Raw genomic sequence first — 115,343 nt, forward strand, 5'->3', positions numbered from 1 at the left:
GGAGAGGGAGAAAACCGTTATTTCCCTCTCCTGGGGGAGAGGGTTCGGGTGAGGGGATAACTCACGAAACGTGCTGCAAGAATTCCTGCAAACGCTGGCTTGGCGGGTTCTCGATCAACTCTTGCGGATTGCCATCTTCAGCAATTCGGCCTTTATCAATAAAGATCAGGCGCGATGCTACTTTGGCGGCAAATCCAACTTCGTGTGTGACGATAACCATCGTCATGCCTTCTTCGGCCAGATCCTGCATAACTTTCAGAACTTCATGACGCAGTTCCGGGTCAAGTGCAGAAGTTGGCTCATCGAACAGCATCATTTTTGGCTTAACCGCCAGCGCACGGGCAATCGCCACACGCTGCTGCTGGCCGCCGGAAAGCTCAGACGGATAGTGGTGAGCACGTTCAGCCAGACCGACTTTCGCCAGCAATTCTTTAGCCAGTTTATCGGCGGCATCTTTCTTCAAACCACGGACGCGAATCGGGCCAAAGGCGACGTTTTCCAGCGCGGTCAGGTGTGGGAACAGATAAAACTGTTGGAACACCATGCCCGCTTCCTGGCGAATCAGGCGCTCGTCCACTTTCGGGTCGTTGACCTTCAAACCGTCAACAAACAGATCACCGCTGGTGATGTCTTCGAGTTTGTTAATGCAACGCAGCAGCGTCGATTTACCGGAGCCTGATGGCCCAATAATGACCACCACTTCGCCTTGTTTGATATCCAGGTCGATATTGTGCAGCACCTGGGTTTTGCCAAAGTGCTTAGAGACGTTTTTAAATTCAATCACAGGATTTTCATCCTTCTTTCAAGGCGACGCAGCACGAAGCTCAGCACCAAAGTAATAATCAGATAGAAGACCGCAACGGCGCTCCAGATCTCCAGCGCACGGAAGTTCCCGGCAATAATTTCTTGCCCCTGACGGGTCAATTCAGCCACACCGATAACGATGAACAGCGACGTATCTTTGATACTGATAATCCACTGGTTACCCAATGGCGGCAGCATACGACGCAGCGCCAGCGGCATAATCACGTGGCGAATGGTTTCGCGCTTGGACAGACCTAACGCCAGGCCTGCTTCCTGAAAACCTTTATGAATCGACAGCACCGCACCACGGGTAATTTCCGCAATGTATGCGCCGGAGTTGATCATAATCGTCACGACGGCGGCGCTGAACGGGTCAATGCGCAGGTCGTTAAAGGCCATTGGCAGGGCGAAGTAAATAAACATCACCTGCACCACAATTGGCGTACCGCGAATCACTTCAATGAAAACTAATGCGATGTGGTTGGCAATCCAGCCGCCGTAAGTACGGGCGAAACCGGCTACCAAACCAATGACCAGGCCGCCTAACAAGCCGATGACTGAAATCAGCAGCGTCATTTTGGCGCCTTCAATCAAAAGCGGGATTGCAGGCCAGATGGCACTCCAGTCAAACTCCATGATGAATTCCTATATGTTACCGTGGTTCAAAAACAGCAGGGGCGAAAATGGTCGCCCCTGAGTGACTCATAAAACTTTAGAATTATTATTTTGGTTCAGTGCCGAACCATTTTTTGTAGATTTCGTTGTACTTGCCGTTCTCTTTCAGGGTTTTCAGCGCGCCGTTAACTTTAGTACGCAGGTCGTCGCTGCCTTTAGGGAAGGCGATACCGTATTGCTGAGCTTCCAGAGATTCGCCAACCGCTTTGAATTTGCCCTGGCCCGCAGTTTTGATGAAGTACAGGATGTTTGGCGTGTCGTGCAGAACCGCATCAGCACGGTTGGTGCCCAGTTCCATGTACGCGTTGTCGATGTTCGGGAACTGACGCAGGTCTTTAGTTTTGATGTTCGCTTTTGCGTAATCAACAGAACCGGTGCCGCTCTTAACCGCAACCACTTTGCCGTCGAGATCTTTCACGCTTTTTACCGCGTCGTTGTCAGCTTTAACCATCACCAACAGGCCGCTTTTGTAGTAGCCATCAGAGAATTCGATCGCTTTTTTACGTTCTTCGGTGATGGTGATACCGGCAAGCGCCAGGTCAATGTTTTTGGTTTGCAGCGCAGGGATGATGCCGCTGAAATCCATAGGTTTCAGGGTGTAATCCAGTTTTAATTCTTTTGCTACGGCATCCCATAAATCGATATCAAAGCCGACGTATTTGTCGCCTTGTTTAAACTCGAAAGGAACAAATGCGGTGTCGGTCGCAACGACCAGTTTCTTATCAGCGGCGTGGGAAGAAACCGCAAAAGCCAGGGTGAGTGCAGCCAGTGAAACTTTCAAAATCGACTTCATAGCATTTCCTTGTTTATCCATGGGGCAATCCCCTGCATGAGTAAGCCGCAACATGGAAAAATCATGCCAGGTTTTCAACTTACTGTTTTGCAAGGATGTGAATATGTAACATTGCACAAAAATGGTTGCAAGTCAGTTGCGCTGCACTGTTGTGGTGCCCAGTTTTGGTGCGAAAGCTGCGGGGTGAGACAGGCGTTTAGTTTTACCGCAATTTGAGGTGGCAAAACAATCATCCGTTAACGATTGTGTGAAGTGATTATTACAAATGAGCAACTTGTGCGGCAGGGATAAACAATTTGATGCGCTAAAATGGTGCAGTCATCCTCCCGAAAACGGGAGGATGAGGTAACAATTTACTAGCAATTAAGCCAATAAAAGATCCATTAATCGATATTTGACTCGATAAACCACAGGAATTTATCCAGGTCGCGTGAAGCGGCAGTCAGGATATCTGCGGTGTCTTCATCTTTCGCTTCGCTGATAGCCTTGCGCACATCGTTCGCCACAATGGCGTAACGATCGGCCAGCTCTTTCAGGTGATCCTGAACGCTGTGAATATCCAGCGGATAGCTTTTTAGCGGAGTCTTGCTGTTAATGACTTGTGTTGTACCTAATGCCACGCCTCCGAGTTGAACGGCGCGTTCTGCCATGGTGTCAAGATGGTCGGTCAGGGCTGTGCGGAAACCGTCAAGCATTTCGTGAACGGCAATAAAGTTAGCGCCACGCATGTTCCAGTGCGCTTGTTTGGTAATCAACGACAAATCAATGAACTGAATAACCTGGCGATTAAGCAGTTCAACGGTGGCTTTCTTTTCGCTGTCTGCAACATCATTACGGGTATGCAGTAAGGTAGTAGATTTGGTTTTTACCAGTTTAGCGGTAGTCATAATCTTTCGTCCTCTTGATGTTATGTCCAATGAATTACCGGAAATAAGTATAGCACCGGATTTATCATTTGCAGGAGCAGGTAATACCTATCAGATAAATAGCAGATTTAGAATGGATTTTAGTAACTCATTGTTAATTAATTATTTTTAATTATTGATTACAAGGTGTAACCAGAATAAACCGAAAATGAACTGTGAATGGGAATTATTTATATTTAAATCTAAGAGTAATCCTGAATATAAATATTTGACAGATGGTGGCTATTTACCGTGGTCACAATAACCACGGTAAATAATAAAAGACATTAATTTAGATCGACGCTGGTAATCTGCGTATCACGCTTGATCGTGAGCGTTGAACCTATAGACGCCGCAATAATCGACAGCAGCGCCAGCCACTGCACAAGCGTCAAATGCTCACCAAGGAATAACATCCCCGACAACGCCGCAAGCCCTGGTTCCATACTCATCAATGTGCCAAACGTGCGCGTCGGCAGGCGCGTCAATGCAATCATTTCAAGTGAGTAGGGAAGCGCGGTGGATAAAATTGCTACGCCCAAACCGAGTGGCAATAAAGACCAATGCCAGAGTGCTTCACCCGCCTGCCACGCGCCAATCGGCACAAAGATAATGGCTGCAATCAACGAACCAAACGCAACCGTTGCCGGGCCGTGATCGGCACCCGCTTTCTGACCGAACAGAATATAAATCGCCCAGCAGGCTCCGGCACCTAACGCAAAGGCGGCACCCACTAAATCGACGCTTGAAATTGACTGCCCCAAAGGCAATAAGAACCAAAGCCCCAGAACCGCCAGAATCACCCAGACGAAATCCACCGCGCGGCGTGATGCGAACAGCGCCACTGCAAGCGGGCCGGTGAATTCAAGGGCGACGGCAATGCCCAACGGCACCGTCTGAATCGAAAGATAAAACAGATAATTCATGCCGCCGAGCGCCAGCCCGTATATCAGCAATGGGAAACGTTGCTCGGCTTTGAAACGTAATCGCCACGGCTTAAAAATCACCACCAGAATCAATGTACCCAGCGTCAGACGCAGCGCGGTTACGCCTGGCGCTCCAACCAGCGGGAAGAGGGATTTGGCAAGGGATGCACCACTTTGAATGGACGTCATGGCAATCAAAAGCACGACAATGGGTAACCAAATGGGGGTTTTACGTGGCGATAGCGGCATCCTGCTTCCTGTCAGTCAATGTCTGGTTTGGTCAAGAAATTAAAAGTAACCCCAGTGTAAATGATTAACTTATGGCTGGTTGAGAATTCATTGAAAAAAATAATAGTCCGATGCAGTAACATAACTGCGTGATTGGATAAGAATTGTTCGAATCTGTTTAAGAATTATCTGGATGACGATGTTGCATTTCATGACAATAATTGCTGCGGTTTATGGCACAAAGTCCATGAATTGAAGGGATTATGATGTAATGGAAATGTTCTGTTACATGAAAGGATTCTTTAGACAACGTAAATGTCGAAGAGTTTCTTACACAATTTTGATATATTAAAAACTTAGAAGTTACTTGAAGCACATTTGAGGTGGTTTATGAAAAAAATTGCATGTCTTTCAGCACTGGCTTGTGTACTGGCCGTTTCCGTTGGTACCGCATCTGCAGCAACTAGCACCGTAACTGGTGGCTACGCACAAAGCGATATGCAGGGCGTTGCTAACAAAGCTGGCGGTTTCAACTTGAAATACCGTTACGAAAACGACACCCCGCTGGGTTACATCGGTTCTTTCACTTACACCGAGAAAAACCGCACCGAAGCTGGCGTTTATGATAAAGCACAATACTACGGCATCACCGCTGGTCCAGCTTACCGCATCAACGATTGGGCAAGCATCTACGGTGTAGTCGGTGTTGGTTACGGTAAAAATCAAGCAACTGCTGCTCCAGAAAAAGACTCTACCAGCGACTACGGCTTCTCTTACGGCGCAGGTATGCAGTTCAACCCAATGGAAAACGTTGCTCTGGACGTTTCCTACGAGCAGAGCCGCATCCGTAACGTTGATGTTGGCACCTGGATCGCAGGCGTGGGTTACCGCTTCTAATTTCACTCCTTTATCGAGTGAAAAAAAATCCGCCTCTCGGGGCGGATTTTTTATGCGCTGAATTTGAGTTAACGCGTTTGCGTTTCAAACACATCCGTCTGCAAATGAGTATAGTCCACCTTCTTGAGCTTAAAGTTGGTGATGTAGATTGGCCCCGCGTTTTGCTCTGAGATGAACTTGTATTTCGGCGTTAACTCTTTGGTTTTAATCCCGGTCCACGCTGAGAAGAAGTTCAGGAAATCATTGGCTGAACGGCGCGCTTTAATCTTCCGGTGCGTGGTGTCGTCACTTGAAAGCACCATAAACGGTACCTGGAAGTTTTGCTGGAACTCGTCATCATGCGCCAGATATTGCACTTTGGTGCCGCGTTCTTTGAACGCCAGACCGTGGTCTGAGAAATAAACCATCGAGAAACTTTCGCCGGTATTTTGCAGTTGCTGATACAGCTGTTTGAGCAAATCATCGGTCTGCGTCATGCTGTAGAGATAGCAAGACGTCTCTTTCGACTGCACGAAATCTTTATATTTGCCCTGCGTCCGGTCGCAAGCTTGCGGATGCGAACCCATCAAATGCAACACGATTAATTGCGGCGTGGTGTGCTGATTGGCAAAGACCTGCGCCGTCATCTTCAGCAGTGCTTCATCACGGGTATTTTTGTCCGCTTCAAAATCACCACTTTTCAGGAAATGCACTTCGTCGGCACGCTTGGCGATACTGGCGATCGCGGTATCGTATTCACCGATTTGCCCCTGGTTTGAGAACCACCATGTCTGGAAACCCGCGCGGTTGGCGAGGGTGACGAAGTTATCCTGATATTGCGGCTGGCCGTCAATGACGCGGTTCAGCGTCATGCCGAGTGATTTCTGCGTCGAACCACTGGCGGAAACATAATCCATAAACAAATTGCCATTCACCTGGCTGGCGAACGGGGTGTTATCCCAGTGGCCGCCGAAAGCGCCTAACGCATCACGACGTGCGCTTTCCCCAATCACCACCACATAAGTGTGATATTTAGGTTTCACGGCCAGCACATTCCAGGTGTCCTTCATTTGAGCGAAGGCCTGCATCCGCGTTTGTTCGTCAATCACTTCCTGGTTATTAACCACCACATCTTTCACAAAGCGGAAAACCGGATAACCAGAATCTTTGAATTTAAACACGCCGCCGTAAGCCAGGTTTTGCACCGGGGCGACAAAGAAACACACCACACTGATAACCAGACATAAGCTGTCGAAATGGCACCAGGTTCTTTTCTTCGGGGATATTTTACGACGCACGGCGATAATGCCCAGCGCCAGAATAAACACCGAAACTAAATAGCTATACCACGGGAAAATGGTCATCAACTCCGTGGATTCTTCGAAGTTGGTCGAATGCAGGGCAAGCAGCGTATTAAAGTTTGGCGAGCCGTAAGCCTGGCCAAAAGGGAAATACATCGCGGCGATCAAACTACAAATTGCCAGCAAACCCTTCTGGAATTTAGGCGCGCCGCGCCAAAGCAGCAGCAAAACGCAGCTAAATGCCACCGCATACAGAATGCTAAATTCATAACCGAGAGCGAAGTTAATCAGCAGAGACTGAAGGAAATAAAAGCCAGTCCAGGGATTGAGCGCAATTGCGCGGGTTGTCAGGGTTTCTTTAACCGTTAAATTCATGTTTACCGAAATCACTAAACGCCATGCGAAAACCCTGGCGACGAGGGTAAGAACCTGCCTGACAGACGGAAAAGAAGGGAAACTGGACCGCATCCGCGAGCCGCTTCATGTGCAGGGCTGCAAGAAGATAGAGCGGGACGATAAGAAGATCAACTGATAACAGAAATGTGTTTTGCGAAGCGCGTTACAAAACCGACAAATGGTAAGGTTAAAGCGCGGCTAAACGATAAATTCAGAGTATCTACAGAAATGAAAAGTTACAAACACGCGGGGTGATATAAGCCAGACTGATGTGAAAGAAGGCAGGGCGGCTGCCTACGACTTAGGTTTTTCGCCCTGCTGTGGTTTCCCGGAAACCCAATCACAGATCATATTGAGCAGCATCAGCCGCACTTGAAACGGGGAATGTGTAAACACGCTCATGCACCTCTTAAATTCATTCATTTTGCCCTCCTCATAACCTCTGCTGCCTTCAATTCCTTTTAAGGCTGACTGCATTACATACAGATATAGCACAGGCTATATTGTATAGCTATTGCTAATTCGTTAAATTTTTGTGCTTGCGTGATGCTGGTTTACAATGGGGCCAAAGGCCGTCATTGGACGATGCCGCACCCCTGCATGAGGAAGCATCATGAGCCGTACGCCAGGCCCAAAAAATAAACAAAAAATGACGCAACTGGTCAATGTCGAAGAGCATGTCGAAGGCTTCCGGCAGGTGCGTGAAGCGCATCGCCGTGAATTGATTGATGACTATGTCGAACTGATTTCTGATTTGATTCGTGAAGTGGGGGACGTACGCCAGGTTGATATGGCGGCGCGGCTTGGCGTTTCGCAGCCGACAGTTGCAAAAATGTTAAAAAGACTGGCCTCGGTTGGGCTGATTGAACAAATTCCATGGCGTGGTGTATTTCTGACGGCAGAAGGCGAAAAGCTGGCGCAGTTGAGCCGTGAACGTCACCACATTGTTGAAAACTTTTTCTTAGCACTGGGCATCAGCCCGGAAACGGCCCGAATTGATGCCGAAGGCGTTGAGCATCATGTCAGTGAAGAGACTCTGGAAGCGTTTCGTTTGTTTAGTGAGCAGAGAGGATTTAAGTAGGAATGTTGCTTAACCTGGTTCGCCCATTTGCCCGCGATCGCTTCCTTCATCTATTACTTATCGTGGGCGTGATACTCAGTTTTATTGCTCCCTTTCAGCCGCAGCGCTGGGTTCATGCTATCGACTGGCACACCATTATTACGCTCGCGGGCTTAATGATGCTGACCAAAGGCGTGGAACTGAGCGGCTATTTCGATGTGCTGGGTCGCCGCATGGTGAAGCGCTTTGATAACGAACGCACGCTGGCGTTATTCCTGGTCAGCGCTGCCGCGTTGCTTTCAACGTTTCTGATTAACGACGTCGCGCTATTTATTATCGTGCCGTTGACCATCACGCTGAAAAAGCTCTGCGCGATACCGATTAATCGCCTCATCATATTTGAAGCCCTGGCTGTGAATGCAGGCTCAATGTTGACGCCGATTGGCAACCCGCAAAATATTTTGCTTTGGGGGCGCTCGGGCCTTTCATTTGGCGCATTCACCTGGCAAATGGCACCCATTGCGTTGGCGATCATGCTCAGCCTGCTGGTGCTTTGTTGGTTTTGCTTTCCGAATAAAAAACTCGTTTATCACGCTCATGATAAACGCCATGACTGGCAGCCGCGCCTGGTGCTGAGTTGTGTCGCGTTTTACGTTATTTTTATCGTCGCGCTGGAATTAAAGCTGGAGATTTGGGGCCTGGCAGTGGTCGCAGTCGGCTTTTTATTGCTGGCTCGACGCGTATTGCTGAGCATCGACTGGAGTTTGTTGTTGGTGTTTATGGTGATGTTTATCGACGTCTACCTGATCACTCAACTCCCGGTGCTGCAACACGCGCTGGCGGGAATTAATCAGCTTTCTACGGGCGGGTTATTCGCGTTAGGAATCGGTTTATCGCAGTTTATCAGCAATGTTCCGTCGACCATTTTGCTGCTCAATTATGTTCCCGCGTCAGTATTACTCGCCTTCGCGGTCAATATCGGCGGCTTTGGTTTATTGCCGGGATCGCTGGCGAATTTGATTGCCTTGCGTATGGCTAACGACCGTCGTATCTGGATTCGTTTCCATTATTATTCACTGCCCATGTTGTTATGGGCAGCCGCGCTGGGCTACGGTTTATTGTTATTGCTCAAGCAGATCTAGAAAAGGGGCGTTAAGCCCCTTTTTCAAGTTTACGCATTAAACGGTGCTTCTTTTTTCAGAACCTTTTCAATCACATTGAGCACGCCTTGCTCATTGCAATGCCCGGTTTGATAAGAGGCGATTTGTTTGATTTTTTCTGGCGCATTGGCCATCGCAAAGCCGTATTTTGCCTGGCGCAGCATTTCGATATCGTTGCCGCCATCGCCAAACGTCACCACTTCACTGTCATCAATACCCCATTTTTCCTGCAATATCCGCAAACCATTGGCTTTATGAATGCCTGGAATGATCAGGTCAATCGAGCCGTGGCCGCTGGTGACCGGCACCATAATCCCTTCAAACTGTGCAGCCAGCGAATCCATGGTGTCGTCTAACAATGTATCCGGCAGATTCAGGGCGAATTTAAAGAACACATCATCCAGATTTGAGAAATTCTCAACCACTTCAAGGCGATGGTAATAACTGCCTGCCATTTTGATAAACGCATCATCATAGCTTTTCAGGGTATAACCGTTGTCTTTGCCACAGGCGATGATATCTACATGCGGTAACGTTAAAAGGTGATCGATAACGGTGTTGAATTCCTGTTTTGTCAGCTCGCCGTTAAAAGTATCTTTCCCTTCGCTGACCACCCAACCGCCGTTATCAGCCACGAAAGAAATCTCATGGGCAATCTCCGGGAAGAACGAAATGAGCTGGTAATACTGGTTGCCACTGGCGACCACAAAACGAATCCCTTGTGCTTTCATCTGCGCATAAAGCTCGGCAAAACGTGCGCGGTTGTACTTTTTGTTATCGTCCAGGAATGTGCCATCCATGTCGACGGCAATTAATTTCACACTCATCGAATTTTCCCTTCATTTAAAGTGGTAACAAGGTCTGCAGGTTTGGCGACGGTTTTCGCAATGAGCGCTGCGACAACCATCAAACTCAGTACGACTAACATAGCCAGGCGTAGCCCGTAATGTTCGCCGAGGAAGCCCAACAGCGGCGGGCCAACTAAAAATGCAATGTAGCCAGAAGCGGCAACCACACTGACGCGAGTGGCCGGGTCCGGGCCGGTATCGCCTGCTGCGGAAATCGTTAACGGGAAACCGAGCGATGTTCCCAGTCCCCACAAAATAACTGAAATGCCCGCCACAAAAGCGTTATCGACAAAGATGATTAAGCCGATGCCTAAAATTCCCATCACCGCGCAGGCACGAACTACCGTGACACGGCTGTAGCGATCGATAAACCAGCCGCCAGTAAACCGCCCGACCGTCATACCCAGCGTGAAACCGACATAAATCATCGAGCCGGAAGTGGGGCTAAAACCGTGGCCGTCCACCATTAACAGCGGCAGCCAGTCGTTGGCGGAACCTTCGGCAAACGCCATCGCCAGCACAATCGTGCCAATTAATATCAGTTGAAGATCTTTATAGAAAGGCGGATGAGGTTCGTGTGGGTTTTCAGCATTAGAATCGGCATTATTTTTACCCACACCGTGCGGAATGGCGGTGATGGCAATAATAATCGGTGTAATGACCACTAAGCCAATCACTAAAAGATGACCATATGCGCTGACGTTAAGGGCGGTCAAACTCATGCCAATCCCCGCACCTGCTAAGGTGCCGAGGCTATAAAAGCCGTGCATCATTGGTAACACAGTTTTTTTCAGTAGCCCTTCAACAATGGCACCTTCGACGTTCATCGCCACTTCGGACGAACCGAGCCCCGTTCCCAAAATCGCCAGACCAATTGCGAATAAAACCGGAGAAGCAAGGAATAGTGCGACGCCCATCACCAGCATGCCGGTGACCATCAGCGTCATGCCACTGCGGATAATATTGCGCGTACCAAAACGTTTAACCAGCCAGCCGGAACAGAGAATACCGCTCATCGAACCAATCGACAGGCCAAAAAGCACAATCCCCATGCCCGCGGTTGAAACGCTGAGCGTGTCACGAATGGCAGGAGTGCGGGTCGCCCAGGAAGCCATAACCAGGCCGGGCAGGAAGAAAAAGGCGAACAGCGCCCAGGTACGACGTTGTGTGGCTTTGCGATCAGAGATAACGGCAGACATGGAAATACCGGTTGGCGGCGAATGCAAATTACACTAGCAAGTTCGTGTACATTTGTACACATTGCCTGGTAAACTCTTTTTACTCCGTTTTTACCGAGCGAAAATTATGACTAAAGCTGCGCGCCGCAACGATCCCGACCGACGTTCACGTATTCTACAAGCCACGCTGGATATGCTGGTGGAACATGGAATTAGCCATATCACACACCGTAAAATTGCCGAGGCGGCAGGGGTTTCGCTGGGGTCGATGACCTATTATTTCGACGGTATCGAATCGCTTTTAAGCGAAGCGTTCACCCAATTTGCGCACCAAATGTCAGACGATTATCGGAGCCGTATAGAGCAAGCCCGTAACCGTGATGAGGCCTGCGAAGCGATAGTCGATATGATTTGCGGCGAGAAAATTGCCACGTCATACAATCTGCAAGTGATGTATCAGCTTTATGCTTACGCGAATCGCAATCCCGAACTAAAAATCATTATGCAGGACTGGATGTGCCGCAGCCAAAAAATTCTGGAAACCTTTTTCGACCCGATAACCGCCCGCACGCTGGATGCTTTTATTGAAGGAATGACGTTGCATTATGTCACGGACAGACAGCCGTTGAGCCGCGAGGATCTCAGCCGGATGCTGGCGAAGATTGCGGGTTAAGCTCTGCTTTTATTAGTCTAATGTCGCGCCCGCCGTCATATTGACCACCGTTGCCGTCATCGCGCCCGCGCTATCTGACGCCAGGAATGTCATTAGCTCGACGATTTGTAAAAGCGTCGGCAGACGCTTCAGCATGGTGCTTTGCGCAGCTCCTCCCAACCACTGTTCCACCGTGATTCCCATCGCTTGCGCCTTCGGCTCAAAAATTTCCCTGGTATATGAACCAGCCTGAACCGCATCGGCAATCGCATGCGACCGCACGCAAATGACGCGAATATTCCTTGGCCCCAGTTCGCTGGCGAGCGCTTTAATAAAGGCTTCTGTACCCGCGCAACCGACGATGTGCCCAAGATGGCCCGGCATTGCCATTCGCCCTGCGGGAGCGACAATCGTCATTATGACTCCGGCGCGCTCGCCACCCATGTGCGGAATGACTGCCTTTGATAGGTTGAATTGGGCTGACAAAAAGGGATCTATTCCCTGCCTGAACTCGGCCAGGGACAAATCCTCAATTCTTTTGCCCTGCTCGTGCATGAATCCGGTCGCATTTATCACCACATCAAAACCGCCGGTTTGTTGGGCTAAATGCGTAATTCGCTGGTGGGTCGATGACTCGTCGAGTGCATCAACGATAAACGTCTCGACCGCTCCACCTTCTGCGCGAATGCTATTAGCCGCACGCTCGAGCTTGTCCTGATTGCGCGCACCAAGGTAGACATGTGCGCCTTCACGCGCCAGGGCATGTGCGACCGCACTGCCGATTGCACCACTGCCACCGAAAATTACCGCGATTTTGCCTTGAACTAACATGACCCAATCCCCTGTCCCGAGTAGGTGATTTAAAATTATGGACGAAGGTTTTGGATTCGGCGTAGGAGATTGGATTGGTGAGTGGGGAAGGGAGTGTTAATGTTTTGATTTAAAAGGGGGCATGAATTTCAGGCAATAAAAAACCCATCAACCTTGAACCAAAGAGGCGGGGTTGATGGGCTCCACAAATTGGGGACATCAAAGAAAAGCAGTGGCACTAATTAAGACTTTGCCCCGGTCAAAAAGTTCGCTCTGTCACAAAAAAATCTTATTTCTTTTTTTGCAGTAAGGATCACAGACCAGGCCATATGATTACGATAAGCGTCCCGGCTAAGGTTAACAACACGTTAGCGATAGCGTAGGTGCCTGCGTAGCCCAGCGCTGGAATGTTGCTGCGTGCGGTGTCGCTGATGATTTCCATCGCGGGTGCACAAGTTCTTGCGCCCATCATTGCTCCGAATAACAGTGCGCGGTTCATACGTAAAACATATGCGCCGAACAGGAAGCAGATCACCACTGGCACCAGGCTGACGATAAGCCCAGCAATCAGCATTTGCCCACCGACTGCACCCAAACCGTTGCCAATGCCGCTACCAGCGCTTAAACCCACGCCCGCCATAAACACCATCAGGCCGAATTCCTTCACCATATTCAGCGCACCCTGCGGGATGTAGCCGAAAGTAGGGTGGTTGGCACGCAAGAAGCCGAGCATAATTCCCGCGAACAGTAAGCCAGCGGCGTTACCCACGCCGAAGCTAAACGAGCTGAACTGGAAGGTGATCATGCCGATCATCAGGCCGATAATAAAGAAAGCGCAAAACGCGAGCAGGTCGGTGATCTGGCTGTGAATCGAGATAAAGCCGATGCGCTCGGCAACGGTTTTCACGCGTCGGGCATCGCCGCTGACCTGTAAAACGTCGCCTTTGTTCAGCACGATATTATCGTCGATAGGCATTTCAATCTGGCTGCGAATAACGCGGTTGAGGAAGCAACCGTGATCGGTCAGCTTTAATTGCCCCAGACGGCGGCCTACCGCATTGTGGTTTTTGACCACAATTTCTTCGGTGACAATGCGCATGTCCAGCAGGTCACGGTCGAAAACTTCTTTACCGTTACGGAAGCTTGGGTCGAGACGTGAATGCGCATCCGGATAACCCACCAGCGCGATTTCATCGCCTTTTTGCAGCACTGCGTCACCGTCCGGGTTTGCCAGAATACCGTTACGACGAATACGTTCGATGTAGCAACCGGTCTGGCGGTAAATCCCCAGCTCGCGCAGATTTTTGCCATCTGCCCAGGCGACCAGTTCAGAACCGACGCGGTAGGCGCGAATCACTGGCAGATAAACTTTGCGCGCAGCATCGGTATCTAAACCGCGTTCACGGGCGATTTGTTGTGCGCTGGTTTGCAAATCCTGGTGCTGGAGTTTTGGCAGATAACGCGCCCCAACAATCAGGCTAACCAGGCCGATAAGATAAGTCAGCGCATAGCCGAGACTCAGGTTATCAAGGGAGGATGCGAGTTCGGTTCCTGCGCTACCAGAATGGCGCAAGGTATCACCAGCACCCACCAACACGGGCGTGGACGTCATCGAACCGGCGAGCATACCGGCGGTGAGGCCAATATCCCAGCCAAAGAGTTTCCCCAGGCCTAGTGCAAGGAACATCGCACTGCCGACCATCACCAGCGCCAGCATTAAATAATTTTTGCCATCGCGGAAGAAAATTGAAAAAAAGTTTGGCCCAGCTTCCACGCCAACGCAAAAAATGAACAACATAAAACCGAGATTTAAGGCGTCTGTGTTAATGGAAAAATGTTGTTGTCCGAGTAATAAAGAGACCACTAAAACACCAATGGAATTACCCAGTTGGACAGGACCAAGCCTTAATTTTCCCAGGCATAATCCCAAGGTCAGAACAACAAATAATAACAGGATGTAATTCCCGCTTAACAAATCTGCGACGTTTATATTCACGAAGGATAACTTCTTGTTTACTAGTAACTTGTTGAAAGAGATGGTTTTTTGGGTTAGGGTTTCTACTAATTACGACGCAGTCTACTGTATTTTCTTTGCATCAAAATATCCAGTGCGCGGACCAAATAATAGCCGTTAGTTTAATCTGTATGAAGATTAACGGCTAGTAAGAATATTGTGCTAATTACGCTAGGTTTTTTTTAGCAGGGATTGCTGAGACTTTATCTAACTGGGGCAAGGTTTCTGCGTGCAGAGCCATAAATTTAAGTTCGATACAAGCGATCGTCAGGGGGATGTGTGTTCATGCGTGGACAACGTTGGTTCGGAGTCATTTGTTGCTTCGTGTTGTTTGTTGGTGTGTTTTTGTCTCAAAAATTGAGTACCGCCAACGGCTATGCGGGTGATAGACATTCAGAGTGGGGATTGCTGTTTTTTATCCTGCCGGGTGTTATTGCTAGTGTGTTTTCACGCCATGGCCGAGTGATCAAACCGCTGATGGGCGCAGTACTGGCTTCACCGTTTTGTCTGTTAATCATTCACTTTTGGTTGTCGCCAACGCGAACGTTCTGGCAAGAAATGGCCTGGATGTTTAGTGCTGTGTTTTGGTGTGCTCTTGGAGCATTGTGCTACTTATTTCTTCGTAGCGTGCTCCGCCGTCAGCGGCGATAAAAAAACCGGCTCATTGAGCCGGTTTTTTACTTTCTGTCTGCAACTTATTCCGCGTTCTGGAACAAGCTCAGGTGTTCTTTAGCGTAAGCTTCAAAATCAGTGCAGCCGCCGATGTGTTTCTGATCGAGGAAAATCTGCGGTACAGTTTCAACAGGTTTGCCTACGGTTTTTTCCAGATCGGCTTTGCTGATGCCTTCCGCGTGAATATCAACATAACGGAAGTTGAAGTCGTCACGCTCAGCGGTCAATTTCTCAGCCAACTCTTTAGCACGAACACAATATGGGCAGCCTGGGCGACCAAAGATTACTGCAAACATGGAATCTCCTTTATTTTTTGTGGCCGAACGAACCGGCGAATGCCAACTATAATGCCGCTAACTGATGTGAATGGAAAGAAGGTCCTGCCTGTTAGTATGATATTCCCTACCTATACTGCCTGTGGAGACAAGCGGATGCGATCATTGGGTGCCTTACCGAAACCTGTGTTAATCCTCGAAGTTATCGGTATCGCTTTTTTACTGCTTTCTTATCTTTCCCTGCACGGTTACGTGATTTTACCCGCACCCTTTGGGAATGCGACGGCGGCTATCGTCATGGTATTTTTAGGGATTGCATTAATGATTCCGGCAGCGGCATTGATGGTGTGGGCGATGGCTCAAAACGTTGCACCGCTGCTGACCAAAGGGCAAACGCCCGTAGATAAATCTCTTTCCGACAAGCCAAAGGATAAACACGATGACGCCGACCATTGATCTGCTGCGTTCACACCGCTCTGTGCGCCGTTTCACCGATGCGCCGATAACAGATGAACAGCGTGCAGCAATTATTGCCAGTGCCCAGGCGGCCTCAAGCTCCAGTTTTTTACAATGCACTTCAATTATTCGGATCACCGATAAATCCCTGCGCGAGCAACTTGTTCAGCTTACTGGCGGCCAAAAACATGTCGCACAAGCCGCCGAGTTTTGGGTTTTTTGCGCCGACTTTAATCGCCATTTGCAGATTTGCCCTGAAGCACAACTGGGGCTTGCGGAACAATTACTGCTGGGCGCGGTTGATACGGCGATTCTCGCTCAAAACGCCTTTACCGCTGCGGAGTCGCTGGGGTTAGGGGGCGTTTACATCGGTGGGCTGCGCAATAACATCGAAGCGGTAACGGAATTACTCAATATCCCAAAACATGTTTTACCGCTGTTTGGTTTATGCCTGGGCTGGCCTGATGAAGATCACGGCATCAAACCGCGTATTCCGGCGGCCATGCTGATGCATGAAAATAGTTATCAGCCAGTTGATGAAAACGTGCTGGCGGAATACGACGAAGAGATGGCGCAGTACTATCTTTCCCGTGATAGCAACGCGCGACGCGACACCTGGAGCGACCATATTCGCCGCACGATCATTAAAGAAAGCCGTCCATTTATTCTGGAATATCTGCACAAACAAGGCTGGGCGACCCGGTAAATTCTCAGGCTGTGGCACTCGCCACAGCCAATCAATACATTTTCGCTATCAATCACCCGCCCAAACGGTATTGGTTTTGCACCATTGTCAGTCGGTATAACAGAGTCAACGCTAACTCTGATTACTCGTCATATGACAAGGAGCACCCGATGCCGACTTTTGATAACTCCCCGTTCTACGCCGCAGATATTATCCGTTCCCGCATTAAAGGCCTGGTGCCACGCGTGGCTTTCATCCTGGGTTCTGGCCTGGGTGAACTGGCTGAGAAAATCGAACAACCGATTGTTTTCCCTTACGATGAACTGCCTGATTTCCCGGTAAGCACCGTTCACGGCCATGCGGGTGAACTGGTGGTCGGTACGCTTGCGGGCGTTCCGGTAGCCTGCATGAAAGGGCGCGGTCACTTCTACGAAGGGCGCGGCATGTCAGTGATGACCAACGCGATCCGCACCTTTAAATTGCTGGGATGTGAAATTCTCTTCTCGACCAATGCCGCAGGTTCGCTGCGCCCGGATGTCGGCCCAGGTAGCCTGGTTGTGTTGAACGACCATATTAATACCATGCCTGGCACACCGACCGTTGGCCCGAACGATGACCGTTTCGGCGAGCGTTTCTTCTCCCTGGCAAATGCTTATGACGCGGATTACCGTGGCGTTTTACAGCAAGTCGCAAAAGAGCAGGGCTTCCCGCTGACTGAAGGCGTGTTTGTTTCCTATCCCGGCCCGAACTTTGAAACCGCCGCTGAAATTCGCATGATGCAAATTATCGGCGGTGATGTGGTGGGGATGTCGGTGGTGCCTGAAGTGATCAGCGCTCGCCATTGTGGCCTGAAAGTGGTGGCCGTTTCGGCGATTACCAACCTGGCCGAAGGTTTGGGCAGTGTGCAACTATCCCATGCGCAAACCCTGGCGGCTGCGGCACTTTCGCGCCAGAACTTTATCAATCTGATTTGCGGTTTCCTGGGCAAACTCGCCTAAGGCACTTCCAACACACCGGGTAAAACACATGGCGATTAACGTTATGGCGATTCAACCTCGCTTGAAAATCATGTTGTTTTTGCAGTATTTCATTTGGGGTGCCTGGCTTGTCACACTAGGCTCATACATGATTAACACCCTCGGTTTCCGGGGGGCTGATGTGGGTATGGTTTACAGCACCAAGGGAATTGCTGCGCTGCTTATGCCAGGAATCGTTGGGATTATTGCCGATAAATGGCTGCCAGCGAATCGTGTTTATGCGCTCTGCCACCTGGTGTGTGCGGCAATGCTGGCCTGGGCGGCCAGCATTAATCAGCCAGGACTGATGTTTTGGGTGATGCTGGGGAACGCGATGGCATTTATGCCAACCATTGCGCTTTCAAACACCATCTCTTATGCCAGCCTCGAAAAAGCCGGTTTAGATACCGTCAGCCATTTCCCGCCAATTCGCGTTTTTGGCACCATCGGTTTCATCGCCGCGATGTGGACGGTGAGCCTGATGCGGTTCGAGCTGAGTAATCTCCAGCTTTATATTGCGGCAGGAGCCTCTCTGGCGCTGGCGTTGTATTCACTGACGCTGCCAACAATTCCGGTGGCGAAGGGTGGCGTGTCTCGTTCGTGGGTGAGTCGTCTTGGGCTGGATGCGTTTGTGTTGTTCAAGAATCCGCGCATGGCTGTTTTCTTCTTGTTCGCCATGTTGTTAGGTGCGGTGTTGCAGATTACCAATACCTTCGGCAACCCGTTCCTGCATGACTTTGCGCGTAACCCTGAATTTGCTGACAGCTTCGTGGTTCAGTATCCGTCGATTTTGCTGTCGGTTTCGCAAATGTCGGAAGTGGCATTTATCCTCACCATCCCATTCTTCTTGCGTCGCTTTGGTATTAAACAAGTGATGTTGATGAGTATGGTGGCCTGGGTGCTACGTTTTGCTCTGTTTGCGTGGGGCGACCCGTCTACCTTTGGCTTCGTTTTACTGCTGCTGTCGATGGTGGTTTACGGTTGTGCGTTCGACTTCTTTAATATCTCGGGTTCCGTGTTTGTGGAACAAGAAGTGGATTCGCGTATTCGGGCCAGTGCGCAAGGCCTGTTTATGACGATGGTCAACGGGATTGGCGCTTATCTTGGGGCGATTCTCAGCGGCTATGTTGTGGATTACTTCAGCATTGATGGCGTCAAAGACTGGACGACGATTTGGCTGGTGTTTGCCGGATACGCCTTAGTGCTGGCGGTAATTTTCCACTTCAGTTTCCAGTATCGTCACAATCCTTCGCTCAAGGCTTCGGCCCCGGTCGCACATTAAACGTCGGCTGGATTACAGCGAGCGACAGGAGTGATAGTTTATGGGGCTGCCAGAAACAAGGGAGCCTCATGAGCATTTCACAGCGTGTCTATCGTACCGATTTAAAACTACTGCGCTATTTTCAGGCCGTGGCGGAAGAGCTGCATTTTGGCAAAGCTGCCGCGCGCTTAAATATGTCTCAGCCGCCGCTGAGTTTTCATATTAAAGAATTAGAATCCCAACTCGGCACCGTTCTGTTTATCCGCCATTCACGCAGCGTTGCGCTGACCTACGCCGGTGAAATTTTGCTCGAAGAAACCCGGCGTTTGCTCGACAGCGCAAACCTTGCGTTAGCCCGTGTCGAGCAAATAGGGCGCGGCGAAGGCGGGCGTATTCAACTGGGGATTGTCGGCACGGCAATCTGGGGCGGGTTACGTCTTGGGTTGCAGCAATTTATTGCTGATTATCCGGCCATCGATATTCTGTTCCGCGAAAAATCCCCTGGTGACCAGATCTCTTTAATTGAACGCCATGATATCGACGCCGGGATCTGGCGCATGGAAACCAATCCTCCGCCGGGTTTACGCAGTGAGAAACTTCACGACGCGACTTTCCTGGTCGCGTTGCCGGAAAAACATCCGTTAGCCAAACAAAGCGCCATTGATATCGAGCAATTGCGTCATGAGGCGTTTGTCACCATGACGGCGGTGCATTCTGACTGGACTTTCTTGCAGGGCGTTTGCCGGGAAGCGGGGTTTTCGCCACGCGTGGCCAGAGAAGCGGTGGAGCCGCAGACGGTTCTCGCGTTGGTGAGCATCGGTATGGGGCTGACAATTATGGCCGACAGTTACGCGCAAATGAACTGGCCGGGTGTCACCTTCCGCCCGTTAACGAAAGCGATCCCGGCTGATCTGTATGTAGTCTACGATCCGCACCATCTGGCCTCGACCACGCGCCATTTAATTGACGTGTTAAAACAGTCGCCGGACACATTGCCCGTTCGTTGAAACAACATGGCAGTGCTATGATATCCGCGCTGTCATTATTAGACTGGAAACGCTGAGGTGCAGGGTGAAAATCGCCATTTTATCCCGGGATGGAACGCTTTATTCGTGTAAACGGCTTCGTGAAGCGGCATCGCGCCGGGGTCACGCTGTCGAAGTCATTGATCCCCTTTCTTGCTACATGAACATCAACCCCGCTGCACCATCAGTGCACTATAAGGGGCGTCAGCTTCCCCATTATGATGCAGTGATTCCGCGTATCGGCTCGGCGATCACCTTTTATGGCACCGCCGTTTTGCGCCAGTTTGAAATGTTGGGCAGTTATCCGCTCAATGAATCGGTGGCGATTACCCGCGCGCGCGACAAACTCCGCTCGTTGCAACTTATGGCGCGGCAGGGCATTGATTTGCCGGTCACCGGTTTTGCCCATTCGCCTGATGACACCAGTGATTTAATCGACATGGTCGGTGGTGCGCCGCTGGTGGTGAAACTGGTGGAAGGCACGCAAGGCATTGGCGTGGTGCTGGCCGAAACCCGTCAGGCCGCTGAAAGCGTCATCGACGCGTTTCGCGGTCTGAACGCGCATATTCTGGTGCAGGAATATATTAAAGAAGCGAAGGGTAAGGATATCCGCTGCCTGGTGGTGGGCAATAAAGTCGTTGCGGCTATTGAACGCCAGGCAAAACCGGGGGATTTCCGCTCCAATCTACATCGTGGTGGCGTGGCTAATCAGGTCGACATTACCGAACGCGAACGCGAAATCGCCTTACATGCCGCAGCAACGCTGGGTTTAGACGTGGCAGGTGTCGATATTTTGCGTGCGCAACGCGGCCCGCTGGTGATGGAAGTCAACGCTTCTCCGGGTCTTGAAGGCATTGAAAAAACCAGTGGCGTGGATATCGCGACGCTGATGATCAAATGGATTGAGCAGCAAGCACAGCCAGGATATTGCCTGAAAACTGGCGGCTAATTTCGAGCGCGTGCGCCGTTGGGCGCATAAAATTAGTATGAGCCGTCATTTTTGCGTAAGCTATGGCGCGACTTAATCACTCCCTTTAAAGAGGCTACGGCATTTATGGATTCACTCGTTGTCCCGACTCTGGACATCTTACGCCGCTGGCTTGACGAAATCGGTGTGACCATTTTCGAGTGCGATACTTGCCAGGCGCTCCATCTGCCGCACATGCAGAATTTCGATGGTGTCTATGATGCAAAAATCGACCTGGTCGACGATATTGTCTTGTTTTCGGCACTGGCTGAAGTAAAACCTTCCGCTCTGTTGCCACTGGCATCTGATTTGTCTTCTATTAATGCCAGTTCGTTAACCGTGAAAGCGTTTCTGGATATTCAGGACGACAATTTACCTAAGCTGGTCGTTTGCCAGTCGCTACAAGCGTCCGTCGGAATTACCCGCGAGCAGTTTGCTGCCTTTGTAAAACAGAGCGAAGAGCAAATCTCAATGGTGATTCTGGAAGCCTGCGCAAACCAACTGCTCTTTATCTCTGACGCAGATGAAGAACAAGAAGACGGCACAATTATTCAAACCCACTTTCTGCACTAATTGTTGCTTTCCTGACCGCAGCGGCGTCTATACCCGCTGCGTCCCACAATTTTATATTCTGCCTTATCAGTCTATCTCCAGCATTATTCTCGCCACTACTCCCCGGAATGCGCCACAGCGTAGACGTTTTATGCTTAAAAATTTGATAAATGGCGCTTTTTTAGCTGAGCTATAGTCACTAATCCTGGCTACAGTTATTCTTGCGGGACGCTACAAATGTGCAACCTCTGCAGCAAGGCGTCTGTACTTTTTTTACTGCAGTTTGCATAGAGATGCATGATTCTTGCATGTGCCAGAAGCGAGAAGAAAATGCGTAAAAGTATGATTGAGTAAATTATGCTCGCGAAAGCGGGAATTAGACTTTTTCAGAAGGAATCACATATGTTTACCCAACGTAAAAAATTGTTATCCGGGGCGGTGGCGGGTTTGCTGATGGCTGTTTCTGCTACTACATTTGCTGCGGACCAAAAGACGCTGCACGTTTATAACTGGTCTGATTATATTGCGCCGGATACGCTGGCAAACTTCACCAAAGAAACCGGCATTAAAGTGGTTTACGACGTCTTCGATTCCAACGAAGTGCTGGAAGGCAAGTTGATGGCGGGGAGCACCGGTTACGATTTAGTGGTACCGTCTTCGCAATTCCTTGAGCGTCAGGCTCAGGCGGGAATTTTCCAGCCGCTCGATAAGAGCAAACTGCCAAACTACAAAAACCTCGATCCGGAAATGCTCAAGCTGGTCGCGCATAACGACCACGACAACAAATACGGCATTCCGTACATGATGGTGACCACGGGTATTGGTTACAACGTCGAAAAAGTGAAAGCCGCGCTGGGTAAAGATGCGCCAGTGGATAGCTGGGATCTGATCCTGAAACCGGAAAACCTCGAGAAACTGAAAAGCTGTGGCGTGTCATTCCTGGATGCACCAAGCGAAGTGTATGCTTCTGTTCTGCATTATCTCGGTAAAGATCCGAACAGCACCGATCCAAAAGATTACACCGGCGCGGCGAACGATCTGCTGTTAAAACTGCGTCCATCCATTCGTTACTTCCATTCTTCCCAATATATCAACGACCTGGCGAATGGTGACATTTGTGTCGCGATTGGTTGGTCGGGGGATATTCTCCAGGCCGCAAACCGTGCCAAAGAAGCCAAAAATGGCGTGAATATTGCGTATACCATTCCGAAAGAAGGGGCGATGGTGTATTTCGATATGTTCGCCATGACCGCTGATGCGAAAAATAAAGACGAAGCCTATCAGTTCCTCAATTACCTGATGCGCCCGGACGTGGTAACGAATATCAGTAACCACGTTTATTACGCCAATGCGAATAAAGAATCGACGCCGCTACTAAACGCGGAAATCCGCGATAATCCAGGGATTTATCCACCGGCTGATGTGCGTGCGAAATTGTTCACCCAGGGTGTGCAATCGCCAAAAGTTGACCGGGTTATTACACGCGCGTGGACTAAAGTGAAAACCGGGAAATAATACCCGTCATACTTCGAGCTGCAGGTGTGTTGACTGCATCCGTTCGCCCCAGTCACATAGTAATCTATGCTCCTGGGGACTTACGGATTTGTCGCCTTCCTGCAACTCGAATTATTTAGGGTATCAGCCCTTTATAATAAGATTTGCTGGAGAGCAATATGTTGAATGACGCAACTCCTCGTCCGCACGCGAAAACTCGCAAAGCGCTCACCCCGCTGCTTGAAGTCCGCAACCTCACAAAGTCCTTCGACGGGCAACACGCCGTTGATGATGTGAATCTCACCATTTATAAAGGCGAAATTTTTGCGCTGCTCGGCCCATCCGGCTGCGGTAAATCAACGTTGTTACGCATGCTGGCGGGCTTTGAACAACCCAGCGCTGGCCAAATTGTGCTTGATGGCGTGGACTTGTCACATGTGCCGCCGTATCAGCGCCCGATCAACATGATGTTCCAGTCCTACGCGCTTTTCCCGCATATGACCGTTGAACAGAATATTGCCTTTGGCCTCAAGCAAGACAAACTGCCGAAAGCGGAAATCGCCCAGCGTGTGGAGGAAATGCTGACGCTAGTGCATATGCAGGAATACGCGAAACGTAAGCCGCATCAGCTTTCTGGCGGGCAGCGCCAGCGTGTTGCTCTAGCGAGAAGCCTCGCAAAACGACCAAAATTATTGTTACTCGACGAACCTATGGGCGCGCTGGATAAAAAGCTGCGTGATCGTATGCAACTCGAAGTGGTGGATATTCTTGAGCGTGTGGGCGCGACCTGCGTGATGGTGACGCACGACCAGGAAGAAGCGATGACCATGGCCGGGCGTATCGCCATCATGAATCGCGGCAAGTTCGAGCAAATCGGCGAGCCGGAAGAAGTTTATGAATATCCGGCAACGCGTTACAGCGCTGAATTTATCGGCTCAGTGAATGTCTTTGAAGGCCTGCTGAAAGAGCGCCAGGAAGATGGGTTGGTGATTGAAAGCCCGGGGCTTGTGCATCCGCTGAAAGTTGACGCGGACATTTCTGTTGTTGATGGCGTGCCCGTTTACGTCGCGCTGCGCCCGGAAAAAGTGATGCTTTGCGATGAACCGCCTGCCGATGGTTATAACTTCGCGGTCGGTGAAGTGGTGCACATTGCTTATCTTGGCGACCTGTCGATCTATCACGTCCGCCTGAAAAGCGGCCAGATGATCAGCGCGCAGTTGCAAAACGAGAACCGCAGCCGTAAAGGAATGCCGACGTGGGACGATGAAGTTCGCCTGTGTTGGGATGCTGAAAGTTGTGTGGTGCTGACAGTTTAAGGGGGCGAAATGAGCACGATGACTGAACGCCCGGCCGAGCCACCGGCAAGCGGTTTCAAATTGTGGCTGGGAAAAATGCAAATGCGTCATGGCCGCAAGCTGGTGATTGCATTGCCTTATCTGTGGCTGATTTTGCTGTTTATGCTGCCGTTCTTGATTGTCTTCAAGATCAGTTTTGCAGAAATTGCGCGATCCATTCCGCCTTATACCGATCTGGTGACCTGGGCTGACGATCAGATTTCACTGGCGCTTAACCTGGCCAACTATCTCCAGTTAACCGACGATCCGCTGTACGCCGAAGCCTATTTGCAGTCGCTGCAAATGGCGGGCGTTTCCACAATTTGCTGTTTGCTGTTGGGTTATCCGCTGGCCTGGGCGGTGGCGCACAGTAAATCATCAACGCGTAATATTCTGTTATTGCTGGTTATCTTGCCTTCCTGGACATCGTTCCTGATTCGCGTTTACGCATGGATGGGCATTCTGAAAAATAATGGCGTGCTCAATAATGTGCTGATGTGGCTGGGCGTTATCGATCAGCCGTTGGTGATTTTGCACACCAATCTCGCAGTTTACATCGGCATCGTTTACGCCTATTTGCCGTTTATGGTGCTGCCGATTTATACCGCGCTGACGCGAATCGATTACTCGCTGGTGGAAGCGTCTCTGGATTTAGGCGCACGTCCGCTGAAAACCTTCTTTAGCGTGATTGTGCCACTCACCAAAGGCGGAATTATTGCCGGTTCGATGCTGGTGTTTATTCCGGCGGTAGGGGAGTTTGTGATCCCTGAACTGCTCGGCGGGCCAGATAGCATCATGATTGGTCGCGTATTGTGGCAAGAGTTCTTCAACAACCGCGATTGGCCGGTGGCCTCGGCGGTAGCGATAACCATGCTTATCTTGCTGATTGTGCCCATTATGTGGTTCCACAAATACCAGAACAAAGCAGCGGAGGACCACGCATGAACAACTTACCGGTAGTGCGTTCGCCGTGGCGAATTTTGATTCTGGTGATCGGCTTCACCTTCCTGTATGCGCCGATGCTAATGCTGGTGATCTACTCGTTTAACAGTTCCAAACTGGTGACGGTGTGGGCGGGTTGGTCGACGCGTTGGTACGTCGAGTTGTTCCACGATTCGGCGATGATGAGCGCGGTGGGGCTAAGTTTGACGATTGCAGCAGCGGCCGCAACGGCGGCGGTGATCCTCGGGACGATCGCTGCCATGGTGATGGTGCGTTTTGGTAAATTCCGTGGCTCCACAGGGTTTGCTTTTATGCTGACCGCGCCGCTGGTGATGCCCGATGTCATCACCGGGTTGTCGTTGCTGTTGCTGTTTGTTGCTCTGGGGCATGCCATCGGCTGGCCAAGTGATCGCGGCATGTTGACCATTTGGCTGGCGCACGTCACGTTCTGTACGGCGTATGTTTCGGTGGTCATCAGCTCTCGTTTGCGCGAGTTGGACAGGTCAATCGAAGAAGCGGCAATGGATTTGGGGGCTACACCGCTGAAAGTGTTCTTCGTCATCACCGTGCCAATGATTGCTCCGGCGATTATCTCCGGCTGGCTACTGGCATTCACCTTATCCCTCGACGATTTAGTGATTGCGAGTTTTGTCTCCGGGCCAGGCGCGACCACCTTGCCAATGCTGGTGTTCTCGAATGTCAGAATGGGGGTCAATCCGGAAATTAACGCGTTAGCGTCTATAATTTTAGGCGCCGTCGGCGTTATCGGTTTGATCGCCTGGTGGTTTATGGCGCGGGCAGAAAAGCAGCGCCTGCGCGATATCCAACGTGCAAGGCGTAGCTGAAAGGTTTAAAATCTGATAAAACCCTCAGTGCCGCGCCAGACGCGGCACTGTGACGTATGGAACACGAGGTTTGCGGAAATTTTCAGGAAACGAAGTCAAACACAAGCCAAATTGAATGCGCCCACTTTAGTGCTGGTGGCGGCAATCGCTATTCTGACGACGCGGATGCTCGATCTCATGTTGCTTTTCAACATGCTCGGGCTGCGTGGCGTTGTTGATTTTGTTCATCGCAGTGTGCAAACCTGGAATCTGACGATGATTTTCCTCGGCAGTCTGGTATTGCTATGCGTCGAGTTACGTTGCGCGTTTGTCATCATGAAAGGGCGCAACTGGGGGCGCTGGGTGTTCCTTGCCACACAAGTTATTGCTGTCTCATATTTATGGGCGGCTTCGCTGGGCTGGGGTTATCCCGAACTTTTCAGTATTCCCGGTGAGTCAAAACGTGAGATATTCCGCTCGTTAATGATGCAGAAACTCCCCGATTTACTGGTGCTGTTCCTGCTGTTTGCCCCTTCGCGCAGTCGGCTTTTTTTCAAACTTCAATAACCGCGTAGTGTTCTACCCAAAATAATTCGAGTTGCATCGCGGCGGCAAGAGAACAAGTCCCGATGAGCTTAGTAAACTAAGTGATTCGGGCGAGTGAACGTAGCCAACAAAGATGCAACTTGAAGTATGACGGGTATATAATCTCTGCCCCGGTTTTCAGGACTTACTTATGCATTGCGCGCTTTACCAGGCGAATCGTTGCCGTTCTTGTCAGTGGATTGAACAGCCGATTTCTGAACAGCTCACCGCCAAAATGAACGAACTTCAGCAATTACTGGGGGGAGTTGCGGTGCAAGAGTGGCGCGCGCCAGTGAGTGGCCCGGAAAACGCTTTTCGCAATAAAGCCAAAATGGTGGTCAGCGGCAGCGTAGAAAAACCGTTGCTGGGTATGCTGCACCGCGACGGGACACCTGAAGATTTAACCGAATGCCCGCTGTATCCAGACTCTTTCCAGCCTGTTTTTGCCGTGTTGAAACCCTTTATCGCCCGGGCAGGTTTGACGCCCTATAACGTGGCGCGTAAACGTGGCGAACTGAAATATCTGTTGCTCACGCAAAGCCAGTTAGACGGCGGGATGATGCTGCGTTTTGTGCTGCGTTCCGACGCTAAAATTGAGCAACTGCGTGCGGCGTTGCCATGGTTGCAGCAACAACTTCCCCAGCTCAAAGTGATTTCAGCCAATATCCAGCCCGTGCATATGGCGATTATGGAAGGCGAGCGGGAAATTGCGCTAACTGAACAGCAGTCGCTTGAAGAGCAGTTTAACGGCGTGCCGTTGTATATTCGCCCGCAAAGTTTCTTCCAGACCAACCCATCGGTTGCGGCTTCGTTGTATGCCACCGCGCGCGAGTGGGTGCGGGAATTACCAGTCAAGCACATGTGGGATTTATTCTGCGGCGTCGGTGGTTTTGGGCTGCATTGCGCTACCCCAGAGATGAAATTAACCGGAATTGAAATTGCCCCAGAAGCGATTGCCTGTGCGCGTCAATCAGCGGAAAAACTCGGTTTAACGGATATTCACTTCCAGGCGTTGGATTCCACGAAATTCGCCACAGAGCAGCAAGATGTTCCCGACCTGGTTTTGGTCAATCCGCCAAGACGCGGCATCGGCCAGGCGTTGTGTTATTTCCTCAATAACATGGCCCCGAAATACATCGTCTATTCAAGTTGTAATGCGCAGACCATGGCGCAGGATATGGAGTCGTTGGCGGGATATCGGGTGGAACGCGTGCAATTGTTTGATATGTTCCCGCATACGGCGCATTACGAGGTTTTGGCGCTGCTGGTGAGGCTGCCTTCACCTTAATGTCCAAAACCTGGATAGAAGGAATTCGACTCGTGCGACATCTATCCAGGTAAAAAAATAATATGACTAATCAATTCTCTGTATTTGGAAATGGCACTGCTGGAGTATAAGAATCCTGCTGCTCGGGCGGGGTGTAAATTAAATTCTCATACTCTTCCATTATAGGGAATGTTAAGGTAGCACAAATAAGAGGTATAATCAGGCCACACCAGAAAATAGTATGATTACTTTTGGTAATATTATCCCTTTTCCAATAATAAACAGGGGAGAAAAATATCCATATCCAATGTGGTAATTTTGTATATCCTGCCGCGGTTAAACTGATTCGGTCCTTAATAAATAATATTATAGCCAGGGCGTAACTTATAAGTTCAAGTGAAATGAAAATTACAGGGTTTGAATATATCTGCAAATATTTTATTGGAATGAAAAATATCGGACAAAGAACCAGTAGCCAAATGTAAAGGTTATTCAACGGGGGTCGAGAGGAATTAGATTGTAGAACGGTATTGTTTTCCATTTAAATCATCCATGTAAAATCCTGTCGTGTATTTTACATAATAATTCATCTAGTGCAAAATGCCGTTTTCAAACTTAACTTGATGTAATTTAAGTGAAAATTCGTGTTTCATTCATTCTTAAAATGTACGAATTCAGATTTTACATTTATGCTTTAAATGATCGTAACTATTTCATCAACACTACTATTTCATCAGCACATACTGTATGTGAGAATATTGGCCAGAAATTAAAAACACAATCTGGCCTGGATATTTAGAATGTCTAAATTATTACTGCGGGAACCACTGCTGACTAATCTTCTGATAAGTCCCATCAGCTTTAATCGCCGCCAGTGCGGTATTGAGTTTAGTCAGCAGCGCCTTATTATCCGGGCGAACTGCAATCCCCAGGCCCGTGCCGAAGTATTCTGCATCAGTCACGTGCTCGCCCACCGTAGCTAACTGCGGATTAGTTTTCAGCCATTCGTTCACCACCGCAGTGTCGCCAAACACGCCATCAATACGGCCATTTTTCAGGTCGATAATCGCATTCTGGTAGCTGTCGTAAGAGACGGTTTTAATTTCTGGATGTTTATCCTGAAGATATTTCTGATGCGTGGTGCCGTTCTCCATGCCGATACGTTTGCCTTTCAACTCGTCGAAAGATTTAAACGCACCTTTTTTGGCGATGACTACCGCTGAGTTCGCATAGTATGGCGTGGTGAAGGAAACTTGCTTGCTGCGCTCTGGTGTAATATCCATGCCGGAAATTACGGCATCGTACTTACGGAATTTTAGCGACGGGATCAGGCTATCAAATGCATGGTTGGTGAATGTGCATTCAGCCTGCATTTGTTTGCATAAAGCTTTTGCCAGGTCGATATCGAAACCGACAATCTGATTATTGGCATCCAGCGATTCAAACGGCGGGTAAGTCGCCGATGAACCAAAGTTGATTTTGTCGGCCGCAGCCACGTTGAATGCGGCGGTAGCGAACAGTGCGGCCAAAATAAACTTCTTCATGTGTGTAGCTCCTGTCTGTCGTGTTTTATTGTATTCACCGTTTCCCGGTGTCAAAAAATCATGCCAGCATATGAATTTATATGCAAATAAAATGTATAATTATATTTCTTCAGGCGTAAAAAAGGCGGGGAAGTCCCCGCCATTTTAAGATGATGAATGGATGTTTAGTTACGGCGTTCGAATGCCAGAGCGCGGCGTTCTACCACACGCATTAACAGCGTCAGCAAACCGTTGACGACCAGATAAACCAGGCCTGCGGCACCGAACACCATCACATCGTAAGTGCGTCCGTACAGCAATTGCCCGTGGCCCATCACTTCCATCAGCGTAATGGTGTACGCCAGAGATGTGCTTTTAAACACTAAAACCACTTCGTTTGAGTAAGACGAGAGGGCGCGTTTAAATGCATAAGGAAGCAAAATAGCCAGCGTGTCTTTCTTGCTCATCCCTAATGCGCCGCACGATTGCCATTGGCCTTCAGGAATGGCGCGAATCGCCCCGTAAAACAGCTGCGTGGTGTAGGCCGCACTGTTCAGAGACAACGCAATCAACGCACACAACCACGGCTCAGAAAGCAGATGCCACAACACCGGGTAGTTCTGAATCGATGGGAACTGGCCTGGCCCGTAGTAAATCAGGAAGATCTGCACCAGCAACGGCGTGCCGGTAAACAGCGTGATGTAGACGCGCACAATGTGAACCAGTACCGGTGTTTTCAGCGTCAAAACGATGGTGAAAAACAGCGATAAAATCAGCGCGACCACAATAGATGCTGCGGTCAGCGTCAGGCTGGTATGCAGGCCTTTAAAGAGTTCCGGTAAATACTCGAGCATCAGCCGGGTCTCCGTTCAAAACGTGTCGCGCGATGGTCAATGCGTTTGAGCACGTACTGGCTAACGAGGGTGATCACAAGGTAGATCGCGGCGGCAACCACATACCAGGTAAACGGTTCCTGGGTTCGGGTAGCGATACTCTTGGTTTGCAGCATCAAATCATTAACGCTTATCAGCGAAACCAACGCGGTATCTTTGAGCAAAACTAACCACTGATTGCCCAAACCCGGCAGCGCATGACGCCACATTTGCGGCATCACTAAGCGGAAGAAAATCGCGGCTTTCGATAAACCTAATGCCTGGCCGGATTCCCATTGCCCAATTGGCACGGCTTTCAGTGCGCCGCGCAACGTTTGCGAAGCGTAAGCCGAATAGAGCAGGGAAAGGGCAATCACGCCGCACAGGAACGGGCTGACATCGAAATTCTCGATTTGTAGCTGGATAGGGATTTGCGCAAAACCGAGGTTCAGCGTAAAGCCATCAGAGAGAATCAGCAGTAGCTGAGAGGAGCCGAAATAAATAAACAGCACCACTAAAATTTCAGGCAGACCGCGCAGCACCGTCACCAAAGCTGAACCCAGCCAGGCTATCGGACGCCATTTCGCAGACTCCCATACGGCAAAAATCATCGCCAGAGCCAGGCCGATGATCAGCGCACAAACGGCGAGGCCGACGGTCATCCCGGCGGCGCTCGCTAAAGTAAACATTTCGTTCATTCAGATTACTTCTGGAACCATTTTTCGTAGATGGTTTTGTAAGTCCCATCTTGCTTAACTTTTGCCAGCGCAGTGTTGAACTTCGCCTGCAAGTCAGTGTTGCCCTGACGAACCGCGATGCCCAAACCTGTACCGAAGTAATCTTTATCCGTCACTTTATCGCCGATTGCGGCAAGTTTCGGATCGGCTTTCAGCCATTCGGTCACCACAGCCGTGTCACCAAATACCGCGTCGATACGGCCGCTTTCCATATCCAGCTTGGCGTTCATGTAGCTGTCGTAAGGAACGGTGGTGATTTCCGGATGTTTATCCATGATGAATTTCTGATGCGTGGAGCCGTTCTGCATACCCACTTTTTTGCCTTTCAGCCCAGCAATATCCGCAACTTTGCCTTTCTGGCCGACAAACAGCGCTGAGTTTTCATAATACGGGCTGCTGAACAGAACCTGTTTTTCACGCTCTGGGGTGATATCCATACCAGAGATCACCGCGTCAATGCGGCGGAATTTCAGGCTTGGGATCAGGCTATCAAATGCCTGGTTGCTGAAAGTACAGGTCGCATCAATCTCTTTACACAGCGCGTTCGCCAAATCGACATCAAAACCAACAATCTTGTTGCTGGCATCCATCGATTCAAACGGAGGATAAGAAGCTTCCATAGCAAAACGAATAGTTTGTGCAGCCGTAGCGGAAAGGCTCAGGCTGGCTAATAGTGTGGCAAGCAGAACTTTTTTCATGGTTATTTTCCCGGATACATCAGTGTGACAGATAGAATTTAAACGCTTCGGTCTGCGGTTTTGCGAAGCAACTCGCATCACCTTGTTCAACGATGTGGCCATTTTCCATGTAAACCACGCGGCTTGCGGTTTTACGCGCAACTTCCACTTCGTGGGTAACGATGACCTGCGTGATGTTGGTTTGAGCCAACTCACGAATAATGCTGACGATCTGCGCGGTGATTTCAGGATCCAGTGCTGCGGTCGGTTCATCAAACAGCAGAATTTGTGGCTCCATCATCAGTGCGCGAGCGATGGCAACACGCTGCTGCTGACCACCGGAAAGGTGCAGCGGATAGCGGTCCATATACGGTTTCAGGCGTAGACGCTCAAGGAGTTTATCTGCGCGTGCGCGCGCTTCATCTTTGCTGATCCCCAGGACGCGGCAAGGCGCTTCCATCAGGTTTTGCAGCACAGTGAGATGAGGCCAAAGGTTGTATTGCTGGAACACCATGCCAACGTTGCGACGTAATTCACGAATGGCTTTGTCGCCAGGCGCTTTCGCAAAGTCAAAATGATTATCTGCAATAGTGAGTTGCCCGGACCGCGGCATCTCAAGCAGATTGAGTACGCGCAGAAGCGAGCTTTTACCTGCGCCGCTTGGACCAAGCAGCACCAGCGTTTCGCCCTGTGGGCAACTAAGGGTGATATCGAACAGCGCCTGGTGCGCGCCGTAAAAACAATTAATGCCGTTTAGTTGAATACTCATGCGCATAAGTTGAATAGCAATTGAAGCCGCAAAGGGTACAGTTAACAGAATAGTTATGCAATCTTTGTGCGTTAAAACCTAAAAATAACTACTTTCATAGACTAAAGGTAGCACAATATAACGAGGCGGAGTGAAGGCAAGAATAAATGTCCGAGTTATGTGAAAACTCCAGACTATTTACATGGGTTATGAATTTCACCCCGCCGGATGGTTGAATATTAGGTCATTAATTAGTTTCTATCGCCTGACGCAAACTGCCTGAAGGCGCATGGCTGTTCGCGCCCAGATAACGCACATCATCAACAGCCCAGCACTGGCCTTCGCGAATCATCAGCACTTCATCGTTCCAGCTTTGACTGCCTTTGGTGAGATTCACACGCAGCGGGATATTGCGTGCGTCGGTATTAGGAATGGTGGAAGCGGAAGCCACTTCGGCAGTGTCTGCACCATCCCCATTGCTGGTAAACATGTTGCTGCGCATAAATTCATTCTGCGCGTTAGGCGAGGTGCTGGCTTTCTGCATTTGCTGCGCCAGCGAGTCACTCATATAAGGACGCAAGGCGGTAATCGCGCTGCTGCCCTGGGTTTTATGGGTTATTTGATAATCGTAAAATTTTTGCGCCACGCTATCCGGGCCGCCTTCAATACAAGGGCCACTGCGGGTGCCAATATCTTTAAACGCGGGAGTGACGGGTGTGGTACAGGCCGTGAGGATCAGAGCGCACGGAAGAAGAACCAAAACTGAGCTGCGCATTTTTATTTCCTTATTTTCTCAGGAGGATGCACTTAGCATAGCGTATCGTTGTCAAAACCCGGCATACTTCGAGCTGCCTCTTTGTTGGCTGCGCGAACTCACCCGAATCACTTAGTTTACTAAGCTCATCGGGATTCGTTCACTTGCCGCCGCGATGCCGCTCGAATTATTTAGGGTTTAATTTGTTGATTCAAAAAAAAGAGAGATGCTCATGCAGTGGCGAACTGGCCTGATAATTTTTGTAGCTTTGCTGGTGGGGTGCTCCAGCAAGCCTGAAGTTGCCGAAAAAACCGTCGTCGATAAAGGCGATTTTAAAGTCGATACCAGCCGCACCGCGAAGAATGCCTATCCACGGGTAAAAGTGTTGGTTATTCACTACACCGCCGATGATTTTGCCGGTTCGCTAACCACTTTGACTGAACAAAACGTCAGTTCTCATTACTTGATTCCCGACACCCCGCCGATATCCGGCGGCAAACCGGTTATCTGGCAATTAGTGCCAGAAAGTGAATTAGCGTGGCATGCAGGCGTGAGTTTCTGGCGTGGCGCGACGCGCATCAATGACACTTCGATTGGTATTGAGCTTGAGAATAAAGGTTTCACGCGTCAGGGGCGTGTAAAGCAGTTTTATCCGTTCAACGAGCCGCAGATCTCGGTGCTGCAGAAACTGGCGAAAGTGATTATCGCTCGCTACAACATCGAGCCGCAAAACGTGGTCGCCCATGCTGATATCGCTCCGCAACGTAAAGTGGACCCCGGCCCGTTATTCCCGTGGCAGCAACTGGCACAACAGGGCGTGGGCGCCTGGCCGGATGCGCACCGAGTCGCGTTTTATCTCGATGGTCGTGGGCCTTACCAGCCTGTAGACAGGCGAGGTCTGCTGGATTTGCTATCGCGTTATGGTTATCAGGTGACGCCTGATATGGCGTGGGAGCAGCAAAAGAGAGTGATTCAGGCATTCCAGATGCACTTCCGCCCAACGAAATATTCCGGTGATGCGGATGCGCAAACTGAGGCGATAGCGCAAGCGCTACTTGAAAAATATGGGCAGGGTTGATTAGCGATGCAGCAGCGTACCGTGGTCACGCAGCCAGAGCGCGGTACGTCGAATCCCTTCATCCAGCGTAATAATCGGCTGATAACCCAATTCCGTTTCAGCGCGCGTGGTATCGAGCGTTAAATCAAAATTCAGTTTCGACACGCCGTAATGCGTAAGCACCGGCTCTTTGGCTGATTTACTGCCAAAACGCTCCATGCTGCGGGCAATCATATCCAGCATCGGATACGGCACGGAACGGATCCTGCACTGAATTTCTAATTCATCGACCAGCTTCTGCACGATAACCCGCAGTGGGCGTGCTTCCATATTGGTGATGTTATAGGCTCGCCCCGACGGCTGAGTTTCACACTGAGTTGCGAGCCACATCGCATGTACCGCGTTTTCGATATAGGTCATATCGACCATCGCATCGCCGCCGCGTGGCAACAACACGCTGCCGTAATGGCGCATCATCTGAACTAAACGTGGGAAGAACACTTTGTCGTGCGGGCCGAACAAGCTTTGCGGACGCAGAATCGTAAAGCGCGTGTGCGGATTCGATTGGGCCAGCAACTGAATCACTTCTTCACTGGCGGCTTTGCTCCGGGCAAATTCATTGGCAAAGCGCACCGGACGGAAATCTTCGCTGATATTGCGATGATGGTGGTAATCAAAGTAGAGCGAGGGTGAGGAAATATGCACAAAATTGCGCACGCCCCATGCCACGGCCCATTCACCTAAGCGGCGAGTCGCACGGACGTTGGCGAGGTCAAAGGCTTCCTGAGTTCCCCACGGCGAGGTAAAGCTTGAGCAATGCCAAAGTGTATCGACATCGGCCAGCATCACTTTAGCCTGCGAAGAAACCAGCTCGGTCAGGTCGGCTTGAACGAATTCAGCACCCATTTTTACCAGCAGTTTGCCCATGGCTTCATTACGTCCGGTTGCCCGTACGCTGATGCCTTTTGCGCGAAGAAATTCGACCGCGTTTCGGCCTAAACCGCTGGTGGCGCCCGTTACCAGAACCTTCATGTCGACCAACTCATGATAATTGAGATTTACGCTGCGCATTTTTCCGTGAAATGGCAGCGCTTGCAATGGGGAAAGCTAAAGATTAGGACTCTTAACGGACTTTATGTGCAGATTGTTCGGAAAGCTGGCAAATCCGTCGGGCCATGCCACGGAAAATAAACAAATGCGCGGGGATCATCACCAACCAGTAGAACAAACCCGCTGTTCCATGGGGGTGCCACCAGGCACGTACATCCAGCGTGCGATGTTGGCCGTGGTCGCGCAAAGTGAAAGAAAGACGTCCAAGCCCTGGCGCTTTCATGCCAAACAGTAGCGTCAGCTCTTTTTCGGGTTCGACAATAATCACTTTCCAGCTATCGACTAAGTCGCCGACTTGCAGCATTTCCCGCACCGGGCGGCCTTTTGCCAGCTTATGCCCGACCAGTAAATCCATATAGCCACGCGTTTGCCAGAGGATATTGCCGAAGAAATAGCCCTCTTTCCCGCCAATCTGATTCACCACTTGCCATAAATCTGCCAGCTCAGCGGAGGTTGTTAACGTGCAACCGGCCTGTTTGGGGAAGAAACCATATTCCGGACGCCAGCGGGCATAGGCCTGTGCGTCGTAACCCCAGTCCTGAGAGTTTGCCAGCTTGTGTTCATCTTCAAGGGTCAGGCGGACGGCGTCGTCAAAGGTGAGCAGAGTTTGTGGGATCAATGCGCGTAATTCGCGATCGTCCGCCAGAAGATCGTGCTTAAGCCCCTGGATCAACGCCTTGGCAATCGTCGGCGGCACGGAAGTGATCATGTTGAGGAACCACACCGAGATCCAGCTCGTCGGCAGCGGAATGGGAATCAGCGGGCGGCGTTTACCGCTTATCGCCATAAATCGTTCGAACTGCTGCTGATAGCTCAGCACTTCAGGCCCCGCCGCTTCAAAAACACGGTTTTCTTGCGCGGGATGCTTTAGCAGTTCGACCAGATAATAAAGCAGGTTTTTCAGGGCAATCGGCGTGGTGCGCGAGCGAACCCAGCGCGGTGGCGTAAGCACTGGCAGGTTGTAAACCATGTCGCGCATCACTTCAAAAGCGGCCGAACCGGCACCGACAATAATTCCGGCGCGAACTTCGGTAACGGGAACGCCTGCATCGCGCAGAATATCGGCCGTGAGTTGGCGAGCGCGCAGATGTTCAGAATCGCCATCACCGCCCGTGGCTTGCAATGAACTAAGGAATATCAGCTGCTTGACCGGATGCGCCCGCAGTGCATCGCGCAGATTGAGCGCCGTCTGGCGTTCATGGGCGACGAAATCAGCTCCGTCGCCCATGCTGTGTACCAGGTAATAAAGCGTATCGACGTTTTCAAGCAGCGCAGGTAGCGTTGACGGCCACTGCAAATCGACATGGCGGCAATCAACGCCAGGCCAGGGTTGCTTTTCCAGCCACTCAACGCGCCTTGCGGCCGCCGTGACATGATGCCCGGCGGCGGTAAGTTCGGGCACCAGATGCTGCCCGATATAGCCGCTTGCGCCGAGTACCAGAATATTTTGTGGCTGTGTCATCGTCCCTGACCTCTGGTTAGCGTTGTAAAAAAGCCTGCCAATGGGAAACCACTTCAGCAAGCTGCATGCGGTTCACATCAAGATGGATTACCAGGCGAGTCATTGGCCCGGCGCTCATCAATACACCACGTTCTTTCATGAACTTACCGAGGCTTTCAGCTTGTTCAACGGGAACGCGCACAAACACCATGTTGGTGTCCTGGCGAGTCACATCAACACCGATTTCACGCAATTCACCCGCCAGCCAGTGGGCGTTATCGTGGTCTTCCTGCAAGCGCTGTACGTTATTTTCAAGCGCATACAAACCTGCCGCCGCCAGAATTCCCGCCTGACGCATGCCGCCACCGACCATTTTGCGCCAGCGCGTGGCACGTTTGATGTATTCGTGGCTGCCGACTAACAGCGAACCTACTGGCGTGCCGAGGCCTTTAGAGAGGCAAATGGTGAAGGTGTCGCAGTAGCGCACCACTTCTTCCAGCGTGCAGCCATAGGAAACCACGGCGTTGAAGATACGTGCGCCGTCAACGTGCAATGCCAGATTGTGATTGCGGCTAAATTCCCACGCCTGTTTGAGATATTCACGCGGTAAAACTTTGCCGTTATGGGTGTTTTCGAGGCTCAGAAGTTTAGTGCGTGCAAAGTGAATATCGTCAGGTTTGATTTTTGCCGCGACTTTATCCAGCGGCAGTGAACCATCTGGATTGGCATCTATCGGCTGCGGCTGAATACTGCCTAAAACCGCCGCACCGCCGGCTTCGTAGAGATAATTATGCGCCAGTTGGCCGACGATATATTCTTCTCCGCGTTCGCAATGGCTGAGCAGCGCGACCAGGTTTGCCTGAGTGCCGGTTGGCAGAAAGAGCGCGGCTTCTTTGCCGCTGATTTTGGCCACGTATTCTTGTAATTCATTAACCGTAGGGTCATCACCGTACACGTCATCGCCGGTCGGCGCGGCCATCATACGTTTGAGCATTTCCTCGCTCGGGCGGGTTACTGTGTCGCTGCGCAAATCAATCACGGTGGGTCCTTATTATTCTCCAAAATTACTCTCCTTTTTACCGGAACCAGTTGGTTTTCGCCAGTTCGATCACTTCATCGCCGCGCCCGCTGATAATAGCGCGCAGCATATACAGGCTGAATCCTTTGGCTTGTTCGAGTTTGATTTGCGGCGGGATCGCCAGCTCATCTTTGGCAACCACCACGTCCACTAAAACCGGGCCGTCGATGCTAAAAGCCCGTTGTAGCGCGGCATCTAACTCTTCCGCTTTCTCAACGCGGATACCAGTGATGCCGCAGGCGTCAGCGATTTTGGCAAAGTTGGTATCGTGCAGTTCGGTGCCGTCTGTTAGATAACCGCCGGCTTTCATTTCCATCGCCACAAATCCCAACACGCTGTTGTTAAACACCACGATTTTGATCGGCAATTTCATTTGCACCACCGACAAAAAATCGCCCATCAACATGCTAAAACCCCCATCGCCACACATGGCGATCACTTGCCTGTCAGGAGCCGTGGCTTTTGCTCCGAGCGCTTGCGGCATGGCGTTGGCCATCGAACCGTGAGTAAACGAGCCAATCAGGCGGCGTTTGCCGTTCATTTTCAGATAACGCGCAGCCCACACTGTTGGTGTGCCGACATCGCAGGTGAAAATTGCGTCTTCGTCGGCGTAATGGCTGATTTGTTGCGCGACATATTGCGGGTGGATCACTTTGCCATCGCCCGGTTGCGCCAGTTCATCGAGGCTTTCTCGCGCCTCGCGATAGTTATCCAGCGCCTTATCCAGGAAGCTGCGGTCGGTTTTTTCTTCCAGAAGCGGAATCAATGCCGCAAGTGTGGCTTTTATATCTCCGACCAGCGCCATATCCACTTTACTGTGCGCGCCGATGCTGCCAGGGTTGATGTCGATTTGAATGATTTTCGCGTCAGTTGGATAGAAAGCGCGATAGGGGAATTGGGTGCCGAGCAGAATCAGCGTGTCGGCGTTCATCATGGTATGGAAACCGGATGAAAAACCAATTAAACCAGTCATGCCGACGTCGTAAGGGTTGTCATATTCGACGTGTTCTTTGCCGCGTAAGGCGTGAACTATGGGTGCTTTAAGGGTAGCGGCGAACTGCACCAGTTCTTCATGCGCCCCCGCACAACCGCTGCCGCACATCAGCGCGATGTTGTCGTTATAGCGCAGCAGTTGTGCCAGTTTTTTGAGTTCTTCCTGTGCAGGAACAACAACGGGTTGTGGAGCCGCGTACCAGTGGGAACTGGCTGTTTCAGGGGCCGGTTTCAGCGCGACATCGCCGGGTAAAACCACAACTGAAACGCCACGGTTGAGCACCGCTTTACGCATGGCAATTGCCAACACTTGCGGAATTTGTTCCGGGGATGACACCAGCTCGCAATAATGGCTGCATTCGCGGAATAACTCTTCGGGATGGGTTTCCTGGAAATAGCCGCTGCCGATTTCGCTCGACGGAATATGCGCGGCAATCGCCAGCACCGGAACGCGGTTACGATGGCAATCGAACAGGCCGTTGATTAAATGCAGATTGCCAGGCCCGCAGGAACCGGCACACACCGCCAGTTCGCCGGAAAGATGCGCTTCAGCGCCCGCGGCGAATGCAGCGACTTCTTCGTGGCGGGTTGGCATCCATTGAATAGTGCCCATGCGATTCAGGCTATCGGAAAGTCCATTAAGGGAATCACCAGTGACGCCCCAGATACGTTTCACGCCTGCACTTTCGAGAGTTTTTGCCAGATAAGCGGCGACGGTCTGTTTCATTGCTTCTCCTTGTCACGATTCAGTTAACGTAAACAAGCTTAGTCAAGGAAACAGAAGAGGCGGAGCAGAAAGTGCCACCCGCAGTCGGGTGGCATGGGTTTGATCAGGCGAGAACTAAGTCACTTTGCGGATGGCATGAACAGGCCAGCACATAACCGCTGGTGATTTCGGCTTCGGTCAACGTCATGGAACTGCTGACGGTATATTCACCGGATTCGATTTTGGTTTTACAGCTACCACAAACACCGGCACGGCAGGCGGCATTCACCGGCACGCTATTGCTTTCCATTGCTGCCAGCAGCGTGCTGCCTACTGGCGCGTAGAACTCGCGCAGGGGGTTCAGTGTGGTGTACTTCAAACCACTTTCAACCGGGGCGGCGACAGGGGTGAAGAATTTCTCAGAGTAAAATTCGCTCACGCCCAGCGCTTTGACCTCTTTTTCGACCAGTTCCATATACGGCGCGGGGCCGCAGGTCATGACGGTGCGCAAGGCGATATCCGGCACCGTTACCAGAATTTCGCGCGTTAAACGCCCGGCGATAAAACCGTGCGTCGCGTTATTCTCGGCAATCAGCGCCACCGGGTAATTGCGCCATTCGTTAGCAAAAATCACGTCTTCTGGCGAGTGAACGTTGTAAATCACCTGCACGTCGGCCTGCGGGCGATGTTTTGCCAGCCAGCGGCGCATCGCCATAATCGGCGTGACGCCACATCCTGCCGCCATCAATAAATAGCGGTCGGTAGTGAGATTTTCGCAGGTGAATTCGCCCTGGCCTTCGGACAACCAAAGGTAATCGCCGGGTTTCACATCTTGAGTCAGCCATTGGGAACCAACGCCATTCTCGATGCGCCGAATCGTCAGCGTGATAAACGGGCTGAGTCCCGGCGTGGAAGAGATTGTGTAAGCGCGCAGTGTTTCATCGCTATTACGAATACTCACCAGCGCGTATTGCCCGGCCTTGTAAGGATAGAAGTCGTGATTAATCAGCGACAGCGTCCAGACATCCGGCGTTTCCTGGTGAATATGATGCACCTGCATACGATGCGGGCACAGTGGCGTTGGCATAGTCATGGCGTCTCCTTATGCGCTCATCAGCTGTTGAATGTCTTGCTCAACGGTAGTAATGGCGCGCAGGCCAAATTTCTCGTTCAGCACAGCCAGCAGATTTGGCGTCAGGAATCCAGGCGCGGTAGGGCCGGTGACGATATTGGTCACGCCCAAAGAGAGCAGGGTCAGCAGAATAACAATCGCTTTTTGCTCGAACCACGAAAGCACCAGGCTCAGCGGCAAGTCATTCACGCCGCAGCCCAGTTTTTCAGCCAGTGTCACCGCCAGAATAATGGCTGAGTAAGCATCATTACATTGACCGGCATCGACCAGGCGCGGCAGGCCTTCGATATCGCCGAAGTCCAGTTTGTTGAAGCGATATTTACCGCAGGCGAGTGTCAGGATCAGGCAGTCTTTTGGCACGCTGGTGGCAAAATCGGTGAAGTAGCTGCGTTCGCCACGCTCGCCGTCGCAACCGCCGACCAGGAAGATATGGCGCAGTTTTTCACGGCTGACCAAATCAATCAGCGTATCGGCAGCGCCAAGCAGCGTCTGGCGGCCAAAGCCGACGGTGATCAGGTGCTCGATTTCGCTGTACGGGAAGCCCGCCATTTGCTGCGCCTGAGTGATGACCGGTGCGAAATCGTCGCCTTCGAGGTGGCTAACGCCCGGCCAGCCGACGATGCTGCGTGTCCAGATACGGTCAGTATAAGAACCGACTTCCGGGTTGATGATGCAGTTGGAGGTCATCACCACTGGGCCTGGGAAGCGGGCAAATTCTGTCTGCTGGTTCTGCCAGCCGCTGCCGTAGTTGCCAACCATGTGTTTAAATTTACGCAGTTCCGGGTAGCCGTGGGCTGGTAGCATTTCACCGTGGGTATAGACGTTAATGCCTGTCCCTTCGGTTTGCTCAAGCAAGTTGTAGAGATCTTTCAGGTCGTGGCCGGAAATCAAAATACATTTGCCAGCCACCGGGCGCACGTTGACTTGTGTTGGCGTTGGGTGGCCGTATTTTTCAGTTTCGCCGAGATCCAGAATGCTCATCACTTTGAAGTTCATCTGGCCGATTTCCATGGAGCACTCAAGCAGTGCGCCCATGTCCGCAGGCCAGGTGCCGAGCCACGCCATAATTTTGTGGTACTGCGCGTAGATGTCGTTGTCGTACTGGCCGAGAACGTGGGCGTGTTCCATATAGGCTGCTGCACCTTTCAGGCCGTACAAGCACAGCAGGCGCAGGCCGAGGATATCTTCGCCGATTTCTGCTTTATCGCGGTTTGGCGCGAAGTCAGCCGCCTGGCGCTGTAAATCGCCCAAATCTTTGCTGATCAATTGCAGCTCGGCCATTGGGTTGGCAACGGTGATATTTGGGTTAATCGCCAGGCTGCGAGCTTTTAAGCTTTCACGTAGCGTAATCGCTTCTTGCGCGTAACCGACGATACGTGGGGAGTCGAAGTTAACGTTGGTCAGGGTAGAGAAGAAAGCGCGTGGCGCAAAGTTGTCGATATCATGGTCGATGATGCCAACTTCACGCGCAGCAATTGCCCATGCAGAAAGCCCTTGTAACGTGGCAATCAGCAGGTCCTGGAGATCCGAAGTTTCGGCAGTCTTGCCACACATCCCCTGCGCATAAGAGCAGCCGTTACCGGCTGGGGTGCGGATTGTTTGTTCACATTGCACACAAAACATGATCGTACCTTTTTAAGTTATATTTAAAATGCATGTTTAAGGTTATGCCTGGTTCGATAAGGGGAAAAGGGATTTTTGCTGCAACTTAGAGGGAGATTGATTTAGCGCAAATTTGGCGGCAGGAACCTACCGCCAACGAGGTATCACGAGGCGAAAAAGGCCATCAATAAAGGCGTCAACAAGCTGAGAATAAAACCGTGAACAATCGCCGCCGGAACAATTTCTAACCCGCCGCTACGTTGCAAAACCGGGAGCGTGAAGTCCATTGACGTTGCGCCAGACAACCCCAACGCGGTTGATCGGCTGCGGCGAACCAGGCCAGGAATCAACATGATGGCCACTAATTCACGCGCCAGATCGTTAAAGAACGAGGCGCTGCCAATCACCGGGCCGTAAGATTCGGTCATTAAAATACCCGAAAGCGAATACCAGCCAAATCCTGAAGCCATCGCCAGCCCGGTCTTAATCGGCAAGTCGAGAATAAAGGCATTGATAACGCCACCGGCAAGGGAGCTGAGGGCGACCACCACCGCGACAATCATGCCGCGCCGATTGAGTACGATCTGTTTTAGCGTCATGCCGCTATTACGCAACTGGATACCGACCAATAGCAGCAGGAAGATTAACGTGTATTCGCTGGCATCGGTTGCGTGCTGCAAAATAGGCCAACCCGCGAGGCCCAGAATAAAACCGGCAACGACGACGCCGCATAATTTGAGTGATTCCAGCGCCATTGCAATACGAGACGGGAGCTTCTCTTGCTCGTGGCTGTGCCGCCATGGGATAGAGCGCTCAAGCCAAAGGAGTGCGGCAGCATTGCACAGCAATAACACCACCACGGTGACCGCGGCGTAATGGAAAATTGCCAGCAGATTGCTTGCCAGGTTGTCGAGAAAAGCAAGGCTGATGCCCATGAAAAACAAGATGACGTAAACAATCCAGCTTAATAAGCGATTGATAAGCTTTAACAGACTGGTTTGTTTTAGAGGAATGAGGTAGCCGATAATCAGCGGCACTAAAATAATAAGCAATCCCGAAAACATGGTGCTGACAATCCTTGCGATAAAAGTAACGGCGTACGTCACACTACCCAAAGATAAGGGATGAGTAAAGCTACGAAAAAACAGGGTTTTTATGCAGAAAGGAGATTTTAGCAGGGGGCTGAAAGAGTTACGTCACCTGCCGAAAACCAGCAGGTGACGCATAAAGCTAATTAGTTACGTTTTTCCAGCAACGTACGGTAGATAACACCGCCGAGGATACCGCCGATGATTGGCATCACCCAGAACAGCCAAAGCTGCTCAAGCGCCCAACCACCCTGGAAGATAGCCACCGCAGTACTACGCGCCGGGTTCACGGATGTGTTAGTGACTGGAATACTGATTAAGTGAATCAGAGTCAGCGCCAGGCCAATAGCAATCGGTGCGAAACCCGCTGGAGCAAATTTATCGGTTGCGCCATGAATAACAATCAAGAAGCCACAGGTTAATACGATTTCAATAATGATTGCGGAGAGCATGGAATAATGATCTGGCGAATGTTCACCATAACCATTCGATGCAAAGCCGCTGGCCGCTGCATCAAAACCACTTTTTCCGCTGGCAATCAAATACAAAATACCGGCTGCAACAATACCGCCAATAACTTGTGCAACTACATAACCAATCACTTCTTTTGCCGGGAAGCGACCGCCAGCCCATAAACCGAGCGTAACCGCCGGGTTAAAGTGGCCGCCGGAAATATGCCCGACAGCATAGGCCATTGTTAATACCGTTAAGCCAAATGCTAACGCCACCCCGGCAAAACCTATCCCCAATTCAGGGTATGCCGCGGCAAGAACCGCACTGCCACAACCACCAAATACTAACCAGAACGTACCAAAAAACTCCGCTGCCAATTTCCTGAACATAACCACCTCTGCATTTCATAATTTTAGCTACGGGCAAGGCAAATAAAGGGCCAGCCCGATTATTTTTTGTCACTACTATTTAAGGCGTAACGCAAATAATTAAAGAGCCGTAATGTTAATGAGATCACTAAGTCAGAACTAGCCTATAAAATCCTAAAAAGTTGATTTAGAGCAATGAGATGGCATTCCTTCAAACAATAAACACGTTGAAAGTATAGAAGACATTTTAATAAAGTAAGGGTTTCCTGCTATTAAATGCACGTTTGGATAACCGTGGTAATAGCAAGTATTAATTGCAAAAATTCAAGTTAAAATTAAATAGTTTAAAAATTGAAATTTAACTAATTCCTGCTACGTCATAAATAACGTCAGGTGCGGGCCTGCAAGCTACTGGACGAAAGGTATATACTCAAATAATCGAATGAGTGGCGCAAGCTAATGGAAAGTTTCAACCAATCTGGAGGGATTATGTTTCTCGAGCGTGTAGAAATTGTCGGATTCAGGGGTATTAACCGCCTTTCGTTAATGCTTGAGCAAAACAACGTGCTCATCGGCGAAAACGCATGGGGTAAATCCAGCCTGCTGGACGCGTTAACGTTGTTATTGTCGCCACACGAAACGCTTTACCATTTTAATCGTGATGATTTTTACTTTCCGCCGGGCGATTTGCAGGGTAGGGAACACCATTTACACATTGTGCTCACCTTTCGTGAGGCGGCTCCGGGGCATCATCTGGGGCGGCGTTACCGCTCACTTGCACCGGTGTGGGTTGAGAGCAATGACGGTTTTCATCGCATTATGTACCGCCTGGTCGGTGAGCTTGCCCCGGACAATACTATTCTCACGCTACGCAGTTTTCTGGATGATAAAGGCCACGCTATCGAGCTGGATGATATTGACGCCGTGGCGAAGCAAATAATCCGTCTTAACCCAGTGTTACGTTTGCGTGATGCGCGTTTTATGCGCCGTTTACGCAATGACAGCATTCCCACCATGCCCGAAACTGAAATGACCGCCCGCCAGCTTGATTTCCTGGCGCGTGAACTGGTGTCGCGCCCGCAAAATCTTACGGATGCGCAACTGCGCCAGGGTTTGTCTGCCATGGTGCAGTTGCTGGAGCACTATTTTTCCGAACAAGGTGCGGCGGCTCACCAGCGTTTATTGCGACGTCGCTCCCATGATGAACAGCGTAGCTGGCGTTATCTCGACATCATCAACCGTATGATAGATAAGCCCAATAGCCGCGCGCATCGTATGATTTTATTGGGGATGTTCTCTACGCTTTTGCAAGCGAAAGGTAGCGTGGCGCTGGATAAAGATGCCCGTCCGTTGCTACTGGTGGAAGACCCCGAAACGCGTCTGCATCCGATTATGCTGTCGGTGGCCTGGCATTTATTAAACCTGCTGCCGCTGCAAAAAATCACCACCACCAATTCCGGTGAACTATTGTCGCTTACGCCCGTGGAGAACGTCTGCCGCCTGGTACGTGAATCATCAAAAGTCGCCGCCTGGCGACTTGGCCCCGGCGGCATGAACGCTGAAGACAGTCGCCGTATCGCGTTTCATATTCGGTTCAACCGCGCCTCTTCGCTGTTTGCCCGCTGTTGGCTATTGGTGGAAGGGGAAACCGAAGTGTGGGTGATGAACGAACTGGCGCGCCAGTGTGGGCATCACTTCGACGCCGAAGGAGTGAAAGTGATTGAGTTCGCTCAATCCGGCCTGCGCCCGCTGATTAAGTTTGCACGGCGCATGGGCATTGAATGGCATGTGCTGGTGGACGGTGATGAGGCCGGGAAAAAGTATGCTTCAGTGGTGCGCGGTATTCTGGAAAACGACAGGGATCAGGAGCGCGACCATTTGACCGCGCTACCTGCAATGGACATGGAGCATTTCATGTATCGCCAGGGTTTTGCGGATGTGTTCCACCGCGTGGCCCAAATCCCCGAAAACGTGCCGATGAATATGCGGCGCATTATCGTGAAAGCTATCCATCGCTCCTCAAAACCCGATTTAGCGATTGAGGTGGCGATGGAAGCGGGAAGGCGCGGCGTGGAAGCGGTGCCGTCGTTGCTGCGCAAGATGTTTTCCCGCGTGCTCTGGTTGGCTCGTGGCCGCGCTGATTAGTTCCTAAAGCTGCTGGTCGATTTGCGCCATCATCTCGTCCAGCAAAGTGTAGCGGCGGCGATACTCCGCGCGTTTTTTACTGGCGATTTCCTCGATGGGTTTGCGCAGCATATTTAGCGGCAGTTGATAGAAACCCGCCGGCGTTAATTCTCCGCTCATGGACTCCCAGAAACTGTCGTAATCGGCATGGATTTTGTCTTTTTTCTTTTTTGCATAACGCCACGAGCTGTAAATATGCGCGCCGTTGCTCACCGCCAGAATCTGACTCACGCCTAAGTGATGCGCTAACAAACAGGCTGCTTCCAGCACCAGGCGTTTCGGGAATAAACCGTGGCAGGCTTTGGTGGCAGTTTGAATGTATTCATGTGGAATATCACTTTTTGCTCCCTGTAATCCGCCGATAAACAGCGTCGGTTTGCCATTTTGTTGGCACAGCGTGAAGGTTAATCCGGCGAGGGCAATACCATCGTCACGACTCAGCGTTATCGTCGCTTCACCTTCTTTATCTGCAAAGGCGATGGCGCATAAATCAAGATGGTAGAAGTTCTCATCTTTACCCGTTATTGTTGCCAGGCGGGCACCGCGAGCGGAATAGTGCTGCTGTAACAAGTGCTCAGGCAGGGCTTGGGTTAAGGTGTGATAGTGGAAAGACAATGCGTTAACAGCATCCTTACGGTTAAAATTCGCCGTTAAATAAGGACGATGGGCGCGGCAGGGTAAGCCCGGTTGCACTGCGAGCAATTTTTCTAAGTAAGGTTGGTGAGACAAATCGCCCAGCAAACGAGCCGTAGCAAGCGGGTTTGCCAATGAACGCAGGACGAATTTCCGACGATACGCCGGGTTTTTCCAGGCAATTCCGGGCATCCATTGTCCGGTTGCTAAAGTGAGAAATAATCGCCAGCCATTGCGCTGAGTGGTGGGTATAACTTCGTTTACGGCAACTGGATACATGGTTGATGTCTGGTTGATGGGTTGTGATGTAATTTCACCATCCGTTTGCTCAACGAACATTCAATTGCCACTTAGATTCAGATGACCATATGATTTTTGTTGATACTTCGTTTAATTAGCCAGTCTGTTTGTAGGATACCTATGAGATTTAAGGGAAAAATTAAAAAGCGCTATTGGCTTCTGGGCCTGCTGGTTTTGCTGCTCGGGATCTGGCTATGGCAGTTTTTAAATGCACCAGCGCCGGTCTATCAGACGATGATCGTGCGCAAAGGCGAGCTACAACAAAGCGTGCTGGCGACCGGAAAACTAGATGCACTACGCAAGGTTGATGTTGGTGCGCAGGTCAGCGGGCAGCTCAAAACGCTGTCGGTGAACATCGGCGATAAAGTGAAAAAGGATCAGCTGTTGGGGGTTATCGATCCTGAACAAGCGCAAAACCAAATCAAAGAAGTGGAAGCCACGTTAATGGAATTGCGTGCCCAGCGCCGCCAGTCAGTGGCGCAGGCAAAACTCGCGCAGGTGACGTTAAATCGCCAGCGGGCATTGGCAAAAACGCAGGCGATTTCGCAACAGGATCTGGACACCGCAATCACCGATCTGGAAGTCAGACAGGCGCAAATTGGCACCATTGATGCGCAGATTAAACGTAACCAGGCGTCGTTAGATACCGCAAAAACAAACCTCGATTACACGCAGATCGTCGCCCCGATGGCGGGTGAAGTAACAGAAATCACCACCAAACAAGGCCAGACGGTCATCGCCGCGCAACAAGCGCCGAACATTCTGACGCTGGCCGACCTCGGTACGATGCTGGTGAAAGCTCAAGTTTCCGAAGCTGACGTGATTCATCTTAAGCCCGGGCAAAAAGCCTGGTTTACGGTGCTGGGTGACCCGCTGACGCGTTATGAAGGCGTGCTGATTGATATTCTGCCGACGCCGGTCAAGGTCAACGACGCTATCTTCTACAATGCGCGTTTTGAAGTACCGAACCCGAAAGGCGTGCTGCGCCTCGAAATGACGGCACAAGTACATATTCAACTCGGCGGCGTAAAAGATGTGCTGACCGTTCCGCTTGCAGCACTCGGTGAGCCAGTCGGCGATAACCGCTACAAAGTTTCGGTATTGCGTAACGGTGAAACCCGCGACCGCGAAATCACCATCGGGATGCGTAATGACACGATTGTGCAGGTCGTGAACGGCCTGACCGAAGGCGAAGAAGTGGTGATTGGGAAAAGCACCGCCGGGAGCGCACCATGACGGCACTGCTTGAGCTGCGGGATATTCGCCGTAGCTATCCGTCGGGAGACGAACAAGTCGAAGTGCTTAAAGGCATTAACATCACCATTGAATCGGGTGAAATGGTGGCGATTGTCGGGGCGTCTGGCTCCGGTAAATCAACGCTGATGAATATTCTCGGCTGCCTGGATAAACCGACCAGCGGTAGTTACAAAGTGGCCGGGCAAGATACCGCAGTGCTCGACAGCGACGCACTCGCCACGTTACGTCGTGAACACTTTGGCTTTATCTTCCAGCGTTACCATTTGCTTTCGCATCTCAATGCCACGCAAAACGTTGAAGTCCCTGCGGTGTATGCCGGAACAGCGCGAGTTTACCGCCAGCAACGGGCGCGAGCTTTGCTGATGCGCCTCGGCCTTGCCGAGCGTGTGGAATATTTGCCGTCACAGCTTTCAGGCGGGCAGCAGCAGCGTGTAAGTATCGCGCGCGCGCTGATGAACGGCGGGCAGGTGATTCTGGCCGATGAACCGACCGGTGCGCTGGATAGCCACTCCGGCGAAGAAGTGATGGCGACGCTAAAGCAACTGCGTGAGCAGGGGCACACGGTGATTATCGTGACGCACGATCCGACGATTGCCGCGCAAGCACAGCGGGTGATTGAAATTCGTGACGGTGAAATTATCAGTAATCCGCCGTCGGTAGCGCAAGAATCTACCGCGACCAAAGAAGCGAAAATTCAGCCGACTTATTCAGCCTTTCAGCAAACTATCAGCAGCTTCCGCGAAGCATTTACCATGGCCTGGCTGGCGCTGGCGGCTAATAAAATGCGCACATTGCTGACCATGTTGGGGATTATTATCGGCATCGCTTCGGTGGTGTCGATTGTGATTGTTGGCGACGCGGCAAAACAACTGGTGTTACAGGATATCCGCTCGATTGGCACCAACACCATTGATGTCTATCCCGGCAAAGATTTCGGCGATGACGATCCGCAATATCAACAGGCGCTGAAATACGATGACCTGGCGGCTATCACCCAACAGCCGTGGGTCAGTTCAGCCACTCCGGCGCTGTCGAGTAATTTACGTGTGCGCTACGGGAATGTCGATGCGGCGGCAAGCGTGAACGGCGTCAGCAGCCAGTATTTTAACGTTTATGGCATGACTTTCAGCGAAGGCAATACGTTCAACGAGGAGCAACTGGCCGGGCGGGCGCAAGTCGTGGTGCTGGATAGCAATACCAAACGCCAGCTGTTCCCGAATAAAGCCAAAGTGGTGGGTGAAATCATCCTGGTTGGCAACATGCCTGCAACGGTGATTGGCGTGGCGCAAGAGAAGCAGTCGATGTTTGGCAGCAGCAAAATTCTGCGCGTCTGGTTGCCGTACAACACCATGGCCGGGCGAGTGATGGGGCAAAGCTGGCTGAACTCGATTACGGTGCGTGTCAACGAGGGTTATAACAGCCACGAAGCCGAACAGCAGCTCAATCGGTTGTTGCAGTTACGTCACGGTAAGAAAGATTTCTTCACCTACAATATGGATGGCCTGTTGAAAACGGCGGAAAAGACCACACGTACTCTTCAGATGTTCCTGACTTTGGTGGCGGTGATTTCTTTGCTGGTGGGCGGGATTGGCGTGATGAATATCATGCTGGTTTCGGTGACTGAGCGGACGAAAGAGATTGGTATCCGCATGGCAGTCGGTGCCAGAGCCAGTGATGTATTGCAGCAGTTTTTGATTGAAGCGGTGCTGGTGTGTCTGGTCGGCGGCGCGTTGGGGATTTCGTTATCGCTGTTAATCGCCTTCACGTTGCAACTGGTTTTGCCGGGTTGGGAGATTGGTTTTTCACCGATGGCATTACTCACGGCATTTGCCTGTTCCACCGCAACGGGAATTATTTTTGGCTGGTTACCCGCGAGAAATGCAGCGCGGTTAAATCCTATTGATGCGTTAGCGCGTGAATGATTTTAATCTTTGGTATTACGTTTGGTTATAAAAATGCCAGCGTACAAGCTGGCATTTTGATTTAGGGATGTACACAATGAAACAAAAGGTCAGGCGACCGCTGCTTCAAGTTCAAGAGGCACAATCAAACTAGCGTGATTGCCTTTTGGCCCCTGATGTACATCAAACCTGACAGTTTGTCCGGCTTTCAGCGTTCTGTAACCATCCATCTGAATGGTGGAGTAATGTGCGAAGATATCTTCGCCGCCGCCCTCGGGGCAGATAAAACCGAACCCTTTGGCGTTATTGAACCATTTAACTGTACCCGTCTCCATGCTTCTACATCCTTCGTAAATCTTATAAGTGAGATGGAATGAACCGGTGGGTGAGGGCGGGCTGTTCAAAACCTCGCCAACTCACGCTTGTACAATGTAGATAATTTAACCATGTCGTCAAGCATTGCACGGGGGGGGACGATTGAAAATGAATCAAAAATTTGAAGCAGTTAACGCTATTGTGATTAATGTGACAGAGCTCTCGAATGAGAATCACTGCCCTTTGAACACAATGAATCACGTTAGCTGAAAGCGTATTACACTCAACCTATGGGCTTCGCCTTAATGACAATGGGCGATTAAACATGATGACGATTTGCAATGGGTAAGACGAACGATTGGTTGGATTTCGACCAGCTGGTGGGTGACAAACTGCGCGAAGCGCTGAAACCACCGTCGATGTATAAAGTGATGTTAATGAACGATGACTACACGCCGATGGAATTTGTTATTGACGTGCTGCAAAAGTTCTTTTCTTATGATGTAGAACGTGCAACGCAATTGATGCTCACTGTGCACTATCAGGGTAAAGCTATCTGTGGCATTTTTACTGCAGAAGTAGCGGAAACCAAAGTCGCGTTAGTGAACCAGTATGCAAGGGAGCATGAGCATCCGCTGCTGTGTACGCTAGAAAAAGCCTGAAGAAGGCAAAATTTGGGGGAGGTGCCTATGCTCAATCAAGAACTGGAACTCAGTTTAAACATGGCTTTCGCCAGAGCGCGCGAGCACCGACATGAGTTTATGACTGTCGAGCATCTGTTGCTGGCTTTGCTCAGCAACCCATCAGCTCGTGAAGCGCTGGAAGCGTGTAGCGTAGATCTGGTGGCGCTGCGACAGGAACTCGAGGCCTTCATCGAACAAACCACACCGGTTCTGCCAGCCAGTGAAGAAGAGCGTGATACTCAACCTACGCTCAGCTTCCAGCGAGTGCTGCAACGTGCGGTGTTCCACGTCCAGTCTTCTGGTCGCAGTGAAGTGACTGGCGCAAACGTGCTGGTGGCTATCTTTAGCGAGCAGGAATCCCAGGCAGCGTATCTGCTGCGTAAACATGAAGTCAGCCGCCTTGATGTGGTGAACTTCATCTCTCACGGCACACGTAAAGACGAACCTAATCAGGCTCCTGGAGCTGAAAATCCGGTCAATGAAGAGCAAGCAGGCGGGGAGGATCGTATGGAAAACTTCACCACCAATCTCAACCAGCTTGCACGCGTGGGAGGGATAGACCCCCTGATTGGCCGCGAGAAAGAGCTTGAGCGCGCCATCCAGGTTTTGTGTCGTCGCCGTAAAAACAACCCGCTGTTAGTGGGTGAATCCGGGGTGGGTAAAACCGCTATTGCCGAAGGGCTTGCCTGGCGTATCGTGCAGGGCGACGTTCCGGAAGTGATTGCCGATTGCACCATTTACTCGCTGGATATTGGTTCGTTGCTGGCGGGCACCAAATACCGTGGTGACTTTGAAAAACGTTTCAAAGCACTGCTCAAACAGCTTGAGCAGGATCAGAACAGCATCCTGTTTATTGATGAAATTCATACCATTATTGGTGCGGGCGCCGCATCCGGTGGGCAAGTTGATGCCGCAAACCTGATTAAGCCGCTGCTCTCAAGTGGCAAGATTCGTGTTATCGGTTCAACCACCTACCAGGAATTCAGCAATATCTTCGAAAAAGACCGTGCTCTGGCGCGTCGCTTCCAGAAAATTGATATTACTGAACCAAGCGTTGAAGAAACCGTGCAGATTATTAACGGCCTGAAACCGAAGTACGAAGCGCACCATGACGTGCGTTATACCGCGAAAGCGATTCGTGCGGCGGTGGAGCTGGCGGTGAAATACATCAACGACCGCCATCTTCCTGATAAAGCCATCGACGTTATCGACGAAGCGGGTGCGCGTAGCCGCCTGATGCCGGTGAGCAAGCGTAAGAAAACGGTGAACGTGTCTGACATCGAAACCGTGGTTGCACGTATTGCTCGCATCCCAGAGAAGAGCGTTTCGGCAAGTGACCGCGATACGCTGCGTAGCCTTGACGACCGCCTGAAAATGCTGGTGTTTGGCCAGGATAAAGCCATTGAGGCATTAACCGAAGCCATCAAAATGAGCCGTGCTGGATTAGGGCACGATCATAAACCTGTTGGTTCCTTCCTGTTTGCTGGCCCAACGGGCGTCGGTAAAACAGAAGTTACCGTGCAACTGGCGAAATCGCTCGGCATTGAGCTGCTGCGTTTTGATATGTCGGAATACATGGAACGCCATACGGTGAGCCGTTTGATTGGTGCACCTCCAGGTTACGTTGGTTTCGATCAGGGCGGCCTGTTGACGGATGCGGTGATTAAACATCCTCACTCTGTGCTGCTGCTCGATGAAATCGAAAAAGCGCACCCGGACGTCTTTAACCTGTTATTGCAGGTGATGGATAACGGTACGCTGACCGATAACAACGGGCGCAAAGCGGATTTCCGTAACGTGATTCTGGTGATGACCACTAACGCCGGTGTGCGTGAAACCGAGCGTAAATCTATTGGCTTGATTCGACAGGACAACAGCACCGACGCGATGGAAGAGATCAAGAAGATCTTTACTCCAGAATTCCGCAACCGTCTGGACAACATTATTTGGTTCAACCATCTGTCTACAGATGTAATTCATCAGGTTGTCGACAAGTTTATCGTCGAACTCCAGGTGCAGTTGGATCAGAAAGGTGTGTCGCTGGAAGTGAGCCAGGAAGCCCGTGATTGGCTGGCGGAAAAAGGCTATGACCGTGCGATGGGTGCTCGTCCAATGACGCGTGTTATTCAGGACAACCTGAAAAAACCGCTCGCGAACGAACTGTTATTTGGTTCATTGGTGGATGGTGGTCAGGTGACTGTGGCGCTGGATAAAGAGAATCAGAAACTCACTTATGACTTCCACAGTGCGCAGAAACATAAGCCGGAAACCGCGCATTAATTCATTCTTGATGTCATAAAAAAAGGCCAGGTTATTAACCTGGCCTTTTCATTACTAAATTGTTCGCGCCGCCTGTATATACGCAGCGTTAAATAAAACTATCAGCGACTACGGAAGACAATGCGGCCTTTGCTCAGGTCGTACGGGGTCAGCTCTACAGTGACTTTGTCACCCGTCAGGATGCGGATATAGTTTTTACGCATTTTACCGGAGATATGAGCGGTTACCACGTGCCCGTTTTCCAGCTCAACGCGGAACATGGTGTTAGGTAACGTATCAAGTACGGTACCCTGCATTTCAATATTGTCTTCTTTGGCCATCTAATCCTCGAGGGTATCACTACCATAGTTTTGAACCGGCAAGATAATGCCCAAGTTCACGTATCATGTAAAGAATTGTTGGTGAAATCACCAGCGAAAGTGCAATTTGCACATTACCCAAAACCCACTCAAAAGCTGCACTGTTGGCGCTTGCGTTGAGGGTTGCGAAGAGATAAACGATGGGTTGTCCCTGTTAAAGCTAATCCCAAACGGCGGCGGGGTAATGAGCAGAGCTCACTCTGCGGGGCTAATTATAACACTCTTAACAGTAATGTGCCGTAAACATTATCGTTACGACAGGATTTGTGGCACCCAACAATAAGATGCCAGATGTTGTGGACGAAATATCGACAGATGTTCCAGATATTCACGACGCGGAATTTCAATCGCGCCCAAAGATGCGGTATGCGCATTCAGCACCTGGCAATCAATCAACTTCCCGCCATAACTCATAAAATGTTGGCAGAATACCAGCAACGCGGTTTTGGATGCATTTTCCCGGCGGCTAAACATAGATTCACCACAGAACAATGCCCCTTGTGCCACGCCATACATTCCGCCAACCAGTTCATCGTTTTCCCAGACTTCTACCGAATGGGCGTGGCCTAATTCATGTAGCCGCATATAGGCGTCGATAATCTCGGGCGTAATCCATGTGCCTTCTTCACGGTCATCTGCGCAATCGCCGATCACACGTTCGAAAGCGTGGTTGAGCGTCACGCGATAAGGAGAGTGGCGATGGAAGCGTTTCATGCTGCGGCTGAGGTGAAATTGTTCCGGGAAAAGCACCGCACGCGGATCGGGCGACCACCATAAAATCGGGTCACCCGGAGAGAACCAGGGAAAGATGCCGCGCTGATAAGCCATCAACAACCGAGCGGGGCTTAAATCGCCCCCAAGCGCCAATAATCCATTAGGTTCACGCAACGCGCCTTCCGGTGAAGGGAAGGCGATTGAGTCACGAGAAAGCTGAATAAGGCGCATGACGTCACGGCTCCGGGGCTAGCAATAATTATTGATAATAGACCAATTACACAGGCTACAAACGCTGGTGAAAATGATAATAACGGCCAGCGCTGGCCATCAAATCTGCGTGAGTACCTTGCTCAATAATTTGCCCGTTGTCCATCACAATTATGCTGTCGAAATTAGCCAGTCCGCGTAGACGATGAGTGACCATTAACACGGTTTTCTCTTTGGTCACTTCCGCCAGTAAATCAAGAATCTGACGCTCAGTTTCGGCATCCAGACCTTCGGTCGGTTCATCAAGCAAGAACAGCGGCGCATCATGGAGTAACGCACGAGCGATTGCCAGACGGCGCAGTTCGCCACCCGAAAGCTGACGACCCCCTTCACCCAGCCAACTATTGAGGCCGGCATCTTCTAACAGTTTCTCAAGGCCCACGCGCGTCAGAGCTTCGTTCAGTTCGGCATCGCTGGCTGTTGGCGCGGCGAGCAACAGGTTGTCGCGCAGTGTGGCGCTAAACAGGTGAACACGTTGCGACACGACGCTGGTGGAAGCGCGTAATGCGGTTTCATCAAACTCGCAGAGGGCTTCACCATTCAACCGAATTTGGCCCTGTTGCGGTTCCCAGGCGCGGGTCAGCAATTGTAGCAGCGTCGATTTCCCGCATCCGGTACGGCCTAAAATAGCGACATGTTGGCCAGACTCGACCCGCAGCGAAATTTCACGCAGCGCCATTTGCGACTGTTCAGGATAGGCAAAACTCAGGTTGTCGATTTCCAGTTCCACACGTTCAGGCACGACATGGGTTTTCTCGCTGAAAACGACTTCCGGCTTCTGGCTGGTAATTTCTGTCACGCGCAAGGCTGAAGCAATGACTTGCCCCAAATGTTGGAATGCCCCAGTCACGGGTGCCAGCGCTTCAAAAGAGGCGAGTGCACAGAATACAAATAAGGCGATCAGCGCGCCCGGCGTGGTGTTTGCGCCAACACCTGCGGCGGCCATCCAGAGCATCAGAATGACGGCGGCCCCGCTAATTAACAGCATTATCGCTTGCGACAAGGCCGTGAGTTCCGCCTGGCGGCGTTGTGCTTCCTGCCAGTTATCTTCGCTCGTTTCAAGTTGTTGGCGATAACGCTGGGTTGCACCGAAAATCGTCAGCTCCGCGTGGCCCTGTAGCCAGGCAGTAAGCTGTTGGCGATATTGCCCGCGCTGAACGGTAATCGCTTCACCGGTTTTTCTGCCCGCGTAATAAAACATCGGCGGTAATAACACTAATGTCGCCAGCAAAATACCGCCAAGGGTAAGAGCTAATTGCACATCCAGAAAACTGAGCCCGAAAGTGACCACCATAATCACAACAAATGCGCCAACCAGCGGCGAAATCACCCGTAGATAGAGATGATCTAACGTATCGACATCGGCTACCAGACGGTTAAGTAGTTCACCCTGGCGAAAACGTGCTAGCCCGGCAGGGGATAACGGCAACAGTTTGCTAAAGGTGGAAACGCGTAAATGCTGAAGCACGCGGAAAGTGGCATCGTGGCTCACCAGACGCTCGAAATAACGTCCGGCGGTACGGGTAATCGCACCGCCACGCACGCCCGCGGCTGGCAGCATATAGTTGAAGCTGTAAATGCCAGCGACACCAACGACCGATGCCGCGGAGAGGAACCAGCCTGAAAGCGTCAATAATCCAATACTTGCTAATAATGTAATGATCGCCAGCACCACGCCGAGCATCAGCAACCATTTATGGCGGCAGTACAGCGCCAGATAGGGGAGTAGAGCGCGCATTAAATCTCCTCCTGGCGATGTGCCAGTAACGTGGCAAACGGGCCTTCCTGAGAGGCCAGCGTTGCGAAATTCCCTTGTTGCACGATTTGCCCATCACGCATCACCCAAACCTCGTCCCACTCGCTGATGTAATCCAACTGGTGCGTCACCATCAGCGTGGTTTGTTGTCGCGAGGCATTGCTTAATGCTTCCATGACACGTTGTTCGCTATGGGCATCGAGGCTGGCGGCAGGTTCATCAAGAAGTAACAATCCGCATGGCATCAATAAGGCGCGAGCGACGGCAACACGCTGCGCTTGCCCGACGGATAAGCGCGCTGCGGACTCACCCAATGGCGTATCAATCCCTTGCGGCAACAACGACAGGAATTCGTTGACTGAGGCTTTATCTAACGCAGCGGATAATTGTTCTGCGCTGGCGTCAGGTGCCGCTAACAGCACGTTTTCGCGAATCGTAGGAGCCGGGAGTTGCGGGTTTTGGCCGACCCAACTCAGTTGCTCGCGCCACCATTTTGGATCCAGTTCTGAAAGCTCCACACCGTTGACTAAAAGCTGCCCCTGGTAAGGTAAAAACCCAGACAATACATTGAGCAGAGAGCTTTTCCCTGCGCCACTTTGCCCAACCAGCACCACGCGCTGGCTAGCAGAAATCTTGAAACTCAGTGGGCCGGCGAGGGTTTTATCTTCAGTTGATAGAATCACTAAATCACGCGCTTCGATGCTGACCGGTTCGTTATTGTTGAACCGCGCACTACCTTGTTTGCGCTGTTGCAGCGGAGCATCAAGGAAAGTCATCAGGCTATCAGCGGCACCCACTGCCTGCGCTTTGGCATGATAAAAAGTGCCTAAATCGCGTAACGGCTGGAAAAACTCGGGAGCCAGAATCAGTGCCAGGAAACCAGCAAACAGCGTTACGCCGGTACTGTAATGGCCGAAGTTTAACTCGCCAAGGTATGAGAAACCGAAGTAAACCGCGACCAGTGCGATTGAAAGTGAGGCGAAAAACTCCAGAACACCCGAAGAGAGGAACGCGAGACGTAAAACCTCCATGGTGCGCTGGCGGAAATCCTGAGAAGCCGCACGAATGTTTTCGGTTTCTGCATTGCCACGGTTAAACAAACGCAGCGTTTCCATGCCGCGCAGGCGGTCAAGGAAATGGCCGCTCAGACGCGCCAGCGCCTGGAAGTTGCGGCGGTTTGCATCAGCCGCGCCCATGCCTACCATTGCCATAAATAGCGGAATCAGCGGCGCAGTACACAGCAGAATCAGTGCTGCGACCCAGTTAAACGGGAAAATTGCGATCAGAACTAATACCGGAACCATCACCGCAAGCGACATTTGCGGCAGATAACGGGCGTAGTAATCGTGCATATCTTCGATTTGTTCGAGTACCAGCGTCGCCCAACTACCGACGGGTTTACCCTGAATCCAGGCAGGCCCTGCTTCATGCACGCGATCAAGCACTTTGCGGCGAATTTCCTGGCGAATGTGCAACCCGGCATAGAAGCCGACTTTTTCACGCAGCCAGACCACCCAGGCGCGCAAAATAAAAATTAGGATCAGGACAACAAAAAGCAGAAGCAGGGCTTCGCGGGGGATGTTCTCCATGATCATGTGTTGCAACATCCGGGCTAACAGCCAGGCCTGGGCAACAATCAAAATTCCGCTGACTAAACCCAAAATGCGGGAAAGCCCTAACCAGCGGCGCGAAATAATGCTTTGTTGTTTTAGCCAGCGGCTAAGTTCTTGTTGACGGGTTTTATTCATGGATTGTTATTCGTTGCCAGTGCAGGTTGATAATGAAATATCAGGCAAAATTTGCGGGCAATGTTACAACGCAGGCAAAAGAAAGGCGACCCATTCAGTCGCCTTTACGTATCTTCAAACTGCTAATGAAGAGGGGAGAGGTTACTTGTTCTGTTCGGCCAGGCCGTCCAGGTAGCGCTCGGCATCCAGCGCAGCCATACAACCCGTACCCGCAGAGGTAATCGCCTGGCGGTAGATATGGTCCATTACATCACCTGCAGCGAACACGCCCGGAATGCTGGTTTGTGTCGCGTTGCCGTGAATACCAGACTGCACTTTGATGTAGCCGTTTTCCAGCTCGAGCTGATCGGCGAAAATCCCGGTGTTCGGGCTGTGGCCGATAGCCACGAACAAGCCTGCAACTTCCAGCTCTTCAGTGGTGTCGGTATTGTGCACATCACGCAGGCGCAGGCCACTCACACCCATCTGGTCACCCGTCACTTCATCCAGTGTACGGTCAGTGTGCAGCACGATGTTGCCGTTCTTCACTTTATCCATCAAACGGTTGATGAGGATTTTCTCCGCGCGGAAGCTGTCACGGCGGTGAATCAAGTGAACTTCGGAGGCGATGTTCGCCAGATAAAGTGCTTCTTCAACGGCAGTATTCCCGCCGCCAATGACCGCAACTTTTTGATTGCGATAGAAGAAACCGTCACACGTTGCACAGGCAGAAACGCCTCGGCCTTTAAACGCTTCTTCGGAAGGCAGACCCAGATAGCGAGCAGAAGCGCCGGTGGCGATTATTAACGCGTCGCAAGTGTACTCACCGCTATCGCCCGTCAGGCGGAACGGACGGTTCTGCAAATCAACTTTAGAGATGTGATCGAAAAGAATTTCGGTTTCGAATTTGGTTGCATGCTCGTGCATGCGCTCCATCAGCGCCGGGCCAGTCAGGTCATTTGGATCACCCGGCCAGTTCTCAACTTCGGTCGTTGTGGTCAGCTGGCCGCCTTTTTCCATCCCGGTAATCAAAACGGGCTTGAGGTTAGCGCGTGCCGCGTAGACTGCTGCGGTATAACCCGCAGGGCCGGAGCCAAGAATTAGCAATTTACTGTGTTTAGCGGTGCCCATGAGATCCTCATTGTTCGTTGGCAGTCAATCGAAGGATTGTAGGGAATTTGGCGAGGTAAAAAAAGGGTGAAGCAGCGGTGTTAGGGCATTGTGTTAACTATATGTGTAATAGCTGTGTTCAATCAGACGCGTTGAGTGAATAGAAAGTGCATAAAAATCCATCGCAACAGGGTAATTAATCACGGCACTAAAGTGATGAATAATCGTCAAGTGGCCGGGATATATGGCACGTTCCACTAATTTTCGATGTTTTGCTTTGACAATCCGCTAAGCATTTGCGAAAACATTCATGGAAGAAAAACATTTGGTGTGAGAGCAGTAAAATAATCACGCATACCTGATGCAATTTTACCGGGTTATTGAAATCTACTCATGGCGTGGACAGACGCCATGAGTGATGTCGATGGCGGCCATTGGGCACCGGTCTTCTCACGTACACCCGGAACAGTGACGTTGACCGGGTTATGGCAGGTGAAGGAAGGAACACAGAGAGACAATAATAATGGTAGATAGTAAGAAGCGCCCTGGCAAAGATCTCGACCGCATCGATCGTAACATTCTAAATGAACTGCAGAAGGATGGACGTATTTCCAACGTCGAACTTTCTAAGCGGGTAGGGCTTTCACCGACTCCGTGCCTTGAGCGCGTGCGTCGTCTGGAACGACAGGGTTTCATTCAGGGCTATACCGCTCTGCTGAACCCGCATTATCTGGATGCATCACTTCTGGTTTTTGTTGAGATTACTCTGAATCGTGGCGCCCCGGATGTGTTTGAGCAATTTAACGCCGCAGTTCAGAAACTTGAAGAAATTCAAGAATGTCATTTGGTTTCCGGTGATTTCGACTACCTGTTGAAAACCCGCGTACCTGATATGTCTGCGTACCGCAAATTACTGGGCGAAACCTTGTTGCGACTGCCGGGTGTGAACGATACCCGTACCTATGTGGTCATGGAAGAGGTCAAACAGAGCAATCGTCTGGTTATTAAGACCCGTTAACACGGGCCAGGTGCAAAATCTGAGTATTTTGGTTACACTCCTGGTAATTCATACAGCAACAGTGCCGGGAATGCCCGGCACTGTTGCTCTCCATATTTATTAAGGACCTGGAGAGTCTTACTTGAGCCAGGAATACACCGAAGAAAAAGAAGTTACATTGAGGAAACTCAGCAGCGGGCGTCGTGCATTAGAGGCGTTACTGCTTCTTGTTGCCATTTTTGCCGTCTATTTGATGGTGGCGTTGCTCAGTTTTAATCCTTCCGATCCTAGTTGGTCACAAACCGCATGGCACGAACCTATCCATAATCTGGGGGGAATGCCAGGAGCGTGGCTGGCCGATACTCTGCTATTCATTTTTGGCGTGATGGCCTACACCATCCCGGTGATCATTATCGGTGCGTGTTGGTTTACTTTCCGTAATCGTGATAGCGAAGAGTTTGTTGATTACTTTGCCGTTTCCTTGCGTCTGATTGGCGTATTGGCCATGGTGCTGACGGCCTGTGGCCTGGCGGCGATAAACGCAGATGACATCTGGTATTTCGCTTCCGGTGGCGTGATTGGTAGTTTGCTTAGCACCGCGATGATGCCTTTACTCAACAGCAGCGGCGGCACAATTGCATTGCTGTGCGTTTGGGCGGCAGGTTTAACCCTGTTTACCGGTTGGTCCTGGGTCGGTATTGCCGAGAAAATCGGCAGCGCGGTATTGAGCGTTCTGACGTTTGCCAGTAACCGTACGCGTCGGGATAACACCTGGCAGGACGATGATTACGACGAAGAAGATGAAGCTCATGGCGAAGAACACGCTCCAGAAGTGGAAAAGCGTGAGTCACGTCGTGCGCGTATTTTGCGTGGCGCATTAGCCCGCAAACAACGAATCTCAGAAAAATTCGCCAATCCTAACGCGCGTAAAACAGACACTGCGCTGTTTTCTGGTAAGCGTATGGATGATGCCGAAGACGACGTTTTGTTCTCGGGAAATAAAGCGACGCTGCCAGAAGACGACGTGCTGTTCTCCGGCAATAAAGCAACGTTACCTGAAAGCGACGAATACGACCCGTTACTGCACGGGCAATCTATCGTTACTCCTGTTGCAGCCGCTGCGGCAATGGCGAATCCAGCCTACGCTGCGCCGGTTATGCCGACGGCAACCGTTGCACCGGTTTCAGCACCTGTGCCAGAAATAGAACAGACGCCAGCCATTGCCTGGGAGCCTGCGCCGACCACAGTTACGCCAGATCCCGTGATTGCTCCAGCTCCAGAAAGTTACACCGCCCCTCGTGCCCCTGAGCAATACAATCAGCAGCACAATCCGCAACAGGTGACTAGTCACTGGTCAGAACCAGAAGCTGCGCAGCCTTTTGCTGAGCAAGCACCGTTTGAACCCACTCCGGTCGAACACGCCCCACCGCAGCCTGCTTATTATGAGCCAGCGCCCGTCGAGCCGATTGCCCAGCCTGAGCCTGTTGAAGAGTTCATACCTGCAACTCGTCCGCCACTGTACCATTTCGAAGAAGTCGAAGAGCGTCGTGCGCGTGAACGCGAACAACTGGCGGCCTGGTATCAGCCCGTTAACGAACCTAAGCCTGATCCGTATGGCTATGACAGCTCACCGGCCTTTGCATCTACAACATCCACTGACGCTTCGCGCTTTGACTCACCGGCAATACCTGAAATTCCGGTCGTGCCAGCGCCTGCGATGCCACAAGGTGTGCAGGATGCGGCAAAAGTGGCAGCTGCAGCGGCGGCCTTTAGCCCGGTATTTAGTATTGCCAGCGACGCCCCGCGTCCTCAGGTGAAAGAGGGCATTGGCCCGCAATTGCCACGTCCAAATCGTGTGCGAGTGCCGACTCGTCGTGAGCTAGCGTCTTACGGTATTAAGCTGCCTTCTCAACGCATGGCTGAAGAAGAAGCCCGTCGTTTGAATGGTACGGAACTGGATGACGACTACGTTGATGATGCCGAAGAAATGGAGCAGCACGAACTTGCGCGCCAGTTCGCCGCACAACAGCAGCAACGTTATGGCGAAGAGTATGAAGACGATGCGTCTGAGCAAGAGGAAGCTGAACAAGCAGAATTAGCTCGCCAGTTTGCAGCACAGCAGCAACAGCGCTACGCCTCAGAACAGCAGCAACCGACTCAGCAGCAACCAAATAACGTGCCGTTCTCACTGGATGATTTTGATTTCTCACCGATGAAAACGTTAGTGAATGATGGGCCGAGCGAGCCGTTATTTACGCCGATCGCGACACAAGCGCCTGCGCCTGTTCAGCAACCGCAAAGCTGGCAAGCAGCACCGCAAACGCATGTGCAGCAGCAACCACCGGCACCCGCTCCTGTTGCCGCACCATCGATACAAGAAAGTTTGATTCACCCGTTCCTGATGCGAAATGGCGACGATCGTCCGCTGCAACGCCCTACGACGCCGTTGCCATCGCTGGACTTGTTGACCTCACCGCCAGCAGAAGTGGAGCCGATTGATACCTTTGCGCTTGAGCAAATGGCGCGTCTGGTGGAAGCTCGTCTTGCGGATTATCGCATCAAGGCCGATGTGGTGGATTACTCTCCAGGGCCTGTTATTACACGCTTTGAGCTTGATTTAGCACCAGGTGTGAAAGCCGCGCGTATCTCTAACTTGTCGCGTGACCTTGCTCGTTCATTGTCCACTGTTGCGGTTCGTGTTGTTGAAGTTATTCCGGGCAAACCTTACGTTGGCCTCGAATTACCGAACAAAAAACGCCAGACCGTTTACCTGCGCGAAGTGCTGGATTGTGCAAAGTTCCGTGAGAGTGCTTCGCCGTTAACCGTGGTTTTGGGTAAAGACATCGGCGGCGAACCGGTGATTGCCGATCTGGCGAAAATGCCACACTTGCTGGTCGCGGGTACAACCGGCTCCGGTAAGTCTGTCGGCGTAAACGCGATGATCCTCAGCATGTTGTATAAAGCGACGCCTGAAGAAGTGCGCTTTATCATGATCGACCCGAAAATGCTTGAGTTGTCAGTGTATGAAGGCATTCCACATCTGTTAACTGAAGTCGTAACAGATATGAAAGATGCGGCCAATGCATTGCGCTGGAGCGTTAACGAAATGGAACGCCGCTACAAATTGATGTCAGCTTTGGGCGTGCGAAATCTGGCGGGTTACAACGAACGTGTGCTTGAAGCTGAACGCATGGGCCGCCCGATTCCAGATCCGTTCTGGAAACCAGGTGACAGCATGGAAGTTGCGCATCCAATGCTCGAAAAACTGCCGTATATCGTGGTGCTGGTAGACGAATTTGCTGACCTGATGATGACGGTGGGCAAGAAAGTCGAAGAGTTGATTGCTCGCCTGGCGCAGAAAGCGCGTGCTGCGGGTATTCACCTGGTGCTGGCAACTCAGCGTCCATCCGTTGATGTGATTACCGGTCTGATTAAAGCAAACATCCCGACACGCGTGGCGTTTACTGTGTCGAGTAAAATCGACTCCCGTACCATTCTCGATCAGGCTGGTGCTGAGTCACTGCTGGGAATGGGTGACATGCTCTATTCCGGGCCAAACTCGACATTGCCGGTACGTGTTCATGGTGCGTTTGTTCGTGACCAGGAAGTTCACGCTGTGGTTCAGGACTGGAAAGCACGTGGGCGTCCACAATACATCACCGGAATTACGTCTGACACCGAAAGTGAAGGCGGCGCAGGTGGTGGGTTGGATGGTGATGAAGAGCTGGATCCGCTGTTTGATCAGGCTGTGGCGTTTGTGGTCGAAAAACGTAAAGCCTCGATTTCAGGTGTTCAGCGTCAGTTCCGCATCGGTTACAACCGCGCAGCTCGTATTGTAGAACAGATGGAAGCGCAGGGGATCGTGAGTCCACAAGGCCATAACGGTAACCGCGAAGTGCTTGCGCCACCGCCATTTGAGTAACCCTAAGGGATCGTAATGAAGAAAATTGCTATTACTTGTGCATTATTGACGGCTCTGGCTGCAACTTCCGTTTGGGCTGATGCGGCGGGTGATTTGAAAACACGTCTGGATAAAGTCAGCAGCTTCCACGCCAGCTTCACTCAGAAAGTGACCGATGGTAGCGGTGCTGCCGTGCAGGAAGGTCAGGGTGATTTGTGGGTTAAGCGCCCAAATTTATTCAACTGGCATATGACTCAACCGGATGAAAGCATCCTGGTTTCTGATGGTAAAACATTGTGGTTCTACAACCCGTTTGTTGAGCAAGTGAGCGCCACCTGGCTGAAAGATGCAACTGGCAATACACCGTTTATGCTGATTGCTCGTAACCAGAGCAGTGACTGGCAGCAGTACAACATCAAACAAAGCGGTGATGATTTTATTCTGACGCCTAAAACCGCTGCCGGAAACCTCAAGCAATTCACCATTAATGTTGGGCGTGATGGCACAATCCATCAGTTCAGCGCCATTGAGCAAGACGACCAGCGCAGCAGCTATGCGCTGAAATCTCAGCAAAATGGCTCGGTGGATATGAGCAAGTTTACGTTTACCCCGCCAAAAGGCGTGACGGTGGACGACCAACGTAAGTAGAGGTATGAGTGAGCAACCTGTCGCTCGATTTTTCTGAAAATACCTTCCAGCCTCTGGCCGCACGTATGCGGCCAGAGAACCTCGCGCAGTACATCGGCCAACAGCATCTTCTTGCTCCAGGCAAATCTCTTCCGAAAGCTATCGAAGCCGGGCATCTCCATTCGATGATTTTATGGGGGCCACCAGGCACCGGTAAAACCACGCTGGCGGAAGTGATTGCGCATTATGCCGACGCGGATGTAGAGCGAATTTCGGCGGTAACTTCCGGTGTAAAAGAAATTCGTGAAGCCATAGAGCGAGCGCGCCAGAGCCGTAATGCAGGGCGCCGCACGATCCTGTTTGTGGACGAAGTCCATCGTTTCAATAAAAGCCAGCAGGATGCTTTCCTGCCGCATATTGAAGACGGCACGATCACGTTTATTGGTGCGACCACCGAAAACCCCTCGTTCGAATTAAACTCTGCTCTGCTTTCCCGTGCCCGTGTTTATTTGCTCAAATCGCTGACGACAGAAGATATTGAAAAAGTCCTCGACCAGGCAATGCACGACACCGCTCGCGGCTATGGCGGGCAGAATATCGTTCTGCCGGATGAGACTCGTCTGGCTATCGCCCAACTGGTTAACGGTGACGCTCGCCGTGCGCTGAACACGCTGGAAATGATGGCCGATATGGCTGAAGTTGATGCTAGCGGCAATCGCGTTTTGCAGATTGCGCTGTTAACCGAAATCGCTGGTGAACGCAGTGCGCGTTTTGATAATAAAGGCGACCGTTTTTACGATCTGATTTCCGCATTGCACAAATCGGTTCGCGGTTCCTCGCCGGATGCAGCCTTGTACTGGTACGCACGCATTATTACGGCGGGAGGTGATCCGTTGTATGTCGCTCGCCGTTTGCTGGCGATTGCCTCTGAAGATGTCGGTAATGCCGATCCGCGTGGTATGCAGGTTGCTATTTCCGCGTGGGACTGCTTTACGCGTGTTGGCCCAGCGGAAGGGGAACGAGCCATCGCTCAAGCCATTGTTTACCTGGCTTGTGCACCAAAAAGTAATGCAGTTTATACAGCATTCAAAGCGGCGATGGCCGATGCTCGTGAACGCCCGGATTACGATGTTCCGGTTCATCTTCGTAATGCGCCAACCAAACTGATGAAAGAAATGGGGTACGGCCAGGAGTATCGCTATGCTCATGACGAACCCAATGCCTACGCTTCCGGCGAGGTTTACTTCCCGCAGGAAATGGCACAAACACGCTATTATCGGCCAACAAACAGAGGTCTTGAAGGCAAGATTGGTGAAAAGCTCGCCTGGCTTGCTGAACAGGATCAAAATAGCCCGACAAAACGCTACCGATAATTCAGGCGTTGCGGTAAGGTTAGCAAGACTATCATTGCGGTTGCAGGCTGTGACCGCTATCCCCTTCATTTAATTCGATAAGCACAGGATAAGCATGCTCGATCCCAATCTACTGCGTACAGAGCCAGACGCAGTCGCTGAAAAACTGGCACGCCGAGGCTTCAAGCTGGATGTAGAAACGCTGCGCTCCTTAGAAGAGCGTCGTAAAGTGTTGCAGGTAAAAACAGAAAATCTGCAGGCTGAGCGTAACTCGCGATCGAAATCTATCGGCCAGGCGAAAGCGCGTGGGGAAGACATCGAGCCATTGCGTCAGGAAGTTAACCAACTCGGTGAAGACCTGGATGCAGCGAAAACTGAGCTTGATGCCCTGCTGGTAGAGATCCGCGATATCTCGTTGACGCTGCCTAACCTCCCGGACGATTGCGTTCCGATGGGTAAAGACGACAGCGAAAACGTTGAAATCAGCCGCTGGGGCGAGCCACGTAAATTCGATTTTGAAGTACGTGACCACGTGACGCTGGGCGAAATGGCTAAAGGCCTGGATTTCGCCTCTGCGGTTAAACTGACCGGTTCCCGCTTCGTGGTGATGCAAGGGCAAATTGCCCGCCTGCACCGCGCACTGAGCCAGTTCATGCTTGACCTGCACACCGAACAGCACGGTTACGTTGAAAACTACGTGCCATATCTGGTGAACCATGAAACGCTGTACGGTACAGGTCAATTGCCAAAATTTGGCGGTGATTTGTTCCATACTCGTCCGCTGGATGAAGAGGCCGGCAGCAGCAACTATGCGCTGATCCCTACCGCAGAAGTGCCGTTGACCAACCTGGTGCGCGACGAAATCATTGATGAAGACGATCTGCCGCTGAAAATGACCGCTCATACCCCATGCTTCCGTTCAGAAGCGGGTTCTTATGGTCGTGATACCCGTGGTTTGATTCGCCAGCACCAGTTCGACAAAGTCGAAATGGTTCAGATTGTTCGTCCGGAAGATTCTATGGACGCGCTGGAAGAACTGACCGCTCATGCTGAGAAAGTGCTGCAGTTGCTGGGCTTACCGTACCGCAAAGTATTGCTGTGCAGCGGCGATATCGGTTTTGGTTCGGCTAAAACTTATGATCTTGAAGTCTGGTTGCCAGCTCAGGATACTTACCGTGAAATCTCTTCTTGTTCAAACATGTGGGATTTCCAGGCGCGTCGCTTGCAGGCTCGCTGCCGCAGCAAAGCCGACAAGAAAACCCGCCTGGTGCATACACTGAACGGTTCAGGTTTGGCAGTAGGCCGTACTCTGGTCGCGGTTCTGGAGAACTATCAACAGGCTGATGGTCGTATTGAAGTTCCAGAAGTGCTGCGTCCATACATGAAAGGGCTTGAGTACATCGGCTAATTATTGCGGCTGATGTATTAGTTCTGTTTCACACTCGAAAAGCGCCTAAGGGCGCTTTTTTTATGCCGTAAATATTCTCATTCCCACAGATAATCCTCCTTTATTGACATCAGGCAATAACAAATACCCCTATATGAGTATCATTGCCTCCAGAAAGAGAGTGATGATGACGAATACAACTCATTCAGTTCCCTTATCATTTGGCTGTTTGAAGTGACATGATGTGACCGACAGCCAGTCGTGGTGCTGACATAAATTAAGACACTCCTTTCTCTTTTTGGCTGAGCAACGGAAACGCGGGCCGCAACTCCCTAAGTAACCACCGCCAGCTTGTTCAAACGTGAGCACGAAACAAGTGGGTCATTATGAAAGAGAAAACTCCTAATGCGGTTCTGAGCGCACAGGTCAGCCGCCGTAAGCTGGTGACAACCACCGCTATCGGTGGGCTTGCTGCTGCGAGCAGTGCATTAACACTCCCCTTTAGCCGACTGGCTTTTGCCCAAACTGCCGCTGATACGGTGAGTTCTGCTGAAAATGTCGTCTGGAGCGCTTGCACCGTAAACTGTGGAAGCCGCTGCCCGCTGCGCATGCATGTGGTTGATGGCGAAATCAAATACGTTGAAACCGACAATACCGGTAATGATGATTATGAAGGGCTGCATCAGGTTCGCGCCTGTTTGCGTGGCCGTTCAATGCGTCGCCGTGTCTATAACGCCGATCGCCTGAAATACCCGATGAAGCGCGTTGGTGCTCGAGGGGAAGGTAAATTTGAGAAAATCAGTTGGGATGAAGCATTCGATACCATCGCCAACAGCATGAAAGGCATCATCAAAGAGCATGGCAACGAAGCTATTTACCTGAACTACGGTACTGGGACGCTGGGTGGAACGATGACTCGCTCCTGGCCGCCTGGCTCCACACTGATTGCCCGCCTGATGAACTGCTGCGGCGGTTATCTGAACCATTACGGCGACTATTCCACCGCGCAAATTGCCGCTGGCCTGAATTACACCTATGGTGGCTGGGCGGATGGCAACAGCCCGTCTGACATTGAAAACAGTAAACTTGTCGTGTTGTTTGGGAATAACCCTGGCGAAACGCGCATGAGTGGCGGCGGGGTGACATATTACCTCGAGCAAGCGCGTGAAAAATCCAATGCCCGCATGATTATCATTGACCCGCGTTATACCGATACGGGGGCGGGCCGTGAAGATGAATGGATTCCGATTCGCCCCGGTACTGATACCGCGCTTATCTCGGCACTGGCGTGGGTGATGATCTCTGAAAACCTCGTTGATCAGCCATTCCTTGATAAATATTGCGTCGGCTACGACGAAAAGACACTGCCAAAAACGGCTCCAGCGAATGGCCATTACAAGGCTTACATCCTGGGTCAAGGGGCCGATGGTCTGGCGAAAACACCACAGTGGGCTGCCAAAATCACCGGTATTCCTGCTGAACGCATTGTGCAACTGGCGCGTGAAATCGCCACAGCCAAACCTGCTTTTATTAGCCAGGGTTGGGGGCCGCAGCGCCACTCAAACGGTGAGCTGGTTTCCCGTGCTATCGCGATGTTGTCGATTCTGACCGGAAACGTGGGCATCAACGGTGGCAACAGCGGCGCGCGTGAAGGGTCGTATGATTTGCCTTTCGTGCGTATGCCAACACTGGAAAACCCAGTGCAGACCAGCATTTCGATGTTCTTGTGGACGGATGCCATTGAGCGTGGGCCAGAAATGACCGCGACTCGTGACGGCGTTCGCGGCAAAGATAAACTCGATGTGCCAATCAAAATGGTCTGGAACTATGCCAGTAACTGCCTGATAAACCAGCACTCCGAAATTAACCGTACGCACGATATCCTGCAAGACGACAAGAAATGCGAAATGATTGTGGTGATCGATAACCACATGACTTCATCAGCAAAATATGCCGATATTTTGCTTCCAGACTGCACCGCCTCTGAGCAAATGGACTTCTGCCTGGATGCGTCCTGCGGCAACATGTCGTATGTGATTTTTGCTGATCAGGCAATCAAACCGCGCTTTGAATGCAAAACTATCTATGAAATGACCACTGAGCTGGCGAAACGAATGGGTGTTGAGGCTAAGTTCACTGAAGGCCGCACGCAAGAAGGCTGGATGCGTCATTTATATCAACAATCTCAGGAAGCGATTCCGGAATTGCCAGGTTTTGATGAGTTCCGTAAGCAAGGCATCTTTAAGAAGCGCGACCCGGAAGGGCATCACGTGGCTTACAAGGCCTTCCGCGAAGATCCTGCCGCCAATCCGCTGACGACGCCATCCGGGAAAATTGAAATCTACTCTGAGCAATTAGCTGAGATTGCCGCGACCTGGCAACTCAACGAAGGCGATGTTATCGATCCACTGCCGGTTTATAGCGCGGGCTTTGAAAACTACGGCGATCCGTTGGCAGAAACATGGCCATTACAGATGACCGGTTTCCACTATAAAGCGCGTACTCACTCAACGTACGGCAACGTGGAAGTGCTGAAGGCCGCCTGCCGTCAGGAAATGTGGATCAACCCGATTGACGCGCAACAGCGTGGCATCAAGAACGGTGACATGATTCGCATCTTCAACGGCCGTGGTGAAGTCCATATCAATGCGAAAGTGACGCCGCGTATTATTCCTGGCGTTGTCGCGATGGGGGAAGGGGCGTGGTATAGCCCGGATGCCAATAAAGTTGACCACGCTGGCTGCATTAACGTGTTGACCACCCAGCGACCATCGCCACTGGCGAAAGGCAACCCATCCCACAGTAACCTCGTCCAGGTCGAGAAGGCGTAAGGAATAGCTGATGACAACCCAATACGGATTTTATATCGACTCTAGCCGTTGTACCGGCTGCAAGACCTGCGAGCTGGCTTGCAAAGATTACAAAAACTTAGGCCCGGATGTCAGCTTCCGCCGCATTTATGAGTACGCGGGCGGTGACTGGCAAGAGGACAACGGCGTCTGGCAGCAAAACGTCTTTGCCTATTACCTGTCGATTGCCTGTAACCATTGCGAAGACCCGGCCTGTACCAAAGTCTGCCCGAGCGGCGCAATGCACAAACGCGAAGATGGCTTTGTGGTCGTTAACGAAGACGTGTGTATCGGCTGCCGCTACTGCCACATGGCTTGCCCTTATGGCGCACCGCAGTACAACGCTGAAAAAGGTCACATGACCAAATGCGATGGCTGCTATTCGCGTATCGCTGAAGGCAAGAAACCGATTTGCGTGGAATCTTGCCCGCTGCGTGCGCTGGATATGGCTCCGATTGCGGAATTGCGTGAAAAGTATGGCGAGCAAGCCGCCATTGCGCCGCTGCCATCAGCACATTTCACTAAGCCAAATATCGTGATTAAACCGAATGCCAACAGCCGTCCTTGCGGGGATAAAACCGGCTATCTGGCTAACCCGAAGGAGGTCTAAGATGGGTAACGGATGGCATGAATGGCCGTTAATGGTCTTTACGGTTTTAGGGCAATGCGTGGCAGGCGGTTTTATCGTTATGGCGTTGGCGTTGATGACGGGCGTTTCTGAACGCGCGCAGCAAAAACGTGTGCACTGGGCGATGATCGTGCTGTGGATACTGATGGGAATCGGCTTTATGGCCTCGGTTCTGCATCTGGGTTCACCGCTGCGCGCTTTCAATTCACTCAATCGCATTGGCGATTCGGCACTGAGTAATGAAATTGCCAGCGGTTCAGTGTTCTTCGCGGTGGGCGGTTTTTGGTGGCTGATTACCGTTCTGGGCAAAATGCCGCAGGCATTGGGTAAAATCTGGATGGTTCTGACCATGATTCTGGGCGTGTTTTTCGTCTGGATGATGTGCAAGGTTTACCTGATTGATACCGTGCCAACCTGGTATAGCGCTTATACACCGCTCAGCTTCTTCCTGACGATGTTTATTGGTGGCCCGCTTCTGGGCTATTTGCTGCTGCGTGTTGCGGGCGTGCAGGGTTGGGGCATGCGACTTCTTCCTGCTATTTCGCTTTTAGCGATTGTGATGAGCACCGTTGTGGTGATGTTACAAAGCATGGAACTGGCTACGATTCAGAGTTCTATTGCTCAGGCCTCGGCACTCGTGCCGCAATATGGCGCGTTAATGTCATGGCGATTAGTGCTACTGGCTGCTGCATTAGTTTGTTGGATTGTTCCACAGCTAAAAGGTGGGTTAGCAAGTCCAGCAGTTCTGACGTTCGCATTCGTGCTGATGATTGCCGGAGAGCTTATCGGTCGCGGCGTTTTCTATGGCCTGCATATGACCGTTGGCATGGCGATAGCGAGTTAATAAAACTTCTGATATTAAATGCGCCTCCGGGCGCATTTTTTTTGCTCTTGCATAGGAAAATATCATCCGACTCACCATGAAATTTTTCATATATCCCGCTTCGATCAATTTTTGCTGATCCCATCAAAAACAGCGAGATAGCATTATGGCGCTGTACTTTGCTCGCCACTTGGATAAGTTTTTCAAATCGACCGCTTTCAAATCGTGCCAGGCCCCGTCAGCGCTGGATTGACAATCATTTTTCCAGTGGCATGATGCGCACAAATTATTCTCTTCCTCGCGGTTTTTTACATGTCCACCTATACCCGACCAGTGATGCTTTTGCTCTGTGGTCTGATGCTTTTGACCCTGGCGATAGCGGTTTTAAATACGCTGGTTCCCCTCTGGTTAGCTCATGAACATCTTCCTACCTGGCAAGTCGGGATGGTCGGTTCGTCGTATTTTACCGGAAACTTACTGGGTACATTACTGACCGGGTGGCTAATCAAACGGCAGGGCTTTAACCGTAGCTACTATCTTGCGTCGCTGATTTTTGCTGCGGGTTGCGCAGGGCTAGGGTTAATGACCGGGTTCTGGAGCTGGATGATGTGGCGTTTCATCGCGGGTATTGGCTGCGCGATGATCTGGGTGGTGGTTGAGAGTGCTTTGATGTGCAGCGGGACTTCGCGCAATCGCGGGCGCTTGCTGGCGGCTTATATGATGGTTTATTACGTTGGTACAGTTCTGGGCCAGCTGATGATAAGCAAAATGCCGACGGATTTAGCCAGTGTTCTGCCGTGGGTCACCGCATTGATTTTGGCCGCGATTCTGCCACTGTTGTTCACTCGTATTGTGAATGATCGCAGTGAAAACCACGAAGCGACGCCAGTATGGCCGATGCTGCGTCTACGCCACGCTCGCCTTGGCGTGAACGGCTGTATTATTTCTGGGATTGTTCTCGGTTCGTTGTACGGATTAATGCCGCTGTATTTAAACCATAAAGGCTTCAGCGATGCCGGTATTGGTTTCTGGATGGCGGTGATGGTCAGCGCGGGGATTGTGGGGCAGTGGCCAGTTGGCCGCCTTGCAGATCGTTTTGGCCGCTTGCTGGTGCTGCGCGTTCAGGTATTTATTGTGATTATGGGTTGCATGGCGATGCTGACCAATGCCGCGATGGGGCCGACATTGTTTGTGCTCGGGGCGGCGGGCTTTACGCTGTACCCGGTGGCAATGGCCTGGGCCTGTGAGAAAGTTGAACATCACCAGTTGGTGGCAATGAACCAGGCGCTGTTATTGAGTTACACCGTTGGCAGCTTGCTTGGCCCAACGTTTACGTCAATGTTGATGCAAAGCTACTCTGACAGCTTACTGTTCGTGATGATTGCCGGTGTGGCATTTATTTACTTGCTGATGTTGCTGCGCAAAGCAGGGCCGCATACCACACCGATTGCCCATGCCTGATACAAAAATGGCCCTCAATGAGGGCCATTTTTGCTAGTGCTTCGAGGTTAGTACATCACTTTGTGACCGTACTGTTCCAGAATACCTTTAACGCGTTCCATGGTTTCTTTCTTCGGTGGATGCACGCCATCAAGCTTGTACTCTTCGCCCATCGCGACCCATTTGTGTTTGCCCAACTCGTGGTAAGGCAACAACTCAATCTTCTCGACGTTACCCATATCACGCGTGAACTCGCCAAGGCGATGCGCAGAGTCATCATCATCAGACCAGCCTGGTACAACAACATAACGAATCCAGACATTCACGTTTTTGTCGGACAGGTAGCGCGCAAATTCCAGCGTACGATGGTTTGAAACGCCAACCAGATTCTGGTGAATCTCATCGTTCATCTGTTTTAAATCCAGCATGACCAGATCGGTCACTTCGAGTAATTCATCAATCACCGGGTCGTAGCGGCGCACAAAACCGTTGGTATCAAGACAGGTATGAATGCCTTCGGTACGACAGGCGCGGAACCAGTCACGTACAAACTCAGCTTGCAGAATGGCTTCGCCACCAGATGCAGTGACACCGCCGCCAGAAGCGTTCATAAAGTGGCGATAGGTCACCACTTCTTTCATCAGCTCTTCAACGGTGATCTCTTTGCCGCCGTGCGTGTCCCATGTGTCACGGTTATGGCAATACAGGCAGCGCATCAGGCAGCCCTGGAAGAAGGTGATAAAACGAATACCGGGACCATCCACGGTACCGCAGGATTCAAAAGAATGAATTCGGCCAATTACTGACATTGCGGTGTTCTCTCCAGTATTGGTCCATGCCTTAAAGCAAGAACCAGGTTGAGCGCGGTCTAAGTCTTGATTGCCGCGTCGAATCGATTTTGCGAGATAACTTAAACGTAGCAGTTATCTTGCAAAACCGGTTCTGACATAAGAAAAGGCCCCACCGAGGTGGAGCCTTTATTCTACGCCTTTTCAGACAAACCGTGAATTACATGGTTTGAGTGAAGGTACGAGTAATAACGTCCTGCTGTTGTTCTTTAGTCAGGGAGTTAAAACGTACAGCGTAACCAGATACACGAATGGTCAGCTGAGGATATTTCTCAGGGTGTTCCATCGCATCCAGCAGCATTTCACGGTTCATTACGTTCACGTTCAGGTGTTGACCACCTTCGATGGACGCTTCGTGGTGGAAGTAACCATCCATCAGACCCGCGAGGTTAGTTTTACGAACTTCGTCGTCTTTACCCAGTGCGTTAGGAACGATAGAGAAGGTGTAAGAGATACCATCTTTAGCGTAAGCAAACGGCAGTTTAGCAACGGAAGTCAGAGAGGCAACAGCACCTTTCTGGTCACGACCGTGCATTGGGTTAGCACCTGGACCGAATGGAGCGCCAGCGCGACGACCGTCTGGGGTGTTACCGGTTTTCTTACCATAAACCACGTTAGAGGTGATGGTCAGAACAGACTGAGTCGGGATAGCGTTACGGTAAGTAGTCAGTTTCTGAATTTTCTTCATGAAACGTTCTACCAGGTCAACAGCGATGTCATCTACGCGAGAATCGTTGTTACCGAACATTGGGTATTCGCCTTCGATTTCGAAGTCTACAGCCAGGCCGTCTTCGTCACGAACAGGTTTAACTTTCGCGTATTTGATTGCAGACAGGGAGTCAGCTGCAACAGACAGACCCGCGATACCACAAGCCATGGTGCGAACAACGTCACGGTCATGCAGAGCCATCAGAGACGCTTCGTAGCTGTATTTATCATGCATGTAGTGAATGATGTTCAGCGCGGTGACGTACTGTTTAGCCAGCCAATCCATGAAGTGATCCAGACGATCGAGAACGTTATCGTAGTCCAGAACATCAGCCATGATTGGTGCTTCTTTAGGACCAATTTGGATTTTCAGTTTTTCATCAACGCCGCCGTTGATTGCATACAGCATGGTTTTCGCCAGGTTAGCACGAGCACCGAAGAACTGCATTTGCTTACCAACAATCATTGGGCTTACGCAACATGCGATTGCGTAGTCATCGTTGTTGAAGTCAGGACGCATCAGATCGTCATTCTCATATTGCAGAGAAGAAGTATCGATGGAAACTTTAGCAGCGAATTTCTTGAAGTTCAGTGGCAGCTTTTCAGACCACAGAATAGTGATGTTCGGCTCCGGAGACGGCCCCATGGTGTACAGGGTGTTCAGGAAACGGAAGCTAGATTTGGTAACCAGAGTACGGCCATCTACACCCATACCGGCGATAGATTCGGTCGCCCAGATTGGGTCACCAGAGAACAGCTCATCATACTCAGGGGTACGCAGGAAGCGAACCATACGCAGTTTCATGACCAGGTGGTCAATCATTTCCTGTGCTTGAAGCTCAGTGATTTTGCCCGCTTTCAGGTCACGTTCGATGAACGCATCCAGGAAGGTGGACACACGGCCGAAGGACATTGCTGCGCCGTTCTGAGATTTAACCGCAGCCAGGTAGCCGAAGTAAGTCCACTGAATAGCTTCTTGAGCGTTTTTAGCAGGACCAGAGATATCGCAGCCATATTTAGCAGCCATTTCTTTGATCTGACCCAGAGCACGGTGTTGCTCGGAGATTTCTTCACGCAGACGGATTGTTGCTTCCAGATCTTCGCCGTTTTCCAGTTTGGTCTGCAGAGAATTGAACTGAGCAAATTTGTCTTTCATCAGGAAGTCGATACCGTACAGCGCTACGCGACGGTAGTCACCGATGATACGACCACGACCGTAAGCATCCGGCAGACCGGTGATTACGCCTGATTTACGGCAGTTCAGGATGTCTTTGGTATAAACGTCAAACACACCCTGGTTGTGGGTTTTGCGGTATTCGGTGAAGATCTTTTTCAGCATTGGGTCAAGTTCACGACCGTATACTTTGCAAGAACCTTCAACCATTTTGATGCCACCAAACGGAATAATTGCACGTTTCAGTGGAGCATCAGTCTGCAAGCCAACGATGGTTTCGAGGGACTTGTTGATGTAACCAGCATCATGAGAGGTGATGGTGGAAGCAAGGTCAGTATCGAAGTCAACAGGCGCATGAGTGCGGTTTTCCTGTTTAACACCTTCCATGACGTCATCCCACAATGTGGTAGTTGCTTCAGTAGCACCTGCCAGGAAGGACTCGTCACCCTCGTAAGGGGTGTAGTTTTTCTGAATAAAGTCACGCACGTTGACTTCATTCTGCCAGTCGCCTTTGGCAAAACCTTCCCAGGCTGTGGCTAACTTCTCATTAAGCTCGGACATTTAACACCTACCTTCTAATGTGGATTTCTTATTCCCTGAACAATGGTTAGCACATTAGTGCTTATCGCCACCGCGCAGATAAATTACCCAGTACGTCAACCCAACCAGTACACCGCCACCAATGATGTTCCCAATAGTTACTGGGATCAGGTTATCAGTGATGAAGTTCAATACGGTCAAGTGTGTGAAATTGTCCGGAGACGACCCGACTGCGGTCCAGAATTCCGGGCTTGCAAAGTTGCGTACTACGATACCCAAAGGGATCATGAACATGTTTGCGATACTGTGCTCAAAACCACAAGCAACAAACATGGCGACCGGGAGGATCATAGCAAACATCTTATCCATCAAACTGCGGCCCGAGTAGCTCATCCAGACAGCCAGACAGACCATCAGGTTAGCCAAAATACCGAGGCACACAGCTTCAATAAAGGTGTGATGCATTTTGTGGTCTGCGGTTTGAAGCACATTCAGACCCCACGCACCATTTGCTGTCATATACATGCCTGACAACCAAATCAACACCACGAATAGCAACGCACCAACCAAGTTTCCGACATAGACGTTAATCCAGTTCTTGGCTAGCTGACCCCAGGTGATTCGCCCGCTGGCTTTCGCAACAACGATTAACACCGTAGAGGTGAAAAGGTCGGCACCGCAGATGACACAAAGGATAAGCCCTAAGGAGAAGCAAGTACCACCAATCAGTTTTGCAATCCCAAATGGAATGGTTGCAGTACCGGTGGTCGCAGTGATGTAAAAGACAAAGGCAATCGAGATGAACATGCCCGCAGTGATCGCTAAATAAAACGTGGTCAGCGGGTGTTTTGTTGCTTTATAGACGCCAGCATCTTCGGCGACTTTCGCCATAGCGGCTGGGAGCAATAGATCAAAAGGGTTGTCAGCTTTCACACTAACTCTCTCTTATTTAATTCGGCGACGAGATACTAACAAAGCATTATAGAGTAAAAATTGATATGGATCATATCTCGCCAAGCTTATAGGCCTGTTAAAAGCAGGTGATTACCTGATTTTCAGCGTAAGTAATTGATATTAATTATAAAAATAAAGTTTAAAATTTATAACGTAATTTGATATTTACCCTCGAAGCCCAGGTGAATGGTTAATTAGAAATGAGTATTTCAATAATTTTGCAACAATATTTATAGCTTAAAATAATATTATTTCACCAATATTTAACTATTGAGTCACAAATGAAATTATTGCGGTGACAATAAAAACACGGGGCAATAAAAATCGCCCCGTAATATAGCGTAAACCTGATGATTTACGCACCTTTACTCATATTTTATTACTTTATTTCCAGAAAGCGGCTTTTGCGCGTTGCAACTTTTCATAGGCGCTTAACAATGCCTGATGGGCAGGGAAGGCTTTCAAATCGCTATCGACAGCCTGCAAGCCATAGAATGGCGCTTCGCCACTGAGCGCTGCACTCGCTGCTTCTACTGTTTCTGCGCCGTACATACGTACAAAGGCATTCAGATATTGCAGCGGCTGGCGGTCTTCTTCCATTGCCAGCAACAGTAAGGTTTGCAGGCAACGGTAGTAGTTGGCACGCTCAGCGCTGAAAATAGAGGCGTTGAACTCCATCGTCCACTCAGTCCAGATAAGTGCTTGCTCGGTATCGCCACCCGCCAACGCCAACATCGCTTTCAGCTCACCAATACGCAGCGTATACCAACCGTTGTCTTTGCCCGTCGCCAGGCCCAGCAGTTCACGCACTCGGGTGAAATCATCATGACCTTCTTCATCTAATTGCGAGATGAGATTGAGATAATCTTGTTTTTCCCACGCGCTGCCCGGCAGAGCCAGAATGGTGTCGCGCAGGTGATAGCCCATATTGTTGTTAGCCAGCAGCAGATCTTCTGCTGGATAAATATCGGACATTCCCGGCACGATGATGCGGCAAGCGTAGACATCCAGGTGCTGGTAATCGGCGATGTAGACTTCTTGATCTTCTGCGTTAAAGATTGCCATTAATGTGGCGAACTCTTCTTCTGTCGTGCCAGAGAAATTCCAGTCAACAAATGGATAGTCAGCATCTTGCTTGAACATATCCCAGGAAATCAGGCCGCTTGAGTCGATGAAGTGAGTTTCGAGGTTGGCGTGCTCGCCGACTTCTTCATCATCGAAAGTTGGCGGAGTGAACACGTCCAGGTCTTTCAGGCCACGGCCCTGAAGCAGTTCAGTCACCGTACGCTCCAGTGCCACACCAAAATCAGGATGCGCACCGAAAGAAGCAAAGCAGGTGCCGTTTGCTGGGTTGAACAACACAACGCAGATAACCGGGTATTTTCCGCCCAATGAACCGTCGTAAGCAAAGATTGGGAAACCTTCCGCTTCCAGAGTGGCGATTGACTCAACCACGCCCGGATAGCGTGCCAGCACTTCTTGCGGGATTTCTGGCAGGCTGATGCTTTCAGCAATAATGCGGTTTTTAATGTGGCGCTCGAAAACTTCTGAAAGCCCCTGAACACGCGCTTCGTTTGCGGTGTTGCCCGCAGACATGCCGTTTGAAACGTACAGGTTACCGATGATGTTCATCGGGATATAAACGGTTTCCTGGTCAGACTGACGGGTAAATGGCAGGGCGCAAATACCACGCTCTTCATTACCTGATTGCAGGTCAATCAACATTCCCGCAGTGACTTCGTTTTCAGGATCGTAAAACGCACGCAGACGCTCGTCGAGAATGCCTTCGGGCAGTTGCTCATCTTCAGGAATAGGGAACCACTTCTCGTTTGGATAATGCACAAACGGGCCATTGGCGATGGTTTTGCCTAACCAGAAATCAGCAAAGAAATAGTTAGTCGACAGACGTTCAAAATATTCACCCAGTGCAGACGCTAACGCCGCTTTTTTAGTCGCGCCTTTACCATTGGTAAAGCACAGCGCGCTGTCTTTATCACGGATGTGAACAGACCAGACGTTAGGAACCGGGTTTAACCAGGAGGCTTCTTCAATATTAAAGCCCAGATCGGCAAGTTTGGTCTGGAAGCGAGCGATGGAATCTTCCAGAGCGGCATCTTTGCCAGGAATAAAGGTTTGAGTCATGAGGTTTTCACTTTTGTCGTACGCAAAGCGCGCAATGATACGGGTTTTAGCCGACCGACGCTATCGTCAGCGGCAAGCAGGCGGCCTTAGCATAACAGGCTATGCTTATTGTCAGTAACCTACTGTTATGGCGGTATAAATGAAGACCTTTGATCTCCAACGGATGGCTTTAGACGAAGTCCCACTCGATTTCCTTTGGGAAGTGGCATTTCGTAGTCTCTACACCTTTATATTAGTGTTCCTGTTTTTAAAAATAACCGGGCGGCGTGGCGTTCGCCAGATGTCGCTGTTTGAAGTGTTAATCATCCTGACGCTTGGCTCGGCGGCAGGGGATGTGGCGTTTTATCATGATGTGCCCATGCTGCCTGTTTTTGTCGTCTTTATCACTCTTGCTTGTTTGTATCGCCTCGTCATGTGGTTGATGAGCCACAGTGAAAAACTGGAAAACCTTCTGGAAGGGAAACCGGCTGTCATCATCGAAGATGGCGAGTTTGCCTGGGAGAAAATGAAAGCCCAGAACATGACGGAGTTTGAGTTTTTTATGGAACTCCGTCTGCATGGCGTGGAGCATTTGGGGCAGGTTCGCCTGGCAATACTCGAAACCAACGGCCAGATTAGCGTTTATTACTACCCGGATGATCTCGTTCGCCCTGGCTTATCTATTTTGCCTGAGTATTGCAGTGAGCGTTTTGAAGTGATTCCAGAAGATGGCGATTACGCCTGCATTCATTGCAGCGAAGTCATTACCTTTAATGCCGGAGTCAAAGTGGCCTGCCCACGTTGCAAGCATCAGCAATGGGTCAAAGCCAGCACGGCTACCAGAGTGACCTGATGGGCATTTATCGGGCGTTTAAATCACCGACTAGTGGATTCTGTTGTGTGATTTTGCGCACATTCCCGCAGCGTGCCCGATTAAGCATTGCAGCCTTATCTTCTGAATGATAAAACCGATATCGTGATAAATCTTATTGCTCTAAGCGTGGTGAGGGGAAATGACTCAGGTATACAATTTTAGTTCCGGCCCGGCGATGCTACCGGCTGACGTACTTCGTCGTGCGCAAAATGAACTCTGCGACTGGCAAGGATTAGGCACCTCCGTAATGGAGATTAGCCACCGTAGTAAAGAGTTTATTCAGGTTGCTGAAGAAGCCGAAAAAGATTTTCGTGATCTGCTGAAAATCCCCTCGAACTACAAAGTTTTATTCTGTCACGGTGGTGGTCGCGGTCAATTCGCGGGCGTTCCATTAAATCTGCTGGGTGACAAAACGACCGCTGATTACGTTGATGGTGGCTACTGGGCGAGCAGTGCAGTAAAAGAAGCACACAAATACTGCACACCAAACGTTATCGATGCCAAAGTTACGGTTGACGGCCTGCGTGCCATCAAGCCGATGAGCGAGTGGCAAGTTTCCGAAAACAGCGCTTACCTGCATTTCTGCCCGAACGAAACCATTGACGGCATTGCGACTCATGAAACACCAGATTTTGGCGACACCGTCGTTGTTGCTGACTACTCGTCTTCAATCTTGTCCCATCCGATGGACGTTAGCCGTTTTGGCGTAATCTACGCTGGTGCGCAGAAAAACATCGGCCCGGCGGGTTTAACGCTGGTTATTGTGCGCGAAGATTTGCTTGGTAAGGCGCATAAAGCCTGCCCGTCTATTCTTGATTACTCCGTGCTGAACGAAAACGACTCCATGTTCAATACCCCGCCAACCTTCGCCTGGTATCTGTCAGGTCTGGTCTTTAAATGGCTGAAAGAGCAGGGTGGCGTGGAGGCAATGGATAAAATCAACCGGGCGAAAGCTGAGTTGTTATACGGTGTCATTGATAAGAGCGATTTCTATCGTAACGATGTTGCTCCGGCGAACCGTTCACGTATGAACGTACCGTTCCAGTTAGCGGATAGTGCATTGGACAAACTGTTCCTTGAAGAATCCTTCGCTGCTGGCTTGCATGCACTGAAAGGTCACCGCGTGGTCGGTGGAATGCGTGCTTCTATCTATAACGCAATGCCGTTAGAAGGCGTGAAAGCACTGACCAACTTTATGGTCGACTTTGAACGTCGCCACGGTTAATCGCTGCTAGTTGTTATTATCCCCGCGGCATAGTTCGCGGGGTTTTTATTCTGTTTGAGTTGAGAGTATTTTTCCCATGCTGGAATCCCTGACGTTACAACCCATCGCACTAGTCGACGGCACCATTAATCTTCCTGGTTCTAAAAGTGTATCCAACCGCGCTTTACTGCTCGCAGCACTGGCGAATGGCACCACTGAACTGACTAACTTGCTCGATAGCGATGATGTGCGTCATATGCTCAACGCGCTGAAAGCATTGGGAGTGAGTTATACGCTTTCCGCCGATCGTACGCGTTGCGAAGTGACTGGCATGGGTGGCCCATTGCAGGCAACGGGTGAGCTGGAGTTGTTCCTGGGCAATGCCGGTACAGCCATGCGCCCACTGGCCGCGGCTTTGTGTCCGGGTAGTAACAATATTGTGTTGACCGGCGAACCACGGATGAAAGAGCGTCCAATCGGCCATCTGGTTGATGCTTTACGCCAGGGCGGTGCACAGATTGATTATCTGGAACAAGAAAATTACCCACCGTTGCGCTTGCGTGGCGGTTTCAGCGGCGGCCAGGTTTCTGTCGACGGCAGCGTTTCCAGCCAGTTCTTAACCGCTCTTTTGATGACAGCTCCGCTGGCTGCGAACGACACTGAAATCACTATAAAAGGCGAGTTGGTATCGAAACCGTATATCGACATTACGCTGCACCTGATGAAAACCTTCGGCGTGGAAGTTGAAAACCGTGATTACCGCAGTTTTGTGATTCGTGGCGGCCAGCAGTACACCTCACCGGGTGCTTACCTGGTAGAAGGCGATGCTTCTTCTGCTTCCTATTTCCTTGCGGCTGGGGCAATCAAAGGCGGTACAGTAAAAGTGACTGGCATTGGTCGCAACAGCGTGCAGGGCGATATTCGCTTTGCCGATGTGCTGGAAAAAATGGGTGCAAAAGTGACGTGGGGCGATGATTTCATCTCTTGCGAACGCGGCGAACTCAACGCGATTGATATGGATATGAACCATATCCCGGATGCGGCAATGACAATTGCTACTGCGGCCTTGTTTGCCAAAGGCACTACAACACTGCGTAATATTTATAACTGGCGAGTCAAGGAAACCGACCGTCTTAGCGCTATGGCTACCGAGTTGCGCAAAGTCGGAGCGGTAGTGGAAGAGGGTGAAGATTACATCACCGTCACTCCACCAGTACAGTTACAAGTTGCAGAAATTGGTACCTATAACGATCACCGTATGGCGATGTGCTTCTCGCTGGTGGCGTTGTCAGATACACCGGTCACGATTCTTGATCCGAAATGTACTGCGAAAACTTTCCCTGACTATTTTGAACAGTTAGCGCGTATCAGCACACTGGCTTAATGTTTCATCCACGCTCCGGTTGATTTATAAGCCGGAGCGTTTTTTGCAACTCTGAATTCGTACCCCTTCCGCAACTTGATACAACCTCTTTCACTGTTAACCTCTCTTCCGGTTTGTTTTATAAATCAAACATTTGTTTTTTTGATTATTCATCAACGGAAGATAATTATGAAAAATATTAAAGCGGTTCTGCTGGTCACAATGATAGCCGGAATTCTATCTGGCTGTCAGAACCTCAACGGCGATAAATTGGCCAGTGCGACAATGTCTGCTTACAACGCGGCAACCCTTAGCGACGCCGATGTTAAAGCCGTCGCAAATGGCGCCTGTAAGGAGATGGATAGCGAGAGTCAAATTGCTGGTAAATCCAGCAAATATACCAAACGCGTTAATAAAATTGCCAAAGCGCTGGGCAAGGAAATCAACGGGACTCCAGTCAGTTACAAAGTATATTTAACTAGCGACGTCAACGCCTGGGCAATGGCAAACGGTTGTGTGCGTGTCTATAGCGGGTTGATGGATATGATGACCGACAATGAAGTAGAAGGCGTATTGGGGCATGAAATGGGGCACGTGGCTCTCGGTCATACCCGAGAAAAAATGCAAACAGCTTATGCAACGGTGGCCGCTCGTGATGCTATTTCAGCAACCAGCGGCGTGGCTTCTCAGCTTTCTCAGTCTCAGTTAGGTGATTTGGCGGAAGGCGTGATTAACGCAACATTTTCGCGTAGTGAAGAATCAGAAGCAGATGATTTCTCATATGATTACCTGAAAAAACGCGGCATCAATACTCAGGGCCTGGCCAGTAGCTTTGATAAACTGGCAACACTGAGCGGCAGTGCAAAATCTATGTTTGACTCGCACCCACCTTCAACTGAACGTGCTCAACATATCCGTGAGCGCATAGCAGCAGATAAAAAATAATCTACCTCTCTGATTTAGGGGCTGGTTTTTGCCGGCCCTATGTCAAGTTGCGCAATTCTTCTACACTCAGTCCCATTAACGACGATAATTGGCAGGAAAGGTAACGGTCAGGATTCTGGCGGCGTATAATATGCGGCGTTTATATTTCAGGTCCGCAATTCCAGCGAGAGGAGAGTACGATGACGGCACCCGCCCCAGTAATAACGATTGATGGCCCAAGCGGCGCAGGTAAAGGCACGCTGTGTAAAGCCATGGCGGAAGCGTTGCAATGGCATCTGCTTGATTCTGGAGCGATTTATCGAGTGCTTGCATTAGCGGCCCTGCATCATCAGGTGGATGTGACATCTGAGGACGCACTGGTCCCGCTGGCCGCCCATCTTGATGTGCGTTTTGTGGCAAACAACGGCAACCTGGAAGTTATCCTCGAAGGGGAAGATGTCAGTGCCGAAATTCGCACACAGGAAGTGGCTAATGCTGCATCTCAAGTGGCTGCTTTTCCTCGTGTTCGTGAAGCGCTTTTACGCCGGCAACGTGCTTTCAGAGAAGCGCCTGGGTTGATTGCTGACGGACGTGACATGGGAACCGTCGTTTTCCCTGATGCACCGGTAAAAATATTCCTTGACGCCTCATCCGAAGAGCGCGCTCACAGGCGTATGCTACAGTTGCAGGAGAAGGGCTTTAGTGTTAACTTTGAGCGCCTTTTGGCAGAAATTAAAGAACGTGATGATCGTGACCGTAACCGTGCCGTTGCACCGTTAGTGCCAGCCGCAGATGCGTTGGTGCTGGATTCAACCAGCATGTCCATTGAAGAAGTCATCAAACAAGCGCTGACTTATGCGCAGAAAATTTTAACCCCAGCTCAATAGCGAATATTGAGCTGGGGTGTGTTTTGTCATATTTGTCAAGATATTGCCATAGTGGTATCCTGACATATCGGGTAGTTTCTTACCCCTGTAACCTAAACCCTGTCGGCATGGAGCCAATGGCGGGGTATGTGAAACAACCCCATTCGGCGGGATGCTAAATGGACGTTAAACTAAAGAACCTTGAAGATTAACAACATGACTGAATCTTTCGCTCAACTCTTTGAAGAATCCCTGAAAACAATCGAAACCCGTCCGGGTTCCATCGTTCGTGGCGTAGTAGTTGCTATCGACAAAGATATCGTACTGGTTGACGCTGGTCTGAAATCTGAGTCTGCAATTCCTGTAGAGCAGTTCAAAAATGCTGCTGGCGAACTGGAAATCCAGGTTGGTGACGAAGTTGATGTTGCTCTGGACGCTGTTGAAGATGGCTTTGGCGAAACTCTGCTGTCCCGTGAAAAAGCTAAGCGTCACGAAGCTTGGATCACGCTGGAAAAAGCTTACGAAGAAGCTGAAACTGTGGTCGGTATCATCAACGGCAAAGTTAAGGGTGGCTTCACTGTAGAGCTGAACGGTATTCGTGCGTTCCTGCCAGGTTCACTGGTAGATGTTCGTCCGGTACGTGACACTCTGCACCTGGAAGGCAAAGAGCTTGAGTTCAAAGTCATCAAGCTGGACCAGAAGCGTAACAACGTTGTTGTTTCTCGTCGTGCAGTTATCGAATCCGAAAACAGCGCAGAACGTGATCAACTGCTGGAAAACCTGCAAGAAGGCATGGAAGTTAAAGGTATCGTTAAGAACCTCACTGACTACGGTGCATTCGTTGATCTGGGCGGCGTTGACGGCCTGCTGCACATCACTGATATGGCATGGAAACGCGTTAAGCATCCAAGCGAAATCGTGAATGTTGGCGATGAAATTACCGTTAAAGTACTGAAGTTCGACCGTGAGCGTACTCGTGTGTCTCTGGGTCTGAAGCAACTGGGCGAAGATCCATGGGTCGCTATCGCTAAGCGTTATCCAGAAGGTACCAAACTGACTGGTCGCGTGACTAACCTGACTGATTACGGCTGCTTCGTAGAAATCGAAGAAGGCGTTGAAGGCCTGGTTCACGTTTCCGAAATGGATTGGACCAACAAAAACATCCACCCATCCAAAGTTGTTAACGTTGGTGATGTAGTGGAAGTTATGGTTCTGGATATCGACGAAGAACGTCGTCGTATCTCCCTGGGTCTGAAGCAGTGCAAATCTAACCCATGGCAGCTGTTCGCTGAAACCCACAACAAGGGCGACCGCGTTGAAGGTAAAATCAAGTCTATCACTGACTTCGGTATCTTCATCGGCCTGGACGGTGGCATCGACGGCCTGGTTCACCTGTCTGATATCTCCTGGAACGTTGCAGGCGAAGAAGCAGTTCGTGAATACAAGAAAGGCGACGAAATCGCGGCTGTGGTTCTGCAAGTTGACGCAGAACGTGAGCGTATCTCCCTGGGTGTTAAACAACTCGCAGAAGATCCGTTCAACAACTACGTTGCACTGAACAAGAAAGGTACTATCGTTACTGGTAAAGTAACAGCAGTAGACGCGAAAGGTGCTACAGTTGAATTAGCAGATGGCGTAGAAGGCTACCTGCGTGCTTCTGAAGCTTCCCGTGACCGCGTTGAAGATGCAACTCTGGTTCTGAGCGTAGGCGACGACGTTGAAGCTAAATTCACCGGCGTTGACCGTAAAAACCGTGTTGTGAGCCTGTCTGTTCGTGCTAAAGACGAAGCTGACGAGAAAGATGCAATCGCTACTGTTAACAACAAACAGGAAGATGCACCGAACTTCTCTAACGCTATGGCTGAAGCATTTAAAGCAGCTAAAGGCGAGTAATCGTCTGAGCACTAAATCAGGGCGGCTACGGCCGCCCTTGTTCGATTGATAGCTGTAAGTTAATTTTCCTGAAAGGAAACCGGAGGAATCATGACCAAGTCAGAATTGATAGAAAGACTGGCAACTTCGCAATCTCACATCCCGGCGAAAGCTGTAGAAGATGCAGTGAAAGAGATGCTGGAGCATATGGCCTCTACTCTCGCCCAAGGTGAGCGTATTGAAATCCGGGGTTTCGGCAGTTTTTCCTTACACTATCGCGCACCTCGCACCGGACGTAACCCTAAAACTGGCGATAAAGTGGATTTGGAAGGCAAATACGTTCCACACTTTAAACCAGGTAAAGAATTGCGTGACCGCGCCAATATTTACGGTAATTAAGTCTTCGGATTTAATCCTCAAGAACGGCACCTTCGGGTGCCGTTTTTTTATGCCTAAAATTTCTGTTTTCGAGCTAGCGCGCAAAATCGGTGAATGCTTTCTTAACGCCCTCAAGTTCTCTGGAACCCTCCTCGTAAAGCGAATAAACCCCGACTGACTCAAACCTGTAGATACCTCAGACTGCCCATAACAAGGAGGTACTTTGAGGAATCTAATCAGGCTGGGTTTTAGCATAATTATTGGCATCATTCCCCTAATGTGGTTGCCCACTATTCCTGGGGTAGCTGTGATTGCTGCACTGTTTATCGCTAGCTTGTGCGTTACATTCATCCCCGTGCGAGGGATGCGTTTTGTTGCAATTAGCCTGCTTTGTTTTTGTTGGGCACTTTTTAACGCCAGGCAAAGCCTGGTATCTTTTGAAAAGTGGACCGTCAAACCTGTGACCGTTGAAGCGCTGGTTGAACGGACTGATAACAAACAGAACCATGAATTGCAGATAGTCTCAGTGGGCGGAAAAACCATTTTCCCTTCCGTTGGGTTCAGAGTACGGGAAACTTACTTATCAAATCATGTTTGTGCAGGGCAACGTTGGCGCATGAAGGTGTCATTGCGACCCGTACATGGTCAACTTAATGAGGGTGGTTTTGATAGCCAGCGATATGCCATCGCAATGCACCAGCCCTTAAGCGCAAGAGTGATTTCCGCACAGCAAATGACTCAAAGGTGCAATCTGCGAGCGAGTTGGCTCTCGGCGGTAGAAAACGCAACTAAATCGTTACCTTATCAAGGCGTTATTATGGCTTTGGCATTTGGTGAACGCTCAGGGGTGAGTGACGAGCAAAAGAGCTTGTTACGCCAGAGCGGTACAGCTCATCTGATGGCAATTTCCGGAATGCATATTTCGCTGGCAGCCATGGTCGGCTGGTTAATTGCTCGCCTGGTGCAACTGACTTTCCCCGCCCATCGGATTCATTTCAGAATGCCGTTAATAGCCAGTGTGATAGCAGCTGGAGTTTATACCTGGCTGGCAGGAGGGAACCCTCCAGCGGTAAGAGCACTGATCGGCGTGGTTATCTGGTTATTGCTCAAGTTACAAGGCAGAAGTTGGTCTGGATGGGAGGTGTGGTTGTGTTGCATTGCCGGTATTTTGGTTTATGACCCGCTAACAGTGTTATCAGACAGTTTTTGGTTATCTGTACTGGCAGTGGCGGCGCTTATTTTTTGGTATCAATGGATGCCTCTTCCGCGAAGTGTGGCAACGGCTCGATGGTTTTATCGCTATCCGCTTGCATTACTGCACCTACAAATAGGCATTATGTTGTTACTGATGCCACTACAAATTTTTATCTTTCACGGAATCAGCCTCAGTGCGCTATTTGCCAACCTGTTTGCGGTGCCGCTGATTTCATTTGCGGTTGTCCCATTGTTGCTTGCGGGATTAGTGCTTACCCCTATTCCGTGGATAGGTGAGCAACTATGGTGGTTAGTTGACCGCTTATTAGCACTATTATTCCTGGCGTTAAAACTTTTGCCAGACGGTTGGCTGAACATCGATAAACGTTTCCAGGCACTCAGTGTGAGCGGTTGGGTGATTGTTGTTATCCATCGCTTATCTCTGTGGAGAAACTCGTTTATATCTGTAGCGGCTCTGATTTTTTCGTTGGCAGTCTCTACTATGCGAGTAGAGGAAAAAGAGGATTCATGGCAAGTCGTTATGCTGGATGTGGGGCATGGGCTGGCGATCGCCATAATCAAGCAAGGGAAAGTCTTTTTATATGACACAGGGAATGCCTGGCCTGGCGGGGACGCGGCTCAACAGGTGATTATTCCATGGCTGCGCTGGCATCATTTGTCTCTCGAACAAGTGGTGATTAGTCACGAACATCTAGACCATCGCGGTGGTTTAATCAGTCTGCAAAGGGAATGGCCTGCTGTAAATATTCGCAGCCCGCTACATTGGGCGGGGCATCACTCTTGTTTTCAAGGTGATGAATGGCAATGGCAGAAATTACAGTTCTCTGTACTCTGGCCGCCGAAGGGATCAACCATCACCGGTAACAATGGATCGTGCGTGATGATGGTTAGCGACGGGCATTTTCGAATTTTATTAACCGGAGATGTGGAAGCTGAGGCGGAATTGGCTATGCTCAAGAGGCGATGGGGCATCTTACATGCTGATATTATTCAGGTACCTCATCATGGCAGTCGAACATCTTCTGGTGCACCTTTGTTACGAGCGGTCGCTGGAGCTGCTGCACTTGCTTCAACATCGCGCTATAACGCATGGCATTTACCTTCAGGTAAAGTCGTTAAGCGCTATCAGTCGCAGGGGTACACCTGGTACGACACTGCGCAATCAGGCCAACTCACTATCGATATAAATAGTGATAAATGGCAAATCAATAGCTTCAGAGCTCAAATTTCACCCCGTTGGTATCATCAGTGGTTTGGTGTATCTCGGGATAATGGGTAGAATATGCGGCTATTTCATCTAATGCTGGTTTACTGAATGCATAACGATAAAGATCTTTCCACATGGCAGACCTTCCGCCGCCTTTGGCCGATGATTGTTCCTTTCAGGCCGGGTCTGATTGTGGCTGGTATTGCGCTAATCCTTAACGCTGCCAGTGATACCTATATGCTGTCTTTACTCAAACCGTTACTGGATGATGGTTTTGGAAAAGCCGATAAATCGGTTTTGATATGGATGCCGTTAGTCGTCATTGCACTAATGGTGCTGCGTGGCGTAACAAGTTACATCTCTAGTTACTGCATCTCCTGGGTTTCAGGGAATGTGGTAATGAACATGCGTCGTCGTTTGTTCAGCCATATGATGGGAATGCCTGTTTCGTTCTTTGATCAACAGTCCACAGGTACGCTGCTGTCACGTATAACCTATGATTCTGAACAGGTCGCTTCGTCATCTTCTAGCGCGCTGATTACGGTTGTTCGTGAAGGTGCGTCAATCATCGGCCTGTTCGTACTGATGTTCTGGTACAGCTGGCAGCTTTCTTTGATTCTGATTGTGCTGGCACCTATCGTTTCCTTTGCTATTCGCTTCGTTTCAAAGCGTTTCCGTAATATCAGCAAAAATATGCAGAACACGATGGGGCAAGTGACAACCAGCGCAGAGCAAATGCTGAAAGGCCATAAAGAAGTTCTGATCTTCGGCGGCCAGGAAGTTGAAACCGAACGTTTCAATAAAGTCAGTAACCGTATGCGTTTACAGGGTATGAAACTGGTTTCTGCATCATCAATTTCTGACCCTATTATTCAGCTTATTGCGTCTCTGGCTCTGGCTTTCGTGATTTATGCGGCAAGTTTCCCAAGCGTGATGGAAACGCTGACTGCGGGTACGATTACCGTGGTGTTCTCATCCATGATTGCCCTGATGCGTCCGCTGAAATCACTGACTAACGTCAATGCCCAGTTCCAACGCGGTATGGCGGCATGTCAGACACTGTTCTCTATCCTGGATACAGAGCAAGAGAAAGACACCGGGACTCGCGTGATTGACCGCGCTAAAGGTGATGTTGAATTCCGTGACGTGACCTTTACCTACCCGGGTCGTGATGTGCCTGCGCTGCGCAACATCAGCCTCAATATTCCTGCTGGTAAGACAGTGGCATTGGTTGGGCGCTCAGGTTCGGGTAAATCGACCATCGCCAGCCTGATGACGCGTTTTTACGATGTACAGGAAGGGAACATTACGATTGACGGTGTGGATATACGTGAATACACCCTGTCGTCATTACGTAATCAAGTTGCCCTTGTTTCGCAAAATGTTCATTTGTTCAATGACACAGTCGCGAACAACATCGCCTATGCGCGTACCGATCAGTACAGTCGCGAAGACATCGAGAAAGCTGCGCGTATGGCTTATGCCATGGACTTTATCAGTAAAATGGATAATGGCCTGGATACCGTCATTGGTGAAAATGGTGTGTTGCTCTCAGGCGGCCAGCGCCAGCGTATCGCCATTGCGCGTGCATTATTACGTGATAGCCCAATTCTGATTCTGGATGAAGCAACGTCAGCGCTGGATACCGAATCTGAACGCGCTATCCAGTCTGCGCTGGATGAACTGCAAAAAAACCGTACTTCTTTGGTCATTGCTCATCGCTTATCAACCATTGAACAGGCTGATGAAATTGTAGTGGTCGAAGACGGTATTATTGTGGAACGTGGCCCGCACGCAGAGCTGATTGAGCACAGAGGTGTTTACGCGCAACTGCATCGGATGCAATTCGGTTCATGATTGAACGCATTTGGGCGGGGAAATCTCCCCTCTATCTTTTGCTTTTACCGCTCTCCTGGCTTTATGGCCTGGTGAGCGGTGCTATCCGTCTAAGTTATCGACTCGGGTTAAAAACAAGCTGGCGCGCACCTGTGCCCGTGGTCGTCGTCGGTAATCTGACTGCAGGCGGGAACGGTAAAACTCCGGTTGTTATTTGGTTGGTCGAACAACTGCAACAGCGCGGCATACGCGTTGGAGTGGTTTCACGTGGCTATGGTGGCAAAGCAGAAAGTTATCCGTTGTTGCTCGACCAAAGCACCACGACTGACCAGGCGGGTGATGAACCGGTACTTATTTATCAGCGTACCCATGCTGCAGTAGCTGTGGCACCACGGCGCAGTGATGCAGTAAAAATGCTGGTGGAAAAAGTACAGCCACAACTGATTATTACTGACGACGGATTACAGCATTACGCACTAGCGCGTGATAAAGAAATTGTCGTCATTGATGGTGTCAGACGATTTGGTAACGGCTGGTGGTTGCCTGCTGGGCCAATGCGTGAGCGAGCAGGGCGTTTGGCTTCTGTCGATGCCATCATCACTAATGGTGGTGATGCCAAAACGGGAGAAATCTCGATGGCCCTTCACCCAGGTGATGCAGTTAATTTGTTGACGGGTGAACGCCGCCCGGTCAACACGCTGGAAAATGTGGTCGCGATGGCAGGTATCGGCCATCCTCCACGCTTTTTTGCCACGTTACGGCAATGTGGTGTAACTCCGCTCGAAACGGTTAGCCTGGCAGACCATCAGGCTCTTAGCGAAAGCGACGTAGTAAAACTTGTTCAGGCGCAGCAAACCTTGCTAATGACTGAGAAGGATGCCGTCAAATGCCGTGCATTCGTTGAGGGTCATGATAACTGGTGGTATTTGCCTGTCGATGCGCAGTTGGCGCAGCCTCAGGCTGATGAATTATTGCAGTCATTATTGGCGCTGGTGCGATAAGAGTTCTTTAGCGCACCAGATTTCAAGTTTGCCGACGACAGGTATTCTTTCATGTCTGTACCGCAACTGACTCTACGTGCCGCACGTCATCTTCATCTTGCAGCACAAGGCTTATTACAAAAACCTCGCCATTCAGCCAAACCTTCCGATGTTACAGCGGCGATTTCTCGCATGTCGCTGCTTCAGATTGACACTATCAATATTGTCGCACGTAGCCCTTATCTGGTCTTATTTAGCCGCATCGGCAGCTATCCGCAAAACTGGCTAGATGACGCTCTACTCAGCGGCGAACTCATGGAGTATTGGGCGCATGAAGCCTGCTTTTTGCCGAGAAAAGATTTCGCTTTGATACGCCATCGGATGCTGAATCCAGAAAAAATGGGCTGGAAATATCGCCCTGAATGGATGGGTGAGCATGCCGAAGAAATCGCAAAACTATTAACTCATATTGAGATCCATGGGCCGGTACGCTCTGCGGATTTTGAACATCCGCGTAAAGGCGCTGGCGGGTGGTGGGAATGGAAACCGCATAAAAAACACCTGGAAGGTTTGTTCACTGCCGGGAAAGTGATGGTGGTTGAGAGGCGCAATTTTCAGCGGGTGTACGATCTCACTTCGCGAGTGATGCCGCACTGGAACGACGATTTGCATCTCATTCATCAGCAAGATGCGGAACAACAAATGCTGGAAAACAGCGCCCGTAGTCTCGGTATTTTCCGCCCGGAATGGCTGGCTGATTATTATCGGTTAAAGAATATTTCGCTCAAACCGCTGCTGGCGCAATGGCAAGAGAAAGGGATTGTTACTTCGGTAGATGTTGAAGGTCTTGGGGAGATGTGGCTGCATCACGACCAGTTTTCGCTGATGGAAAAAGCTGAGAAAAACACCTTACGCGCCACGCATAGTGCGGTGCTCTCACCGTTCGACCCCGTGGTTTGGGATCGTAAACGCGCCGAAGCGCTATTTGGATTCTCGTATCGCCTCGAATGTTACACCCCGGCGGAAAAACGCAAATACGGTTACTTTGTGCTTCCACTCCTGCACAACGGGGCTTTAGTCGGGCGCATCGATGCAAAAATGCATCGCAAAACCGGCGAACTGGAAATTATTAGTCTCTATCTTGAGGATGGAGTCAAACCGGGTCAGCCATTAATCAATGGATTGCATACGGCACTGACAGATTTTGCTCAATGGCAAAGTGCGAACCGGATTCACCTTGGGAATATTCCCGCTGCTTTGGCATCCGCATGGGGCGAAGGCTGGGAAATTAGCCCGGCGCGCGCGTGAGTTATGTTATTCTGTTGCCTTTGATGGCAGCCATTCTGGAGTAACCATGGATCATCGATTACTTGAAATCATCGCTTGCCCGGTATGTAACGGCAAGCTCTACTTTAATCAGGAAAAGCAGGAGCTTATCTGCAAACCTGATCACCTGGCGTTTCCTCTGCGCGATGGTATTCCCGTGCTGCTGGAGACCGAAGCTCGAGTTCTGACTTCTGACGAGAAAAATCCATGAGTTTTGTGGCAATCATTCCCGCTCGCTACGCATCTACCCGCTTGCCGGGCAAACCGTTAAAAGACATTAACGGCAAACCGATGGTCGTTCACGTAATGGAACGGGCTCGTGAATCGGGTGCCGAACGTATCATTGTTGCGACCGATCACGAAGAAGTCGCTCGTGCGGTTGAAGCGGCTGGCGGTGAAGTCTGTATGACCCGCGCTGATCACCAGTCTGGCACCGAACGTCTTGCTGAAGTCATTGAAAAATGCGGCTTTAGCGATGACACCGTGATTGTGAATGTGCAAGGCGATGAGCCGATGATCCCTCCGGCTATTATTAGTCAGGTTGCCAGCAATCTGGCGAACAGCGAGGCGGGAATGGCAACACTTGCTGTGCCAATTGATTCTGCGGAAGAAGCGTTTAACCCGAATGCTGTAAAAGTGGTGATGGACGCGCAGGGCTACGCGCTCTATTTCTCCCGTGCGACGATTCCATGGGACAGAGACCGTTTCGCACAATCGCGTGAAACCATTGGTGACTCCCTGCTGCGCCACATTGGCATCTACGGCTATCGCGCCGGTTTTATCCGCCGTTATGTGACCTGGGAACCGAGCCAGCTCGAACAAATCGAAATGCTCGAACAGCTACGCGTATTGTGGAATGGTGAAAAAATCCATGTCGCAGTCGCCAAAGAAATCCCGAGTATTGGCGTGGATACGCCCGAAGATTTGGAACGCGTACGCCAGGCGATGCGTTAAATCTTTTCCCCCCTTAAAAACCGGTGCCCAGCGCCGGTTTTTTATTATCCTCAGTCAAATTGATCTGAATGGATGACATCCTGCGTTCGCAAGCTCATTATAAAAACACCAGTGTTGTAAGGGGTAATGAGTCATGGAGTTGCTACGCAAGGAATTGAGTCATCTGCTGGGTGAAAAACTAAGCCGGATTGAGTGCATCAATGAACAGCCAAACACTGCTTTGTGGTCGCTGTATGACAGTGACGGCAATGCGATGTCGCTACTGGCAAAAAGTTTTAGTACTCCGGGTGTTGCTGCTCAGTTAGCCTGGAAAATGTCGATGCTTGCGCGTTCTGGCACCGTGCGAATGCCTGTGGTTTATGGTGTTGTGACTCACGATGACACGCCAGGTCCTGATGTGCTGTTAATGGAGCGCTTGCGTGGCGTGCCCGTTGAAGCGCCCACCCGCACACCAGACCGCTGGGAGCATCTCAAAGATCAAATCGTTGAGGGCCTGCTGGCCTGGCATCGCGTTGACAGCCGCGGCTGCGTCGGAAATGTCGATAACACTCAAGAAAATATCTGGCCTTCATGGTATCGGCAGCGCGTCGAAACGCTATGGGCAACCATCAATCAATATCCCAATAATGGCCTGACGATGCAGGATCGGCGCATTCTGTTTCGCACTCGGGAATGCTTGCCACGTATGTTCGAAGGTTTCAACGACAACTGCGTGCTGGTTCATGGCAACTTTACGCTTAGCAGCATGCTAAAAGATGGGCGCAGCGATCAGTTATTGGCGATGGTTAACCCGGGGATGACGCTTTGGGCACCGCGCGAATATGAAATATTCCGACTGTTTGAAGCAGGGCAGTCTGAAAGCCTGCTGTGGCATTATTTGCAACGCGCGCCAGTAGCGGAGTCGTTCTTATGGCGGCGCTGGCTTTATGTACTGTGGGATGGGGTCGCGCAGTTGCTACAGACGGGCCGGTTAAATCGACCCGCCTTTGATGTGGCAGCGAAAAACTTACTGCCCTGGCTCTCCTGACGAGCCTTTCATCCATTGCCAAATGCGACCCAGGGTTTCATAAATAGCGCGGTCGCTATGAGATAACCAAAGTGGCGACGGGATAATACGTTCCCAGGGATTGAGCGGTGACTCAATCGCCAGTTGGTTTGAAGGTGCCGGAAGCGGGTGCAAACCTGCATGTTGGAAGAAGATCATCGCACGTGGCAGATGAGAAGCTGAAGTCACCAGTAAGAACGGCTGCTGCCCAATGGCTTTTGCCACCGCAGCCGCTTCTTCTTCGGTGTCTTTTGGCGAGTCCAACGTGATGATATCTGAGCGAGGAACACCCAAACTTTCTGCCACTCTCGCTCCCGCTTCAGCCGTACTGACTGGATTCGTCATCGCTCGGGCACCGGTGAAAATCAGCTTCGCCCCAGGGTTTTCCTGCCATAACCGAATGCCTTCAGTCACGCGCGGCAAACTATTATTGATGAGATTGGAACTCGGCGCCCAATCTGGGTTCCACGTATAACCACCGCCTAAAACCACGATGTATTCTACTTTTTCACTCCCGCGCCAGGTCGGGTACACCTCTTCGATAGGCTTGAGCATTTTATCGGCCACCGGCTGTAGGCTAATCAGCAGCAAAACTAACCAACTCACGCTTAACAATGCTTTCGCACTTCTTTGCCAGCGGGTGAACCACAACAAGCAAAGCGCCGCGCCCATCATTAATAATAAAAAAGGTAAGGGCAGTAGCAGTCCACCGATAAATTTTTTCAGGATAAAAAGCATGAATTATGGGTCCTTTTTTAGCCATACAGCAGGTAAACGCGGGTGATATTACACCAGATGGGTTCATTCTTGCCTCGGCTGTGCCAAAATACCCACTTATCTCGGACAATCCCTTTTCCCCCATGGAGCCGTACCCGTGCGTGACCGCAATTTTGACGACATTGCTGAGAAGTTCTCACGCAACATTTACGGTACAACCAAAGGACAACTTCGCCAGGCGATCTTATGGCAAGATCTGGATGCTTTGCTGTCCGTTCTGCCTGAGAAGTTACGGGTTCTGGACGCGGGTGGAGGTGAGGGGCAAACCGCCTGTGGTCTTGCTGAACGCGGCCATGAAGTTCTGCTTTGCGATGTTTCTGCGGAAATGATCTCACGCGCTCAGGCGCAGGCCTGTGAGAAAGGTGTGAGCGAGAACATGCATTTCGTACATTCCTCCGCCCAGGATATTGGTCAACATTTGGAAAAGCCGGTTGATCTGATATTGTTTCACGCGGTGCTGGAATGGGTCGTTGACCCACAAGCCGTACTCAAAACGCTGTGGGATTGCCTCGCACCCGGCGGTGCTCTATCCCTGATGTTCTACAATGCTAACGGTTTGCTGATGCGAAACATGTTTGTCGGCAACTTTGAATACGTGCTTCAGGGCATGAAAAAGAATAAACGGAAGACTCTGTCGCCTGACAATCCGCTACAGCCAGAACAGGTGTATCACTGGCTGGAGCAAATTGGCTGGCAGATTACCGGGAAAACCGGTGTGCGAGTGTTCCACGACTACTTGCGCGATAAACACAAACAACGCGATGGTTTTGAGAATTTGCTTGAACTGGAAACGCGTTATTGCCGTCAGGAGCCCTTTGTGAGCCTTGGCCGCTATATCCACGTCACCGCTATCAAGCCGCTTGAGCCAAGGAAAAATTATGAGTGATGTTTCCCAGACAGTGCCGGAACTGGTTGCCTGGGCCAGGAAAAATGACTACTCGATTTCACTGCCGACAGAGCGCCTGACGTTCTTGTTGGCGATCGCCACCTTAAACGGTGAGCGACTTGACGGTGAAATGAGTGAAGGCGAACTGATCGACGCTTTCCGCCATGTGAGCGAAGGTTTTGATCAAACCAGCGAAACGATCAGCGTTCGTGCCAATAACGCCATCAATGACATGGTGCGCCAGCGTTTAATCAACCGTTTTGTCAGCGAAATCAATGAAGGCAATGCGATTTACCGCCTGACGCCGCTCGGCATTGGCATTACCGATTACTACATCCGCCAGCGTGAGTTTTCTACGCTGCGCTTGTCCATGCAGTTGTCGATCGTCGGTGGTGAACTTAAACGCGCCGCAGACTCTGCGGATGAAGGCGGTGACGAATTCCACTGGCACCGCAACGTGTTTGCGCCACTGAAATACTCCGTTGCTGAGATTTTCGACAGTATCGATCTCACCCAGCGCATCATGGATGAACACCAGCAACAGGTTAAAGATGACATCGCGCAGTTGCTGAACAAAGACTGGCGTGCCGCCATTTCCAGCTGTGAAATGCTGCTGTCCGAAACTTCCGGCACGCTTCGTGAATTGCAGGACACCCTTGAAGCTGCGGGCGATAAACTCCAGGCCAACTTACTGCGTATTCAGGACTCGATTCTGGGGCGTGAAGACCTGCACTTTGTTCACCGTCTGGTCTTTGATTTGCAAAGCAAACTCGACCGTATCGTCAGTTGGGGCCAGCAGGCTATCGACTTGTGGATTGGTTATGACCGCCACGTTCATAAATTCATTCGTACCGCCATCGACATGGATAAAAACCGCGTCTTTGCGCAACGTCTGCGCGTTTCGGTACAAAACTATTTCGATGCACCGTGGGCGCTGACTTACGCTAACGCCGATCGTCTTCTGGATATGCGCGACGAAGAAATGACGCTGCGCGACGATGAAGTGATGGGCGAATTGCCAACTGACCTGGAATTCGAAGAGTTTAATGAAATCCGCGAACAGCTCGCAGCACTTATCGAAGCTGCACTTCAGGTCTACAAAACCAGACAAGTACCGCTAGATTTAGGCGTAGTGATGCGTGACTATCTGGCGCAATACCCACGCGCCCGCCATTTCGATGTGGCGAGAATCGTAGTCGACCAGGCAGTTCGTCTGGGTGTGGCTGAAGCAGACTTTACTGGCTTGCCGCCGCAGTGGCAGGCAATTAACGATTACGGAGCCAAGGTACAGGCGCATGTCATCAACAAATATTGAAAAAGTGATGCCAGTTAAACTGGCACAGGCGTTGGCCAATCCGTTATTTCCGGCACTCGACAGTCAATTACGTTCCGGCCGGCACGTAGGGCTTGATGAACTGGATAATCATGCTTACTTGATGGATTTCCAGGATGAACTGGAAGAGTTTTACACCCGCTATAACGTGGAACTGATTCGTGCGCCGGAAGGTTTCTTCTATTTGCGCCCGCGTTCCACCACGCTGATTCCTCGCTCGGTATTATCCGAGGTGGACATGATGGTCGGTAAAATTCTTTGTTACCTCTATCTCAGCCCGGAACGTCTGGCTAACGAAGGTATTTTCACCCAGGCAGAGTTGTACGACGAACTGTTGACGCTGGCGGATGAAAGCAAGTTGCTTAAGCTTGTGAACAACCGATCCACCGGCTCTGATCTCGACCGCCAAAAGCTGCAAGAAAAAGTCCGCGCTTCTTTAACCCGTTTACGTCGCCTCGGCATGATCTGGTTTATGGGCCACGACAGCAGCAAATTCCGCATTACCGAATCCGTATTCCGCTTTGGCGCCGATGTGCGCGCCGGTGACGATGCGCGCGAAGCGCAATTACGCATGATCCGCGATGGAGAAGCGATGCCGGTTGAAACACGTTTGCAGCTCAATGATGAAACAGAAGAGTCGCAAACCGCCCAGGATAACGCGGAGGATGAACAGGAATGATTGAACGCGGAAAGTTTCGCTCACTAACGCTGATTAACTGGAATGGTTTCTTCGCGCGTACTTTTGATTTAGATGAACTGGTTACCACGCTTTCGGGCGGTAATGGTGCCGGTAAATCCACCACCATGGCGGCGTTCGTTACCGCACTGATCCCCGATTTAACGTTGCTGCACTTCCGTAACACCACCGAAGCGGGGGCGACATCTGGCTCACGCGATAAAGGTCTGCACGGTAAATTAAAAGCGGGCGTCTGTTACTCGCTACTGGATGTGGTCAACTCACGCAACCAGCGTGTGGTTGTCGGTGTGCGCCTGCAACAAGTGGCAGGACGCGACCGCAAAGTCGATATCAAGCCGTTTGCCATTCAGGGTTTGCCGTCTTCTATTCAGCCAACGCAATTGCTGACGGAAACCATCAATGAGCGCCAGGCGCGCGTATTGAGCCTGCAAGAACTGAAAGACAAAGTGGAAGCCATCGAAGGCGTTCAGTTTAAACAGTTCAACTCGATTACCGATTACCACTCGCTGATGTTCGATTTGGGCATCGTTGCGCGTCGTCTGCGCAGTGCGTCGGATCGTAGCAAGTTCTATCGTCTTATCGAAGCCTCGCTGTACGGCGGGATTTCCAGCGCCATCACCCGTTCACTGCGCGACTATTTGCTGCCAGAAAACGGCGGCGTGCGTAAAGCCTTCCAGGACATGGAAGCGGCACTGCGCGAAAACCGCATGACGCTGGAAGCGATTCGCGTCACTCAGTCAGATCGCGACCTGTTTAAGCATTTGATCTCCGAAGCCACCAACTACGTGGCAGCGGACTACATGCGTCACGCCAACGAACGCCGCATTCACCTGGATAAAGCGCTCGAATTCCGTCGCGAATTGTTGACCAGCCGTAAACAACTGGCTGCCGAACAATACAAACACGTCGAAATGGCGCGTGAGTTGGCCGAACACAGCGGTGCGGAAGGGGATCTGGAAACGGATTATCAGGCGGCCAGTGACCACCTGAACCTGGTGCAAACGGCGATTCGCCAGCAGGAAAAAATCGAGCGTTACGAAGCTGACCTCGATGAACTGCAAATGCGCCTGGAAGAGCAAAATGAAATAGTTGCGGAAGCTTCTGAGCAACAAGAAGAAAACGAAGCCCGCGCCGAAGCCGCTGAACTGGAAGTCGATGAGCTGAAAAGCCAGCTTGCGGATTACCAGCAAGCACTGGATGTGCAGCAGACTCGTGCGATTCAGTATCAACAAGCATTGCAGGCACTTGAGCGCGCACGTTCGCTGTGCCATCTACCGGACTTAACCGCTGAAAGCGCGGAAGAGTGGCTGGAAACCTTCCAGGCCAAAGAGCAGGAAACCACTGAAAACCTGCTCAATCTTGAGCAGAAAATGAGTGTGGCACAAACGGCGCACAGCCAGTTTGAGCACGCTTATCAGTTGGTGACCGCGATTAATGGCCCGGTGAGCCGCAGCGAAGCCTGGAGTGTGGCGCGTGAATTACTGCGCGACAGCAACAACCAGCGCCACCTGATGGAACAAGTCCAGCCGTTGCGCGCGCGCCTCAACGAACTTGAGCAGCGCCTGCGTGAGCAGCAAGAAGCCGAACGGATGTTTGCGGAATTCTGCAAACGCCAGGGCAAACACTTTGATCCTGAAGATCTGGAAGTGTTGCATGATGAGCTTTCTGAGCGCATCGAAACCTTGCAGCAGCGTGTTTCGGATGCCAGCGATCAGCGTGCTAACTTGCGTCAGGAACAAGAGCAAATTCAGGCTCGTATCAAACGCCTGCAGCAGCGCGCACCGATTTGGTTGGCTGCGCAAACCAGCCTGACTCAGTTGTGCGAGCAAAGCCACGAGCAATTCGAAAGCAGCCAGCAAGTTACTGAATACATGCAGCAACTGCTTGAGCGCGAACGTGAAGTCACCGTTGAACGTGACGAAGTTGGCGCACGTAAACGCGCTATCGATGAAGAAATCGAACGCCTGAGCCAACCTGGCGGTGCCGAAGATTCGCGTCTGAATGCGCTGGCGGAACGTTTTGGCGGCGTGTTGCTGTCAGAAATTTATGACGACATCAGTCTTGATGACGCACCGTACTTCTCGGCGTTGTACGGCCCATCGCGTCACGCCATCGTCGTGCCAGATTTATCGCTGGTGCGCGAGCAACTGGATAATCTGGAAGATTGCCCGGAAGATCTGTATCTGATTGAAGGGGACCCGTCTTCCTTCGATGATAACGTGTTTACCGTTGAAGAGCTGAATGCCGCTGTTCTGGTGAAAACCGCCGAGCGCCAGTGGCGTTATTCTCGCTTGCCTGAACTGCCGATTTTTGGCCGTGCAGCGCGTGAAAACCGCCTCGAAAACCTGCATGCAGAACGTGAAACTCTGGCTGAGCGTTTTGCCACGCTGTCGTTTGACGTTCAGAAATCCCAGCGTTTGCACCAGGCGTTTAGCCGTTTCATCGGCCAGCATCTGGGTGTGGCTTTCGACGCCGATCCAGAAGCAGAAATCCGCCAGCTCAACACCCGCCGTGGTGAAGTTGAACGCGCAATCAGCAATCATGAAAACGACAACCAGCAGCAACGTCAGCAATACGAGCAGGCGAAAGAGGGCGTTGACCAACTTAACCGCCTGTTGCCGCGTATTAGTTTGCTGAACGACGAAACGCTGGCTGACCGTTGTGATGAAATCCGTGAACGTCTGGACGAAGCCGACGAAGCCGCGCGTTTCCTGCATCAGTTTGGCAATCAACTGGTGAAACTCGAAGCTGTGGCGTCAGTGCTGCAAAGCGACCCGGAACAGTTCGAGCAGTTAAAAGAAGATTATCAGTACGCTCAACAAGTGCAGCGTGATGCGCGCCAGCAGGCGTTTGCATTGACTGAAGTGGTGCAGCGTCGCACACACTTTAGCTACTCAGACTCCGCTGCAATGTTGGATGGCAACAGCGATTTAAACGAGAAACTGCGCCGTCGCCTGGAGCAAGCCGAAGGTGAACGTACCCGCTCCCGTGAAGCCCTGCGTAGCCACGCGCAGCAACTGAGTCAGTTCAGCCAGTTAATGGCCTCGCTGAAAAGCTCCTTTGATACCAAAAAAGAGCTGCTCACCGATCTGCACAAAGAGTTACAGGATATCGGCGTTCGTGCCGATCTCGGCGCTGAAGAGCGTGCTCGCTCACGTCGCGACGAATTACACACCGCTTTGAGCACCAACCGTTCCCGCCGTAATCAGCTCGAAAAAGCGCTGACGATGTGTGAAGCGGAGATGAGCAACCTGACCCGTAAACTGAAACAACTGGAACGCAGCTATTTCGAAATGCGCGAACAGGTTGTGACAGCGAAAGCAGGTTGGTGCGCCGTGATGCGTATGGTGAAAGAAAACGGCGTCGAGCGTCGTTTACACCGCCGTGAGCTGGCTTATGTTACCGGCGATGAGCTGCGTTCTATCTCGGATAAAGCGTTGGGTTCATTGCGCCTGGCGGTGGCGGATAACGAACACCTGCGCGATGTATTGCGCCTGTCAGAAGATCCAAAACGCCCGGAACGTAAGATTCAGTTCTTTGTCGCGGTTTATCAGCATCTTCGTGAACGTATTCGTCAGGATATTATTCGCACCGACGATCCGGTTGAAGCCATCGAGCAGATGGAGATTGAGCTGGGCCGTCTGACCGAAGAGTTAACCTCACGCGAGCAGAAACTGGCGATCAGTTCCCGCAGCGTGGCGAATATTATTCGCAAGACGATTCAGCGCGAACAGAACCGTATTCGTATGCTCAACCAGGGCCTACAAAGTGTGTCGTTCGGCCAGGTCAACAGTGTGCGTTTGAATGTGAACGTGCGCGAAACCCATGCCATGTTGCTTGATGTGCTTTCAGAACAACACGAGCAGCATCAGGACTTGTTTAACAGCAACCGCCTGAGTTTCTCTGAAGCATTAGCGAAACTGTACCAACGCCTGAATCCGCAAATTGATATGGGCCAGCGCACGCCGCAAACCATCGGTGAAGAACTGCTCGATTACCGTAACTACCTCGAAATGGAAGTAGAAGTAAACCGGGGTTCAGATGGCTGGTTACGTGCGGAAAGTGGCGCGTTATCGACTGGTGAAGCTATCGGTACGGGGATGTCGATTTTGGTCATGGTCGTTCAAAGCTGGGAAGAAGAGTCGCGTCGCTTGCGCGGCAAAGACATTTCTCCATGCCGTTTGCTGTTCCTCGATGAGGCGGCACGACTGGATGCGAAGTCCATTGCGACGCTGTTCGAGCTGTGCGAACGCCTTGAAATGCAACTGATCATTGCAGCGCCAGAGAACATTAGCCCGGAAAAAGGCACCACTTATAAGCTAGTACGTAAGGTTGTTCAGAACCATGAACACGTTCACGTTGTCGGTCTCAGAGGCTTTGCACCACCGCTTCCCGAGCCGGTAGCCGATACACAAGACGCATCATAAAATACGCGGGCTACGGCCCGCGTTTTCTTTGCTCGATTGTTCTTAATCTTTAATATTATTTACATTTATACGGGCAAATAATATTCGCTGTTTATATACTGAGTTTAAAGCCCAGCGCTAAAAGCTGGGTGATAGATGAGTATTAAACAGGGGGCAAAGGATGTTGCTAAATAAATTGCACGGTTTTCGACTGTCAGCGCTCGGTTACGGGCTGGCACTCAGTTTCGCTCCACTGTTTATGGCGCAGGCCGATGAGCCAGCGGTCGTTCCATCTGACAGCTCTGCGGTGAGCATTGAACCTGCGAGTTCATCTGACCAACCATTACCGCAATCACCGGCAACCGCCAGCATGGTGGGAGTGCTACCGCTTGATTCAACCGGAATGTCTGCCGCCCAAAGCCGCTCTCAACTGGTGGCGAATTTACCTGCGGGTTACACCCCGGTTTATCTGAATGCGTTATCGGCGTTTTACGCTGCCCGCGAAATGAAACCCATGTGGGAAAATCGCGAGGCGGTGAAAGCTTTCCAACAACAGCTCGCAGAATTAGCCATTGCCGGTATACAGCCTCAGTTTACGACTTGGGTTGAATTGCTGACCGACCCGTCTGTTACCGGTTTAAGCCGCGACATTGTGTTGTCTGATGCGATGATGGGTTATCTGCAATTCGTTTACGGGATCCCAACCGAAGGCAATCGCTGGTTGTACAGCACCAAGCCTTACAAGATGCAAACCCCGCCAATTTCCGTGATTAACCAATGGCAGGTGGCGGTTGATCAAGGGACGCTGGTGAGTTTTATTGAGACGCTAGCGCCTCAGCATCCACAATACGTAAAATTACATGAATCACTGGTGCATTTGCTGAGTGACTCCCGCCCATGGCCGCAATTGACCGGGAACGAAACCTTACGCCCAGGCCAGTGGAGCAATGATGTTCCCGCGCTGCGTGAAATTCTGGCGCGCACCGGTATGTTGCAAGCCGAACCGGCTATTCCATTACTTGAGCGCTCGGGCGCTTCTGACACCGCTGCGGCGGTTAGCCCGTCCGCCATCCAGGTAGAAGGCGAGCAGAACGTGCAACAAGTTCCAGATGCTGTTGCCGGGAAAAAAAAGAAATCCGCTCCTGCTGTGCGCAGCGCATACAGCAAAGAGCTGATTGAAGGCGTGAAACGTTTCCAGAAATGGCAGGGATTGGGGGTTGATGGCGCGATTGGCCAATTAACGCGAGACTGGTTGAATGTGACACCACAGCAGCGCGCATCGCTGGTGGCATTAAATATTCAACGCTTGCGTTTACTGCCGAAGAAACTGGATACCGGCATTATGGTTAATATCCCCAACTATTCACTCAGCTATTACCTGAACGGCAGTGAAGTGTTGGCTTCGCGTGTGATTGTTGGGCGTCCTGACCGTAAAACGCCAATGATGAGCAGTGCGCTCAATAACGTGGTGGTTAACCCGCCGTGGAATGTGCCGCCAACATTAGCGCGTAATGACATTCTGCCGAAAGTGCGTCAGGACCCAGGTTATTTAGACCGACACGGTTATAGCGTGTTGCGTGGCTGGAGTAACAATGCAGAGTCTATCGACCCGTGGCGTGTTGACTGGGAAACCATAACCGCCAGCAATTTGCCTTTCCGCTTTCAGCAAAAGCCGGGCACGCAGAACTCGTTAGGGCGTTATAAGTTTAATATGCCAAGCTCTGACGCGATTTATCTGCACGATACGCCAAACCACAACTTGTTCCAGAAAGACGCGCGTGCATTGAGTTCTGGTTGCGTGAGGGTCAATAAAGCGTCTGAACTGGCAAACATGTTGTTACAGGATGCGGGTTGGAACGATGCGAGAATTTCCAGCCAGCTTAAAGATGGCAGCACCAAATACGTGAACATCCGCCAGACCATCCCGGTTAACCTGTACTATCTGACCGCCTTTGTAGGCGAAGATGGACGCACACAGTATCGTACAGATATTTACAATTATGATCTCACCGCGCGATCGGGCGCACAAATCCTGCCTAAAGCTGAACTATTGATCCGGTAAATGCAGTAATTCTAATGAATTAGCGGTCGTAATAATTGCGTAACCCACTCGGGGCCTCTACAGGCCCCGGTTTTACTGGGTTTAGCACGCCTTGACTCGCATTGTTTTGGCAGTTAAGGTTCCCGGCAGTGCGCCTGAAGTGCATATTATTCGATCGTTTTTTACCTGTAGACCTGGATCATCATGGACAAATTTGACGCAAACCGCCGCAAGCTGCTGGCGTTGGGTGGCGTGGCTTTAGGTGCCGCTCTGCTCCCATCGCAAGCGTTTGCCACACTCTCAACACCGCGCCCGCGCATTCTGACTCTCAATAACCTGCACACCGGTGAGTCAATGAAGGCCGAATTTTTCGATGGTAAAGGCTATATTCAGGACGAATTAGCAAGGCTCAATCATTTTTTCCGTGACTATCGCGCGAATAAAATCAAATCCATCGACCCCAAATTATTTGATCAGCTCTATCGTTTGCAGGGCTTGTTGGGAACCAACAAACCGGTGCAATTGGTCTCGGGTTATCGCTCCCTGGATACTAACAATGAGTTGCGTGCCCACAGCCGGGGTGTAGCGAAAAAGAGCTATCACACCAAAGGTCAGGCGATGGATTTCCATATTGAAGGGATTTCGTTAAGCAATGTTCGCAAAGCAGCATTATCTATGCGCGCGGGTGGTGTAGGATACTACCCAAGCAGCAACTTTGTGCATATTGATACCGGGCCATTAAGGCATTGGTAAAACAACGGAATCCGGCGAGCGTTGCCGGTATTGGAGTGTCATGAACTATCACATTATCCCGGTCACCGCATTCGGCCAAAACTGTTCACTGATTTGGTGTGAAGAAACTCAGCAAGCCGCGTTGGTTGATCCTGGCGGTGAAGCCGAGAAAATCAAACAGCAAGTTGCAGCGAAAGGCGTGAAACTCACGCAAATTCTGCTTACCCATGGTCATCTTGACCACGTTGGTGCCGCAGCGGAATTAGCTGAGTTTTATGGTGTTCCTGTGGTCGGGCCGCAAAAAGAAGACGAATTCTGGTTGCAGGGCTTACCTGCACAAAGCCAGATGTTTGGCCTGGAAGAGTGTCTGCCGCTGACCCCTGACCGTTGGTTAAATGAAGGTGATAGCGTGTCGGTAGGGAATATCGCCTTACAGGTTCTGCATTGCCCAGGTCATACGCCGGGTCATGTCGTCTTCTTCGATGCGAAATCTCAGTTGCTGATTTCTGGTGATGTGATTTTCAAAGGCGGAGTAGGGCGCAGTGATTTCCCGCAGGGAAATCATGCCGCGTTAATTGACTCTATTAAGCGTAAGTTGTTGCCGTTGGGTGATGATGTGACGTTTATTCCAGGTCACGGCCCGCTTTCAACGCTCGGTTATGAACGACTGCACAACCCGTTCCTGCAAGACGAATTACCGGTCTGGTAAAGTCTGATTAAATAGAAAAGCCGCTTTAATTAGCGGCTTTTTTGTCTCTGCTATTTGCTTACAGCACAGCGACGATGGCTTCGCACAGTGGAGCCATATTGTCTGGCGTCATACCCGCTACGTTCACACGCCCGGATGCCACCGCATACACACCAAACTCTTCACGTAAACGCAGCACCTGCTCTTTAGTCAGGCCGCTGAACGAGAACATGCCGTTCTGGTTGATGATAAAGCTAAAGTCGCGGTTAGCGCCTTTCTCTTGCAGGGTATTCACGAACAGCTGGCGCATGCGATGAATACGCTGGCGCATGTCAGACAGTTCTTGTTCCCAGAGGGTACGCAATGCATCGTTGCTCAGAATGGTGGCGACAACAGAAGCACCGTGCGCAGGCGGGTTAGAGTAGTTGGCACGAATCACCGACTTCATCTGGCTGAATGCGCGATCAACGGTGTCGGCATCAGCAGCAACCAGGGTGCAGGCACCGACGCGCTCGTTGTACAGGCCAAAGTTCTTAGAGTAAGAGCTGGCAACAATCAGTTCCTGATGGCTTGCAGTAAAGATACGCAGTCCTTCAGCATCTTCTTCCAGACCGCGAGCAAAGCCCTGGTATGCGAAGTCAAACAGCGGCAACCAGCCTTTAGCCTGTGACATTTCTGCCAGCACTTTCCACTGTTCAGCCGTTGGGTCGATACCGGTTGGATTATGGCAGCAGCCGTGGAATAGCACCACGTCGCCCGCTTGTGCGGCTTGCAGGCTGTTGATCAGCCCATCGAAATTCAGAGAGTGATTTTGCGCGTCATAATAGTCATATTCGCAAACTTCCAGACCCGCTGAGTTAAATACGCTTTTGTGGTTCGGCCAGCTTGGATTGCTCACCCACACGCGTTGAGTCGTGGTGTTTTTAGCGAGGAAATCAGCGGCAACACGAAGTGCACCCGTGCCGCCCGGAGTTTGCGCTGTACGAGCACGTTTAGCCGCGCTCAGTGCGTTACCTTTCCCGAACAGCAATTCCTGGGTGCAATGACCAAATTCAGGAATACCGTCGATACCGAGGTAATTCTTGGTGTTTTCATTTTCCAGCAACCAGGCTTCGGCTTTTTTAACGCTGGTCAGAACCGGAGTTTTGCCCGTTTCGTCTTTATAGACACCAATGCCGAGGTTAATTTTAGTCGGACGGTCATCGGCGCGGAAAAGATCGGCCAAACCAAGAATGGGATCAGCAGGGGCTGCGGTAATGTTCTCAAACATGACGGGTTTCCATTTTGATATCGAGGGAGTAACGCACTCAGGTTAACTGCTGTTTTAGCAAATGCCAACCGTTTGCAACAAAAAGAAACAGGTGTCGTCACAAGTAATTTTTTTCACCTTTTCAGGCATAAAAAAACAGGGCCGAAGCCCTGTTTTTAAATCATCCTTGCAACAATGTTGCGGGATAATTAGAACTGGTAAACGATACCAACAGTGGTTTTGTCATCAGTGTCAAGACCAGCAGCTTTGCTGTAATCGTTGTTATCCAACAGATTGAACTGGTATGCAGCGTATACGTTCATATTTTTATTGAAGTAGTACCAGGTACCCACTTCTACGTATTTAACCAGATCTGCATCGCCACCGGTGAAGGTAGAACCATGAGCGGTACGGCCTTTCAGGTCTTTACCTTTAGACTGTACGTAACCAACGGATGGGCGCAGGCCGAAATCGAATTGGTACTGTACTACAGCTTCAAAGTTCTGAGTTTTGTTAGCGAAGTTGCTATCAGCTTCACGAGTCATGTTCTGAGTTTCAGCATACATAACTGCAGCATATACGTTGTTTGCATCGTATTTAGCAGCTGTTGACCATGCTTCTGCATGATCGCCGTCAGCGCTTGCCCAAGTATTGTTAGGGAAGGCAGGTGTGATGTTTGATGCTGGGTTGATTTGTGCATCGGTACGATCAGCGTTTTCATAACCCGCAGCTACACTGAAGCCTTCTGCAAAGTCATAAGTTACAGCAGTGCTGTAGCCTTCGCCGTTTGCTTTAGCTCCGTTACCGCCACGACCCAAGGTATCAATGGAACCGTTGTCGTTATAAGTAACAGTGATTGGGTTGTTACGTTCGTTTTTACCCTGGTATTGCAGAGCAAAGTTCAGACCGTCAACCAGACCGAAGAAGTTGCTGTTACGGTAAGTCAGAACGCCATTAGTACGACCATTCATGAAGTTGTCGGTAGCAGCCCAAGAATCGCCACCCCAAACAACGAACATATCGGTGTAAGCCGCTACGTCGTAGATTGCGCCATAGTTACGGCCGTAATCCAGGGAACCTGCATCACCAAATTTCATACCAGCAAATGCCAGACGAGTATTTTGGCTCTGAGCGCCTTCCGGGTTGGAAGCGGTCATGTTGTATTCCCACTGACCGTAACCAGTCATCTGGTCATTGATCTGGGTTTCACCCTTGAAGCCAATACGAGCATAGGTAGAGTCAGCGTTTGTGCTGTGACCGTTAGTCGTCCAGCCATGCTCACCTACAGCTTTACCGTAGAAGTCCAGTTTGTTGCCGTTTTTGTTGTAGATTTCTGCAGCGTTAGCTGCACCGGCTACCAGCAGAGCAGGGATTAACACTGCCAGAATATTGCGCTTCATCATTATTTATTACCCTCATTAGGTTTTTTTGTAACACCTGCCACTGCCGTCAATAATTCTATACGGAACTATTGATGAGAGTTTGGTGTCTTTCTGTATCTGTCAGGCATCTTTCCATCCATGAAACCGTTTCGCTAGCCTGAAAGTGCTACAAACATCGAGAGTGAGTTACAAAAAGAAAGTATGTGTAACTAAATATGTATTTTATGGAACTTTGTGAACTATCTCAAACTTCTTAGCCGCTTCGTATAAAAATCCAGCTTTCCTATCCTATATATATGAATTACTTATGTTTAATCTGCATAAAGAGAATTTTGGTGAATTCTTCGCTTACATTTGCACATTTCTTGAGTGTTTTTTGGATGTCCAGACATCTGTGTGATTTTTGGCCGAATGTGCTAAGTCAAACCTCAGAATGAGGATGCAAGGGGAAAGTAAGGTTATTTTGTGTTTGTCTATTTCGCAGACACACCTGGTAACGGGGAAGTGGTGAAATGGGGTTGAAATTGACGTTTGTTTAACTTTCGTTGAAGAAAAAAGACGAATTAATCACAGGTAGAAAAAAGGCCAGCAAAGCTGGCCTGAGTAAAAATCAAATCTTAGAAGCTTGCATTACGCGGTGTGCGTGGGAATGGAATCACGTCACGAACGTTCTGAACACCGGTTACGTAGGCAATCAGACGCTCAAAACCAAGACCGAAACCGGAGTGCGGAACGGTGCCGTAACGGCGCAGGTCGCGATACCACCAGTAGTCTTCTTTATTCAGTCCCATCTCGGCCATACGCGCATCAAGCACGTCCAGACGTTCTTCACGCTGGGAGCCACCGATGATTTCACCAATACCTGGTGCTAACACGTCCATTGCTGCAACGGTTTTCCCGTCTTCGTTAAGGCGCATATAGAAGGCCTTAATGTCTTTCGGGTAGTTTTTAACCACAACCGGCGCTTTGAAGTGTTGTTCAGCAAGGTAGCGTTCGTGTTCGGAAGAAAGGTCAACGCCCCAGTAAACTGGGTTTTCGAATTTCTGACCGCAATTCTCAAGAATTGTAACCGCGTCGGTGTAATCAACCTGCGCGAAGTCAGCGTCGATGAAGCGCTGTAAACGTTCCACTGCATCTTTGTCAACGCGCTCGGCGAAGAACTCCATGTCATCCATACGTTCATCAAGCACAGCTTTGAAGACGTACTTCAGCATGGCTTCAGCCAGGCCAGCAACGTCATCGAGATTAGCGAAAGCGACTTCTGGCTCCAGCATCCAGAACTCAGCCAGGTGGCGGCTGGTGTTGGAGTTTTCTGCGCGGAAAGTTGGACCAAAAGTATAAACTTTGGACAGCGCACAAGCGTAAGTTTCGCCGTTCAACTGGCCGGATACGGTCAGGAACGCTTCTTTACCGAAGAAGTCTTTGTCGAAATCGATTTTGCCTGCATCGGTACGCGGCAGGTTTTCCATGTCCAGGGTAGAAACGCGGAACATTTCGCCTGCGCCTTCGGTATCGGACGCGGTAATCAGCGGGGTAGAAACCCAGAAATAACCTTGTTCATGGAAGAAACGGTGCAGCGCCTGAGCCAAAGTGTGACGAACGCGAGCAACAGCGCCAATCATGTTAGTGCGTGGGCGCAGGTGAGCCACTTCACGCAGATACTCGATGCTGTGGCGTTTTGCGGCCATCGGATAAGTATCAGGATCATCAACCCAACCAGTCACTTCAACTTCAGTGGCCTGGATTTCAAAGCTCTGGCCTTGACCAAGAGACTCAACCACTTTACCAGTGACAACAACAGAGCAGCCGGTGGTCAGGCGCAGTACGTCATCATTGTAATTAGGCAGAGAATTATTAATGACGGCCTGTACAGGAGAGAAGCAGGAACCGTCATAAACGGCGAGGAAGGAGATACCAGCTTTTGAATCTCTACGAGTACGCACCCATCCGCGCACGGTGACTTCTTGGTCAACGGCTACACGGCCCTGGAGTACGTCGGCTACAGGCACAACGCTCATATTTTTCTCTCTATTCATTGGTCAATGACAAAAATAAATTACCCACAATACGGGGGTTATCTATGTTACCTGTCGCGAGCAATCAGACAAGTAGAAAAATCATCACAGAGCAAGAAATACAATAAAGAAGAGGGCGCGGGGGGATAAATAGGAAAACTCATGGGCTTAATGAATATCGCCCATGAGTTTATTTGAATCAGCTGGCTTTCTTAATCTGCGGCAAATCGAAGGCTTTACGCAGCGCACGGACAAACGCTTTGTCGTGGCAAATGGTTTTGCCCGGGCTGTCAGAAAGTTTGGCGACCGGCTTGCCGTTACACTCCACCAGCTTGATGACAATATTCAGCGGTTTGACCTGCGGAATATCGCAGCTCAGGCGCGTGCCAATACCAAAACTTAGATTAATGCGCGCGCAGAAATGGCGATAAAGTTCGATGGCTTTCGGCAAATCGAGGTTATCAGAAAACACCAGTACCTTGGTTTTGGGATCAATGCCGAGTTTCTGATAATGCGCGATAGCTTTTTCACCCCATTCAACCGGATCCCCGGAATCATGGCGCAAGCCCTGATATTGGCTGGCAAACGAGTGGTCAAAGTCGCGTAAGAAAGCATCCATCGTGATGCAATCGGTCAGCGCGATGCCGAGTTGAGAGGGATATTCGTCAAGCCAGGCTTGCAGAGCTGCGCGCTGGCTGTTCGCCAGAACCGGGCTGATTTGCTGATGCGCCTGGAACCATTCGTGCGCCTGCGTGCCCATTGGCGTTAAATGCAGGCGACGAGCCAAATCGTAGTTGCTGGTGCCGACAAACCAGGTTTCTTGTTGCAGGCGGCTGACTATCGCCTCCTGAACTTCACGCGAAAAACGGCGGCGAGTGCCAAAATCCATCAACCGGAAAGCGGAAAGATCGATATCAGCCGTCAGTTCTTTGAACTCAACCAGCTTACCTTCCAGATGCTCAAGGGCCATTTGCGCGGTCACGCCTGGCGAACGATGCTGATGCACCACTTCGCTGATCACCGCCAGCAATGGCACTTCCCACATAATCACTTCCAGCCATGAACCGGTCAGACGAATGTCCAGATGCCCATTGTTATTGCTGATGTGGACTTGAGTGGGGTCGTAGCGGAAGGTGCGCAGCCACGCGAGATAATCTGCTTCAAAAAATGGCAGACTTTCCAGGAAAGCGAACTCCTCATCGGTGAGCGTGAGGCGCTGCATGAAATCAACCTGTTCACGAATGGCATCGGCATAGACACCGAGCAGATCGTCACCGCGGCAACGAAACTCGGCGGCGACGCTCACGTCGTGATAACGGTGAAAAACCGCCTGCTGCATATGAAGCTTATAGGCGTCAGTATCCAGAAGCGTTTGCAAAATCGGGGAAGCGTGTCGTGTCATGGCGCGTTGCAGCATCCTCTCACAGGAGCGTTTCCATCAAGGGCTAAGCAGATAAAAGACGCAGGAGTATACCCTGATTATCTGTTTATTAAACCCGGATCACAACACACGGACACTTTCTGGTCGATGGCAATTCGTGCCGCTTGTTATATAAATGTAGCAATATTCGCCAGATGCCCAGAAAAGTTGATGATTCTGCGTGGCAACATTAGAGCAACAGGAATAGACTGAACCCCGAAAACTTACGGAAGATATATAAGGTTTTTTATGACACAACAGCCACAAGCCAAATATCGCCACGACTACCGTGCGCCAGATTACACGATTACCGATATCGATTTGACCTTTGACCTTGATGCCACAAAAACCCTGGTCACAGCGGTCAGTCAAATTACCCGCCAGGGCGCGGCATGTGCGCCACTGCGTCTTGATGGCGAAGACCTGACGCTGGTTTCAATTGCTGTGAATGGCTCCGCCTGGGAAGATTATCGCCAGGAAGAGGGCGCATTGATTATCGAATCACTGCCAGAAGCCTTCACGCTGACCATCGTTAACGAAATCAGCCCGGCAACCAACACCGCGCTGGAAGGACTTTATCTTTCAGGCGATGCGCTTTGCACTCAGTGCGAAGCTGAAGGTTTCCGTCATATTACCTGGTATCTCGACCGTCCAGATGTTCTGGCGCGCTTCACCACCAAAATCATTGCCGATAAATCCAAATATCCGTTCCTGTTATCTAACGGCAACCGCATTGCTGAAGGCGAACTGGAAAATGGCCGCCATTGGGTTCAGTGGCAAGATCCGTTCCCAAAACCCTCCTACCTGTTTGCGCTGGTGGCGGGTGATTTCGACGTCTTACGCGACTCGTTCAAAACGCGTTCTGGCCGCGATGTCGCGCTGGAATTGTTCGTCGATCGCGGCAATCTCGACCGCGCTGGCTGGGCGATGACGTCTTTAAAAGCGTCGATGAAATGGGATGAAACCCGTTTCGGCCTCGAATACGACCTCGACATTTATATGATTGTCGCCGTCGATTTCTTCAATATGGGCGCGATGGAGAACAAAGGACTTAACGTCTTTAACTCCAAATATGTGCTGGCCCGTGCGGAAACCGCGACGGATAAAGACTATCTCGATATCGAAGCCGTTATCGGCCACGAATATTTCCATAACTGGACCGGTAACCGCGTGACTTGTCGCGACTGGTTCCAGTTAAGCCTGAAAGAAGGGCTGACGGTTTTCCGCGACCAGGAGTTCAGTTCTGACCTCGGTTCTCGTGCGGTAAACCGCATCCAGAACGTGCGCACCATGCGTGCCGCGCAGTTCGCCGAAGATGCCAGCCCGATGGCGCACCCGATTCGCCCGGACAAAGTCATCGAAATGAACAACTTCTACACACTGACGGTGTATGAGAAGGGTTCAGAAGTGATTCGTATGCTGCACACTTTGCTGGGTGAAGAAAACTTCCAGAAAGGCATGTTGCTTTACTTTGAACGCCATGACGGCAGCGCGGCAACGTGCGATGACTTCGTG

Annotated in this window: 98 protein-coding genes (1 of these 98 running past the window's edge); 56 read left to right on the top strand and 42 right to left on the bottom strand. The window is 50.7% G+C overall.

What is annotated here, in order from left to right; translation table 11 throughout:
* Positions 1-61: 61 nt before the first annotated feature.
* The 5 genes from glnQ to rhtA all read right to left on the bottom strand — a co-directional run bounded on the left by glnQ (position 62) and on the right by rhtA (position 4,352).
* A complete protein-coding gene (gene glnQ / locus D6029_RS12495; protein ID WP_120065074.1) occupies positions 62-784 on the bottom strand; it encodes a glutamine ABC transporter ATP-binding protein GlnQ in 723 nt (240 codons plus the stop codon).
* Positions 781-1,440, bottom strand: coding sequence for a glutamine ABC transporter permease GlnP (glnP, locus tag D6029_RS12500; RefSeq protein ID WP_120065075.1), 660 nt, complete (start codon positions 1,438-1,440; stop codon positions 781-783). Before glnP ends, glnQ begins: the two co-directional genes overlap by 4 nt.
* Before the next feature lie 85 nt (positions 1,441-1,525).
* Positions 1,526-2,272, bottom strand: a complete 747-nt coding sequence (gene glnH / locus D6029_RS12505; RefSeq protein WP_120065203.1) for a glutamine ABC transporter substrate-binding protein GlnH — start codon at positions 2,270-2,272, stop codon at positions 1,526-1,528.
* Between the two features lie 383 nt (positions 2,273-2,655).
* A complete protein-coding gene (gene dps, locus D6029_RS12510; RefSeq protein ID WP_115629909.1) occupies positions 2,656-3,159 on the bottom strand; it encodes a DNA starvation/stationary phase protection protein Dps in 504 nt (167 codons plus the stop codon).
* Between the two features lie 305 nt (positions 3,160-3,464).
* The gene (gene rhtA, locus D6029_RS12515; protein WP_120065076.1) at positions 3,465-4,352 is read right to left on the bottom strand and encodes a threonine/homoserine exporter RhtA; all 888 of its coding nucleotides are present in this window, start codon (positions 4,350-4,352) and stop codon (positions 3,465-3,467) included.
* Positions 4,353-4,721: 369 nt separating this feature from the next.
* On the opposite strand from rhtA, the gene ompX reads away from it, so the two are divergent.
* A complete protein-coding gene (ompX, locus tag D6029_RS12520) occupies positions 4,722-5,228 on the top strand; it encodes an outer membrane protein OmpX (protein WP_120065077.1) in 507 nt (168 codons plus the stop codon).
* A gap of 68 nt (positions 5,229-5,296) precedes the next feature.
* Here ompX and D6029_RS12525 read toward each other — a convergent pair whose 3' ends face one another.
* Positions 5,297-6,883 (bottom strand): phosphoethanolamine transferase, encoded by a 1,587-nt coding sequence (locus D6029_RS12525; protein WP_120065078.1) that lies wholly within the window; start codon positions 6,881-6,883, stop codon positions 5,297-5,299.
* Between D6029_RS12525 and D6029_RS22525 the strand changes: the two genes are divergently transcribed.
* Positions 6,882-7,040 (top strand): hypothetical protein, encoded by a 159-nt coding sequence (locus tag D6029_RS22525; RefSeq protein ID WP_167455999.1) that lies wholly within the window; start codon positions 6,882-6,884, stop codon positions 7,038-7,040. The genes D6029_RS12525 and D6029_RS22525 overlap by 2 nt on opposite strands.
* A 158-nt stretch (positions 7,041-7,198) precedes the next feature.
* Here the strand turns inward: D6029_RS22525 and mntS are convergent, their stop codons facing one another.
* Positions 7,199-7,327 (bottom strand): manganase accumulation protein MntS, encoded by a 129-nt coding sequence (gene mntS, locus D6029_RS12530; protein WP_120065079.1) that lies wholly within the window; start codon positions 7,325-7,327, stop codon positions 7,199-7,201.
* Between the two features lie 190 nt (positions 7,328-7,517).
* Between mntS and mntR the strand changes: the two genes are divergently transcribed.
* A complete protein-coding gene (mntR, locus tag D6029_RS12535; RefSeq protein ID WP_120065080.1) occupies positions 7,518-7,985 on the top strand; it encodes a manganese-binding transcriptional regulator MntR in 468 nt (155 codons plus the stop codon).
* Between the two features lie 2 nt (positions 7,986-7,987).
* Complete coding sequence (locus tag D6029_RS12540; protein ID WP_120065081.1) at positions 7,988-9,106, top strand: SLC13 family permease; 1,119 nt, start codon at positions 7,988-7,990, stop codon at positions 9,104-9,106.
* A gap of 29 nt (positions 9,107-9,135) precedes the next feature.
* Here the strand turns inward: D6029_RS12540 and D6029_RS12545 are convergent, their stop codons facing one another.
* Together D6029_RS12545 and D6029_RS12550 are read right to left on the bottom strand one after the other, a co-directional pair.
* Positions 9,136-9,951 (bottom strand): Cof-type HAD-IIB family hydrolase, encoded by an 816-nt coding sequence (locus tag D6029_RS12545; protein ID WP_120065082.1) that lies wholly within the window; start codon positions 9,949-9,951, stop codon positions 9,136-9,138.
* A complete protein-coding gene (locus D6029_RS12550; protein WP_120065083.1) occupies positions 9,948-11,171 on the bottom strand; it encodes an MFS transporter in 1,224 nt (407 codons plus the stop codon). The genes D6029_RS12545 and D6029_RS12550 overlap by 4 nt, the downstream gene beginning before the upstream one ends.
* 106 nt (positions 11,172-11,277) lie before the next feature.
* Here D6029_RS12550 and D6029_RS12555 point away from each other — a divergent pair, with 106 nt between their 5' ends.
* Positions 11,278-11,823 (top strand): TetR/AcrR family transcriptional regulator, encoded by a 546-nt coding sequence (locus tag D6029_RS12555; RefSeq protein WP_120065084.1) that lies wholly within the window; start codon positions 11,278-11,280, stop codon positions 11,821-11,823.
* 12 nt (positions 11,824-11,835) lie between these two features.
* Here D6029_RS12555 and D6029_RS12560 read toward each other — a convergent pair whose 3' ends face one another.
* Positions 11,836-12,633, bottom strand: a complete 798-nt coding sequence (locus D6029_RS12560; protein ID WP_120065085.1) for an SDR family NAD(P)-dependent oxidoreductase — start codon at positions 12,631-12,633, stop codon at positions 11,836-11,838.
* Positions 12,634-12,925: 292 nt separating this feature from the next.
* Positions 12,926-14,608 carry an aspartate:alanine antiporter gene (locus D6029_RS12565; RefSeq protein WP_120065086.1) on the bottom strand — a complete coding sequence of 561 codons (1,683 nt, stop codon included), beginning with the start codon at positions 14,606-14,608 and terminating at the stop codon, positions 12,926-12,928.
* A gap of 303 nt (positions 14,609-14,911) precedes the next feature.
* Between D6029_RS12565 and D6029_RS12570 the strand changes: the two genes are divergently transcribed.
* Complete coding sequence (locus D6029_RS12570; RefSeq protein ID WP_120065087.1) at positions 14,912-15,277, top strand: inner membrane protein YbjM; 366 nt, start codon at positions 14,912-14,914, stop codon at positions 15,275-15,277.
* Positions 15,278-15,321: 44 nt separating this feature from the next.
* Here D6029_RS12570 and D6029_RS12575 read toward each other — a convergent pair whose 3' ends face one another.
* Positions 15,322-15,594, bottom strand: a complete 273-nt coding sequence (locus tag D6029_RS12575; RefSeq protein ID WP_034456459.1) for a GrxA family glutaredoxin — start codon at positions 15,592-15,594, stop codon at positions 15,322-15,324.
* A 135-nt stretch (positions 15,595-15,729) separates the two neighbouring features.
* Here D6029_RS12575 and D6029_RS12580 point away from each other — a divergent pair, with 135 nt between their 5' ends.
* The 13 genes from D6029_RS12580 to rlmC all read left to right on the top strand — a co-directional run bounded on the left by D6029_RS12580 (position 15,730) and on the right by rlmC (position 28,002).
* Entirely contained in the window at positions 15,730-16,029 is a 300-nt protein-coding gene (locus D6029_RS12580) for a YbjC family protein (RefSeq protein WP_120065088.1), read from the top strand.
* A complete protein-coding gene (gene nfsA / locus D6029_RS12585; protein ID WP_120065089.1) occupies positions 16,013-16,735 on the top strand; it encodes an oxygen-insensitive NADPH nitroreductase in 723 nt (240 codons plus the stop codon). The genes D6029_RS12580 and nfsA overlap by 17 nt, the downstream gene beginning before the upstream one ends.
* A gap of 149 nt (positions 16,736-16,884) precedes the next feature.
* Complete coding sequence (xapA, locus tag D6029_RS12590; protein WP_120065090.1) at positions 16,885-17,712, top strand: xanthosine phosphorylase; 828 nt, start codon at positions 16,885-16,887, stop codon at positions 17,710-17,712.
* Between the two features lie 43 nt (positions 17,713-17,755).
* Positions 17,756-19,012: a nucleoside permease gene (locus D6029_RS12595; protein ID WP_120065204.1), complete on the top strand. Its 1,257-nt coding sequence runs from the start codon at positions 17,756-17,758 to the stop codon at positions 19,010-19,012.
* Between the two features lie 68 nt (positions 19,013-19,080).
* Entirely contained in the window at positions 19,081-19,998 is a 918-nt protein-coding gene (locus D6029_RS12600) for a LysR family transcriptional regulator (protein WP_120065091.1), read from the top strand.
* Positions 19,999-20,062: 64 nt separating this feature from the next.
* Positions 20,063-20,965, top strand: coding sequence for a 30S ribosomal protein S6--L-glutamate ligase (rimK, locus tag D6029_RS12605; protein WP_120065092.1), 903 nt, complete (start codon positions 20,063-20,065; stop codon positions 20,963-20,965).
* A 105-nt stretch (positions 20,966-21,070) separates the two neighbouring features.
* Positions 21,071-21,556, top strand: coding sequence for a YbjN domain-containing protein (locus D6029_RS12610; RefSeq protein WP_120065093.1), 486 nt, complete (start codon positions 21,071-21,073; stop codon positions 21,554-21,556).
* A gap of 381 nt (positions 21,557-21,937) precedes the next feature.
* Positions 21,938-23,050, top strand: a complete 1,113-nt coding sequence (potF, locus tag D6029_RS12615) for a spermidine/putrescine ABC transporter substrate-binding protein PotF (protein ID WP_120065094.1) — start codon at positions 21,938-21,940, stop codon at positions 23,048-23,050.
* A 161-nt stretch (positions 23,051-23,211) separates the two neighbouring features.
* A complete protein-coding gene (gene potG, locus D6029_RS12620) occupies positions 23,212-24,345 on the top strand; it encodes a putrescine ABC transporter ATP-binding subunit PotG (protein WP_120065205.1) in 1,134 nt (377 codons plus the stop codon).
* Positions 24,346-24,354: 9 nt separating this feature from the next.
* Complete coding sequence (potH, locus tag D6029_RS12625; RefSeq protein ID WP_120065095.1) at positions 24,355-25,308, top strand: putrescine ABC transporter permease PotH; 954 nt, start codon at positions 24,355-24,357, stop codon at positions 25,306-25,308.
* The gene (gene potI, locus D6029_RS12630) at positions 25,305-26,150 is read left to right on the top strand and encodes a putrescine ABC transporter permease PotI (RefSeq protein ID WP_120065096.1); all 846 of its coding nucleotides are present in this window, start codon (positions 25,305-25,307) and stop codon (positions 26,148-26,150) included. Before potH ends, potI begins: the two co-directional genes overlap by 4 nt.
* A gap of 111 nt (positions 26,151-26,261) precedes the next feature.
* Entirely contained in the window at positions 26,262-26,696 is a 435-nt protein-coding gene (locus D6029_RS12635; RefSeq protein ID WP_120065097.1) for a YbjO family protein, read from the top strand.
* 169 nt (positions 26,697-26,865) lie between these two features.
* A complete protein-coding gene (gene rlmC, locus D6029_RS12640; RefSeq protein ID WP_120065098.1) occupies positions 26,866-28,002 on the top strand; it encodes a 23S rRNA (uracil(747)-C(5))-methyltransferase RlmC in 1,137 nt (378 codons plus the stop codon).
* A gap of 791 nt (positions 28,003-28,793) precedes the next feature.
* On the opposite strand, the gene artJ (D6029_RS12650) is transcribed toward rlmC, so the two are convergent.
* The 6 genes from artJ (D6029_RS12650) to D6029_RS12675 all read right to left on the bottom strand — a co-directional run bounded on the left by artJ (D6029_RS12650) (position 28,794) and on the right by D6029_RS12675 (position 33,313).
* Positions 28,794-29,525 carry an arginine ABC transporter substrate-binding protein ArtJ gene (gene artJ / locus D6029_RS12650; RefSeq protein WP_120065100.1) on the bottom strand — a complete coding sequence of 244 codons (732 nt, stop codon included), beginning with the start codon at positions 29,523-29,525 and terminating at the stop codon, positions 28,794-28,796.
* 164 nt (positions 29,526-29,689) lie between these two features.
* On the bottom strand, positions 29,690-30,358 hold the full coding sequence (gene artM / locus D6029_RS12655; RefSeq protein WP_120065101.1) for an arginine ABC transporter permease ArtM: 669 nt from the start codon (positions 30,356-30,358) through the stop codon (positions 29,690-29,692).
* Positions 30,358-31,074 carry an arginine ABC transporter permease ArtQ gene (artQ, locus tag D6029_RS12660; protein ID WP_120065102.1) on the bottom strand — a complete coding sequence of 239 codons (717 nt, stop codon included), beginning with the start codon at positions 31,072-31,074 and terminating at the stop codon, positions 30,358-30,360. The genes artM and artQ overlap by 1 nt, the downstream gene beginning before the upstream one ends.
* A gap of 5 nt (positions 31,075-31,079) precedes the next feature.
* Complete coding sequence (gene artJ, locus D6029_RS12665; protein WP_120065103.1) at positions 31,080-31,811, bottom strand: arginine ABC transporter substrate-binding protein; 732 nt, start codon at positions 31,809-31,811, stop codon at positions 31,080-31,082.
* A 19-nt stretch (positions 31,812-31,830) separates the two neighbouring features.
* The gene (artP, locus tag D6029_RS12670; protein WP_120065206.1) at positions 31,831-32,559 is read right to left on the bottom strand and encodes an arginine ABC transporter ATP-binding protein ArtP; all 729 of its coding nucleotides are present in this window, start codon (positions 32,557-32,559) and stop codon (positions 31,831-31,833) included.
* A 226-nt stretch (positions 32,560-32,785) separates the two neighbouring features.
* Positions 32,786-33,313 (bottom strand): lipoprotein, encoded by a 528-nt coding sequence (locus D6029_RS12675; protein ID WP_120065104.1) that lies wholly within the window; start codon positions 33,311-33,313, stop codon positions 32,786-32,788.
* A gap of 211 nt (positions 33,314-33,524) precedes the next feature.
* Here D6029_RS12675 and D6029_RS12685 point away from each other — a divergent pair, with 211 nt between their 5' ends.
* On the top strand, positions 33,525-34,370 hold the full coding sequence (locus D6029_RS12685) for an N-acetylmuramoyl-L-alanine amidase (RefSeq protein WP_120065106.1): 846 nt from the start codon (positions 33,525-33,527) through the stop codon (positions 34,368-34,370).
* Here the strand turns inward: D6029_RS12685 and D6029_RS12690 are convergent, their stop codons facing one another.
* The 8 genes from D6029_RS12690 to aqpZ all read right to left on the bottom strand — a co-directional run bounded on the left by D6029_RS12690 (position 34,371) and on the right by aqpZ (position 44,341).
* On the bottom strand, positions 34,371-35,381 hold the full coding sequence (locus D6029_RS12690) for an NAD-dependent epimerase/dehydratase family protein (RefSeq protein ID WP_120065207.1): 1,011 nt from the start codon (positions 35,379-35,381) through the stop codon (positions 34,371-34,373). It abuts the gene before it with no gap.
* 91 nt (positions 35,382-35,472) lie between these two features.
* Entirely contained in the window at positions 35,473-36,921 is a 1,449-nt protein-coding gene (locus D6029_RS12695; protein ID WP_120065107.1) for an SDR family oxidoreductase, read from the bottom strand.
* A 16-nt stretch (positions 36,922-36,937) separates the two neighbouring features.
* Complete coding sequence (gene ltaE / locus D6029_RS12700; protein WP_120065108.1) at positions 36,938-37,939, bottom strand: low-specificity L-threonine aldolase; 1,002 nt, start codon at positions 37,937-37,939, stop codon at positions 36,938-36,940.
* A gap of 37 nt (positions 37,940-37,976) precedes the next feature.
* Positions 37,977-39,698, bottom strand: a complete 1,722-nt coding sequence (gene poxB / locus D6029_RS12705) for a ubiquinone-dependent pyruvate dehydrogenase (RefSeq protein WP_120065109.1) — start codon at positions 39,696-39,698, stop codon at positions 37,977-37,979.
* A 103-nt stretch (positions 39,699-39,801) separates the two neighbouring features.
* The gene (gene hcr / locus D6029_RS12710; protein ID WP_120065110.1) at positions 39,802-40,770 is read right to left on the bottom strand and encodes an NADH oxidoreductase; all 969 of its coding nucleotides are present in this window, start codon (positions 40,768-40,770) and stop codon (positions 39,802-39,804) included.
* 9 nt (positions 40,771-40,779) lie between these two features.
* Complete coding sequence (hcp, locus tag D6029_RS12715) at positions 40,780-42,432, bottom strand: hydroxylamine reductase (protein WP_120065111.1); 1,653 nt, start codon at positions 42,430-42,432, stop codon at positions 40,780-40,782.
* A gap of 143 nt (positions 42,433-42,575) precedes the next feature.
* Entirely contained in the window at positions 42,576-43,475 is a 900-nt protein-coding gene (locus D6029_RS12720; protein ID WP_120065112.1) for a LysO family transporter, read from the bottom strand.
* A 170-nt stretch (positions 43,476-43,645) separates the two neighbouring features.
* Entirely contained in the window at positions 43,646-44,341 is a 696-nt protein-coding gene (gene aqpZ, locus D6029_RS12725; RefSeq protein ID WP_120065113.1) for an aquaporin Z, read from the bottom strand.
* Between the two features lie 468 nt (positions 44,342-44,809).
* On the opposite strand from aqpZ, the gene D6029_RS12730 reads away from it, so the two are divergent.
* A complete protein-coding gene (locus tag D6029_RS12730; RefSeq protein WP_120065114.1) occupies positions 44,810-46,465 on the top strand; it encodes an ATP-dependent endonuclease in 1,656 nt (551 codons plus the stop codon).
* Positions 46,466-46,468: 3 nt separating this feature from the next.
* Here D6029_RS12730 and D6029_RS12735 read toward each other — a convergent pair whose 3' ends face one another.
* Positions 46,469-47,416: a VirK/YbjX family protein gene (locus D6029_RS12735; RefSeq protein ID WP_120065208.1), complete on the bottom strand. Its 948-nt coding sequence runs from the start codon at positions 47,414-47,416 to the stop codon at positions 46,469-46,471.
* 141 nt (positions 47,417-47,557) lie between these two features.
* On the opposite strand from D6029_RS12735, the gene macA reads away from it, so the two are divergent.
* Both macA and macB read left to right on the top strand, forming a co-directional pair.
* Positions 47,558-48,673: a macrolide transporter subunit MacA gene (gene macA, locus D6029_RS12740; protein ID WP_120065115.1), complete on the top strand. Its 1,116-nt coding sequence runs from the start codon at positions 47,558-47,560 to the stop codon at positions 48,671-48,673.
* The gene (gene macB, locus D6029_RS12745) at positions 48,670-50,616 is read left to right on the top strand and encodes a macrolide ABC transporter ATP-binding protein/permease MacB (protein ID WP_120065116.1); all 1,947 of its coding nucleotides are present in this window, start codon (positions 48,670-48,672) and stop codon (positions 50,614-50,616) included. The genes macA and macB overlap by 4 nt, the downstream gene beginning before the upstream one ends.
* 89 nt (positions 50,617-50,705) lie before the next feature.
* On the opposite strand, the gene cspD is transcribed toward macB, so the two are convergent.
* Positions 50,706-50,930, bottom strand: coding sequence for a cold shock-like protein CspD (gene cspD / locus D6029_RS12750; protein ID WP_034456407.1), 225 nt, complete (start codon positions 50,928-50,930; stop codon positions 50,706-50,708).
* Positions 50,931-51,251: 321 nt separating this feature from the next.
* Here cspD and clpS point away from each other — a divergent pair, with 321 nt between their 5' ends.
* Positions 51,252-51,572, top strand: a complete 321-nt coding sequence (gene clpS / locus D6029_RS12755; protein WP_034456405.1) for an ATP-dependent Clp protease adapter ClpS — start codon at positions 51,252-51,254, stop codon at positions 51,570-51,572.
* 27 nt (positions 51,573-51,599) lie between these two features.
* Entirely contained in the window at positions 51,600-53,873 is a 2,274-nt protein-coding gene (gene clpA, locus D6029_RS12760; RefSeq protein WP_120065117.1) for an ATP-dependent Clp protease ATP-binding subunit ClpA, read from the top strand.
* A 101-nt stretch (positions 53,874-53,974) separates the two neighbouring features.
* Here clpA and infA read toward each other — a convergent pair whose 3' ends face one another.
* The 5 genes from infA to trxB all read right to left on the bottom strand — a co-directional run bounded on the left by infA (position 53,975) and on the right by trxB (position 59,830).
* Positions 53,975-54,193, bottom strand: a complete 219-nt coding sequence (gene infA / locus D6029_RS12765; protein ID WP_002211347.1) for a translation initiation factor IF-1 — start codon at positions 54,191-54,193, stop codon at positions 53,975-53,977.
* Positions 54,194-54,484: 291 nt separating this feature from the next.
* On the bottom strand, positions 54,485-55,177 hold the full coding sequence (aat, locus tag D6029_RS12775; protein ID WP_120065118.1) for a leucyl/phenylalanyl-tRNA--protein transferase: 693 nt from the start codon (positions 55,175-55,177) through the stop codon (positions 54,485-54,487).
* 55 nt (positions 55,178-55,232) lie between these two features.
* On the bottom strand, positions 55,233-56,954 hold the full coding sequence (gene cydC / locus D6029_RS12780) for a heme ABC transporter ATP-binding protein/permease CydC (protein WP_120065119.1): 1,722 nt from the start codon (positions 56,952-56,954) through the stop codon (positions 55,233-55,235).
* On the bottom strand, positions 56,954-58,720 hold the full coding sequence (cydD, locus tag D6029_RS12785) for a heme ABC transporter permease/ATP-binding protein CydD (protein ID WP_120065120.1): 1,767 nt from the start codon (positions 58,718-58,720) through the stop codon (positions 56,954-56,956). The genes cydC and cydD overlap by 1 nt, the downstream gene beginning before the upstream one ends.
* A gap of 141 nt (positions 58,721-58,861) precedes the next feature.
* Entirely contained in the window at positions 58,862-59,830 is a 969-nt protein-coding gene (gene trxB / locus D6029_RS12790) for a thioredoxin-disulfide reductase (RefSeq protein ID WP_120065121.1), read from the bottom strand.
* 502 nt (positions 59,831-60,332) lie between these two features.
* Here trxB and lrp point away from each other — a divergent pair.
* The 9 genes from lrp (at position 60,333) to D6029_RS12835 (ending at position 73,834) form a co-directional block, all read left to right on the top strand.
* Positions 60,333-60,827 carry a leucine-responsive transcriptional regulator Lrp gene (gene lrp, locus D6029_RS12795; RefSeq protein ID WP_000228469.1) on the top strand — a complete coding sequence of 165 codons (495 nt, stop codon included), beginning with the start codon at positions 60,333-60,335 and terminating at the stop codon, positions 60,825-60,827.
* Positions 60,828-60,948: 121 nt separating this feature from the next.
* Positions 60,949-64,728: a DNA translocase FtsK 4TM domain-containing protein gene (locus tag D6029_RS12800; protein WP_120065122.1), complete on the top strand. Its 3,780-nt coding sequence runs from the start codon at positions 60,949-60,951 to the stop codon at positions 64,726-64,728.
* Positions 64,729-64,743: 15 nt separating this feature from the next.
* Positions 64,744-65,355: an outer membrane lipoprotein periplasmic chaperone LolA gene (gene lolA / locus D6029_RS12805; RefSeq protein WP_120065123.1), complete on the top strand. Its 612-nt coding sequence runs from the start codon at positions 64,744-64,746 to the stop codon at positions 65,353-65,355.
* Positions 65,356-65,363: 8 nt separating this feature from the next.
* Positions 65,364-66,707 carry a replication-associated recombination protein A gene (locus D6029_RS12810; RefSeq protein ID WP_120065124.1) on the top strand — a complete coding sequence of 448 codons (1,344 nt, stop codon included), beginning with the start codon at positions 65,364-65,366 and terminating at the stop codon, positions 66,705-66,707.
* Positions 66,708-66,801: 94 nt separating this feature from the next.
* Positions 66,802-68,094 carry a serine--tRNA ligase gene (gene serS, locus D6029_RS12815; protein WP_120065125.1) on the top strand — a complete coding sequence of 431 codons (1,293 nt, stop codon included), beginning with the start codon at positions 66,802-66,804 and terminating at the stop codon, positions 68,092-68,094.
* Positions 68,095-68,459: 365 nt separating this feature from the next.
* The gene (gene dmsA / locus D6029_RS12820; RefSeq protein ID WP_120065126.1) at positions 68,460-70,904 is read left to right on the top strand and encodes a dimethylsulfoxide reductase subunit A; all 2,445 of its coding nucleotides are present in this window, start codon (positions 68,460-68,462) and stop codon (positions 70,902-70,904) included.
* A gap of 10 nt (positions 70,905-70,914) precedes the next feature.
* Positions 70,915-71,532, top strand: coding sequence for a DMSO/selenate family reductase complex B subunit (locus D6029_RS12825; RefSeq protein ID WP_034494312.1), 618 nt, complete (start codon positions 70,915-70,917; stop codon positions 71,530-71,532).
* Between the two features lies 1 nt (position 71,533).
* A complete protein-coding gene (locus D6029_RS12830) occupies positions 71,534-72,394 on the top strand; it encodes a dimethyl sulfoxide reductase anchor subunit family protein (protein WP_120065127.1) in 861 nt (286 codons plus the stop codon).
* A 291-nt stretch (positions 72,395-72,685) separates the two neighbouring features.
* Positions 72,686-73,834 (top strand): MFS transporter, encoded by a 1,149-nt coding sequence (locus D6029_RS12835; RefSeq protein ID WP_120065128.1) that lies wholly within the window; start codon positions 72,686-72,688, stop codon positions 73,832-73,834.
* 47 nt (positions 73,835-73,881) lie between these two features.
* Here D6029_RS12835 and pflA read toward each other — a convergent pair whose 3' ends face one another.
* From pflA to ycaO, 4 genes are all read right to left on the bottom strand, one after another.
* Positions 73,882-74,622, bottom strand: a complete 741-nt coding sequence (gene pflA, locus D6029_RS12840; protein ID WP_120065129.1) for a pyruvate formate lyase 1-activating protein — start codon at positions 74,620-74,622, stop codon at positions 73,882-73,884.
* Positions 74,623-74,821: 199 nt separating this feature from the next.
* Positions 74,822-77,104 carry a formate C-acetyltransferase gene (pflB, locus tag D6029_RS12845; RefSeq protein WP_120065130.1) on the bottom strand — a complete coding sequence of 761 codons (2,283 nt, stop codon included), beginning with the start codon at positions 77,102-77,104 and terminating at the stop codon, positions 74,822-74,824.
* Between the two features lie 54 nt (positions 77,105-77,158).
* Positions 77,159-78,016 (bottom strand): formate transporter FocA, encoded by an 858-nt coding sequence (gene focA / locus D6029_RS12850; RefSeq protein ID WP_034494317.1) that lies wholly within the window; start codon positions 78,014-78,016, stop codon positions 77,159-77,161.
* A gap of 405 nt (positions 78,017-78,421) precedes the next feature.
* Complete coding sequence (gene ycaO / locus D6029_RS12855; RefSeq protein WP_120065131.1) at positions 78,422-80,179, bottom strand: 30S ribosomal protein S12 methylthiotransferase accessory factor YcaO; 1,758 nt, start codon at positions 80,177-80,179, stop codon at positions 78,422-78,424.
* 139 nt (positions 80,180-80,318) lie between these two features.
* Between ycaO and D6029_RS12860 the strand changes: the two genes are divergently transcribed.
* The 14 genes from D6029_RS12860 to D6029_RS12925 all read left to right on the top strand — a co-directional run bounded on the left by D6029_RS12860 (position 80,319) and on the right by D6029_RS12925 (position 96,184).
* Complete coding sequence (locus D6029_RS12860) at positions 80,319-81,011, top strand: DUF421 domain-containing protein (RefSeq protein WP_120065132.1); 693 nt, start codon at positions 80,319-80,321, stop codon at positions 81,009-81,011.
* A gap of 160 nt (positions 81,012-81,171) precedes the next feature.
* A complete protein-coding gene (gene serC / locus D6029_RS12865; protein ID WP_120065133.1) occupies positions 81,172-82,257 on the top strand; it encodes a 3-phosphoserine/phosphohydroxythreonine transaminase in 1,086 nt (361 codons plus the stop codon).
* 79 nt (positions 82,258-82,336) lie between these two features.
* Entirely contained in the window at positions 82,337-83,620 is a 1,284-nt protein-coding gene (gene aroA, locus D6029_RS12870) for a 3-phosphoshikimate 1-carboxyvinyltransferase (protein ID WP_120065209.1), read from the top strand.
* A gap of 168 nt (positions 83,621-83,788) precedes the next feature.
* On the top strand, positions 83,789-84,544 hold the full coding sequence (loiP, locus tag D6029_RS12875) for a metalloprotease LoiP (RefSeq protein WP_120065134.1): 756 nt from the start codon (positions 83,789-83,791) through the stop codon (positions 84,542-84,544).
* A gap of 179 nt (positions 84,545-84,723) precedes the next feature.
* Positions 84,724-85,410: a (d)CMP kinase gene (cmk, locus tag D6029_RS12880; RefSeq protein WP_115629807.1), complete on the top strand. Its 687-nt coding sequence runs from the start codon at positions 84,724-84,726 to the stop codon at positions 85,408-85,410.
* 195 nt (positions 85,411-85,605) lie between these two features.
* Complete coding sequence (gene rpsA / locus D6029_RS12885) at positions 85,606-87,282, top strand: 30S ribosomal protein S1 (protein ID WP_034456368.1); 1,677 nt, start codon at positions 85,606-85,608, stop codon at positions 87,280-87,282.
* A gap of 90 nt (positions 87,283-87,372) precedes the next feature.
* Entirely contained in the window at positions 87,373-87,660 is a 288-nt protein-coding gene (ihfB, locus tag D6029_RS12890) for an integration host factor subunit beta (RefSeq protein WP_034494322.1), read from the top strand.
* Positions 87,661-87,862: 202 nt separating this feature from the next.
* Positions 87,863-90,133 carry a ComEC family protein gene (locus D6029_RS12895; RefSeq protein WP_418230262.1) on the top strand — a complete coding sequence of 757 codons (2,271 nt, stop codon included), beginning with the start codon at positions 87,863-87,865 and terminating at the stop codon, positions 90,131-90,133.
* Positions 90,134-90,169: 36 nt separating this feature from the next.
* Complete coding sequence (gene msbA, locus D6029_RS12900) at positions 90,170-91,918, top strand: lipid A ABC transporter ATP-binding protein/permease MsbA (protein WP_120065135.1); 1,749 nt, start codon at positions 90,170-90,172, stop codon at positions 91,916-91,918.
* A complete protein-coding gene (lpxK, locus tag D6029_RS12905; RefSeq protein ID WP_120065136.1) occupies positions 91,915-92,898 on the top strand; it encodes a tetraacyldisaccharide 4'-kinase in 984 nt (327 codons plus the stop codon). The genes msbA and lpxK overlap by 4 nt, the downstream gene beginning before the upstream one ends.
* Positions 92,899-92,949: 51 nt before the next feature.
* A complete protein-coding gene (locus tag D6029_RS12910) occupies positions 92,950-94,185 on the top strand; it encodes a winged helix-turn-helix domain-containing protein (protein WP_120065137.1) in 1,236 nt (411 codons plus the stop codon).
* A gap of 46 nt (positions 94,186-94,231) precedes the next feature.
* The gene (gene ycaR / locus D6029_RS12915; protein WP_034456356.1) at positions 94,232-94,414 is read left to right on the top strand and encodes a protein YcaR; all 183 of its coding nucleotides are present in this window, start codon (positions 94,232-94,234) and stop codon (positions 94,412-94,414) included.
* Positions 94,411-95,157 (top strand): 3-deoxy-manno-octulosonate cytidylyltransferase, encoded by a 747-nt coding sequence (gene kdsB, locus D6029_RS12920; RefSeq protein ID WP_120065138.1) that lies wholly within the window; start codon positions 94,411-94,413, stop codon positions 95,155-95,157. The genes ycaR and kdsB overlap by 4 nt, the downstream gene beginning before the upstream one ends.
* A 133-nt stretch (positions 95,158-95,290) precedes the next feature.
* The gene (locus D6029_RS12925; protein ID WP_120065139.1) at positions 95,291-96,184 is read left to right on the top strand and encodes a YcbJ family phosphotransferase; all 894 of its coding nucleotides are present in this window, start codon (positions 95,291-95,293) and stop codon (positions 96,182-96,184) included.
* Here D6029_RS12925 and elyC read toward each other — a convergent pair.
* Positions 96,164-96,940, bottom strand: coding sequence for an envelope biogenesis factor ElyC (gene elyC, locus D6029_RS12930; RefSeq protein ID WP_120065140.1), 777 nt, complete (start codon positions 96,938-96,940; stop codon positions 96,164-96,166). The two genes, D6029_RS12925 and elyC, sit on opposite strands and share 21 nt — an antisense overlap.
* Before the next feature lie 136 nt (positions 96,941-97,076).
* Between elyC and cmoM the strand changes: the two genes are divergently transcribed.
* The 7 genes from cmoM (at position 97,077) to D6029_RS12965 (ending at position 107,783) form a co-directional block, all read left to right on the top strand.
* Positions 97,077-97,865: a tRNA uridine 5-oxyacetic acid(34) methyltransferase CmoM gene (gene cmoM, locus D6029_RS12935; protein ID WP_120065141.1), complete on the top strand. Its 789-nt coding sequence runs from the start codon at positions 97,077-97,079 to the stop codon at positions 97,863-97,865.
* Positions 97,858-99,180 (top strand): chromosome partition protein MukF, encoded by a 1,323-nt coding sequence (gene mukF / locus D6029_RS12940; RefSeq protein WP_120065142.1) that lies wholly within the window; start codon positions 97,858-97,860, stop codon positions 99,178-99,180. The genes cmoM and mukF overlap by 8 nt, the downstream gene beginning before the upstream one ends.
* Positions 99,161-99,877, top strand: a complete 717-nt coding sequence (mukE, locus tag D6029_RS12945) for a chromosome partition protein MukE (RefSeq protein ID WP_120065143.1) — start codon at positions 99,161-99,163, stop codon at positions 99,875-99,877. Before mukF ends, mukE begins: the two co-directional genes overlap by 20 nt.
* Complete coding sequence (mukB, locus tag D6029_RS12950; protein WP_120065144.1) at positions 99,874-104,322, top strand: chromosome partition protein MukB; 4,449 nt, start codon at positions 99,874-99,876, stop codon at positions 104,320-104,322. Before mukE ends, mukB begins: the two co-directional genes overlap by 4 nt.
* A gap of 160 nt (positions 104,323-104,482) precedes the next feature.
* On the top strand, positions 104,483-106,363 hold the full coding sequence (gene ldtD / locus D6029_RS12955; RefSeq protein WP_120065145.1) for a L,D-transpeptidase: 1,881 nt from the start codon (positions 104,483-104,485) through the stop codon (positions 106,361-106,363).
* A 183-nt stretch (positions 106,364-106,546) separates the two neighbouring features.
* Entirely contained in the window at positions 106,547-107,095 is a 549-nt protein-coding gene (gene mepK / locus D6029_RS12960; protein ID WP_120065146.1) for a peptidoglycan L,D-endopeptidase MepK, read from the top strand.
* Between the two features lie 40 nt (positions 107,096-107,135).
* Positions 107,136-107,783, top strand: a complete 648-nt coding sequence (locus D6029_RS12965) for an MBL fold metallo-hydrolase (protein ID WP_120065147.1) — start codon at positions 107,136-107,138, stop codon at positions 107,781-107,783.
* 58 nt (positions 107,784-107,841) lie between these two features.
* Here the strand turns inward: D6029_RS12965 and D6029_RS12970 are convergent, their stop codons facing one another.
* The 4 genes from D6029_RS12970 to pncB form a co-directional block, all read right to left on the bottom strand.
* The gene (locus D6029_RS12970) at positions 107,842-109,032 is read right to left on the bottom strand and encodes an amino acid aminotransferase (RefSeq protein WP_120065148.1); all 1,191 of its coding nucleotides are present in this window, start codon (positions 109,030-109,032) and stop codon (positions 107,842-107,844) included.
* A 188-nt stretch (positions 109,033-109,220) separates the two neighbouring features.
* On the bottom strand, positions 109,221-110,414 hold the full coding sequence (locus D6029_RS12975) for a porin (protein ID WP_120065149.1): 1,194 nt from the start codon (positions 110,412-110,414) through the stop codon (positions 109,221-109,223).
* Positions 110,415-111,010: 596 nt separating this feature from the next.
* Positions 111,011-112,411, bottom strand: a complete 1,401-nt coding sequence (gene asnS, locus D6029_RS12980; protein WP_120065150.1) for an asparagine--tRNA ligase — start codon at positions 112,409-112,411, stop codon at positions 111,011-111,013.
* 196 nt (positions 112,412-112,607) lie between these two features.
* Positions 112,608-113,810, bottom strand: a complete 1,203-nt coding sequence (gene pncB, locus D6029_RS12985) for a nicotinate phosphoribosyltransferase (RefSeq protein ID WP_120065211.1) — start codon at positions 113,808-113,810, stop codon at positions 112,608-112,610.
* A 267-nt stretch (positions 113,811-114,077) separates the two neighbouring features.
* On the opposite strand from pncB, the gene pepN reads away from it, so the two are divergent.
* Positions 114,078-115,343, top strand: the beginning of a protein-coding gene (gene pepN, locus D6029_RS12990) for an aminopeptidase N (protein ID WP_120065151.1). It continues 1,347 nt past the right edge of the window; 1,266 of the gene's 2,613 nt are visible here — the first part of the coding sequence; it begins with the start codon at positions 114,078-114,080; the stop codon falls past the right edge of the window.

The sequence above is a fragment of the Buttiauxella izardii genome (assembly GCF_003601925.1).
GTDB classification, from domain to species: Bacteria; Pseudomonadota; Gammaproteobacteria; order Enterobacterales; family Enterobacteriaceae; genus Buttiauxella; species Buttiauxella izardii.

Bases quoted from the DNA above. Each gene is read 5' to 3' on its own strand.
- D6029_RS12965 (WP_120065147.1), top strand. From the start codon at position 107,136: ATGAACTATCACATTATCCCGGTCACCGCATTCGGCCAAAACTGTTCA.
- infA (WP_002211347.1), bottom strand. From the start codon at position 54,193: ATGGCCAAAGAAGACAATATTGAAATGCAGGGTACCGTACTTGATACG.
- D6029_RS12825 (WP_034494312.1), top strand. From the start codon at position 70,915: ATGACAACCCAATACGGATTTTATATCGACTCTAGCCGTTGTACCGGC.
- D6029_RS22525 (WP_167455999.1), top strand. From the start codon at position 6,882: ATGTTTACCGAAATCACTAAACGCCATGCGAAAACCCTGGCGACGAGG.
- D6029_RS12730 (WP_120065114.1), top strand. From the start codon at position 44,810: ATGTTTCTCGAGCGTGTAGAAATTGTCGGATTCAGGGGTATTAACCGC.
- D6029_RS12970 (WP_120065148.1), bottom strand. From the start codon at position 109,032: ATGTTTGAGAACATTACCGCAGCCCCTGCTGATCCCATTCTTGGTTTG.
- ompX (WP_120065077.1), top strand. From the start codon at position 4,722: ATGAAAAAAATTGCATGTCTTTCAGCACTGGCTTGTGTACTGGCCGTT.
- glnH (WP_120065203.1), bottom strand. From the start codon at position 2,272: ATGAAGTCGATTTTGAAAGTTTCACTGGCTGCACTCACCCTGGCTTTT.
- trxB (WP_120065121.1), bottom strand. From the start codon at position 59,830: ATGGGCACCGCTAAACACAGTAAATTGCTAATTCTTGGCTCCGGCCCT.
- ihfB (WP_034494322.1), top strand. From the start codon at position 87,373: ATGACCAAGTCAGAATTGATAGAAAGACTGGCAACTTCGCAATCTCAC.
- D6029_RS12550 (WP_120065083.1), bottom strand. From the start codon at position 11,171: ATGTCTGCCGTTATCTCTGATCGCAAAGCCACACAACGTCGTACCTGG.
- clpA (WP_120065117.1), top strand. From the start codon at position 51,600: ATGCTCAATCAAGAACTGGAACTCAGTTTAAACATGGCTTTCGCCAGA.
- hcp (WP_120065111.1), bottom strand. From the start codon at position 42,432: ATGTTTTGTGTGCAATGTGAACAAACAATCCGCACCCCAGCCGGTAAC.
- lrp (WP_000228469.1), top strand. From the start codon at position 60,333: ATGGTAGATAGTAAGAAGCGCCCTGGCAAAGATCTCGACCGCATCGAT.
- D6029_RS12675 (WP_120065104.1), bottom strand. From the start codon at position 33,313: ATGCGCAGCTCAGTTTTGGTTCTTCTTCCGTGCGCTCTGATCCTCACG.
- nfsA (WP_120065089.1), top strand. From the start codon at position 16,013: ATGACGCCGACCATTGATCTGCTGCGTTCACACCGCTCTGTGCGCCGT.
- D6029_RS12545 (WP_120065082.1), bottom strand. From the start codon at position 9,951: ATGAGTGTGAAATTAATTGCCGTCGACATGGATGGCACATTCCTGGAC.
- loiP (WP_120065134.1), top strand. From the start codon at position 83,789: ATGAAAAATATTAAAGCGGTTCTGCTGGTCACAATGATAGCCGGAATT.
- cmk (WP_115629807.1), top strand. From the start codon at position 84,724: ATGACGGCACCCGCCCCAGTAATAACGATTGATGGCCCAAGCGGCGCA.
- hcr (WP_120065110.1), bottom strand. From the start codon at position 40,770: ATGACTATGCCAACGCCACTGTGCCCGCATCGTATGCAGGTGCATCAT.
- pncB (WP_120065211.1), bottom strand. From the start codon at position 113,810: ATGACACGACACGCTTCCCCGATTTTGCAAACGCTTCTGGATACTGAC.
- pflA (WP_120065129.1), bottom strand. From the start codon at position 74,622: ATGTCAGTAATTGGCCGAATTCATTCTTTTGAATCCTGCGGTACCGTG.
- cydC (WP_120065119.1), bottom strand. From the start codon at position 56,954: ATGCGCGCTCTACTCCCCTATCTGGCGCTGTACTGCCGCCATAAATGG.
- artQ (WP_120065102.1), bottom strand. From the start codon at position 31,074: ATGAACGAAATGTTTACTTTAGCGAGCGCCGCCGGGATGACCGTCGGC.
- D6029_RS12595 (WP_120065204.1), top strand. From the start codon at position 17,756: ATGGCGATTCAACCTCGCTTGAAAATCATGTTGTTTTTGCAGTATTTC.
- D6029_RS12685 (WP_120065106.1), top strand. From the start codon at position 33,525: ATGCAGTGGCGAACTGGCCTGATAATTTTTGTAGCTTTGCTGGTGGGG.
- D6029_RS12925 (WP_120065139.1), top strand. From the start codon at position 95,291: ATGGAGTTGCTACGCAAGGAATTGAGTCATCTGCTGGGTGAAAAACTA.
- mepK (WP_120065146.1), top strand. From the start codon at position 106,547: ATGGACAAATTTGACGCAAACCGCCGCAAGCTGCTGGCGTTGGGTGGC.
- D6029_RS12975 (WP_120065149.1), bottom strand. From the start codon at position 110,414: ATGATGAAGCGCAATATTCTGGCAGTGTTAATCCCTGCTCTGCTGGTA.
- serS (WP_120065125.1), top strand. From the start codon at position 66,802: ATGCTCGATCCCAATCTACTGCGTACAGAGCCAGACGCAGTCGCTGAA.
- ycaR (WP_034456356.1), top strand. From the start codon at position 94,232: ATGGATCATCGATTACTTGAAATCATCGCTTGCCCGGTATGTAACGGC.
- elyC (WP_120065140.1), bottom strand. From the start codon at position 96,940: ATGCTTTTTATCCTGAAAAAATTTATCGGTGGACTGCTACTGCCCTTA.
- macA (WP_120065115.1), top strand. From the start codon at position 47,558: ATGAGATTTAAGGGAAAAATTAAAAAGCGCTATTGGCTTCTGGGCCTG.
- aqpZ (WP_120065113.1), bottom strand. From the start codon at position 44,341: ATGTTCAGGAAATTGGCAGCGGAGTTTTTTGGTACGTTCTGGTTAGTA.
- rpsA (WP_034456368.1), top strand. From the start codon at position 85,606: ATGACTGAATCTTTCGCTCAACTCTTTGAAGAATCCCTGAAAACAATC.
- D6029_RS12690 (WP_120065207.1), bottom strand. From the start codon at position 35,381: ATGAAGGTTCTGGTAACGGGCGCCACCAGCGGTTTAGGCCGAAACGCG.
- dmsA (WP_120065126.1), top strand. From the start codon at position 68,460: ATGAAAGAGAAAACTCCTAATGCGGTTCTGAGCGCACAGGTCAGCCGC.
- poxB (WP_120065109.1), bottom strand. From the start codon at position 39,698: ATGAAACAGACCGTCGCCGCTTATCTGGCAAAAACTCTCGAAAGTGCA.
- kdsB (WP_120065138.1), top strand. From the start codon at position 94,411: ATGAGTTTTGTGGCAATCATTCCCGCTCGCTACGCATCTACCCGCTTG.
- potI (WP_120065096.1), top strand. From the start codon at position 25,305: ATGAACAACTTACCGGTAGTGCGTTCGCCGTGGCGAATTTTGATTCTG.
- macB (WP_120065116.1), top strand. From the start codon at position 48,670: ATGACGGCACTGCTTGAGCTGCGGGATATTCGCCGTAGCTATCCGTCG.
- D6029_RS12735 (WP_120065208.1), bottom strand. From the start codon at position 47,416: ATGTATCCAGTTGCCGTAAACGAAGTTATACCCACCACTCAGCGCAAT.
- aat (WP_120065118.1), bottom strand. From the start codon at position 55,177: ATGCGCCTTATTCAGCTTTCTCGTGACTCAATCGCCTTCCCTTCACCG.
- cspD (WP_034456407.1), bottom strand. From the start codon at position 50,930: ATGGAGACGGGTACAGTTAAATGGTTCAATAACGCCAAAGGGTTCGGT.
- rlmC (WP_120065098.1), top strand. From the start codon at position 26,866: ATGCATTGCGCGCTTTACCAGGCGAATCGTTGCCGTTCTTGTCAGTGG.
- artP (WP_120065206.1), bottom strand. From the start codon at position 32,559: ATGAGTATTCAACTAAACGGCATTAATTGTTTTTACGGCGCGCACCAG.
- xapA (WP_120065090.1), top strand. From the start codon at position 16,885: ATGCCGACTTTTGATAACTCCCCGTTCTACGCCGCAGATATTATCCGT.
- D6029_RS12560 (WP_120065085.1), bottom strand. From the start codon at position 12,633: ATGTTAGTTCAAGGCAAAATCGCGGTAATTTTCGGTGGCAGTGGTGCA.
- D6029_RS12830 (WP_120065127.1), top strand. From the start codon at position 71,534: ATGGGTAACGGATGGCATGAATGGCCGTTAATGGTCTTTACGGTTTTA.
- glnP (WP_120065075.1), bottom strand. From the start codon at position 1,440: ATGGAGTTTGACTGGAGTGCCATCTGGCCTGCAATCCCGCTTTTGATT.
- rhtA (WP_120065076.1), bottom strand. From the start codon at position 4,352: ATGCCGCTATCGCCACGTAAAACCCCCATTTGGTTACCCATTGTCGTG.
- mntS (WP_120065079.1), bottom strand. From the start codon at position 7,327: ATGAATGAATTTAAGAGGTGCATGAGCGTGTTTACACATTCCCCGTTT.
- ycaO (WP_120065131.1), bottom strand. From the start codon at position 80,179: ATGACTCAAACCTTTATTCCTGGCAAAGATGCCGCTCTGGAAGATTCC.
- clpS (WP_034456405.1), top strand. From the start codon at position 51,252: ATGGGTAAGACGAACGATTGGTTGGATTTCGACCAGCTGGTGGGTGAC.
- D6029_RS12580 (WP_120065088.1), top strand. From the start codon at position 15,730: ATGCGATCATTGGGTGCCTTACCGAAACCTGTGTTAATCCTCGAAGTT.
- mntR (WP_120065080.1), top strand. From the start codon at position 7,518: ATGAGCCGTACGCCAGGCCCAAAAAATAAACAAAAAATGACGCAACTG.
- pflB (WP_120065130.1), bottom strand. From the start codon at position 77,104: ATGTCCGAGCTTAATGAGAAGTTAGCCACAGCCTGGGAAGGTTTTGCC.
- D6029_RS12835 (WP_120065128.1), top strand. From the start codon at position 72,686: ATGTCCACCTATACCCGACCAGTGATGCTTTTGCTCTGTGGTCTGATG.
- D6029_RS12910 (WP_120065137.1), top strand. From the start codon at position 92,950: ATGTCTGTACCGCAACTGACTCTACGTGCCGCACGTCATCTTCATCTT.
- D6029_RS12540 (WP_120065081.1), top strand. From the start codon at position 7,988: ATGTTGCTTAACCTGGTTCGCCCATTTGCCCGCGATCGCTTCCTTCAT.
- artM (WP_120065101.1), bottom strand. From the start codon at position 30,358: ATGCTCGAGTATTTACCGGAACTCTTTAAAGGCCTGCATACCAGCCTG.
- mukF (WP_120065142.1), top strand. From the start codon at position 97,858: ATGAGTGATGTTTCCCAGACAGTGCCGGAACTGGTTGCCTGGGCCAGG.
- potF (WP_120065094.1), top strand. From the start codon at position 21,938: ATGTTTACCCAACGTAAAAAATTGTTATCCGGGGCGGTGGCGGGTTTG.
- lpxK (WP_120065136.1), top strand. From the start codon at position 91,915: ATGATTGAACGCATTTGGGCGGGGAAATCTCCCCTCTATCTTTTGCTT.
- dps (WP_115629909.1), bottom strand. From the start codon at position 3,159: ATGACTACCGCTAAACTGGTAAAAACCAAATCTACTACCTTACTGCAT.
- D6029_RS12570 (WP_120065087.1), top strand. From the start codon at position 14,912: ATGCGTGGACAACGTTGGTTCGGAGTCATTTGTTGCTTCGTGTTGTTT.
- ldtD (WP_120065145.1), top strand. From the start codon at position 104,483: ATGTTGCTAAATAAATTGCACGGTTTTCGACTGTCAGCGCTCGGTTAC.
- cydD (WP_120065120.1), bottom strand. From the start codon at position 58,720: ATGAATAAAACCCGTCAACAAGAACTTAGCCGCTGGCTAAAACAACAA.
- D6029_RS12555 (WP_120065084.1), top strand. From the start codon at position 11,278: ATGACTAAAGCTGCGCGCCGCAACGATCCCGACCGACGTTCACGTATT.
- D6029_RS12575 (WP_034456459.1), bottom strand. From the start codon at position 15,594: ATGTTTGCAGTAATCTTTGGTCGCCCAGGCTGCCCATATTGTGTTCGT.
- msbA (WP_120065135.1), top strand. From the start codon at position 90,170: ATGCATAACGATAAAGATCTTTCCACATGGCAGACCTTCCGCCGCCTT.
- mukE (WP_120065143.1), top strand. From the start codon at position 99,161: ATGTCATCAACAAATATTGAAAAAGTGATGCCAGTTAAACTGGCACAG.
- D6029_RS12600 (WP_120065091.1), top strand. From the start codon at position 19,081: ATGAGCATTTCACAGCGTGTCTATCGTACCGATTTAAAACTACTGCGC.
- lolA (WP_120065123.1), top strand. From the start codon at position 64,744: ATGAAGAAAATTGCTATTACTTGTGCATTATTGACGGCTCTGGCTGCA.
- D6029_RS12525 (WP_120065078.1), bottom strand. From the start codon at position 6,883: ATGAATTTAACGGTTAAAGAAACCCTGACAACCCGCGCAATTGCGCTC.
- D6029_RS12720 (WP_120065112.1), bottom strand. From the start codon at position 43,475: ATGTTTTCGGGATTGCTTATTATTTTAGTGCCGCTGATTATCGGCTAC.
- D6029_RS12695 (WP_120065107.1), bottom strand. From the start codon at position 36,921: ATGACACAGCCACAAAATATTCTGGTACTCGGCGCAAGCGGCTATATC.
- artJ (WP_120065100.1), bottom strand. From the start codon at position 29,525: ATGAAGAAGTTTATTTTGGCCGCACTGTTCGCTACCGCCGCATTCAAC.
- asnS (WP_120065150.1), bottom strand. From the start codon at position 112,411: ATGAGCGTTGTGCCTGTAGCCGACGTACTCCAGGGCCGTGTAGCCGTT.
- artJ (WP_120065103.1), bottom strand. From the start codon at position 31,811: ATGAAAAAAGTTCTGCTTGCCACACTATTAGCCAGCCTGAGCCTTTCC.
- potH (WP_120065095.1), top strand. From the start codon at position 24,355: ATGAGCACGATGACTGAACGCCCGGCCGAGCCACCGGCAAGCGGTTTC.
- serC (WP_120065133.1), top strand. From the start codon at position 81,172: ATGACTCAGGTATACAATTTTAGTTCCGGCCCGGCGATGCTACCGGCT.
- mukB (WP_120065144.1), top strand. From the start codon at position 99,874: ATGATTGAACGCGGAAAGTTTCGCTCACTAACGCTGATTAACTGGAAT.
- D6029_RS12860 (WP_120065132.1), top strand. From the start codon at position 80,319: ATGAAGACCTTTGATCTCCAACGGATGGCTTTAGACGAAGTCCCACTC.
- D6029_RS12610 (WP_120065093.1), top strand. From the start codon at position 21,071: ATGGATTCACTCGTTGTCCCGACTCTGGACATCTTACGCCGCTGGCTT.